Annotated in this window: 108 protein-coding genes (1 of these 108 cut by a window edge); 56 read left to right on the top strand and 52 right to left on the bottom strand. The window is 63.0% G+C overall.

Going from position 1 to position 114,076, the window contains the following annotated elements; translation table 11 throughout:
* From J2R78_RS00535 to J2R78_RS00510, 6 genes are all read left to right on the top strand, one after another.
* Nucleotides 1-1,059, top strand: the 3' portion of a protein-coding gene (locus tag J2R78_RS00535) for a TadE/TadG family type IV pilus assembly protein (RefSeq protein ID WP_253609329.1). It extends 360 nt beyond the left edge of the window; the window shows 1,059 of its 1,419 coding nt (coding positions 361-1,419); its start codon lies beyond the left edge, outside the window; its stop codon occupies nt 1,057-1,059.
* A 422-nt stretch (nt 1,060-1,481) separates the two neighbouring features.
* A complete protein-coding gene (locus J2R78_RS00530; protein WP_209909516.1) occupies nt 1,482-1,919 on the top strand; it encodes a hypothetical protein in 438 nt (145 codons plus the stop codon).
* A 539-nt stretch (nt 1,920-2,458) separates the two neighbouring features.
* Complete coding sequence (locus J2R78_RS00525; RefSeq protein WP_253609328.1) at nt 2,459-4,117, top strand: type II and III secretion system protein family protein; 1,659 nt, start codon at nt 2,459-2,461, stop codon at nt 4,115-4,117.
* A 12-nt stretch (nt 4,118-4,129) separates the two neighbouring features.
* Nucleotides 4,130-4,537: a hypothetical protein gene (locus J2R78_RS00520; protein ID WP_253609327.1), complete on the top strand. Its 408-nt coding sequence runs from the start codon at nt 4,130-4,132 to the stop codon at nt 4,535-4,537.
* 170 nt (nt 4,538-4,707) lie between these two features.
* On the top strand, nt 4,708-5,256 hold the full coding sequence (locus tag J2R78_RS00515; protein ID WP_253609326.1) for a tetratricopeptide repeat protein: 549 nt from the start codon (nt 4,708-4,710) through the stop codon (nt 5,254-5,256).
* Between the two features lie 133 nt (nt 5,257-5,389).
* Entirely contained in the window at nt 5,390-5,953 is a 564-nt protein-coding gene (locus J2R78_RS00510) for a hypothetical protein (RefSeq protein ID WP_253609325.1), read from the top strand.
* Nucleotides 5,954-5,987: 34 nt separating this feature from the next.
* On the opposite strand, the gene tnpB is transcribed toward J2R78_RS00510, so the two are convergent.
* The 8 genes from tnpB to J2R78_RS00475 form a co-directional block, all read right to left on the bottom strand.
* Complete coding sequence (tnpB, locus tag J2R78_RS45075; RefSeq protein ID WP_375166969.1) at nt 5,988-6,218, bottom strand: IS66 family insertion sequence element accessory protein TnpB; 231 nt, start codon at nt 6,216-6,218, stop codon at nt 5,988-5,990.
* Between the two features lie 304 nt (nt 6,219-6,522).
* Entirely contained in the window at nt 6,523-6,810 is a 288-nt protein-coding gene (locus J2R78_RS00505) for a DUF5658 family protein (RefSeq protein ID WP_253609324.1), read from the bottom strand.
* A 938-nt stretch (nt 6,811-7,748) separates the two neighbouring features.
* Nucleotides 7,749-8,648: a phosphatase PAP2 family protein gene (locus J2R78_RS00500; RefSeq protein ID WP_253609323.1), complete on the bottom strand. Its 900-nt coding sequence runs from the start codon at nt 8,646-8,648 to the stop codon at nt 7,749-7,751.
* Between the two features lie 219 nt (nt 8,649-8,867).
* Nucleotides 8,868-9,989 (bottom strand): acyltransferase, encoded by a 1,122-nt coding sequence (locus J2R78_RS00495; RefSeq protein WP_253609322.1) that lies wholly within the window; start codon nt 9,987-9,989, stop codon nt 8,868-8,870.
* A gap of 207 nt (nt 9,990-10,196) precedes the next feature.
* On the bottom strand, nt 10,197-10,589 hold the full coding sequence (locus J2R78_RS00490) for a hypothetical protein (protein ID WP_375167100.1): 393 nt from the start codon (nt 10,587-10,589) through the stop codon (nt 10,197-10,199).
* A 264-nt stretch (nt 10,590-10,853) separates the two neighbouring features.
* On the bottom strand, nt 10,854-11,402 hold the full coding sequence (locus J2R78_RS00485; RefSeq protein WP_253609320.1) for a hypothetical protein: 549 nt from the start codon (nt 11,400-11,402) through the stop codon (nt 10,854-10,856).
* Nucleotides 11,399-12,577: an ERF family protein gene (locus tag J2R78_RS00480; RefSeq protein ID WP_253609319.1), complete on the bottom strand. Its 1,179-nt coding sequence runs from the start codon at nt 12,575-12,577 to the stop codon at nt 11,399-11,401. Before J2R78_RS00480 ends, J2R78_RS00485 begins: the two co-directional genes overlap by 4 nt.
* Nucleotides 12,561-13,415 (bottom strand): YqaJ viral recombinase family protein, encoded by an 855-nt coding sequence (locus J2R78_RS00475; RefSeq protein WP_375167099.1) that lies wholly within the window; start codon nt 13,413-13,415, stop codon nt 12,561-12,563. Before J2R78_RS00475 ends, J2R78_RS00480 begins: the two co-directional genes overlap by 17 nt.
* Before the next feature lie 855 nt (nt 13,416-14,270).
* Between J2R78_RS00475 and J2R78_RS00470 the strand changes: the two genes are divergently transcribed.
* Together J2R78_RS00470 and J2R78_RS00465 are read left to right on the top strand one after the other, a co-directional pair.
* On the top strand, nt 14,271-14,501 hold the full coding sequence (locus J2R78_RS00470) for a hypothetical protein (RefSeq protein WP_253609317.1): 231 nt from the start codon (nt 14,271-14,273) through the stop codon (nt 14,499-14,501).
* A gap of 804 nt (nt 14,502-15,305) precedes the next feature.
* Nucleotides 15,306-15,698 carry a hypothetical protein gene (locus J2R78_RS00465; RefSeq protein ID WP_253609316.1) on the top strand — a complete coding sequence of 131 codons (393 nt, stop codon included), beginning with the start codon at nt 15,306-15,308 and terminating at the stop codon, nt 15,696-15,698.
* Between the two features lie 177 nt (nt 15,699-15,875).
* Here the strand turns inward: J2R78_RS00465 and J2R78_RS00460 are convergent, their stop codons facing one another.
* On the bottom strand, nt 15,876-16,121 hold the full coding sequence (locus J2R78_RS00460; RefSeq protein ID WP_253609315.1) for a helix-turn-helix domain-containing protein: 246 nt from the start codon (nt 16,119-16,121) through the stop codon (nt 15,876-15,878).
* A 174-nt stretch (nt 16,122-16,295) separates the two neighbouring features.
* Here J2R78_RS00460 and J2R78_RS00455 point away from each other — a divergent pair, with 174 nt between their 5' ends.
* The 5 genes from J2R78_RS00455 to J2R78_RS00435 all read left to right on the top strand — a co-directional run bounded on the left by J2R78_RS00455 (nt 16,296) and on the right by J2R78_RS00435 (nt 20,487).
* Nucleotides 16,296-16,823, top strand: coding sequence for a hypothetical protein (locus J2R78_RS00455; RefSeq protein WP_253609314.1), 528 nt, complete (start codon nt 16,296-16,298; stop codon nt 16,821-16,823).
* Nucleotides 16,824-17,213: 390 nt separating this feature from the next.
* Nucleotides 17,214-17,849 (top strand): TetR/AcrR family transcriptional regulator, encoded by a 636-nt coding sequence (locus tag J2R78_RS00450; protein WP_253609313.1) that lies wholly within the window; start codon nt 17,214-17,216, stop codon nt 17,847-17,849.
* A 15-nt stretch (nt 17,850-17,864) separates the two neighbouring features.
* Nucleotides 17,865-18,359, top strand: coding sequence for a hypothetical protein (locus J2R78_RS00445; RefSeq protein WP_253609312.1), 495 nt, complete (start codon nt 17,865-17,867; stop codon nt 18,357-18,359).
* Between the two features lie 97 nt (nt 18,360-18,456).
* Nucleotides 18,457-19,767 (top strand): DNA methyltransferase, encoded by a 1,311-nt coding sequence (locus tag J2R78_RS00440; RefSeq protein ID WP_253609311.1) that lies wholly within the window; start codon nt 18,457-18,459, stop codon nt 19,765-19,767.
* 300 nt (nt 19,768-20,067) lie between these two features.
* Nucleotides 20,068-20,487, top strand: a complete 420-nt coding sequence (locus J2R78_RS00435) for a DUF5681 domain-containing protein (protein WP_253609310.1) — start codon at nt 20,068-20,070, stop codon at nt 20,485-20,487.
* Nucleotides 20,488-22,499: 2,012 nt separating this feature from the next.
* Here J2R78_RS00435 and J2R78_RS00430 read toward each other — a convergent pair.
* Complete coding sequence (locus tag J2R78_RS00430; RefSeq protein WP_253609309.1) at nt 22,500-22,811, bottom strand: hypothetical protein; 312 nt, start codon at nt 22,809-22,811, stop codon at nt 22,500-22,502.
* 389 nt (nt 22,812-23,200) lie between these two features.
* Between J2R78_RS00430 and J2R78_RS00425 the strand changes: the two genes are divergently transcribed.
* Together J2R78_RS00425 and J2R78_RS00415 are read left to right on the top strand one after the other, a co-directional pair.
* Nucleotides 23,201-24,607 carry an NAD(P)/FAD-dependent oxidoreductase gene (locus J2R78_RS00425; protein WP_253609308.1) on the top strand — a complete coding sequence of 469 codons (1,407 nt, stop codon included), beginning with the start codon at nt 23,201-23,203 and terminating at the stop codon, nt 24,605-24,607.
* 1,056 nt (nt 24,608-25,663) lie between these two features.
* A complete protein-coding gene (locus tag J2R78_RS00415; protein ID WP_253609307.1) occupies nt 25,664-26,191 on the top strand; it encodes a hypothetical protein in 528 nt (175 codons plus the stop codon).
* Nucleotides 26,192-26,757: 566 nt separating this feature from the next.
* Here J2R78_RS00415 and J2R78_RS00410 read toward each other — a convergent pair.
* A complete protein-coding gene (locus tag J2R78_RS00410; RefSeq protein ID WP_253609306.1) occupies nt 26,758-27,888 on the bottom strand; it encodes a hypothetical protein in 1,131 nt (376 codons plus the stop codon).
* 237 nt (nt 27,889-28,125) lie between these two features.
* Nucleotides 28,126-28,392 carry a hypothetical protein gene (locus J2R78_RS00405; protein WP_016846025.1) on the bottom strand — a complete coding sequence of 89 codons (267 nt, stop codon included), beginning with the start codon at nt 28,390-28,392 and terminating at the stop codon, nt 28,126-28,128.
* 726 nt (nt 28,393-29,118) lie between these two features.
* Here J2R78_RS00405 and dinB point away from each other — a divergent pair.
* Together dinB and J2R78_RS00395 are read left to right on the top strand one after the other, a co-directional pair.
* The gene (gene dinB, locus J2R78_RS00400; protein ID WP_253609305.1) at nt 29,119-30,366 is read left to right on the top strand and encodes a DNA polymerase IV; all 1,248 of its coding nucleotides are present in this window, start codon (nt 29,119-29,121) and stop codon (nt 30,364-30,366) included.
* 114 nt (nt 30,367-30,480) lie between these two features.
* Complete coding sequence (locus J2R78_RS00395) at nt 30,481-30,690, top strand: hypothetical protein (protein ID WP_253609304.1); 210 nt, start codon at nt 30,481-30,483, stop codon at nt 30,688-30,690.
* Nucleotides 30,691-30,771: 81 nt separating this feature from the next.
* Here the strand turns inward: J2R78_RS00395 and pyk are convergent, their stop codons facing one another.
* From pyk to J2R78_RS00365, 6 genes are all read right to left on the bottom strand, one after another.
* Nucleotides 30,772-32,187, bottom strand: coding sequence for a pyruvate kinase (pyk, locus tag J2R78_RS00390; protein WP_253609303.1), 1,416 nt, complete (start codon nt 32,185-32,187; stop codon nt 30,772-30,774).
* Between the two features lie 3 nt (nt 32,188-32,190).
* Entirely contained in the window at nt 32,191-33,486 is a 1,296-nt protein-coding gene (locus J2R78_RS00385) for a glycerate kinase (protein ID WP_253609302.1), read from the bottom strand.
* Between the two features lie 30 nt (nt 33,487-33,516).
* A complete protein-coding gene (gene oxlT, locus J2R78_RS00380) occupies nt 33,517-34,875 on the bottom strand; it encodes an oxalate/formate MFS antiporter (RefSeq protein ID WP_253609301.1) in 1,359 nt (452 codons plus the stop codon).
* A gap of 65 nt (nt 34,876-34,940) precedes the next feature.
* Complete coding sequence (locus tag J2R78_RS00375; protein ID WP_253609300.1) at nt 34,941-35,723, bottom strand: fumarylacetoacetate hydrolase family protein; 783 nt, start codon at nt 35,721-35,723, stop codon at nt 34,941-34,943.
* A 5-nt stretch (nt 35,724-35,728) separates the two neighbouring features.
* Nucleotides 35,729-36,748 carry a 2-dehydropantoate 2-reductase gene (locus tag J2R78_RS00370; RefSeq protein WP_253609299.1) on the bottom strand — a complete coding sequence of 340 codons (1,020 nt, stop codon included), beginning with the start codon at nt 36,746-36,748 and terminating at the stop codon, nt 35,729-35,731.
* Nucleotides 36,749-36,833: 85 nt separating this feature from the next.
* Nucleotides 36,834-37,247 carry a CBS domain-containing protein gene (locus J2R78_RS00365; RefSeq protein WP_253610049.1) on the bottom strand — a complete coding sequence of 138 codons (414 nt, stop codon included), beginning with the start codon at nt 37,245-37,247 and terminating at the stop codon, nt 36,834-36,836.
* A 238-nt stretch (nt 37,248-37,485) separates the two neighbouring features.
* Between J2R78_RS00365 and J2R78_RS00360 the strand changes: the two genes are divergently transcribed.
* From J2R78_RS00360 to J2R78_RS00345, 4 genes are all read left to right on the top strand, one after another.
* Nucleotides 37,486-38,334 (top strand): IclR family transcriptional regulator, encoded by an 849-nt coding sequence (locus J2R78_RS00360; RefSeq protein WP_253609298.1) that lies wholly within the window; start codon nt 37,486-37,488, stop codon nt 38,332-38,334.
* Nucleotides 38,335-38,515: 181 nt separating this feature from the next.
* The gene (gene gcl, locus J2R78_RS00355; RefSeq protein ID WP_253609297.1) at nt 38,516-40,303 is read left to right on the top strand and encodes a glyoxylate carboligase; all 1,788 of its coding nucleotides are present in this window, start codon (nt 38,516-38,518) and stop codon (nt 40,301-40,303) included.
* A gap of 36 nt (nt 40,304-40,339) precedes the next feature.
* Nucleotides 40,340-41,125, top strand: coding sequence for a hydroxypyruvate isomerase (gene hyi, locus J2R78_RS00350; protein ID WP_057017099.1), 786 nt, complete (start codon nt 40,340-40,342; stop codon nt 41,123-41,125).
* Between the two features lie 125 nt (nt 41,126-41,250).
* Nucleotides 41,251-42,138, top strand: coding sequence for a 2-hydroxy-3-oxopropionate reductase (locus tag J2R78_RS00345; RefSeq protein WP_253609296.1), 888 nt, complete (start codon nt 41,251-41,253; stop codon nt 42,136-42,138).
* Between the two features lie 142 nt (nt 42,139-42,280).
* Here the strand turns inward: J2R78_RS00345 and J2R78_RS00340 are convergent, their stop codons facing one another.
* From J2R78_RS00340 to J2R78_RS00240, 21 genes are all read right to left on the bottom strand, one after another.
* Nucleotides 42,281-44,641 carry a xanthine dehydrogenase family protein molybdopterin-binding subunit gene (locus J2R78_RS00340; protein WP_253609295.1) on the bottom strand — a complete coding sequence of 787 codons (2,361 nt, stop codon included), beginning with the start codon at nt 44,639-44,641 and terminating at the stop codon, nt 42,281-42,283.
* Nucleotides 44,642-44,656: 15 nt separating this feature from the next.
* Nucleotides 44,657-45,115: a (2Fe-2S)-binding protein gene (locus J2R78_RS00335; RefSeq protein WP_253609294.1), complete on the bottom strand. Its 459-nt coding sequence runs from the start codon at nt 45,113-45,115 to the stop codon at nt 44,657-44,659.
* 16 nt (nt 45,116-45,131) lie between these two features.
* A complete protein-coding gene (locus J2R78_RS00330; RefSeq protein WP_253609293.1) occupies nt 45,132-46,019 on the bottom strand; it encodes a xanthine dehydrogenase family protein subunit M in 888 nt (295 codons plus the stop codon).
* Complete coding sequence (locus J2R78_RS00325; RefSeq protein WP_253587235.1) at nt 46,016-47,029, bottom strand: ABC transporter permease; 1,014 nt, start codon at nt 47,027-47,029, stop codon at nt 46,016-46,018. Before J2R78_RS00325 ends, J2R78_RS00330 begins: the two co-directional genes overlap by 4 nt.
* Nucleotides 47,022-48,038, bottom strand: coding sequence for an ABC transporter permease (locus tag J2R78_RS00320; RefSeq protein ID WP_253609292.1), 1,017 nt, complete (start codon nt 48,036-48,038; stop codon nt 47,022-47,024). Before J2R78_RS00320 ends, J2R78_RS00325 begins: the two co-directional genes overlap by 8 nt.
* Entirely contained in the window at nt 48,035-49,573 is a 1,539-nt protein-coding gene (locus tag J2R78_RS00315) for a sugar ABC transporter ATP-binding protein (protein ID WP_253609291.1), read from the bottom strand. The genes J2R78_RS00320 and J2R78_RS00315 overlap by 4 nt, the downstream gene beginning before the upstream one ends.
* Nucleotides 49,574-49,645: 72 nt before the next feature.
* The gene (gene torT, locus J2R78_RS00310; RefSeq protein WP_057017107.1) at nt 49,646-50,746 is read right to left on the bottom strand and encodes a TMAO reductase system periplasmic protein TorT; all 1,101 of its coding nucleotides are present in this window, start codon (nt 50,744-50,746) and stop codon (nt 49,646-49,648) included.
* A gap of 103 nt (nt 50,747-50,849) precedes the next feature.
* On the bottom strand, nt 50,850-52,811 hold the full coding sequence (locus tag J2R78_RS00305) for a hydantoinase B/oxoprolinase family protein (protein WP_253609290.1): 1,962 nt from the start codon (nt 52,809-52,811) through the stop codon (nt 50,850-50,852).
* Between the two features lie 3 nt (nt 52,812-52,814).
* A complete protein-coding gene (locus tag J2R78_RS00300) occupies nt 52,815-54,842 on the bottom strand; it encodes a hydantoinase/oxoprolinase family protein (protein WP_253609289.1) in 2,028 nt (675 codons plus the stop codon).
* 165 nt (nt 54,843-55,007) lie between these two features.
* The gene (locus tag J2R78_RS00295; RefSeq protein WP_057017110.1) at nt 55,008-55,967 is read right to left on the bottom strand and encodes a helix-turn-helix domain-containing protein; all 960 of its coding nucleotides are present in this window, start codon (nt 55,965-55,967) and stop codon (nt 55,008-55,010) included.
* A gap of 105 nt (nt 55,968-56,072) precedes the next feature.
* Nucleotides 56,073-57,038: a LysR family transcriptional regulator gene (locus J2R78_RS00290; RefSeq protein WP_253609288.1), complete on the bottom strand. Its 966-nt coding sequence runs from the start codon at nt 57,036-57,038 to the stop codon at nt 56,073-56,075.
* Nucleotides 57,039-57,256: 218 nt separating this feature from the next.
* Entirely contained in the window at nt 57,257-58,234 is a 978-nt protein-coding gene (locus J2R78_RS00285; protein ID WP_253609287.1) for a biotin-dependent carboxyltransferase family protein, read from the bottom strand.
* Complete coding sequence (locus tag J2R78_RS00280; protein WP_225646064.1) at nt 58,224-59,099, bottom strand: allophanate hydrolase subunit 1; 876 nt, start codon at nt 59,097-59,099, stop codon at nt 58,224-58,226. The genes J2R78_RS00285 and J2R78_RS00280 overlap by 11 nt, the downstream gene beginning before the upstream one ends.
* Nucleotides 59,100-59,141: 42 nt before the next feature.
* Nucleotides 59,142-60,542 (bottom strand): acetyl-CoA carboxylase biotin carboxylase subunit, encoded by a 1,401-nt coding sequence (locus J2R78_RS00275; protein ID WP_253609286.1) that lies wholly within the window; start codon nt 60,540-60,542, stop codon nt 59,142-59,144.
* A 16-nt stretch (nt 60,543-60,558) separates the two neighbouring features.
* Nucleotides 60,559-60,801 carry an acetyl-CoA carboxylase gene (locus J2R78_RS00270; RefSeq protein ID WP_018270951.1) on the bottom strand — a complete coding sequence of 81 codons (243 nt, stop codon included), beginning with the start codon at nt 60,799-60,801 and terminating at the stop codon, nt 60,559-60,561.
* 40 nt (nt 60,802-60,841) lie between these two features.
* Nucleotides 60,842-61,570: a 5-oxoprolinase subunit PxpA gene (gene pxpA, locus J2R78_RS00265; protein ID WP_028345053.1), complete on the bottom strand. Its 729-nt coding sequence runs from the start codon at nt 61,568-61,570 to the stop codon at nt 60,842-60,844.
* Nucleotides 61,571-61,660: 90 nt separating this feature from the next.
* On the bottom strand, nt 61,661-62,848 hold the full coding sequence (locus tag J2R78_RS00260; protein WP_028345052.1) for an ABC transporter substrate-binding protein: 1,188 nt from the start codon (nt 62,846-62,848) through the stop codon (nt 61,661-61,663).
* 31 nt (nt 62,849-62,879) lie between these two features.
* Nucleotides 62,880-63,953, bottom strand: coding sequence for a branched-chain amino acid ABC transporter permease (locus J2R78_RS00255; protein WP_253609285.1), 1,074 nt, complete (start codon nt 63,951-63,953; stop codon nt 62,880-62,882).
* 3 nt (nt 63,954-63,956) lie between these two features.
* A complete protein-coding gene (locus J2R78_RS00250; protein ID WP_057017115.1) occupies nt 63,957-64,871 on the bottom strand; it encodes a branched-chain amino acid ABC transporter permease in 915 nt (304 codons plus the stop codon).
* A gap of 1 nt (nt 64,872) precedes the next feature.
* Nucleotides 64,873-65,595: an ABC transporter ATP-binding protein gene (locus J2R78_RS00245; protein ID WP_057017116.1), complete on the bottom strand. Its 723-nt coding sequence runs from the start codon at nt 65,593-65,595 to the stop codon at nt 64,873-64,875.
* Nucleotides 65,592-66,365: an ABC transporter ATP-binding protein gene (locus J2R78_RS00240; protein ID WP_253609284.1), complete on the bottom strand. Its 774-nt coding sequence runs from the start codon at nt 66,363-66,365 to the stop codon at nt 65,592-65,594. The genes J2R78_RS00245 and J2R78_RS00240 overlap by 4 nt, the downstream gene beginning before the upstream one ends.
* Before the next feature lie 100 nt (nt 66,366-66,465).
* Here J2R78_RS00240 and J2R78_RS00235 point away from each other — a divergent pair, with 100 nt between their 5' ends.
* Entirely contained in the window at nt 66,466-67,386 is a 921-nt protein-coding gene (locus tag J2R78_RS00235) for a LysR substrate-binding domain-containing protein (protein WP_092084505.1), read from the top strand.
* A 103-nt stretch (nt 67,387-67,489) separates the two neighbouring features.
* Here J2R78_RS00235 and J2R78_RS00230 read toward each other — a convergent pair whose 3' ends face one another.
* Nucleotides 67,490-67,852 carry a hypothetical protein gene (locus J2R78_RS00230; RefSeq protein WP_253609283.1) on the bottom strand — a complete coding sequence of 121 codons (363 nt, stop codon included), beginning with the start codon at nt 67,850-67,852 and terminating at the stop codon, nt 67,490-67,492.
* Between the two features lie 8 nt (nt 67,853-67,860).
* On the bottom strand, nt 67,861-68,391 hold the full coding sequence (locus tag J2R78_RS00225) for a hypothetical protein (RefSeq protein ID WP_253609282.1): 531 nt from the start codon (nt 68,389-68,391) through the stop codon (nt 67,861-67,863).
* A 66-nt stretch (nt 68,392-68,457) separates the two neighbouring features.
* Between J2R78_RS00225 and J2R78_RS00220 the strand changes: the two genes are divergently transcribed.
* Both J2R78_RS00220 and J2R78_RS00215 read left to right on the top strand, forming a co-directional pair.
* Nucleotides 68,458-69,069: an exopolysaccharide biosynthesis protein gene (locus J2R78_RS00220; RefSeq protein WP_225646071.1), complete on the top strand. Its 612-nt coding sequence runs from the start codon at nt 68,458-68,460 to the stop codon at nt 69,067-69,069.
* A gap of 109 nt (nt 69,070-69,178) precedes the next feature.
* Nucleotides 69,179-69,451 (top strand): DUF2312 domain-containing protein, encoded by a 273-nt coding sequence (locus J2R78_RS00215; protein ID WP_016842183.1) that lies wholly within the window; start codon nt 69,179-69,181, stop codon nt 69,449-69,451.
* Between the two features lie 214 nt (nt 69,452-69,665).
* Here J2R78_RS00215 and J2R78_RS00210 read toward each other — a convergent pair whose 3' ends face one another.
* A complete protein-coding gene (locus J2R78_RS00210; protein ID WP_253610048.1) occupies nt 69,666-70,241 on the bottom strand; it encodes an alpha-ketoglutarate-dependent dioxygenase AlkB in 576 nt (191 codons plus the stop codon).
* Nucleotides 70,242-70,769: 528 nt separating this feature from the next.
* Here J2R78_RS00210 and J2R78_RS00205 point away from each other — a divergent pair.
* The 9 genes from J2R78_RS00205 (at nt 70,770) to J2R78_RS00165 (ending at nt 81,957) form a co-directional block, all read left to right on the top strand.
* Nucleotides 70,770-71,756, top strand: coding sequence for an ABC transporter permease (locus J2R78_RS00205; protein ID WP_057017121.1), 987 nt, complete (start codon nt 70,770-70,772; stop codon nt 71,754-71,756).
* A gap of 59 nt (nt 71,757-71,815) precedes the next feature.
* A complete protein-coding gene (locus J2R78_RS00200) occupies nt 71,816-72,838 on the top strand; it encodes a sugar ABC transporter substrate-binding protein (RefSeq protein WP_028334112.1) in 1,023 nt (340 codons plus the stop codon).
* A 115-nt stretch (nt 72,839-72,953) separates the two neighbouring features.
* The gene (locus J2R78_RS00195; RefSeq protein ID WP_253609281.1) at nt 72,954-75,065 is read left to right on the top strand and encodes an SMP-30/gluconolactonase/LRE family protein; all 2,112 of its coding nucleotides are present in this window, start codon (nt 72,954-72,956) and stop codon (nt 75,063-75,065) included.
* Nucleotides 75,066-75,068: 3 nt separating this feature from the next.
* Nucleotides 75,069-76,187, top strand: a complete 1,119-nt coding sequence (locus J2R78_RS00190) for an SMP-30/gluconolactonase/LRE family protein (protein ID WP_253609280.1) — start codon at nt 75,069-75,071, stop codon at nt 76,185-76,187.
* Nucleotides 76,184-77,725: a sugar ABC transporter ATP-binding protein gene (locus J2R78_RS00185; RefSeq protein ID WP_253610047.1), complete on the top strand. Its 1,542-nt coding sequence runs from the start codon at nt 76,184-76,186 to the stop codon at nt 77,723-77,725. The genes J2R78_RS00190 and J2R78_RS00185 overlap by 4 nt, the downstream gene beginning before the upstream one ends.
* Before the next feature lie 130 nt (nt 77,726-77,855).
* The gene (locus J2R78_RS00180) at nt 77,856-78,530 is read left to right on the top strand and encodes a GntR family transcriptional regulator (RefSeq protein ID WP_229189506.1); all 675 of its coding nucleotides are present in this window, start codon (nt 77,856-77,858) and stop codon (nt 78,528-78,530) included.
* 111 nt (nt 78,531-78,641) lie between these two features.
* On the top strand, nt 78,642-80,318 hold the full coding sequence (locus tag J2R78_RS00175; protein ID WP_253609279.1) for an AMP-binding protein: 1,677 nt from the start codon (nt 78,642-78,644) through the stop codon (nt 80,316-80,318).
* 11 nt (nt 80,319-80,329) lie between these two features.
* Nucleotides 80,330-81,634 carry an acyl-CoA dehydrogenase family protein gene (locus tag J2R78_RS00170; protein ID WP_309144975.1) on the top strand — a complete coding sequence of 435 codons (1,305 nt, stop codon included), beginning with the start codon at nt 80,330-80,332 and terminating at the stop codon, nt 81,632-81,634.
* A gap of 134 nt (nt 81,635-81,768) precedes the next feature.
* Entirely contained in the window at nt 81,769-81,957 is a 189-nt protein-coding gene (locus J2R78_RS00165) for a hypothetical protein (RefSeq protein WP_253609278.1), read from the top strand.
* A gap of 128 nt (nt 81,958-82,085) precedes the next feature.
* Here J2R78_RS00165 and J2R78_RS00160 read toward each other — a convergent pair whose 3' ends face one another.
* Nucleotides 82,086-82,487, bottom strand: a complete 402-nt coding sequence (locus J2R78_RS00160) for a hypothetical protein (RefSeq protein ID WP_253609277.1) — start codon at nt 82,485-82,487, stop codon at nt 82,086-82,088.
* Between the two features lie 115 nt (nt 82,488-82,602).
* Here J2R78_RS00160 and J2R78_RS00155 point away from each other — a divergent pair, with 115 nt between their 5' ends.
* A complete protein-coding gene (locus J2R78_RS00155; protein WP_253609276.1) occupies nt 82,603-83,895 on the top strand; it encodes a c-type cytochrome in 1,293 nt (430 codons plus the stop codon).
* Between the two features lie 64 nt (nt 83,896-83,959).
* Here J2R78_RS00155 and J2R78_RS00150 read toward each other — a convergent pair whose 3' ends face one another.
* Nucleotides 83,960-84,253: a hypothetical protein gene (locus tag J2R78_RS00150; RefSeq protein ID WP_253609275.1), complete on the bottom strand. Its 294-nt coding sequence runs from the start codon at nt 84,251-84,253 to the stop codon at nt 83,960-83,962.
* 4 nt (nt 84,254-84,257) lie between these two features.
* A complete protein-coding gene (locus tag J2R78_RS00145) occupies nt 84,258-86,228 on the bottom strand; it encodes a 4Fe-4S binding protein (RefSeq protein ID WP_253609274.1) in 1,971 nt (656 codons plus the stop codon).
* A 152-nt stretch (nt 86,229-86,380) separates the two neighbouring features.
* Between J2R78_RS00145 and J2R78_RS00140 the strand changes: the two genes are divergently transcribed.
* The 10 genes from J2R78_RS00140 to J2R78_RS00095 all read left to right on the top strand — a co-directional run bounded on the left by J2R78_RS00140 (nt 86,381) and on the right by J2R78_RS00095 (nt 95,549).
* Nucleotides 86,381-87,136, top strand: coding sequence for a biotin/lipoate--protein ligase family protein (locus J2R78_RS00140; RefSeq protein WP_253609273.1), 756 nt, complete (start codon nt 86,381-86,383; stop codon nt 87,134-87,136).
* Entirely contained in the window at nt 87,133-87,672 is a 540-nt protein-coding gene (locus J2R78_RS00135) for a DUF6505 family protein (RefSeq protein WP_253609272.1), read from the top strand. Before J2R78_RS00140 ends, J2R78_RS00135 begins: the two co-directional genes overlap by 4 nt.
* Nucleotides 87,669-88,676, top strand: coding sequence for a DUF6352 family protein (locus J2R78_RS00130; RefSeq protein WP_253609271.1), 1,008 nt, complete (start codon nt 87,669-87,671; stop codon nt 88,674-88,676). The genes J2R78_RS00135 and J2R78_RS00130 overlap by 4 nt, the downstream gene beginning before the upstream one ends.
* Nucleotides 88,673-89,188, top strand: coding sequence for a DUF3305 domain-containing protein (locus tag J2R78_RS00125; protein ID WP_253609270.1), 516 nt, complete (start codon nt 88,673-88,675; stop codon nt 89,186-89,188). The genes J2R78_RS00130 and J2R78_RS00125 overlap by 4 nt, the downstream gene beginning before the upstream one ends.
* Nucleotides 89,185-89,802, top strand: coding sequence for a DUF3306 domain-containing protein (locus J2R78_RS00120; protein ID WP_253609269.1), 618 nt, complete (start codon nt 89,185-89,187; stop codon nt 89,800-89,802). The genes J2R78_RS00125 and J2R78_RS00120 overlap by 4 nt, the downstream gene beginning before the upstream one ends.
* A gap of 130 nt (nt 89,803-89,932) precedes the next feature.
* On the top strand, nt 89,933-90,712 hold the full coding sequence (locus J2R78_RS00115; protein WP_253609268.1) for a Cro/CI family transcriptional regulator: 780 nt from the start codon (nt 89,933-89,935) through the stop codon (nt 90,710-90,712).
* Nucleotides 90,713-90,741: 29 nt separating this feature from the next.
* Complete coding sequence (locus J2R78_RS00110; protein WP_028334130.1) at nt 90,742-90,960, top strand: twin-arginine translocation signal domain-containing protein; 219 nt, start codon at nt 90,742-90,744, stop codon at nt 90,958-90,960.
* Between the two features lie 2 nt (nt 90,961-90,962).
* On the top strand, nt 90,963-93,905 hold the full coding sequence (locus tag J2R78_RS00105) for a formate dehydrogenase subunit alpha (RefSeq protein WP_253609267.1): 2,943 nt from the start codon (nt 90,963-90,965) through the stop codon (nt 93,903-93,905).
* 13 nt (nt 93,906-93,918) lie between these two features.
* Entirely contained in the window at nt 93,919-94,515 is a 597-nt protein-coding gene (fdh3B, locus tag J2R78_RS00100) for a formate dehydrogenase FDH3 subunit beta (RefSeq protein WP_011088224.1), read from the top strand.
* Nucleotides 94,516-94,556: 41 nt separating this feature from the next.
* Entirely contained in the window at nt 94,557-95,549 is a 993-nt protein-coding gene (locus J2R78_RS00095; RefSeq protein WP_253609266.1) for a formate dehydrogenase subunit gamma, read from the top strand.
* 30 nt (nt 95,550-95,579) lie between these two features.
* Here J2R78_RS00095 and J2R78_RS44635 read toward each other — a convergent pair whose 3' ends face one another.
* Nucleotides 95,580-95,702 carry a hypothetical protein gene (locus J2R78_RS44635; RefSeq protein ID WP_256520575.1) on the bottom strand — a complete coding sequence of 41 codons (123 nt, stop codon included), beginning with the start codon at nt 95,700-95,702 and terminating at the stop codon, nt 95,580-95,582.
* Nucleotides 95,703-96,400: 698 nt separating this feature from the next.
* Between J2R78_RS44635 and J2R78_RS00090 the strand changes: the two genes are divergently transcribed.
* Nucleotides 96,401-97,054, top strand: coding sequence for an ATP-dependent Clp protease proteolytic subunit (locus tag J2R78_RS00090; protein ID WP_253609265.1), 654 nt, complete (start codon nt 96,401-96,403; stop codon nt 97,052-97,054).
* A 442-nt stretch (nt 97,055-97,496) separates the two neighbouring features.
* Complete coding sequence (locus J2R78_RS00085) at nt 97,497-97,814, top strand: hypothetical protein (protein WP_028334134.1); 318 nt, start codon at nt 97,497-97,499, stop codon at nt 97,812-97,814.
* A 36-nt stretch (nt 97,815-97,850) separates the two neighbouring features.
* Here the strand turns inward: J2R78_RS00085 and J2R78_RS00080 are convergent, their stop codons facing one another.
* On the bottom strand, nt 97,851-98,270 hold the full coding sequence (locus J2R78_RS00080; protein ID WP_253609264.1) for a hypothetical protein: 420 nt from the start codon (nt 98,268-98,270) through the stop codon (nt 97,851-97,853).
* Between the two features lie 360 nt (nt 98,271-98,630).
* Between J2R78_RS00080 and J2R78_RS00075 the strand changes: the two genes are divergently transcribed.
* Together J2R78_RS00075 and J2R78_RS00070 are read left to right on the top strand one after the other, a co-directional pair.
* Entirely contained in the window at nt 98,631-99,710 is a 1,080-nt protein-coding gene (locus J2R78_RS00075) for an AI-2E family transporter (protein ID WP_253609263.1), read from the top strand.
* Nucleotides 99,710-100,147, top strand: a complete 438-nt coding sequence (locus tag J2R78_RS00070; RefSeq protein WP_038374727.1) for a potassium channel family protein — start codon at nt 99,710-99,712, stop codon at nt 100,145-100,147. Before J2R78_RS00075 ends, J2R78_RS00070 begins: the two co-directional genes overlap by 1 nt.
* 6 nt (nt 100,148-100,153) lie before the next feature.
* On the opposite strand, the gene J2R78_RS00065 is transcribed toward J2R78_RS00070, so the two are convergent.
* Nucleotides 100,154-100,822, bottom strand: coding sequence for a helix-turn-helix domain-containing protein (locus J2R78_RS00065; protein WP_253609262.1), 669 nt, complete (start codon nt 100,820-100,822; stop codon nt 100,154-100,156).
* A gap of 348 nt (nt 100,823-101,170) precedes the next feature.
* Here J2R78_RS00065 and J2R78_RS00060 point away from each other — a divergent pair, with 348 nt between their 5' ends.
* The 3 genes from J2R78_RS00060 to J2R78_RS00050 all read left to right on the top strand — a co-directional run bounded on the left by J2R78_RS00060 (nt 101,171) and on the right by J2R78_RS00050 (nt 104,214).
* Nucleotides 101,171-102,919, top strand: a complete 1,749-nt coding sequence (locus tag J2R78_RS00060; protein WP_253609261.1) for an ABC transporter substrate binding protein — start codon at nt 101,171-101,173, stop codon at nt 102,917-102,919.
* Nucleotides 102,920-103,037: 118 nt separating this feature from the next.
* Nucleotides 103,038-103,670, top strand: a complete 633-nt coding sequence (locus J2R78_RS00055; RefSeq protein ID WP_076826313.1) for a response regulator transcription factor — start codon at nt 103,038-103,040, stop codon at nt 103,668-103,670.
* Nucleotides 103,671-103,866: 196 nt separating this feature from the next.
* On the top strand, nt 103,867-104,214 hold the full coding sequence (locus J2R78_RS00050; RefSeq protein ID WP_309145033.1) for a response regulator: 348 nt from the start codon (nt 103,867-103,869) through the stop codon (nt 104,212-104,214).
* A gap of 16 nt (nt 104,215-104,230) precedes the next feature.
* Here the strand turns inward: J2R78_RS00050 and J2R78_RS00045 are convergent, their stop codons facing one another.
* Entirely contained in the window at nt 104,231-104,812 is a 582-nt protein-coding gene (locus J2R78_RS00045) for an invasion associated locus B family protein (RefSeq protein WP_253609260.1), read from the bottom strand.
* 27 nt (nt 104,813-104,839) lie between these two features.
* Complete coding sequence (locus tag J2R78_RS00040) at nt 104,840-105,727, bottom strand: S9 family peptidase (RefSeq protein WP_253609259.1); 888 nt, start codon at nt 105,725-105,727, stop codon at nt 104,840-104,842.
* 163 nt (nt 105,728-105,890) lie between these two features.
* Here J2R78_RS00040 and J2R78_RS00035 point away from each other — a divergent pair, with 163 nt between their 5' ends.
* The 3 genes from J2R78_RS00035 (at nt 105,891) to J2R78_RS00025 (ending at nt 111,046) form a co-directional block, all read left to right on the top strand.
* Nucleotides 105,891-107,585, top strand: a complete 1,695-nt coding sequence (locus J2R78_RS00035) for a SulP family inorganic anion transporter (protein ID WP_253609258.1) — start codon at nt 105,891-105,893, stop codon at nt 107,583-107,585.
* Between the two features lie 185 nt (nt 107,586-107,770).
* Nucleotides 107,771-110,521 (top strand): decarboxylase, encoded by a 2,751-nt coding sequence (locus J2R78_RS00030; RefSeq protein ID WP_253609257.1) that lies wholly within the window; start codon nt 107,771-107,773, stop codon nt 110,519-110,521.
* A gap of 90 nt (nt 110,522-110,611) precedes the next feature.
* Entirely contained in the window at nt 110,612-111,046 is a 435-nt protein-coding gene (locus J2R78_RS00025; RefSeq protein WP_253610045.1) for a hypothetical protein, read from the top strand.
* 42 nt (nt 111,047-111,088) lie between these two features.
* On the opposite strand, the gene ppk2 is transcribed toward J2R78_RS00025, so the two are convergent.
* A complete protein-coding gene (ppk2, locus tag J2R78_RS00020; protein ID WP_253609256.1) occupies nt 111,089-111,889 on the bottom strand; it encodes a polyphosphate kinase 2 in 801 nt (266 codons plus the stop codon).
* 23 nt (nt 111,890-111,912) lie between these two features.
* Entirely contained in the window at nt 111,913-112,368 is a 456-nt protein-coding gene (locus tag J2R78_RS00015; RefSeq protein WP_253609255.1) for a hypothetical protein, read from the bottom strand.
* A gap of 156 nt (nt 112,369-112,524) precedes the next feature.
* On the opposite strand from J2R78_RS00015, the gene J2R78_RS00010 reads away from it, so the two are divergent.
* The gene (locus tag J2R78_RS00010) at nt 112,525-112,962 is read left to right on the top strand and encodes a hypothetical protein (protein ID WP_253609254.1); all 438 of its coding nucleotides are present in this window, start codon (nt 112,525-112,527) and stop codon (nt 112,960-112,962) included.
* A partial coding sequence (locus J2R78_RS00005) for an HlyD family secretion protein (protein WP_253635984.1) occupies nt 112,955-114,076 on the top strand: 1,122 nt, incomplete at its 3' end. The genes J2R78_RS00010 and J2R78_RS00005, both read left to right, overlap by 8 nt.

Here is a 114,076-nt window from a genome sequence, read left to right as displayed (position 1 = left end):
GGGACCTTTAGCGCCGACAGCGGATCCTGTTCGTCAAACTGCAATGCCGTGAAGGCGACCATCGTTCGGGGGATAAAGCGTAGTTTCACTGCTCTCGTCATGGGAAAGGGCTCGACGAATGTCACCGAGGTCGCGATTGCCGCCCGTTCAAACACTGGAGATGCATGTTCGCTAGCCCTGGGCGGCGGGCTTGGATTCAGTGGCAGCGCTGCAGTCACTGCGACAAACTGCTCTTTGGCCTCGAATAAACCCGGCCCGCAGTCCATTTCATTCAACGGCGCCGGCGCTAACAAAACACAGGCGAACGCTGTCCTGGTCGGCGCAGGCGGCTGTACACAAAACGGCTCCGGTAGCCCATGCACTCAACAGGGCAATCTGATGTACCAGCCGTCCTCACTGGACCCGTATGCAGCGCTGCTAACAGACAATGCCGCGATTCCCTCAACGGTCAACGCCGCGAACTGCGATAGTTCGGCCACGGCAACCTCTCCCCACGTCATCTCTCCCGGAGTGTTCTGTGTGGGAGCAAACTTGACGATCAACAACGCCGGTAGCAGCCCGCCTGGTCCGCCGGTGGGGACACTCACTGCAGGGACCTACTTCTTCTACGAGTCGTCCATCAGCGTGTCGGGCGGTACGCTTATTTGCAATGGTTGTACCATCATCTTCACCGCTAGTTCAGCCAACAAGCTTGGAACATTGAGCATCACCGGTGGCACTGTGACGATGAGTGCTACGAAAACACCTAAATATGCGGACACGAATTATGCGGGCATCCTGTTCTATATGGACTACAGGTATGCAGAACACCAAGCCGGCTCCTGCGGCAACACGCAGGTCAAGATTACAGGTAGCTCGACCGTCACCTTGAACGGGGGGATGTACTTCCCCAACGCCAGTGTCTGTATGACCGGCGGTTCATTCTCTACATCGGAGAGCTGTCTCTCGCTCGTCGCTTGGTCGGTATATTACAACGGGAATGCTACTGAGACGCTGAGCGGATGTAGCACCACCGGCACCCAGACCGCCCAAACCAGGGCCGTAAACCTCGTGCAGTAGGGGTAAAGCTATGAGGTGCCGTAGTTTCCTCGAGAACCAGCGTGGAGTCGCTGCATTTGAGTTCATCCTGATTGCTGCGATGGTGTTCACGCTTGCACTCGCCGGCGTGGGCATTGGCGACGTCGCGCAACGAAACATTGCGATCCACACGGCGGTCAGAGCCGGCGGAGAATACGCTCGTTTCTTCCCCACCGATCAGACTGGCATCCAAAGCGCGATAACGAACGCTCTCCCCTCGGGATGGACGTTGAGTGGAACGCCCACTGTCACGTGCTCCTGCGTAGGAGTAACGACGTCCTGTAGTGGAATTGCGACAGGTACTACATGCAATCCTCCATTTCTGGTCAAGGTCTCGGCCAGTATGCCTGCTTCAAGCATGAATGCGCTGGTCTGGTTGGGATCATTCAACAATCGTGCAAGCTATGAAGTCCGTATCCAGTAAAGCACTCGACCGGTCTGGAGCCGTCTCCTTTGAGCTCGCGCTCATCTTCATATCGTTTGTCCTGCTCTTTATTACAGTCAGCGACGTGGCGCGGTTCTATGTGACCGCAAACTCAGTCCGCACCCTGTCGAGCGAACTGGTGCGGCAAACCCTGATCTACTGCGCCACCCAGCCGCAAACGAGTGCATGTACGTTGCCGTCGACGGGTACAAACAGTGTCGCTACCGCGGAAGCGGTGGTGCCATTCCTCAAAGCGGCCGGTTTCGTTTCGTCACCCTCTGCTTCGCGAACCGCAATGAATACGACTACCGGCGCGATGAGCATCACGGCGAGCGCGAGCTACAAATTCAGTCTGATGCTACCCGTATGGAAAGGGGCCATCAGTCACGTTGCTCAGAGTACTCAGCTTGGCTACTGAGAACGTCGCGGCGCCGTTTAACTAAGACGGGCGGCAATTCGCCTAGCGCGACGATAAATGGTCCCGCTGGGGCAGGGTCATTTGCTGTGTGATGAGACCGCGCCGGGCATGTTCGCCAGGATTCCGTTCTGAGGAGGCCCGATTCGTTGGGTCTGATTGGAGGACTCAGGGCTGGGCAGGGCGTCAGAAGGGCCTCAGCCTGTTGGGCAGGCCGGGGAATGGCCCGGCGGGCTCCGGAAGTGGTGCGCTGTGGCAACATCGCGGAGTTTTCTCCGACGTTGTCGCAGTCCGGGAAAGCTCTTTCCTTGCAATCGAGGCGCGTGACAGAGGATGATCCAGGAGCCGCCATTTGCGGCCTGGCGTCGGGACGTGCCGGACCGAGCTGGTCTTGTGCTTCGGTTCAGCTTGCCAGGGTAAGTAACTATTTGTAGTTGAACAGGTTGTAAGCTCCATGGCGTGGTGCACGAAGGAGACTAGTCAGAACGCCGGGAGCCGTAAATTTACGGATGGCTGCGACAGCGGCGACGAAGGGGATTCGAATGAGTGGCGGTCGCGTTTGGGGTAGCGCGGAGCGTGGTGTTTTCGCCTTGAGCATCATGGCTTTTGGCGCTGCACTTGCTTTTTTCAATTCCGCCGAGCGCGCGGGAGCTGCAGACCGGCGGGCTACGTCAGGCGGCGTCTTCGTCAGCGAAATGACCGAGGTCCAGCGGGTCAGGGTAACCGTCAACAAGTCGCGCACCTTCAAGGTCGATACTGCTTTTTCGACCATCGTGGCCGGCTCGCCCGATATCGCGGACGTGAAGTCGCTGAGTGATCACCTGATCTACATTCAGGGCAAGAAGACTGGCACGACAAACGTCATTCTGTTCGACAGCTCGATGAAGCAGATCGGCATTCTCGACGTCGAGGTGACCGTCGATGTCGGCAATCTGCAGCAGAATATCCAGTCCGGCACGGGCACGCGCGGCATTCGCGTTTCCGCATCCGAAGGCCAGGTGGTGCTGAGCGGAATCGCCGCCGATGCAGTCTCCGCGGAGCGGGCGCTGACGATTGCCAAGGGCAGCGTTCCCGAGGGCGGCATCGTCGTCAACGCCATGAGCGTTGCGGCGCCGCAGCAAGTGATGCTCGAGGTGCGCTTCCTCGAGGTCAGCCGGCAGGCGGGGCGTGACCTCGGCGTGAACCTTATGGCGGCCAACGCCAATGGGACCAATATCGGGATTTCGGGGCAGGGCGGCGTCGTAGCCGCTGGCCGGACTCCCATTGGCGGTATCAACACTAACAATGGCACCTTCGGTGCCGGGGGCAGCCCCGTTGGATCCGCTCCTACAGGCAGCCTTCCTGTGCTTGGTACGATCGGAACGCTTGTTAGTTCTGCCGGCGGCGTATCCCCGGCTCCGTTCGGAAGTCTGCTGACCAGCATCTTGCGGACCAGCAACGGCAGTTCTGTGGATCTACTGATCACTGCACTGGAAACGAAGGGACTGGCGCGCCGGCTGGCAGAGCCGAACCTGACCACGCTTTCCGGCGATGCCGCGCGCTTCCTGGCCGGCGGCGAATTCCCGGTGCCGATCCCGAACACGACAACGAACGGCTTCCCGACTGTCACGATCGAGTACAAGAAGTTCGGCGTCGAACTGGCCTTCGTCCCAACCGTGCTCTCGCGCGGCTTGATCAACCTCCGCGTCGAGCCCTCAGTCAGCGAACTCGACTTCGCCAACTCGATCACGATCCAGGGCACCTCCGTTCCGTCACTGACCCGCCGCGACGCGCGCACCACGGTCGAGCTGCGCGACGGCCAGAGCTTTGCTATCGCCGGCCTGCTGCAGACCCGCAACACGCAGGACGTCTCGCAATTGCCGTGGATCGGCTCGGTGCCCGTGCTTGGAGCCCTGTTCAGCAGCAAGTCGTACCAGCAACAGGAAACCGACCTGGTCATCATCGTGACGCCGCGCCTCGTCGCGCCGGCGGCGCCCGGTCAGCAACTGGCATCGCCGCTCGACTCCCGTCTGCCGGCCAACGATGTCGACTTCTTTCTCAATGGCCAGATGGAAGTCCGCAAGCGCTATGACGACTACGTCAATTCCGGCGGCGACGTGAAAGGGCCTTACGGCCACATCATTGCGCCGAATGCGATTGTGCCTGCTCCGCCTCCGGCGGCCGTGGGTGCAAACCAGCCGGTCGTGAAGACCCTGAACTAGAGGAGGCGAGAGATGACCATCAGGTATCTGGCTCTGCTCGCACCCGTCCTGCTCGGCGGCTGCTACGGCGTCTACGGCCATGACGAGATGGACCGCTACATCCAGCGTTCCGATACCATCACGATGAGTGCCGGCAACGCCAAGGAGGTCAACGCCGCCACCCACACGATCCACCCATGGCCGGCATACGTCGGCGATCGCCGGATCGCGTACGACGCGAGGCGTACGGGCGGTGCGGTGACACGCTATGGAAATCAGCAACGTCCGCTGGATCAGCTTCCCGACATGGGCGATCCGACGAGGGCGATGGGCCAGCCGCCGCCCGTCACCACAATTCAAAATGTTAACACGACTGGATTGGGAGCGGGAACCGGAGGATCGGTGGCCGTCGGGGTAGGGGGAGGAGGGCCTGGCAGGTAACCAGCTGACGTTCAGCCTCTCGGGTGCGTTCGTCTGCTGTGACGTAGAGTTTGGAAGCGAGGCTGTGACATAGTTTTCTGGCGCTGACCGTTCGGTCGCGCCATCTGTTTCTGTTAGGTAGTTTCACGATGGTTTGTCTGATGACGCTGGGAAGTCGCCGGAGCTGGGACATGGGACGAGGATTGCGGCGTCTCATTCCGGCGCTCGCCTGCTGCTGGCTCGCGGCCGGCCTTGCGGCCTGCGACTACACGACGCGGGAGGCCGCCATCGTTGCGCCGGTGGATCCGCCGGGCGGCGACCCCGTGCAGGAGCCGACCGACGTCAAATACTATCCCTCCGACGAGCCGGTGCGGATGGGCCTCGAGCAATACAACCGCGGCAACTACGGCATAGCCCAGCGCTATTTCAAGGACGCCGTCGAGAAATCGCCGAAGGACATGACGGCCTGGGTCGGGCTCGCGGCGAGCTATGACCGGATCCGCCGCTTCGATCTCGCCGACCAGGCCTATGCGTCAGCGATCCGGCTGGGCGGCGAGACCGTTCAAATCCTCAATGACCAGGGATACTCCTACATGCTGCGCGGCAATCTGAGCGCGGCTCGGAAGAAGTTTGAGAAGGCGTATTCGCTCGATCCCGGCAATCCGGTCATCGCCAACAATCTCGAGCTTCTCAACGGTAGCCGCAAATTCATCGAGCGGCCGCCGAACAATCAACCATAGGTCGCTCCTCGCGCAGTGACTTGATTTTAATGACGTTTTTCGACCGACCGGCCTCTGGAAGAATTCCATTAAGACAAGTTAAATGCGTTCGACCCAAGATAGGCCATGCGTTTTCAAACGTATGGCCTGTTTCATGAATCGCCTTTTCAAACTGCAATTTCTGGGTCCCTGCGTACTGTTCGCCGCCACGCTTTGCGCCGAACTGGCCGCGTTGGCATTGCAATATGCACCGAGCTTCCGACTGCTCTGGTTCATTAATCTCAGGATCTTTGGCATCTTTCAGCGCAGCCACTCCTTGTTGAGCGGCTACGTTGCGATCGACGGTTTTCAGCTCTTCGGGATCGCTTTGCCGCTCTTCCTGCTGGCCTGCCTTGCCTTGGCGGCCAGGGTGAGGCCCGCGTTCACGATCGCAACGCACTTGAGCGCCGGCTATGCGGGCTTCCTGGTCTATTCCTGGCGTGCCGGCGTGCCCACCACGGCACAGGCTTCACTCGGTTTGAACGCGGTTCCCTCCGGCGCCGGCCTGTACCTAGTCGCAACGATTTTGGGGGCTTGCTTCCTGTCGTTTGCGATAACGCATTTGCTTTATTTCCAGGCCGTCAGAACGGAAATTGCGGCCTTGGTGCGATGGCTGCGACGAGGCTCGGAACGATCTGGCCTTCCGCCCCAGAGCCTAGCTGCCGGTTGCGGTAACTGACTAAGCGCGGTGCTGAATATGCCATGATCATCCACTAGGCAAAGGGCTTTGGGTCGAGGTTGGGCCGGATTGCACGCAATCCTTTCGTTGAGCAACAAAACGACACCCAGCCCTCGCCAGGGGACCTTGCTGCTCTTCCGCTCTTCCTGCGGAACACGTAGTAGAGGTCGCCGCCGTGCGGGCCGCACCTAAACGCTTCCTGTGCCGGCGGGGCCAGCGAGTTCATGCCACAGCGCATATCGGTGTGGCCGGTCGCAATCCGCACCCGCACGCTCGACGAACGCCGTTACCGCCGCGATGTTGCCGCGGCGCCTGTAAGCTCTCCAGGGCGATCTTGAAGCTCGGCTTGCGCACCGCGCCTATGCCTGTCCGTAACGACAGTTCTCAATAAACCCGCTTCATTCGGCAAAGCTGCCTTCACGGAGGGATATCCAGCAAAGGCTCGGATGCACTGCGCGCACGCACTATCACGAGCGAAGACATGCCGGTTGATCGCCGATCGTGCAAAGAGTTGATCGGGGCTGATAGACGGGACTTGTCTAATACGCGCGACGAGCGGCCGTCATGGTTTAGCTCGCGCCTGCGATGATAAGTAGATTGTTGATTACAGGTGTAGAGCAGAACGCTACTACCATGGCGATGTTGAAGAGGTTTTTGCTATGCCAAAGCAATGCCATGGCGATAAACGTCAAACCTAGTTTAGGGATCAGCCACCAGACTCCGAACCATGCCTGAGCCATCTGCATGAACGGGTTCGCCTCGTTGAACCCAAGATCCAGAATCTTATTCGTGGTTAAAAGGTCGGCGCATCCAAGTATCAGTACGGCGAAAACGAGCGATGCCTTAACCCAATTCATTTCAGCCTCTCGGTGCCGAACATCGGAATGGTAAAGACCAATTTGATAATGCAGATTCGTTAATTGTTTGCTCGAGCATGGTTGGTACTTCAACGGGCTGAGATACGGATTGGTTCCAAGCTGCGTCCCATTGCTCCGTTAACTTCGACAACCTCGTACTCGAACTTGGCGCGCTTTCTGCTTGAGCCAAGCCTTGTACGTCTCGACGGTCGCAAAGACCCTCAAGTGTTCGGGTTCACCAACCATTTTGGCCGTGTTGGTATAGATCCAGCCTTCATTGCAGCAGGCCGACCGGGTCTCTGAGATCGCTCAGGCGCTTTCAGCTTGTGCGGGCGAGTTGCACTGAAGTCTTCGTACCGCATTACCCGTCGGTCGCTCGATCGCCAAATAGCTGCCAGTAGACACTGCGAGTGAAACAAGTGGATAGAAAGACAACGGCCAAGTAGTAGGCAAGCCGAACACGGCTACGACGCCGATGAAGAGAGCAAAATGCGTCATATAGATCGAGTGCGAGATGACTCCGAGAAAGTACAGTGGCCCGGATCCCAGTAAGTGGGATGCGACCGACCTTTGATCGGCCGCCACAAGCATGGCCGGAATGGTGCTTCGGTGCAGGTAACGAATGTGCAGCTCAAGGCTTGCCAGGCAAGCCCCATTCAGATCGTTGCTGCACCAGGCGCGCCTTCCCAGATACCAAATTCCCGATCTTACCGATGATAGGCTGGACGGCGCAAAATTGCTGTTGATTGCTGCCATACCGTGGCAATGAGCCGGTTACTGGCTCTATGGGCCGTAAAAGTGTTGTGCGTTGCAGCGCTCGCTCAATTGGATCAAGAGGATTCAGCCCGACTGACACTGTCGATCGTCACGTCTTTAAGCCGCTTCTGGAAGACGGGGCGGCTCTTTATCGTTTAGCTGGCAATCAGGAGAATGTAGCCTCATGGTGCGCTCGGCTCTGAACGAAGGGTCAGTTGTGCGCGGTCCCATATCGCGACTGCTCTCACCATGAAGATTACCGCGCATGTGATGACGGCACCGGCAATTATATCCACGAAATAGTGTCCACCAATAACTGGCGTCGCACTGATCATGATCACATTCAGTGCGGCCAGTGCCGGGAACAGAAGCGGGATGCCTCTCGCCGTATAGACGAAAATGATTCCGAGCGCGGTATGGAAAGACGGAAAAGTCACGATCCCGTCGATGTTGCTCAGCGAGAGCTGCCGCAGGCTGCCGTCGCGCAGCCCGTTCAGGAGCGGGAGATAGCTGAGATAATCCGCCGAAACCGACTGCAGCACTCGGTGGGTCGGCCACGCGCCGGTCGCGGGCAACACGGCCGAAATGATGGCCATGATCGCCAGCGTCGCAGCGCAGAGCGAGATGAATTCGCCGGTTCGATGTACCCGCCCGGTAACGTTCAGCACCAGGAACAGCAGCGCCGTTTGCGCCTCTGTCGAGTTGTAGCCGATCTGCAAAATCCGCTTCAGCCAGGGATTTGACTGCACGTAATCAAACGCCGCAAGCCAGTCGAAGCCGATTGTCGCGTCTGCCTTGGCAAGGTAACGATCAATCAGCGGGAAATTGAACGCCGCAACTAGGCACGACAATATGGTCAGCGTACAGCCGAGCGCCAGGTATTGCGCGACGCTGCCGCAGAGCCAGGCGAGGCGCGCATCCGGCCGGGCGAATCGATAGACTATGTAGATTGCCAGCAACCAGCCGACGAGGGCAACGAACCATAGCTCGATCACGACGTGAATTCCGAGATACCGCGCAATGATGAAGTCCAAAAGCGCAACACAGGCGGTCACCGCCCAGCGAAAACCTTCGCCGCTCAATTCCAGCACTCCCAGAATGATTTTATATTTTGAAATGGCAGAAGCTTACACGGCAACCCACGCACGAGCAATGCCAGGTACACCCGTGTTTACCCGGAGGGTAAGGAGGGGGTATCATCATGACGGGCCCGGAATTACGGTCCATATCACCGGTACCCGATCTTCTATCGCGGGTCGAATTAGGAGGCCGCGTCGCCATGCCCGGCGGCGCGGGGCATTTCATTTACGCTTCACGCTGGCGTCTCGTCGGACGGCAACTAGCCCTGGCATGTGTCGCTGTGTGTAAAGGCCACGGATCGCATCGCGTGCCGGCCGCTCGATCGCAAAATAGGTCACAACGGAGACCAAGAACGTGGCTATGACGAGGGTCGCGTAAACCCATCCAGACCACGCGCCTGGCTCACCTAGCACAAGAAGAAATGCCAGCATAACCGGGAAGTGCATCAGATAAATGGAGTAGGAGATCAGCCCAAGAAAGTGCAACGGTCGTGATCCCAGAATGCGGGACGTTGCAGACGTGGCGTCAGTTGCTGCCAAGACTACGAACGGAAAGAGGAAAAGCATCATCTGCGAGTTGATGAGCATGAAGTATCTGAGGATCAAAATGACCGCGATACAAATCCAGATCAGCGAGGAGTATTGCCTGCACAGAAAATGGATGTCGTCCCGATCCTCATGGATTACGAAGGCGATCCAACCCGCGGTGAACGCTAGGATGCCCTCGAGCACCGGCGCCCAGTAGCTCAACTTGTGCGCAGCGACATAGCTCGTCGGCCCCATGATGCGTTCATCGAGGACGCCCAGCAGCAGCGAATAGCAGAGGGCGGATAGAACGACGAGGGCGAGCAACCTCGCATTGTCGGACCGGGGCGGCTTCGGTAGGTGCAACAGGAGCGGGAAGACGAGCAGATAGCAGAACCATTCAACCGATATCGACCACGCCGGGAAATTCCAGTGATCGCCATATCCTATGACAGGCCACGCGTTGAGCATCAGGGCCTGCAGCACGAAATCCGGAATGGCTCGACTAACCGGGTAGGTCTCTGGGTTTATAATGAGCGGGACGACGTATGCCGCACCAAGACCGACAAGTGTCAAAAAATATAGGGGATAGACCCGGCCGATCCTGGCAACAATATAGCTTGAGAATCTGAAACGATCGCGGCCATACACGTAGGCCAACGTGAATCCGCTCAGGCAAAAAAACAGGACAACGGCGGCATCTTCCCATTGGAAGATCGACCGCAACCCAAAAGGAAGTGGCAGGCGGAAGTGAGCTAGCGCGACGGTGGTCGCCGCCAGTCCGCGAATCCCGGTGAGTGCTCTTAGTTCAGGCCGCATGCTGCCGCCACAATCAATTTCATGGAATTCGTCGCCAGCCGGAAATATTGCTAGGTACCATTGTAATGGGGGGCGAGCAACGAGGTTTGCGCCCGTTGATTAACGGGGGTGCCGCGCGGTCCACTTAGCAATTTGGACGCGCCGGCGGGCGAGGCGATTCAGGACATCGCATCCATGACGCGGCTGAGGGCTGGAAGTTTTCGGTTCTCACTTTGATCTAGTCACAAGGCTTTGGCCGGTTGCGGCGCTCGCGGTGCTTGAGACCGGTCCCTCGAGGCGAGGTCGCAGGCCGCGCGAAACAGCTCGGGCCCGATCTCGTCGGCCGCCGCCGCAGCACCTTCGCAAGGGCGGCCTTCCGCTCGAACGCGGCTCTTCGCGCAGGTCGTCGCCGTCGAGCGCGACCAAGTCGAAGGCGTAGAGCTGGGCGTCCTCGTTATGCCGGTTGGAGTGCAGGGCGTCGAAGTCGGAGACCCCGCGTGCGTCGAGCACGCAGATCTCGCCGGCGATCGCGAACTGCGCCAAGGGCAGCTTCAGCGCGCTCTCGACAATCCACGGGAAGCGCCACGTCCAGTCCAGCGCGGACCTTGAGCTGACGAGCACCGTCTTACCGTCGCGCTGCACCCGGCCGCGATATCTTGCTTTCCTCCGCTGCAATCGCCGGCAGACTCAAATGGGACCGCGTCTCGCCTTGGAGCAAGTGTCCCGACAAATCGTTCGGGTGCAGGCGCTGCATAACCAGAATAATCTGGCCCGTCTTCTTATCGTCCAAGCGCGATAATAGCGCGCCGTTGAACCACATATCGTCTTTTAGAGCACGTTCGGACGAGGCGAACCGGTTTTGCCGGAACCGTGGCGTCGAACGCGCTAGGCCAGGAAGCGATGCTTCTTGATCTCTCTGACGAGGAGCAGGCGTCTGGCTTGCGCTGCATTGAGAAGGCCCTCGAATAAGGCGAAGACCTCGCGCGCCTGGATGTAGACGTCCGTGTTGATGGAATGGTGATCGAAACCGTATGACGCCAGACGCGTCTCGATCTCGTTCGTGGCAACAGGATCGAGCCGCCAACTCAGCGCGTTTTGACGTACGTAATAGTCGGCCTCGTCTTCGAACTCAGGTGCAATCCCGACCATGTCGATACTGCGTAAGGCGGCCTCGACCGCCTTTTGCCGATAGGTCACAAGCAGCCGGTGGCGCAAGAGGCGGTAGCGCTGGATCTCCCAGGAGAGTTCGACGACGTCGATCGCGACTAGCCATTCGATGGCAGACCGCGGCGCCAAATCAGCGAAGATCGCTTGGCGTAGCGCGTGGTAGTGGTCAAGGCGTTCACCAGGAAGCAGCAAGGGAGGGGGCGCCAACGCCTCGAGCTCGACCGGCAGCGTCGTCGCGGTCAGCTCGGTTTGGAATGGCCCGTTCATCGTGGGGAAGCCTCCGACTCCCGGCATGATGGAGCGGCCCCGTTGACGACGGCGGCGTCCAGTGGGCTGTGGATCGGACTTGCCGCCCACAAGTCATGTGCCACCTGCAGCGGCGTGATCTGCATGTTCGCCCACCAAGCCCTTTCATTGCCGTGCCGATGCAGCTCCTGGTGATGGGCGCGGCACAATGGAACAGTGTACTCGTCGCTGACTTTGCGGCCGAGAGCCCTAGGTTGGGCAAACTTCAAGTGGTGGGCATCGGACGGAGTTTGCCGGCAAACGAGGCAGGGCTGGTCCCCGACAAACAACAGATGCGCCTTGCTGCGCTTGCGGGGCGGCTCCTTGGGACGGGCCAACGCGGCCTCAAGTGCAGCTGGTAGGTGCGCTTGAGGCGTAGCCTCCGTGCTAGCTAGAGCCTTCGGGAGCGGATCCGGCGACAGGCCTGCGTCATGGTCGAAGGGAGATGCCGGTTCAATCGTCCCGAGGCGGTCGGCTTCCTGCAGCTTGGTCTGATAGGCGGCCTCGACGAGCTTGGCGTCCGGCTCCAAAAGCGTGTTCTTGAGCTGAAGGCTGGCCTTTGCCCAGGTGAGCAGGTCATCGCCGGGAGGTAGGACCGCGAGCTGGCTCAACAGCCGCACCCGGAGCTCGGCCGACTGCGGAGGGCCCAACACCGGCGCGCGGTTGAGAACGCCCTTGCCAGCCTTGGCCTTCGTGCCAGGAAGGCCTTCGGCCGGCGGCGGGCCGGCAATCGCGTCCGGAGCGTCGAGATCGTCCTCGCCGGCAATCCCGACCAGGGCGAACAGCGCGTAGCGGCGGGCGTAGGTTAAGGCCGCGCCCATCCGGTGCGGCGCTTCGGTGTCCTTGGCCGCGCAAACCGGAAGGTCGGAGGAGATCCATTCCCCGGAGGAATGGGCGAGCATGGTGGTCAAATGAATCTGCCCGCTCACCGCATCCAGGCGGGTGGTCTGGATGGTTGCGATTTCCTGCTGGCTCAAGCTTTTGCGGACGATGTCGAGGCCAGAGGCGAGCGAGGCGTAGCGAAAGGTCCGATCATCTTCCCTGGGGAAAGGCGAGCGGATGGTGGCGATCAGGGTCTTTTCGGGGTTGACGAGATCGGTCTGGGCACGCGCCAGGGCGGCCGCGATGGCGCCGATGCTCTCACTGGACTGCAGCATGGGTCGTCTCCACCTCGATGGCATCGAAGCTGATGGCGCCGGATTTGGACCGCTTGGCGCGCACGCCGTGGCCGGCCGCCGCCTTGGCATCCTCGGGCACGAGCGCCTTCAGCTCGGCTTTCGCCGCTTCGTGGTCGCCATGGGCGAGGCGGGTGCGCAGATAGGTAGCGGCCAATTCGGCCCAGAGATTGGACCCGCTCATGTCGACGATTTTGACCGCCTCGGGCCGAGGCCGCGGCGGCTCCGCGCCAAACAGGGCCGGCGGCTCGCCGGTTTTGACGCAGCGCCAGAACTTCTTCTCGGCGGTGAGCAGAAGGTGCTGATAGAGCGGATCGGCATGGATTTTGATCTCGATCCATTTGCCGCCGCCGGTGATGATCGACAGCACGGCCGAGCGCGCCGCAACCACCCACATGTTGTGCTGCAGCTGCGCCATGTGCTTTTCGGCGGCGCCCTCCTCGGTGAAGGCCCAGGGCAGCATGAACTTGGCTTCGAACACCGCGCCGGTCTGTTCGACGATGCCGTCGAGCGTTGCCGCCATCCATGAATGGACGGGGTGACGGACGCGCTTCTGGACGTCCTTTATGGTCTGGTCGCTGTTGCGCTGATACCAGCTGCGATTGAGCTCCTCGGTGGCGGTGCCGAGCTGGACGATCAGATTTCCGGACAGGTCCTCAGGCTCGCTCTCGCCGCGTTTTTCCCGCCATAAGCGAATGAGGTCCGCCTCATCATTGCCCATGATGATGCGGGCATCCGAGCCGCCGATGAAATGGCGACGATCGGAAGGGCTGAATTTGATGAGTTGGAAATGTGGCTCCGTTGCGCCACCGGTCTCAATGGTACTCACCGGTCTCTCCTGATGTGAACAGCGCGGCGATGGTTGCCGCACTGCTCAAACCCCGCGAGATGCGAGGCGAGAAACCGTGGCCGTTTTTGTGCCCGGCCGACTCAGTAACGCTCCAATGGCGCGAGAATGCCAGTCCTTTCTGCAGCAACAATCTTGCTCTTTTGCGCGCCAAAGCTTGATGCGGACAATGGATCGGAGCGAGCTGGTGGACGCGACCGGTAAGGGGAGAAGGCATGGCCTCAGATCGACAAATCGAAGCCAATCGGAGAAATGCCAAGCGCAGCACGGGCCCGAAGACCGGCCAGGGGAAGCTTCGATCAAGCCGGAACGCGCTCCGCCACGGGCTGTCGCGGCCAGCTCCGCATGACGATACGGGGTGTGAGGCGCTGACACGGGGTCTTCTGGATTGGATGGCGCGAGAGGCGCCCTCCATTGAACCAACCGACGTCGTACGCACTAAGTTCGAGCTTGCTCGCTTGCGCGCAGTCCGTCACGAATTACTGGCTGCTTTCCTAAAGACTCCTGACGCAAAATTGCGAAAACGGCTGCTGGGGCTGGAACGCTATGAGCGCGCGGCCTTTGCACGACAGACGCGGGCGATGCGGCGCAGCGGCTAGCGCCCCCGATTTGGCATCGAACAAAACAAAGCCAATCGGAATGCCGCCGGCGAATCTTACTCGAAGGCGTACCTTGCTGGCGCCGCCGCGTACGGTGTCGTGCCGCAAGGATCGGGAGCCTCTCGCGTATCCTGCTCGACGGGCGATAAAGCATCGCTGCAGAACCGACTGGACTTGCGGTGCAAACGGAGCGTTCCTGCAACAGGAAGAGCAGGGAGAAGCGCGTGCGATGGACGCCGAATGGATCGAACCGGCCATTACGGCCTGCCTTAAGAACGTTCACGCCAAGCTCAAGGAGGCCGAGCAGATTGCCAGAGCCGCAGCCGTCTGCGCCGAGGCCGGCAGCGTCAGCGAGGGCGTGCGCGTCTCCATGGACATCGAGCAATTATCTATGACGCCGGGCGGCTGCAGGACGCGGCGTCTTTGTTGCGGACATTGCTGCGAACCTGAGACCACCTGACCTCGCAGGCCGAATTCGAAGACTTTTCTGGTCGGCTCGAACGCGAATGGGAGCAGCATCCTTTTTGTTTACCCGTTAGCGAAGCCTTCTAGGTTTGCTCATCTCCGCGAGTCCCTTTGGCGTAATCCGGTAACGGGCTTCGCCGCCGGTCTCTTGAACCTCGATCCATTGATGGTGAAGCAACGTCAGTTTCAGTTTTGGCCGATCGGGTAGGTCGGAAGAGCGCATCCATGCCCCGTTCCGAAGATACTCTAGAAACTGCCGATGGCGCTGGTTGAAGGGCACGGCCAAGTCAAACCCAAATTGAATTCGCGATCGATCACAAGGTGAGAGCAAGAAAATGTAATAAGGGCCCCAAAACCCATTGAGACGACAATTGCGGTCAGCGCAATGCGGATTGGCTGCAATCCACCCCACACCACGGAAAGCACTCTTAATAGAATCGCAGACAGCGAGGAAAATGCATCGTAGGGCCTCGATGCCGACGCGTCTTGGCCCATTTGGGTCACGGGCCAATCCAGTCAAAAAAGATGCGCTCCATGATGTCATTCCGCGCGTCAGCTATGCACGCCAGCCGAGCACGTGGGGTAGTCTTCAGGTCGCGCGCAACCTCAAGGGCAGCGACGTCTTCGCATTTCGCCCCCGCCGTTGGATGGCCGCGTTGACAATGATTGGGATAAAGACAACGTTTGGTGCAACGTGACATTGGATCGTGGTGCCTCAACCATGACCCGCTCCGATCGGACAGCTCATGGTCGGTTGATTGGAGCACGAGACCAAGTTTGCAGCACGAGCCCGATTTTGATGACCCAAGTTGTTTTCACCTGCACCGATTGCGGTGCGCTTTATTTTGCGGTGCAAGAGCAAAGGCGTGCCCCGACACCGCCGCGAAGCTTCAATTGCGCAGAGTGCAATGCGCCGGTCCACTCATGGGAAGGCCAATTCAACTACACCCACTGGAGAAGGTTTGTCCCGCCCCGCAACGCAATCAGAGATCAGAGGGTGATCTTCACGACGCAAAGCGAGGCTGCCGATGCAGCGCAGGCGTTCAGGCTGCTGCTCGCCTTTCGTTCGATCCGCGACCGTGCCGCGCGACTTAGGATCGTCGAAAAGACTGAGGCCATGGCGGAAAACCAATGGCACCACGAAACGGCCGACGAACATCAGCGTTGGCTGTCGGATATCAGCCTGCACTGATCATTTTCCGCCGATATCGGATGATCGTGCCGGTGCCTGGCATGTCGCCGATGCCCGGGAGCGCTTAGCCTGCGCGTCGGTCGATGGCGCCGTAGCACGCGGTCGGCTTTGCGGTGGGTTGGCGATTCGCCGGATCGACGCCGATTGCGCGAGGTGGGCGGCGGGCTTGCCTCGCGCCTAGCGGCCTTTGCCACGTAAAAATTGCCTGAACAGCTTGGCGGGGTCGGCACCAAGGGCTTCGGCGATCGCGATGAACTCGATGACATCGAGCCGCCGCTCCACGCCCTCATATTTGGCGACAAAGGATTGCGGCTTGCCGAGCTTGTTGGCGAGCGCGTGCTGGCGGATGCCGGCCTTGTGCCGTACGGCGACAAGAAGCGCGATGAGGCGCCGGTATTCGGCAGATTGAAGGGATTTTTGCATCGCCGCCGGGAGCTGGGGAATCGGGCGGCAGGCAACCTGATCCTGGATTCGGATTATCCCAAAAGAGGATAATCGTTAACCCTGATGGTCTACTCTAGCGGTATCCCCTCGACTTCGCGGCCGCGGCAAGCGAACTGCTGCGGTGAGGCGAAGGAGAGGCGGAGGGCAACGGGCATGACGCAAATGGACCTGCGGGATGACGTCTTTGGATTCGCGCCGACACAATCGGCCGATTCGAGCGCGCGCGAGAAGCTGGTGGAGCATCTGTTTTTGGGCGAATTGTTGCGCGCGTTGTGGCTGAAGAACATCCGCGGCGTCGAGGTGTTGCGGCCCGAGGTGGACAGCGGCGGCTACGACCTCGCGCTGGAATTCCAGGGCGTGGTCCGCCACATCCAGCTGAAGTCCAGCCACCGCGATGCCAGGCGCGGTGAGATCACCGCCAACGTCAAGCTGTTGGACCGGCCGGCTGCCTGCATTCTTTGGATCTATTTCGACCCGGACACGCTGCGGCTCGGCCCGTTCTTGTGGTTCGGCGGCGCGCCCCATGAGAGGATCCCCGAGCTCGGCGGCAAGATCGCCCGCCACACCAAGCACAACGCGCAGCGGGAGAAGGCGCTGCGGTCAGGCCATCGCGTCATCGCCAAGAGCCGTTTCATGCGGCTCGACGGCATCGACGAGGTAATCCAAAGATTGTTGGGCTAAGCGCGGCGATTGAGAGACGATCACAACCATAAGTCGTATTAACTGCACAATCAGCGCTAGACGCGATGGGCTCTGTGACGGCCAGGGAAGGCCCTGGGTGGGTTTGGCACCGTCGGGTCCCCTGGACAGGGTCAGAATCCTTCATATTCGGCTTTGAGCAACGCGCATCGGCTCCAGAGGCGACGGAGCGCTGGATTATTCGATTACGAAATCAATGGGATAGTGGATTTCCGGTTGACGCTGGTCGGTGGCGCATAGCGCTGGTGCGGGTTTTGCCATCCGCCGCATGAACGTCGGGCCACGCGTGGTCACGGCGAATGTTGGCACGAAGTATGCTCATAGTTGGTGATACTCTTACTGGAGTCCCATCCCATGACAAAGTTGTCCCGCATGACGTCGCCCCAAGTGACCCAAGGCTCTGGGTTCGACAAGCCGGTCAAGCAGCGGATTGCCGAGGCCGCCGACCAACTGTTCCGGCGGTATGGAATCCGGATCCATTTGCTGATGATAGCCCAGCAGGCGCATTCGAATCTCGCGACCGTCACGAAGTATTTCGGGCATGGCGATCGCCTGATCGGCCAATTCGTAAGGTCGCTGATTGAGGAATCGGAGGGCTACTGGCGCGAGGTCGAGGCCCGCCATCCCGGCGATCCCCACGCGCAATTGCGCTGGTGGCTGCTTTACGAACAAGAGCGCATGACCGATCCGGTTCGGCCCGAGGCGCTGTTGGCTCGCACCACGGCGGAGTTGTTACGCAGTCCGCAGGCTGCCGCGTTGGCGGAGATCTCGCAGTACTGGCAGAAGGAGCGGCGCCGCGTCGTAGGGTTATGCGACAAGGCCGGCTTGCGCGAACCCAGGGCGCTGGGCGACAAGCTGCTCTTGTTGGTCCATGGCGCCCGCAACGAACGCGGTGCCTACGGCCGGCACGCGCCGAGCCGGCTGCTGCACCAGACCGGAGATGATCTCATGGTAGCGCACGGCGCGGCTCCGTTACCGCCGTTCGATTGGAATGATCTGGACGACTAGGGAGACCAGGCAGCGATGGCAACGGATAAGGACACCATTGTTGTGTTCACCTCGGAGAGCCGACAGGAGATTTTGGGCAAGGCGGGCACGGGGCACTGGGTGATCAATCCGAAGAACGCCAACCGTTGTCGGTATGTGGTCTGCTGCCGCAAAGCGAACTGGAAAAACCGCGCGGACGGGATCGCGCAGCGCGCCGCCTTCCTGGTCGGCCGCATCGCGGGCTTGACGCGGATCGATGCGAGCAGCAATGCGCGGGGGCAGGCGCGGTATCTGATCGGGATTTCGGACTATGCTGAGGTCGATCGTCCCGAGGTATGGCGCAAGGATGTGACCAATCCCGTCGGCTATAGCGCGCTGAAGGCGCTCGGTATCGACCCGCGGCGGCTGGCGTTCAAGCCGGCGGAGCCGTCCTCGACCGCACGCCCGTTGACAATTGCGGAGGCCAAGCAGGCACTGGCGGCGACGTTTGGCGTAACGCCCGAGGACGTCGAGATCATCATTCGCGGCTGACCCTCTTAACCATTCGATCCATCGTTGGAGGTGCCTCGCGAAGTATCGGCATAGTTCATGGTATAGATGGACTTTCCGGTGTTTGGAGGCGTTTTCGATGACAGGTCTTCAGGTTGAGCAGCGTCCGATCGGCGAATTGAAGCCCAACCCGCGCAACGCGCGGCGGCACTCCGACAAGCAGCTGAACCAGATCGCGGCCTCGATCCGCGAGTTCGGCTTCAACAGCATCGTCGTGGTCGATGAGGACGGCTGCATCCTGGTCGGGCACGGCCGGGTCGCGGGCGCGCGGTTGGCCGGACTCGAGACGGTCCCGGTGCTGCGGGTAACCCACCTAACCGAGGCGCAGAAGACCGCGTTTGCGCTCGCCGACAACAAGATCGCCCTGAACGCCGATTGGGACCTCGACCAGCTGAAGGGATTATGGCGGGAATTGATGGACGCCGAGCTCAATTTCGACGTGGAGGTCACGGGATTTGGCACCGCCGAGATTGATCTGCTGGTCGACGGCCCGACCCAACCCGACAAGGTGGATCGCAGCGACCTAATCCCGGCGGCGGAGGCGGCCGCGGTATCCCGCCTGGGCGATCTTTGGATGCTGGGCGAGCATCGGCTGCTGTGCGCCGACGCCTGCGACCGCGCGGCCTATGCCGAGTTGCTCGGCGATGAACCGGCGCGCCTGGTTTTTACCGATCCGCCCTACAACGTGCCGATCGACGGTCATGTCGGGGGGCTCGGCGCGGTCAAGCACCGCGAGTTCAAGATGGCCTGCGGCGAAATGAGCCCGAGCGAATTTCGTGGTTTCTTAGCGAACGTGTTTGGCAATCTGGCCGCCTTCAGCGTCGATGGTGCGATCCATTTCATCTGCATGGATTGGCGGCATCTCGACGAGATCTTAGGGGCGGCGAGCGGGATCTATTCCGAGCTGAAGAATCTCTGCGTCTGGAACAAGAGCAACGGTGGGATGGGCTCGTTCTACCGCTCTAAGCATGAGCTGGTCTTTGCCTATAAGGTCGGGACCGCCCCGCATCTGAACACGATCGAGCTCGGCCGGCACGGACGTTATCGCACCAACGTCTGGGATTATGCTGGCGTCAACAGCTTTCGGCCCGGCCGCGCCGCCGAACTCGACATGCATCCGACCGTAAAGCCGACCGCACTCGTGATCGACGCCATCAGGGATTGTTCGCGGCGCGGCGAGATCGTGCTCGATGCCTTCGCGGGCTCGGGCACCACGATCATGGCCGCGCACAAGGCGAGGCGCCGCGCGCGGGCGATCGAGCTCGACCCGCTCTACGTCGACATCGCCATCCGCCGCTGGCAGGCTTACACAGGGCAGGCGGCCTTGATGGCGATCACCGGCGAGAGCTTTGCCGACGTCGAACAGCGGCGCGGCGATCCATTGCAATAGCTGCGGTGAGGCAAGCGTGACGCGACTTGATCGCGCGCGCGAGCGACCAGGTGCTGATCGCGTGGCGATCAAGATTTGATCAAATCCGATCGTTGCGATAAAGTGAATTCGCCTCGCGACGAGAGCTGGGTTGGGTTTGCTTTTTGCGAACCTTGCGTGATGCGGAAATCCAGCAGGTAGTCCGAAAATGACGGCGTGACGCCGGATGGGTCGAGTTTCCTGCAAGAGCAGGCTCGAAATATCCTCCGGAGTTGCGCCTTTCTTATTTGTGGCGCGGCTCCTTAGAAATGGAGTAGCGCAATGCCTCGCAACGAATTGGGCCAGTTCGAAAAGGGGACGTGTGGCAACCCACGCGGTCGCCCTCGCAAGCAGCCGTTGGAAATTTCATCCGAAAGGCAAAGGCGCGAGTTCTTTGAAGCCACCGAAAAGCAGATCATTGTAACCGAGAACGGAAAGCGGAAGTCTGTTTCGGTGCACACGGCAATTGATCTCCAGTTGATGCGTAAGGCCATCTCGGGCGACCTGCGAGCGATCATCGAATATAATAAGAGGTATGAGCGATATACTTCCGATCACGTGAAGCAGCAGCTCGAAAATCTAGAGGCGATTATCGATGCGGAAAACCGGATTCGGAAGTATCCCGAGGACGTAACCGATGAGTTAAAGCAGGCGGTAAAGCTAATGCGCGCAACGCTCGATCCGTATTGGCGCCGTGCCTGATCGCGACCAAAATTGCGGCACGCTTCGCCTAGAGGGGAGTGCATTTCGCGCTCACTTTTCCTTTGGTGTTCGGGGAGCCGAAGCTCTTCTCGCTTCGGCCTTCGGCGGCTCAGCGTCGCTCTAGCGTCTGAGACTGTATAGGTTCTGAAGCTGAGCTTCGATGGTCCGAGTTCTCGAATACCAAATCGGATCGTTCCTCAGTTTGCCTTGGCCGATGACCAATTTCCAGTTTCCGTCTCCGCCCACCGGAAGAACGGCCAACGTGATCGCCATCTGCGCCGGGAAATCGCGGTAAGCCAACAGACGCTCATGGACCATCCAAATCAGGTCCGAGTTGAAGGCTCGTCTTCTCCCTTCCCATGAGACCCTGTTTCAAAACACCGAACGCAAAAAATATGTTCGGATTTCCACTGCGAAAATCCCACCAATTGCTCTCAGCGCTTCCGCGCAATGAAGAAGCGGTCCCCGGCCGTGATCATGCGGCTTAGCCGGGGACCCTGCGCGGTCGGAGATGGATCGGGATAGACCGCACCGATCGATTGAACGTCCGGGATGCCGCGGTCGAAAAGTGCCGAAAGTCATGGCGTTCCCGATGTCGCTTCTGGTGTTATACACGCGGTAGCGCCGCGCCCACGCAGGTAAGGCCAAGAAGCAACAGCGCACCAGCGAACGCCTCCAAAACCTTCGACCGGCGCCGGTTTGCATACAAGGCGAGCACCGATCCCGCAGCGGTACTTGCGATACCGAATTCTCCAACCATTCTTGGTCCAAATCGTTGAACTTGAAAATTGCTTTGCGCGAATGAACGTCCGACGTCCGCGTCGGATCGTCGCTTGAAATAACAGTGTTTTCCGATGCCCGCAGACCGCGCGCAAGCGGCAAGTTCTATGCATCATTCTTAACCTTATCGCGCGCGGTCGACCTCAGACCACTCGCCGGCGAAGGGGGGAAGCTAATTTCGCGCAAAGCAAAAAGGTGGCCTCAGCGCGGGGTGACGTGAGGCGGCGAGGAAATTGTCCTTCGATCATAGGGCCGCCGGCGGACACTTTCCTTTCCAATTCGGAAGTACCGGAGTTATACGGGACCGCTTCTTGCACGGATGAGATCGCTGCTGTTCGTGGTGCTCAACGCAAGCGGATAGGCCGGCGATCGGGGGCAGGCCGACGCCGGCGAGGTCATGACGGCAACAAGGTGAGCGTCAGTCCAAGAAGCCATTTGCGCATGGGTGGCCCTTTTCACGTTTGAAGACAAAATGGGAAGAGCCGTGAAATGTGGCGGGCGCGCGGTCACACTGCAGGCTGACGGACCAAGTCCGCGGCTTTGTCGTGTGCTTTGTCCCGGCGGGCATTTTTCTTGGCGTCAACGAGCGCAGCAGGCAGCTCAGTTTTGGCTCCGAGTTCGTGCCCTTGCGGCGCCGATAGAACTCGCCGCGCAAATCTCGCGGCCCAGCGCTGTTCGAATTTTCTTTCGAGGTCCAGAGGGACAGTGCACATGACCCGGTTCGCCGTCATGCCCCTTGCCCGCTTTAACGTCCATCGGGCGCGCAAGGTCCTTATGACACAGGCGTGCAGGGGACGGTTCATGATCCGATCCTGATGCGTTTCCTCGTCCGCATGAGAACAGAGGACGCTCGGATTCAGTCCACTCCCAGGCGCGTCCGCAATGGAGCGCCGAGCGCCGTTGATGTCCGCGGGTCGCGGCAACCAAAAACGCCACGGCACCGGACAATGGCGGCGAAAGCCTAATGGGTTATATGGCCTCGCTCACGGGCTCGGAGCCGGTTTCGTTCCCAGGCCGCTTTGATCTCAAACACCGCGACGACCGCGGCCCATAGAGCCAAACCCGCCACGCCCGCCATGAACACTGTCGCTTCGCTCATTGGACAAACCCGTTTGGGATGAAGCCATTTTGTGGCCCGCCGGTGTGCGCTAGAAACGCGCGCCCATGTTCCGCGCCGATTGATGGCGCCGCCTTGCGTCTAAGTCAGAGCTCCGGACCGTCAGCTCGCCGTGTTAGTCGCAAATGCGCTCCCGGCGCGTCACCCTGCGGCCGTCGTCCCGTTCGCTCGTGGTGGTCTCGTAGTGGCAGCGCTGCCTTGGGCCGACGGTGACGCCGCCCGGGCCGACGCCAACCGTGGTATCGCGGTTGTAGCGGTCGTGGTCCCGGTAGTCGCGGTCTTTATAATAGCGGTCCTCGCGGTCCGGTCCGACCTGAACATCGACGCCTTGGGCGATTTTGACGCCTTGGGCTTTGGCCGGGTTGGCAAACGGTGTGGTTGTCAGCGCCGCCGCGGATGCCGCTAAGACAAGAGCGATCTTCAGCATATGGAATCCTTCCCTGAGCTCGAGCCGGTCTAACGCGAACGAACACCGAGCGTTCCGTGCCCAGGTTGCCGGAGGTCGAGGTAACCGTCATCGCGAGCTCAACCGCGGCAACCGGAAAGCCTGGAGGAGGCGTGAGATCTTGGGTCCGCTGCGTCAGGATGGCTGTCTCACCTGCAGTCCTTTGGATAATGTTCGCCTCGCGCCATACGCCTCCTGACCGGCCAGGACGCCAAGGCAAGCTGCGCAGAGCTTTGAACCTCCGGTTTGCCGCACCGACCCATGTCTTGAGTGCCGTGCCCCGCGTGTGCGGGTGTTGTGGTCGCGCCAGAGAACATGATGGCGAGACCGCGTCGCTCGCTTGAGCGCGACGGGCTTAGGGGGGACGAGGAATGAGCAAGATCCTCATTTGCGGTGGAGGCGTGATCGGATTATGCGCCGCCACGATGCTCGGCCGCGACGGTCACCCCGTCACAGTCTTAGAAGCCGACCCGGCAGGTCTTCCGACGGCGCCCTCCGCGGGGTGGGAGGCGTGGGAACGCCCGGGAGTTGCCCAATTCCGGCAACCTCACAACCTCAGTTCGCGATTTCGGCTGATCAGCGACCAGGAATTACCGGGACTAACGGATGATTTGCTCCGAGCCGGTTGCGTTTGGGTGGACTATCTCGACAGTCTTCCGCCATCCATAACGGATCGGACACCGCGTCCGGGCGACGACGCGATCCGCTTCGTCACCGGTCGAAGGCCCGTGATAGAGTGCGCCGTGGCTGCAATGGCAGAAGCCGCGCCGAACGTGACGATCCGCAGGGGAGCCAAGGTTCGGGAATTGACCACGGGCGCTTCGGCGGTTTCCGGCGTGCCCCACGTCGTGGGCGTACGCACTAGCTCCGGCGAAGAAATTCGAGCCGATCTCGTGATCGACGCCATGGGTCGGCGAAGCCCGGCTTGCGATTGGATGATCAGCGCAGGAGCCCATAGTCCGATCGAGCAAGCCGAAGACAGCAATTTCGCCTATTTTACCCGATATTTTTCCGGACAGCGGCGACCCCGCAGAATGGGCCGCGCGCTGACGCCAATGGGCTTGTTCTCGATCCTGACGTTGGACGGCGACAACGATACCTGGTCAGTCACCTTGTATACCTCATCGAAGAACAAGGCGATGCGAGCCTTGCGCGATACGACGACATTCCATCGCGTCGTCTCCGCGTGCCCGCGGCATGCCCATTGGCTCGACGGCGAGCCAATAACGCCCGTCCTTTTGATGGCCGGAGTTATCGACCGGTACCGGCGGTTTGTCATCGATGGTCAGCCCGTCATTACCGGGTTCGCCGCCGTAGGTGATGCATGGGCGTGTACCAACCCGTCCGCCGGACGGGGCTTGAGCGTTGGCCTTCTGCACGTACAGGTGCTTCGCGATGCCGTCCATCGACACATCGACGATCCCGGAGCGTTCTGCCGGGAATATGACGCCGAGACCGAACGCCTAGTCGGGCCGTTTTATCGAAACCAGATCGCCGCTGACCGCGCGCGTATCGCTGAAATGAATGCCTTGGAAGCGGGCATGCCGATGCCCGCACCCAACCCGGTCATGGCCAAGCTCCTCGTCGCCTCATCCCAAGACGCCGACGTGCTCCGTGGCATGATTGAAATCGCAATGTGCCTTGCGCTGCCCCAGGAGGTCATCGCGAGACCGAACGTGGCCGCGAAACTGGCCGAATTGAACGGCTATCCGCTGCCCCCGGACCCCAACATCATCGATCGACATCGGATGGCAGCGCTATTGGATGGCTCTTCTTGAGCGCAGGCAGACCCTCATTTCGCGCCCAGCATCGCGCGCCGCATCCACCGATCCGGATGCTCTTGCTCGGTTGTGTGTCAAACGCCATCCGGAACTGCCCCCTTTGCGTCACGAAGAACGCCCCAATCAACGCAGTGGTTCGTCGCGATCAGCATAGCGCCAGGTTCGTAGCGGCGGCTGACCAGCTGCAAGAGCAGGTGAGCCGCATCGGCTCCAGCGCAGGTAACCAATCATCAGCTTTGGCTTCGCCGGCGCGAGCAGTGTCTCGTCAGCGTCTCACGCGCCGACAGGCTCGCTCGCGCCGCCTCGTCGAGCCGGTCGGCGGATGCCGGCGAGCGGCTTAGGTCCCGCTCACCCGGCAGACTGCGGGCTAAAGTCCTTCCTTGAGGTCGAACCGGCGCAACGGCCGGGGGCCTGTATTGCCGAGAGCGACGTCGGCATTAACAGGGCGGTCCGAACCATGGACCACGCCCGCCAAGGTTCGCCCGGCACGTCAATGCTCGCTCCCGGCGGCCGCGCCCGATTTAACGAAATCTTACCCTCGGTATGTCGAACATTGCGCTCCATGAAATCGCAGGAGGATGATTGCGAGAGATGCCGGTGGCAGCCAACCCCTCAAAGCGCGACTTCTACGTCTACACATTTCACGTAGATGGATATCCATTCTACGTCGGTATAGGGCGTGACCGGCGGGCCTCGGATCGGCTTCGCTATGTAAGGTCGCTGGCACCGGAAAAGTTAAAGAAGAAGAGCCTCAGTGTCCGGGTAATGGCCGCTTTAGATGTGAGCGCGTGCATTGAATATTCATGCACCAGAATGTCAACAGGGCTCAGGCGCTTGCTTTGGAGAGGGCGACAATCGACCGGCTTGTTCGCGAGGGATACCAGTTGACCAATTGGCAAAATAACCCGTACCGCCACAACGATACCAATAGGGCCGTAACCGCAATTCGTCGCAAGATGCTAAGACGCAGCCCTTGCGAGGCGTAGGTCCTCGGAAAAGTGGTCGGAACTATGCGGCGTGATTACCAACAGACTGCGCGAGGAGCCAGCGAACATGACACCATTGCCACGCGGCGCTACCGACGAAGGAGCGCAGAATGTTGGAATGACGTTACCGCCAGAATACGTCTGCGGACTCGCCGACGGCACCGCGCACCAATTCGGCCAATGGCCCAATCCGAAAGTCCCTAAATTTGGAGCAGGCGTTTACACGATCTGGCACAGCGACGGTGCGTTCGTCTACGTTGGGATGTCCGGGCGGGGAATATCGGAGGCGACGGTGCCGAGAAATACACCGCACGGCATCTACACACGATTACACAGCCACGCCTCCGGTCGAAGGAGCGGCGACCAGTTCTGCGTCTACGTAGCCGACCGCTTTGTCTTGCCGATGCTAACTCAGGAAGACATCGCCGCGATTACGTCCGGTCGACACCAGATGGACACGTACGTGCGGCGTTATATCCACGAGAACCTGCTCTATCGCTATCTCATCGTGCAGGATGGAAGAACCGCACCGGCTATCGAAGCCGCAATCAAGGCCGGAACGTGGGGACGCGGACGACCAATTCTAAACCCTTGAATATGCGATTGATCGTTCAATTCGACGGGGAGCATTCCCCAATCTGAGATATTGCTTGCCACGCGACGATCGGGATAAGCGCGACGAGCGCACCCTGGTGCTCTAAGCCAAAGCAATCCGTTTTTACCGGGGGCCCCCCGATCGAGGAGGGGCCACACGGGTTGCTGCCGCGCTGTTCGACGGACGATGACAATTCCGCGCGCATCGACGTATGCGTCAATATCCGACCGTCGATCGCCACGAGCAAGCAAACAGGCCGGATCAAGCGATTTGTCGACCTGTTACGTCCCTGTTCAAGACCTGTTTGCTTCCTGTTCGGCGCCTGTTTGCCGCCTGTTGTGTCGGGCGCCCCGCGTCGCCGCGATGTGTCATAAGTTCCTAAAATCCTTAAGGAAACCGCGCCATCGTTCCGCTTTGCGCCAGTATTTGTTCGAGAAAACAGGAGCAAGGTCCGCGCAAGGAACGGACGGGGATTTCATCGCGTCTGCCGGCAACCGGAGTGCCATCGCGATGTGCGCGCACCGGCAGATGGTCTCGCTTTCGACCGACGCGATGTTGCTGCCGATTTAGTTCGGCATCAGCACCGCATCGATGCGGCGGCTGTTTCGCGTGCTGATGACGATGGCGCCGTTGCGGGTCGCAAATCTCGCGCCGACAAGGCGCGGCACCTTCTCCGTCAGCGATGAAGGCAGCGGAATCATTCCGCCGGTGATGGGATCGCCGACGTTGATCGGCGCGACTGCTGCGCCGGCCGAAGGCGCTGCCTTGATGTACTCCCTTATCAACTGAATCTCTTCACGCGAGAGGCTGAGCGCGGCCTGTTCGCCTGCGCCGTCAGGTGGCTTCCTTTCCGCCTCGGCCTTGTCTTGCGCTTCTTGCTGCTGGGCGGCTTCGCGTTTTGCGACTTCGACCTGTTCGAGTCTGGCGAGGCGTTCCCTCAGCGGCGCGATCTCCCGTCGCAACGCGGCAATGTCCGACTTCAGCGAAGAGAGCTGACCAAGCGCGATCGCGGCGGCAACGCAAGCGACGACCGAGATCAGGCTGAGGCACGCCACCGCCAGCCCCGTCAATCCGCCTCGACGATCGGCACGACGATCCCCGACATCCTCCGCGGGTCGCCGTCGCCGCGCGGCGGCGAATTTCGGCTTGATCGTGCCGAGGAAGCTGACCAGACCGGACAGCCGCGCAGCCACCATGCGGTTCGCCTCTTGAAAGGCGCCGAATGCAGGCGCCGGGACGATCGGAGAGTGCGCCGAGGGGATGTCGGGAGCAGTAGTCGAACGGCCCTCGCCGGATGGCTGGCGGCCATCGTGGTCCTCGCGCGTCATGCCGGGAAGTTCGAGATCAACGTCGTCGGGACGGTCGATCGCAGCATCCGCAACGTAATGGCGCGTGTCGGCCGCAGCGGCGTCCAATCGTTCCGTTTCCTGTCGATCGAGTCCTTGTTCGATGCGGGTTGCTTCAAGCGAGCGCCACAGCGAGAGCCCCGAATCGGTGATCTGCAGGCCCGCGTCGTTGATCGATGCCCATCCCGATTGGAAGACGTCGGCGTCGCCAAGCTCGGACGGCCGCTTCGACTGCGTGGCTTCGTCGCCGGCCGCGATCATGCGCTTGACCTCGCGGCTGACCTCGTCGATCGCGATCCGCTGCCCGGGCCTTGCGGCCAGCACACTCAAGATCGCCAGATTGAACTTCATGCGCCGCCTCGCGATGCTCCTCAACCGGCCGTGCCGCCGTTCCGATCCCGTGCAGGCGACGTGCGAGCCTCAGCGGGGTCGAAGCGGATCAATCATGCCGGCGCGGACGTCGGTCAGTCAGGGAGTCAAGCAAGTGTACCGGCTCGCCAAGGGGCAAACAATCCGGCACCAGACCTACGACAGATGGATAAGTCGGCCCGCAAAAGACACGCGTCGGGATCGCCTTCGTTGCGCGCCTCAGAGAAACTCGCGAAGCCTGGAGAGCTCGATCACATGCTCGGGCGACAGCACGTCGGGGACGAGGGGAGGCTGCGACTTGGTCCGGATCTCGTAAAGATGTCGCGTCTTCTCGGGCTTGCCCATGAAATCCCGAATGCATTGGTCGAGCGTTCCGTTGACGACCATATAGGGCGCGCGATCCTCTCGCCTGGAGTTGTTGAGAGAAGGCCATTTGTAAAGGTGGGCCGCAGCTTGGAAGTCCACCTGATGAGATTGGTCGGTCATTGCAAAATATCTACCCGAAAAAGCCCTGCGCGGCAAAGTCAGCCGGCTGGTGAGTGAGCTGGTGCGGCAATACGCGCAAGCTGCGTGCGGTCGTGCATCGCAGAAGCCGCCGTCATGCTCTCGAACGATCCACGGATGTGCCTCGCGTCGATGCCTCGCAGCAACTCCCACTTCGATCTCTCGCGGGCCGAGATCGGGGGCGATGGGGCGAAGCCGGCTGAACGAAGTGCCGGCAGATCCCTGGCGCGGCACGCGCGCGCGCAGGGTCGCAACGCGCGTTGACGACCTGGCGTCGTTCGCGGCGCCAGCGGCCGTGACGACGTTGGTGGATTGACACGATTTCAGAATGTTCCTATTTTGTTCTAAAGTCAGTTAGGAACTAACCGACGCGTGCTGGCTTCACGTTCCATGAACGTCTTGAAAGAATACCTAGAACTAGCTGAGCGTTGCCGTAGCGCAAAACTCGATACTAGGGACCGATCCGATCGATACGTGCTTGAGTCGCTTGAACACAGCTATAGGGTGCTTGCGCAAAGCACAGTTGTACTGCGCCGATCGAGGAGGGCCTTGGCGAGACTTCGCGGCAAAACCACCTCAGTTCGTGGTCGTTAGATGTTTTTTATAGGGGCCGCGCTTCTTCGGTGCCCCTTCGCGCTTGTCGATCAGCGTGACGATATCAGCCATTTCCACCGGCGGCTTCGGTCAGGTCAGGGATGAGGGGTCGAGATGGCAGCCGCAGCCACCATCCTTCATGCGGACCTGGATGCATTTTACGCATCGGTCGAGCAACTGCTCGAGCCGTCGCTGCGCGGCAAGCCGATCGCCGTCGGGGGCGGAGTTGTGCTTGCGGCGTCCTATGAGGCCAAGGCCTTCGGAGTGCATGGCGGCATGTCGGGGCGGGAAGCGCGTCAACTGTGCCCGCAACTTGTTTTCGTCGGCGGCCATTTCAGCGATTACCAGCGGCTGGGTGACGCGGCCATCAAGGTGATCGGCGACTTCACGCCGCTGGTCGAGCGAATTTCGATCGACGAGGCGTTTGCGGATGTTGCCGGTTGCACTCACCTGTTCGGAACGCCTGCCGAAATAGCCGCGTCGATCCGGTGGCGCGTGCGCAGCGAGCTCGGCCTTCCGATCTCGGTCGGCGTCGCCCGCACCAAGCATCTGGCGAAGATCGCCTCGCAGGTCGCAAAGCCCGACGGACTCGTCGTCGTTGATCCCGCCGCCGAGCTAAGCTTCCTTCACGAATTGCCGGTTGAGTTGATGTGGGGGGTAGGGCCGGTGACCAAGACCCGGTTGGACGCGATCGGCGTTGCGACGATCGGTCAGCTCGCCAAATTGTCGGAACGGTCGCTGACCCACTTGCTCGGTCCGGCAGCGGGCGAGAAACTCGCCGCGCTGGCTTGGAATCGCGATCCGCGACAGCTCAAGCCACACCGGCGCGCGCGATCGGCGGGGGCACAATCGGCGCTTGGCCGAAAGCCTGCGATCGAGCAAGTCATCCGGCCCACGCTGCTTCATCTCGCCGACCGCGTCGCCACGCGGCTTCGGGCGAAATCACGGCCTGGACGAACCGTGACGGTGCGCGTCCGTTTCGCCGACCTGAAGTCGGTGACGCGCTCGATGACGCTCGATGCGCCGGTGTGCACGACCATCGTCCTGGCCCGGCTCGCCGAGAATCTCGTGCGCGCTGCTCTTGCCGACCATCCCGGCGAGAAGATCATCTCGCTGCTGGCGATCTCGGTTTCGCATCTCGAGGAGCATTGGGATCTTGCATTGGAGCTTCCACTCGGACTGGAGGACGAAGCGCTTCGGCCTGGAAGTCCGACAGGGATGGCCCGCTGGGCAGCGGACCGTGCGATCGACAGGATCCGCGATCGCTTTGGCTGGGAGGCGATCGGATATGGTTCAGTCGCGCTGGAGGCGGTTCATTCGGTGCCCGACGCGTTTCGCAAGCTTGCCGAGAGAGACCTTTAACGCTCGCCGGTTCACGTATCCGTCACTGCATTAAGAAAAGGCAATTTGGAATCGCGCGCTTGTGAGTGGCGACCCCGTACGGCCGGCCTATTTTGAGCCTGCGGAGGGACAGCCATGAAGCACAGCGCCGAACTGATCCAGACGATGCGCAATGCGTTGGATGCGGTCATGGCAAGCGTGCCGGCGGATCAATCCGTGTTCGGTCTCAAGGCCGCTGTTGCGGAATGCATCCTGCGAGCCGCAGCTCACGGCCAGACATCGTTCGACGGGCTCGTGACGTCGGCATCCGATCAGCTTCAGTCGATCATCTCGATGCTGACCTAGGCGATCGGGATGCGCGCGACCGTCGCGTTCGCCTTGCCGCGCTGTGCGCTGATGATGCAATCGCTCGGGCCGACGGTACTCTCAGGGCAGCGATACGACCCGTAGATTGTTGGTTGTTCCCGCTTGTCCAAAGGGAATGCCGGCGACAACGACCAGCAGATCGCGGCTCGATGCAAACTGCTCTGCATGCGCGAATGCAGTTGCACGCTCGACCATCTCCTCATAGCTCTGAACGTCGCCGGAAAGCACGCTGTGAGCGCCCCAAAGCAGGCACAAGCGGCGGGACACTTCGCGGCTTGGGGTGATGGCGAGGATGGGGCGGCTCGGCCGCTTGCGCGCGACGCGTGCGGCCGTGGTACCGCTCGAGGTGTAGGCCACAATGGCCGCGGCGTGAACGACGGAGGCGAGATCGGCCGCTGCCGTGGCCACGGCATGCGGTGGCGTCTGCTCTTCGCCGGGCTGGGTCGCCTCGACGATCGAGCGGTACATCTTGTGTTGTTCGGTGCTGCGGATGATGCGGTCCATCATCTCGACCGCCTCGCGCGGATATCGGCCTGTCGCGGACTCCGCCGACAGCATCACTGCGTCTGCGCCGTCATAGATGGCGGTCGCAACGTCGGAGACTTCCGCACGCGTCGGCGTCGGGGCGGCGACCATCGAGTCCAGCATTTGCGTGGCGACGATCACGGGCTTCACCGCGAGACGGCAGGCCCGCACCAACTCCTTCTGGCGCCCCGGCACGTCCTCATGCGGGATTTCGACGCCGAGATCTCCCCGCGCAACCATGATGGCGTCGCACAACTGGATGATATCGTCGATCCGTTCGAGCGCTGCCGGCTTCTCGATCTTGGCCATCAGACCGGCGCGGTCCCCAACGAGGCCTCTCGCTTCGATGATATCCGAGGGCTTCTGCACGAACGACAGGGCAACCCAATCCACGCCAAGTTTCAGGCCGAACTCCAGATCGAGGCGATCCTTCGCGGTCAGCGGTGAAAGATCGAGGACCGTCCCCGGCAGATTGACGCCCTTGTGATTCGAGATCGTGCCACCGACGATCACCTTGGCTTCGATGAAATCGTCACCGAGCCCGGTAACGCGAACGCGGACCCTGCCGTCGTCGATCAGAAGGTCATGGCCGGGGGCAACGGCGGCAAAGATCTCCCGATGCGGGAGGGGAATTGCGGTTCGGTCGCCTTCCGATCCGGACAAGACGAACCGAATGGTCTCTCCGGCCACTGCGGTGATCTTTCCATCGCGCAAGGTGCCGACGCGGATCTTCGGGCCCTGGAGGTCCATCAGGATGCCGATCGGCCGGCCGACCTCCTGTTCCAGCTTTCGGATCGCTGCGTGAATGCGTGCGTGATCGCTCTGCGTTCCGTGACTGAAGTTCAGGCGGAACGTATCGACGCCAGCCAGCAGCAGCGCCTCGAGCATCTCGGGGGAACTGCTTGCTGGACCAACGGTTGCAACGATCTTGGCTCGTCGATGACGACGCATGGATCACCTCGTCGGTGGTTGGCCGGCTGCGATCAGCACGGCACGGATATCATTGACGTTCGTAAGCGTCGGCCCGGTGCGCACGAGGTCTCCAAGGCGGTCGAAGAACGTGTAGCTGTCATGGGCAGCCAGATGCGCCCGCGCGTCAAGCAGATTCGCGGCGGCGCGCCGCAGCGTATCCGGACCGATCAAAGCGCCAGCCGCATCTTCCGTTCCATCAATTCCATCGCTGTCGCCCGCAACGGCCCAGATATCGGATGCGCCGGACAGGGCGACGGCAAGCCCCAGCAGGAATTCGGTGTTGCGGCCGCCGCGTCCCGCCGGACCGCGCCCGATCGTCACCGTCGTCTCGCCTCCGGACAGCAGCACCGCGGGGGCAGGGCCCGGCTGTGCATGCCCCGCGACCGACCGGGCGATGCCGGCCATCACGGTTCCGAGTTCCCGTGCCTCGCCCTCGATCGCGTCTCCAAGGATGATCGGCGTCAGGCCTTCGTCCCGGGCGGCGTTGGCCGCAGCGTCAAGCGCATGAAATGGAGCGGCAAGGATGCGGACGTCGGCATCGATCTCGCCGGGCTTGGGTGTCTCGTCAGCTTGTTCAAGCACAAGCCGCGCCGCTTCCGGCAGGTCGATGGCAAACCGGCCAACGATCTCCAGCGCAGCGGCTTTTGTGCTGCTGTCCGGCAGCGAGGGACCGGAGGCAATCGCCGCGGGATCGTCGCCGGGAATGTCTGAGATCACAAGGGTCGTGACGCGGGCGGGACGGGCGGCCAGCGCCAGCCGACCGCCCTTGATCGCGGACAGATGTTTGCGGACGACGTTCATCTCGGCAATCGTCGCGCCGCTTGCAAGGAGTGCCCGGTTGACCGCCTGCTTGTCGGCGAGAGTCATCGGAGATGCTGGCAGGGTCATCAGCGCCGAGCCACCGCCGGACATCAGGGCGATGACGAGATCGTCTGCTGAAAGCCCCTCGACGGCGTGCAGCATGCGAAGGGCCGCGGCCTTGCTCGTGTCATCCGGCACGGGGTGAGACGCTTCGAGCACTTCGATACGGCCGGCTGGAACCGAATGGCCGTGGCGCGTGACGACGACGCCGGAAAGCGCGACGTCAGGCCATGCCGCGTCGAGGCCCGCAGCCATTGCCGCCGACGCCTTACCCGCGCCGACGACGATGCATCTGCCCCTCGGCTTTGCCGGCAGGGCGTCGGCAATCGTGATCCTCGGATCGGCGCTCGCGATGGCGGCGTCGAAGATTCGCCGCAGGGCGGTCCGAGCCCGCACATCCGTCCATCTGTCGTTCAATCGCTTGCGCTCCGGCCGATAGGTCTCTTGTTATGGCGCCTTCTCGAGACGGTCGTAAGACATGGGTGCCTCAAGTCGACCGCCTTCACCGGGAAAGACCTTTGCGCGAGCGATTGCGGCACTTGCCGTCGCTTCACTGCCGAGAATGAACGCGCGCCGCATCGGCTTGATCAGGAACAACGCGGTGAGGGCAGCGGTCGCATTGAGTGCAACCGCGACGATGAACACGGCCTGCCAGCCGAGCTGGGAAGAGATGATGCTCGCGAGCGGCACGAGCAGCGCCGCCGTGCCCTTCGCCGTGTAGAGCATGCCGTTGTTGGTGGTTGCATATTTGGCGCCGAACGTGTCGCCCGACGTCGCGGGAAACAGGCTGTAGATTTCGCCGAAGACGCCGAAATAGATCGCCGTGGCCAGCACGAAGACAACCGGAATGTGACCGTAGGTGGACAGCGTCAGCAACATCAGCGCCGCTGTCGCGAACGCGATGAACATCGTGTGCTCGCGCCCGATATTGTCGGAGACCCAGCCAAAGAGCGGACGGCCGAAACCGTCGAAGACGCGATCGAGCGAGATGGCAAACGTCAGTGCCGCCATCTGGAAGCCCGCCAGGGTGACCGGCGTGTCCGCGATCTTGAAGTCATGGGCGATCGGCCCGATTTGCGCGGCGGTCATCAAGCCGCCGGAAGCCACCATGACGAACACCACGTACATGACCCAGAAGACCGGGGTGCGCAACACCTGGGGCGGAGTGTAGTCGATCGCACTCTGCGGCAGATTGAGACGCTTTTTCCTGGGTGCTTCGACGCCATGCGGTGGCCGGACGAACCAGGCCAGCAGGATGACGATGAGGCCTTGTCCGATCCCGAAGGTCAGGAAGGTGCTCTGGTAGCCGCTGGCGGCAATCATGTTGGCAATCGGTACGACGGTGAGGGCCGCACCGGCGCCAAACCCGGCGGCGGTTGCTCCTGCGGCCAGGCCGCGCCGGTCCGGAAACCATTTCAGGGCATTGCCGACGCAAGTGCCGTAGACGGCGCCGGCACCGATGCCCGCGACGACAGCTGCCGCATAAAGCGTGACGAGAGAGGAGGCGTATGAGTTCATGATCCAGGCCAACCCGATCATCAGCCCGCCGAACATGATGACGATGCAGGGGCCGTATTTGTCCACGAACCAGGCCTCCACCGGCACAAGCCATGTCTCCGTCATCACGAAAATCGTGAAGGCGAGCTGGATGGCCGGACGGCCCCAGTGAAACTTCGCGTCGATCGGATCAACGAACAGCGTCCAGCCATATTGCAGGTTGGCGATCATCGCCATGCAGACGATGCCGATCGCCAGTTGCAGCCAGCGGAAGCCGCCGGGCGATGATGCCGGGTTCGTGGAGATCATGTACGCTCCTAAGGCAGATAATCGTCGTTTGGGCCGGCTGCGTCGGGTTGTCGTCCCGCCGCAGCCTACTGACGGAATTCGTTGGTCAACTCGCCGATTCCGTCGATCGCGACGGTGACCGTGTTGACGGGCTCCTTCATCACCCCGACGCCAATCGATGTCCCGCAGCAGATCAGGTCGCCCGGCAACAGCGTCATGTCGTGCGAGATCTTGCTGACCAGCGTCTGTGCGCTGAAGATCATGTCCGCGATCGGGTAGTTCTGGCGCTCGACGCCGTTCAGAATGGTGCGCACCACGAGGCGTGCGGGGTCGAGGCCTGACGCAATCACGGGGCCGAACGGGCCGTATCCATCGAAGCCCTTGGCCCGCGCCCATTGCGGGAAGGTCGGGTCGCGATTGAGGATGTCCGCGGCGGTGACGTCGTTGGTGCAGGTGTAGCCGAAGATGAAGGCGTCGGCCTGCTCGGGCGCGACCGCCGTGCAGCTCTTGCCGATGACGATGCCGAGTTCACCTTCGTAGGTCGTCTTGCCATCATAGCCCAAGGGACGCCTGATGACGGCACCAGGCGCGGTGACGCTGGTCGGCGCCTTCAACAGGTACAGCGGTTCGGCAGGCTCAGGTGATTTCAGCTTCTCCGCAAGCGCGTGAAAATTGTTCCAGAGCGCGATGACCTTGCTCGGTTGCGTCGGGGCGAGCAGCTCGACGTTGTCCAGCGCCAGCGTTTGTCCAGTCGGTCGCATGTCGCCGAACATGTCCCCTTCGTGCACGGAGATGCCGGATGGAATGAGTTGCCCGAAGCCGATTTCGGCATGGTGGCGGAAGCGGACCCAGCGCGTAACATTGCTCATCGGGATCACGCCACCGCCAGCGTTTCTGCTGCTGCGGCGCCGGCCGCCCCGTCATAGAGGCCGGCCAGCCTGGTGCGCTGCGCGACCAGGGCCAGCACCGCATCGAGGGCGGGCGTCGCGATTCCTGTCATCCGGCCCATCTCCTGCACTACGGTGATCAACGGATCGATCTCGACCGGACGTCCGCGCTCGAGATCCTGCAGCATCGAGGTCTTGTGCGCGCCGACCTTGCGCGCACCTTCGATGCGGCGTTCGACATCGACCCGAAACTTGACGCCGAGGCTTTCCGCGATCGCCTGGGCCTCCAGCATGATCGCCCGGGACAGCGCGCGCGTGCCCGGATTGCTGCAGATCACGTCGAGCGTCGCGTGGGTGAGGGCGCTGATCGGGTTGAAACAGACGTTGCCCCACAGCTTGAGCCAGATCTCGTCACGGATACGGTCGAGGACCGGAGCTTTCATGCCCGCGGCCACGAACAGCTCGGAAAGTTTCTGGACGTCGGATGTGATCTCGCCGGAGGGCTCGCCCAGCGGAAAGTTGTTGCCGTAGACATGGCGGATCACGCCGGGCGCCTCGATTTCGGTGGCGGGGTACACCACGCAGCCGATGGCGCGCTCGGGGCCGAGCTCGTTCCACTGCTGACCGCCAGGATCGATGCTCTCGAGCGTCGATCCTTCGTGCCGACCACCGTGCTTGTGGAAATACCAATAGGGAATGCCGTTGACGGCGGTGACGATGCGGGTCCGATCGCCCAGCAGCGGCCGCATGGGCTCGATGACGCCGGTGATCGAATGCGCCTTGAGGCAAATGATGACGTAATCCTGCTCGCCGAGTTCGGCGGGGTTATCGGTGCAGTGAGGATGCACGACGCGCTCCTCGTCGCCGATCAGGAGCTTCAGGCCGTTCTGCCGCATTGCGGCGAGATGCGCACCCCGCGCGACCAGGCTGACATCGGCACCAGCGCGCATAAATTCGACACCGAGATAGCCGCCGATCGCGCCGGCGCCGTAGATGCAGATTCTCATTCGATCCTCGCAAGCAGAGTGGGGACACAGCAGGAGCCGCAGCGGCTCGAACCGAGTAGCGTGGCAATGGCCTTAGGAAAGTCCGTCAGGCCGCGCAGGCGGCTTCCTCGTAAGCAAGGGTGATGTCCCGCATGCTCACGACGCTGACGAGCCGGCCGTTGTCGATGACGGGGACATGGCGGATCCCATGACGGGCCATGAGGCGCTCGACATCCGTGAGCGCATCTTGCGAATTGCAGGATAGCAGCGGCCGCGGCGAGATGAACTGCGCGACTTTCATGGCAAGTCCATTGGTGCCGCGCTCGGCGATCACAGCGACGACGTCGCGCTCGCTGAACATTCCGATCACGGCGGCGTCCTTGCTGCGCGAGGCGTTCCTGACCACGAGGGCGCCGACATTGCTCGCGTACATCAGGTTCGCCGCAATGCTTACGGTTTCGTTCGAGCCGATCGTCACCACGTGCGCATTGTTGGCGCGAAGGATGTCCCCGACGTACATGGCATCGTCCTCCCGGTTGTTTGTTTGGATCGTCGTGAAATGATCGTGGTATACATTATCCCAGAAGTCAAACAAAAGAATCGAGCCATTTGGTAAGAAGAATGGCAAAAATACTGACCTATTCGCGAATATTGTCGCCTTGACTCCAGGGTCTTTTGGTATGCCATATGCCAATTGTGGCACTCGTTCTCGACGAGCAATTTCGTTCTGAACTGCAACCGGTTAGGGGCAAGTCGTGATGAAAAGAGAGCCGATCCGGCGCAAGCCGTCCGACCCCGATCTTCGCGCGCAGCCGGAGCCGGACGCGCGCGACGGCGGTGTTCAGTCCGTTGATCGCGCCATGCAAATCCTGGAGACACTTGCAGAGGATGATGAAGGCTATCGGCTGACCGATCTGGCGATCCGTACCGGCCTGTCGCCCTCGACCGTTCATCGTCTGCTGACCACGCTCGAGAACCGCAGGTTCGTGCAGTTCGACCGCGAGGAGTCCAAGTGGCACATCGGCGCGCAAAGCTTCGTGGTCGGCTCTACCTTCGTGCGCCGGCGGAATTTTGCCGCGCAGGCGCTGCCTTATCTGCGCAAGCTGCGCGACCAGACCAGGGAAACGGCCAACCTTGCGGTGGTCGATGACGAATCCATCATCGTCGTGTCCCGCATCGAAAGCCGCGAGATCATGCGCTCGCTGACCAAGGTGGGCGGGCGCGTCGCAATGATCGCCTCGGGAGTGGGCAAGGCGGTGCTGGCTACCTATTCCGATGCCGACGTGAATGCGATCATTCGCCGTCAGGGCATGCCGCGGCTGACGGAAAAATCGATCGTGCGGCCCGGCGAGTTGTTCAAGGAATTGGAGAGCGTGCGGCGTCAGGGTTATGCGGTGGATGATGAAGAGGCGCGCCTCGGGCTGCGCTGCGTGGCCGCGGTCGTCTTCAACGATTGCAACGAGCCATATGCCGCGATCTCGGTATCCGGCATGGCGGACAGGCTGACGAACGAACGCTTGCCCGAGATCGGTACGATCGTGCACCGGATCGCAGCCGAACTCACGGCCGAACTTCGCGGGAACCGCACGCAGCAAACGCAGGCGTAGGGCGGGCTGCAATTCCGTCCGCAACAATTTCCATTTCTACACTGACGCTAATCGTTTGAAGACGCGCAAGAAATCGCGAGCGTTGCCACAGCGCGGAAATTCCAATCGATTGCGTTGAGATCGATGCTCGCGGGCCTGATGATCCTGCTCAGACCAACTCATAGCGAAGCGGGATCATCACATGAAGATGCGAGCAGTCGATGCAGCAGTGCGCATTCTCCAACGCGAAGGGATCACGTGCGCATTCGGCGTTCCCGGCGCGGCGATCAATCCGCTTTACTCCGCGCTGAAGCGCAACGGATCGATCAGTCATATCCTGGCACGGCACGTCGAAGGCGCCTCGCATATGGCGGAAGGCTATACCAGGGCGAAGGCGGGCAATATCGGCGTTTGCATCGGCACATCGGGTCCCGCCGGCACCGACATGATCACCGGCCTCTATTCGGCGATCGCGGATTCCATTCCGATCCTCTGCATCACCGGTCAGGCGCCGCGGGCGCGGCTCTACAAGGAGGATTTCCAGGCCGTCGACATCGAGTCGATCGCAAAGCCGGTGACGAAATGGGCCGTCACCGTGCGCGAGCCGGCGCTGGTGCCGCGCGTGTTCAGCCAGGCTTTCCATGTCATGCGGTCGGGGCGGCCGGGACCGGTGCTGATCGATCTTCCGCTCGATGTGCAATTGGCCGAGATCGAGTTCGACGACGAGACCTATTCACCGCTGCCGGTCTACAAGCCGACGGCGACGCGCAAGCAGATCGAGAAGGCGCTCGAGATGCTGAACGCCGCGGAGCGGCCGCTGATCGTGGCCGGCGGCGGCGTGATCAACGCCGATGCGTCCGAGCTGCTGGTCGCCTTCGCCGAAGTGGTCAACGTTCCCGTGGTTCCGACGCTGATGGCGTGGGGCGCTATTCCTGACGATCACGCGCTGATGGCAGGCATGGTCGGCTTGCAGACCAGCCATCGCTACGCCAACGCCACGATGCTCGAATCCGATTTCGTGCTCGGCATCGGAAATCGCTGGGCCAACCGGCATACCGGCTCGATCGAGACCTACACGAAGGGCCGCAAATTCGTGCATGTCGACATCGAGCCTACGCAGATCGGGCGGGTCTTCAATCCGGACCTCGGTATCGTCTCCGACGCCAAGGCTGCGCTGGAAATGTTCGTGAGCGTTGCCCGGGAGTGGCGGAAGTCCGGGAGGCTGCGCGATCGGCAGGCCTGGCCCGCCGCCTGTCGCGACCGCAAGCGTTCGATGCTGCGCAAGAGCCACTTCGACAACATCCCGATCAAGCCCCAGCGCGTCTACGAGGAAATGAACAAAGCCTTCGGCCGCGACACCTGCTACGTGACCGTGATCGGATTGTCGCAGATCGCTGGGGCCCAGTTCCTCAACGTCTACAATCCGCGCAACTGGATCAATGCTGGCCAAGCCGGTCCGCTCGGCTGGACACTGCCGGCCGCGCTTGGTGTGCGTGCCGCCGATCCCGACCGCGACATCGTCGCGCTGTCGGGTGACTACGACTTCCAGTTCCTGATCGAGGAGCTCGCGGTCGGGGCGCAGTTCAATCTGCCCTACATCCACGTCGTCGTGAACAATTCATATCTCGGCCTGATCCGGCAGGCGCAGCGCGGCTTCGACATGGACTATCACGTCCAGCTTTCGTTCGAGAACATCAACGCGCCCGAGATCGGCGTTTACGGCGTCGACCACGTGACCGTCGCGGAGGGGTTGGGCTGCAAGGCGATCCGGGTCACCGATCCGAATGACGCGCAGGCGGCGTTCGCGACCGCACGCGAGCTGATGACGAAGCATCGCGTGCCCGTGGTGGTGGAGTTCATTCTCGAGCGAGTCACCAATATCGCCATGGGAACGGAGATCGACAACATCGTCGAGTTCGAGGAGGTGCTCGATCTTCCGCTCGATGACGTGCCGAGTGCGTCACGATCCGGCACGCTGTTGCCGGCCTGACCACATCTTTCAGCGCTTCAAGCGGAGATACGACCCGTGCCTCAATTTGCCGCCAATCTCACCATGCTCTTCAACGAGCTGCCGTTCCTCGATCGGTTCGCGGCCGCCAAGGCGGCCGGCTTCAACGCAGTCGAGTATCTTTTTCCTTATGACTTCGAAAAGGGCGCGTTGCGGGAGGAATTGGCGCGCTGTGGGCTGACCCAGGTGCTGCACAATCTTCCAGCCGGCAACTGGGCCGCCGGTGAGCGTGGCATTGCCATCCTGCGCAATCGGGTCGACGAATTTCGCGACGGCGTGGTGCGCGCGATCGACTACGCAAAGGCGCTGGATTGCCGGCAGCTGAACTGCCTGGTCGGCATCGCTCCAGCCGATACGGATAGGGCAGACCTGCAGGAAGTCCTCGTGTCCAACCTGCGCTTCGCCGCAGGCGCGCTCGCCCAGCATGGCATCAAGCTCCTGGTCGAACCGATCAACACGCTCGATATTCCCGGCTTCTTCCTGAGCCGTACGGAACAGGCGGTGCAGCTCATTTCCGAGGTTGGCTCATCCAATCTGTTCATCCAGTACGACATCTATCACATGCAGATCATGGAAGGTGATATCGCGCGGACCCTGCAGAAGCATCTCGGCCGCATCGCGCATGTCCAGCTCGCCGACAATCCGGGCCGTTATGAACCGGGAACCGGCGAAATCAACTACTCCTATCTGTTCAAGCATCTCGACAGCATCGGGTATCGGGGCTGGATCGGGTGCGAATACAAGCCGCGGACGACCACGCTCGAGAGCCTGGGCTGGCACGCCGCACAGACTTTCGTGACCTAGAGCCTGTTCCGTTCCGATTGAATCGGGACGGAGCTCTGGAATTTTATTTAACGCGGTTTCTTCACGCGAGCCGAGAGTCGCTCGCCGGAAAAACGCCTTCATCCGGCTGACAGGGAGCAACGACAATGAAAGACATCGGATTCATCGGACTTGGCACCATGGGACGTCCGATGGCCAGCCACCTCCTGGCTGCCGGCTATCGCCTGTTCCTGCACGACGTCGTACCTGTTGCGCCTGAGTTGATCGCGGCCGGCGGCATCGCTTGCGAGTCCGCCAAGCAGGTGGCGCAGGAGGCGGACGCCGTGATCGTCATGGTACCGGACACTCCGCATGTCGAAGCCGTGCTGTTCGGTCAAGGCGGCGTCGCGGAGGGTATCTCCAAAGGCATGATCGTGACGGATATGAGCTCGATCTCTCCGCTGGCGACGAAGGAGTTTGCACGCTGGATCGATGCGCTCGGAGCTGACTATCTCGACGCGCCGGTCTCCGGCGGTGAAGTTGGCGCAAAGGCGGCCAGCCTGACCATCATGGTTGGCGGGCGGGAGCGGGCGTTCAATGCGATGAAGCCCCTGTTTGAAACGATGGGGAAGAATGTCACGCATGTCGGCGGCAATGGCGACGGCCAGACCACCAAGGTTGCGAACCAGATCATCGTGGCGCTGACCATCGAGGCGGTGAGCGAGGCGTTGCTGTTCGCCTCCAAGGCCGGGGCCGACCCCGCATTGGTGCGCCAGGCGTTGATGGGCGGCTTCGCGTCGTCCCGGATCCTCGAAGTGCACGGCGATCGCATGCTGAAGCGCAATTTCGATCCGGGCTTCCGCATTGAGCTGCATCAGAAGGATCTCAACCTCGCGCTGGAAGGTGCGCGCGCGCTCGGCTTGTCGCTGCCAGGCACTGCCGCAGCCCAGCAGCTGTTCAACGCCTGTACCGCCCTCGGCGGCAAAAGCTGGGACCATTCCGCTATTCTGAGAGCGCTGGAGGTCATGGCAGGCCACGAGGTCGCGGCTGCCTGAGCTCCATGGAAGGGAATGGACGAAAATGTCGTGGGCTTGGTCGGCGCGGAGACGGCAGCGCTTACCCGCCACGGATCAGGCGCCTGGTGCCCAAGTCGGTCGCTCAGCGTTCGGATTGTTTGCTGGGCATTCTCTGATGTTCCTAGGGCCACTGGTGAGGACGAACAAGGTTGTCTGCCCACACCTCGGCGATGTGAGACAGCGCCAGACCCGGCTTGCGCTCGAGCAGAAGCTCGAGCACGCGCGGCGGCGTCAGGGGTAATTCCTGCACCCGCTTTCCTGTCGCGTTGGCAATGGCGCATGCGACGGTGGCGCCGACATTGAGGATCGGCACCTCGCCGGCGCCCTTGGTGCCGAGCGGCCCCACCGACGCCGCGCCCTCATAGAGGCTGATCTCCACCGGTACGACGTCGAGCGCAAGCGGTACGCGGTAAGTCTCAAAGCCGCTTTGACTGACACGGCCATTGCTGCCGATCGTCACCTCCTCGTGCAGGGCGTAGCCCAGGCCCTGCACGACGCCGCCCTGGATCTGGCCGTGGATTGCGCGTGGATTCAGCGCACGGCCGACGTCCTGGACCACGCGATAGCTTAGCACCTCGACATGCCCGGTCTCCGGATCGACGGCGACCTCGCAGTCGTGGACGGCGAAGACGGGGATGTCGATCGCGTCGATGAAATGACCGGCAACGCAACCGGGCATCGCCGGCACGCCGGCGCCGGTGAAGGCGCCGGTGCCGGCGACCGGTCCGCCCAGCGCTTGAGCGCGGGTCGCGACCTCCGCGACGGTGCGGCCGGAGCCCGGCGCGCCCGCGATCTCGATCCGACCATCGCGCATGACGAGATCGCCGGGCGCGGCTTCGATCATCTCGGAGGCGATCCTCAAAAGCTTCGTGCGGACCTCCTGTGCCGCCGACAGGCTGGCGGCGCCGAGCGAGACGGTGGTGCGGCCGCCACCGACGCCGACATCATAACCGGCCGCATCGGTATCGGCGGCGCGGACGATCACTTGCTCGGGCGCGATGCCGAGCGTGCTGGCAACGATCTGCGGCAGGCTCTGCATCATCGAGCCGGATCCGATCTCGACACCCGACGTGACCAGGGTCGCCGTGCCGTCGGCATTCATGTTCACCGTCGCGGCCGATGGGCCGACGAAGACGAACCAGGTGCCGACGGTGGTCGCGCGTCCAAGGAGCTTGCCGTCGGTGCGCGCCGGCAGCGGCGCTGCCGCGTCGCGCAACGTATCCATCCGGTCGAGCATCGGGCCGAGCACATCGCCTTCGAATACCTGGCCGGTGGCGCCGAGATCCTTGTCGCCGAGCACGTTGCGGCGCCGGAAAGCAAGCGGATTCATTCCGATCCGCGCTGCGATCTCGTCGGTGTGCCGCTCGAGCGCGAAGGTGTTGTAGACGCCGTTGCAGCAGCGGAACGCACCGTTCGGCGCCGTGTTGGTGTAGACCGCGCGTGAGACCATGCGCACGCTGCCGAGCCTGTAGTTTCCGCCGAGCGTGTGTGCGGTCATGGTGGTCAGGAAGATCTGTTCGCCGCCATAGGCGCCGCAGTCCATCAGCACGACCGCCTCGCGGCCCACGATTTCTCCGTCGCGCGTCACCGCCGAGCGGATGCGAATATCGGCGTTCTCGCGGAACAGGCAGGTCAGCATCTCGTCCTCGCGGGAATTGACGAGGCGAACCGGCCGGCCGCTGGCGCGGGCGAGGAGGGCGGCGAAGGGCTCAACCGCCAGATCGAATTTGAGACCGAAGCCGCCGCCGACCGGCGGCACAGTGACGCGCACTTGCGATGCCGGCACGCCCAACGCGCGCGCGGTTGCATTGCGGACGCTCCAGGGAACCTGCGTCGACGTCTCGATATGGAAGCGGCCGTCCTCGTAGCTTGCGACGACCGCACGCGGCTCGAAGGCCACGTGGTTCTGCCGGCCGACGCGATAGAAACTTTCGACGATCTCGACGTCAGGCCGCGCAAAGGCGGCGTCGACGTCGCCGCGAACGACGGTCGCCTCCCAGGCGACATTGCCCGCACGCGCGCCGCCTTCGACCAGGACCTCATAGCCGCGCCAGTCCGGATGAACCAGCCGCGCATCTGGTGCCAGCGCCTGCGCCATGGTCAGCACCGCGGGGAGTTGCTCGATCTCCACGTCGATCGCCGCAAGCGCAGCCTGCGCCTGCGCCAACGTGACAGCTGCGACCGCGGCAAGCGGTTCGCCGTCGTAGCGAATGACATCGCGGGCGAACAGCGGGTGATCGGCGATGCCGATTCCGATCATGCCGGGCGCGTCTTCTGCCGTCACGATCGCACGTACCCCCGGCATGCGGGCAGCCCTCGACGTGTCGAGACGAATGATCCGCCCCGAGGGCACGCCGGCGCGCAGCACCGCGGCGTGCAGCATGCCCGGCAGATATCGATCGATGGTGTAGCGCGTGCGGCCACGCAGCTTGTCGGCGGCGTCCCGCCGGCGCAGATCCATCGTCGCGGAAACGTCGGACATGCTTGCGCCTCCCGATTATGCCGTGACCAAGGCGAGCAGCGTCGCCTCGACGATGCGTTCGTATCCCGTGCAGCGGCAGATGTTCCCGGTCAGTGCCGCCCGGATATCGTCACGGGTGGCGTCGGGCCGGGTCGTCAAGAGATGCGTCAGGCTCACCACCATGCCGGGAAAGCACATGCCGCATTGGACGGCATCACTGGCCTCGAGGGCCGCCTGGACGCGGTTCAGTTCGCCGTGAGGCGCAAGGCCTTCGACGGTGCGGATCTCGCGGCCATCGGCCAGCGCGGCGGGCAGCAGGCACGATGGCGTCGGCTCGCCGTCGACCAGCACCATGCAGGCACCGCAAAAGCCTTCGCGACAGACCGGTTTCGCGCCGGTCAGATGCATCTCCTCACGCAGAATGTCGATCAGCGGAGTGGCGGGATCGGCCGCGGAAGAAAGATGATCGCCGTTTACGGTCAGCTTGAATCCCATGTCGATCCCCTCCAGTTCAGGAGCCAAGCGCTGCGATCGCAGCGCGGCGGACGAGACCGGGTAGCACGCTGACCCGATACCAGGCAGGGGCATCGACGCTGTCGCGGCCGACGAAGTCGTCCGCCAACGCGGCCGCACTCTGCGCTGCCTCCGCCGCATCGAGCAGGCGTCCGATCAGCGCTGCCTCGAGCCGCTCCCAGCGGCGCGCCACCGGCTCGACTGAACCGACCGCGACGCGCGCCGCCTGGACACGGCCCGCTGCATCGATGCTGACCGACAGGCTGACGATGGCGACCGGGTAGTCACCCGATTTACGCAGCGGCAGGCGGGCATGGGCGCTTCTGCGCGCCGACCGCGGCAAGATGATCCGCGTCACCAGATGACCGGGGGGAAGGGACGATCGGATCTTCAGGAAATGCGCCAGGCCGATGCGCTCGCGGCCGTCGCGGGCCGACATTTCAACTTGGGCATCGAGGCAGAGCAGCGCCGGCACGCAATCCGCGGCGGCGAATTCCGACGTCGCAAGGTTGCCGCCGATCGTCGCCATCGCGCGGATCGCGGGATTGGCGGAGCGGCCGGCGGCGTCGACCAGGACCGCGAATTCCGCATGATGGGCCAGGGCCGCCGCGAGTGCCGCATGCGTAACCGCCGCGCCGATCTCGATTGCATCGCTGTCGATACGAACCGCGGTCAGCTCGGCGATCTTGCCGATCGCGACATAGTGCGGCTTCAACCGCTCGTGGCGGATCGGTGACCGCATGATCCATGTGCCACCGGCAAAGGCAGCGCCGGCTGTGCCGAATTCGCTCAGTGCGTCGAGTGCGGAAGCGAGCGAGGGCGCAACGTAGATCGAGGCAGGTGCAGTCTCGCCCGCGACGCTCTGCATGGGAGAACCCGTCGTCATTGGCGTCGCTCCAGTCGCAGGCGATCGAGCAGAACGCCGACGATGACGATCGCGCCGAGCACGACCATCTGGACGTACCCGTCGATCCGGGTGAGGTTCATGCCGTTGGACAGAATGGTGATGAACAGGGCGCCGAGCACCGCGGTGCCGACCCCACCGCGCCCGCCTGCCAGGCTTGTTCCGCCGACCACGGCGCCGGCAATCGCCTGCAGTGAAAGCGCTCCGCCGAGGTTCGGCTCGCCCGATCCGGTCCGCGCCGTCATCATGATCGCGCCGAGCGCCGCAAGCCCGGAGCACAGCACATAGGTCGCGATCAGGGTGCGCTTGACCGGCAGGCCGGCGACCGCCGCTGCGCGCGGGTTGGTGCCGATGAGGTAAAGCGAACGGCCGAACACGGTCCGCGTCAGGGTCCAATGGAGCACGGCGCCGACCCCGACCGTGATCGCGATGGCCGCCGGAATTCCGAAGACGCTGCCGCCGTAGAAGATCTGCGAGAACGGCGCCGGCACGCCTTGCACGGGCCGTCCGGACGACAGTGTGGTCGCAATCCCGATCGCGATATTGTAGCTGCCGAGCGTTGCGACGAAGGGGTTGACCCCGAGCAGCGCAATAACCACGCCGTTGAAGAGCCCGCACGCGGTGCCGAGCACGAAGCCGGCAGCGAGCCCGGCGAGCAGCACGGCGCCTGTACCATGGCCCGACGCCGTCGCGCCGGCCATCGCCAGCGCGGTGCCGACGCTCACCATCGATACGGTCGGGCCGAGTGCGAGGTCGAAGCCGCGCGTCAGGATCACCACGGTCTGGGCCATCGCGAACAGGGCCAGATAGCTGCTCTGTTGCGCGATGTTGAGCAGGTTGGCCGGCGACAACACGCCGCGGTCGACCGTGGCGAAGCCGAGCAACAGGGCCACCAATGCGACCGGCAGCACTGCGCTCCAGAGCCAGCGACCCGGCGCCAATTTCGGGCGATCCGCGTTCTTGGCGGCGACGGACAATTCGAGGTCAGACACGAGCCTTGCTCCGTCGGCTGAGTTCGTCCAGCGCCACGGCCGCGACCATGATGACGCCGAGAAAGACCGGCTGCAGCCGGGAGTCGACGTGCAGGAGGTTGAGCGCATTGCCCAGGATGGTCAGGAACAGGGCGCTGATGGCGACGATTTCGATGCGCCCGACGCCGCCGCGCAAGCTCACGCCGCCGATCACGGCGGCTGCGATCGATTGCAGCATCATCCGGTCGCCGCCGAAGCTGGCCTGGCCGGAGCCGACCTGCGCGGTCAGCAGGATGCCCGTCAATGCCGCGAGCATGCTCGAGACAACGTAGGTGCCGACGACGTGGCGCTGGATCGATACGCCCGAAACGATGGCCGCATCGACATTGCCGCCGATCGCGTAGATGTAACGGCCGAACAGCGTGCGCCGCTGCGCAAACACCATCACGATGATGATGACCAGCGCGACGTGGACGGCGGTCGGCAGGCCGAGCGCCTGGGCGCGCCCAAAGCCCTTCACGAAGATATCGGGCATGCCGTAAACCGGGATTCCGTTAGTGATCATCAGGCCGACGCCCGCAGTCGCCGACATCGTGCCCAGGGTCACCACAAAGCCGGATACCTTGAGCTTCGCCACGCAGAAGCCGTTGACGAGCCCGACTACGGCCCCGGAGCCGAGTCCGGCCGCCATCCCGCTGGCAATGATGAGGGCGTTGTTGCCGGGAAACGCGGTGGCTGCGGCGGCCATGGTCTTGGCGGTGACGACGCTCGCGAGCGCCACGACGGCGCCGACTGAGAGATCGAAGCCACCCGCGATGATGACCAGCGCCTGACCGCAGGCGACGATCGCGAGCAGCGACGCGTTGCGCAGGATGTTGAGGATGTTGATGATGCCGTAGAACTGCGGATCGATCGCCGACATGCCGGCGACGAGCAAGACCAGCAGGGCCGGCAGGAACCCGACACGGCCTGCGATCGATCGCAGGCCGATCGCGCCTTGCGGGTTTGCGGTGACCAGCGCGGTGTTCACGCGACCTCCGCGGCGAGATGGTCGCGGAAGAAGCTCGACAGCACGTTCTGCTCGGTCTTCTCGGCGCCCCTCAGCTCGGCGGCGACGCGGCCGTGATGCATGACGTAGAGCCGGTTCGACAGCGCCAGAACCTCCGGCAATTCCGACGACACCACGATCACGGCGGCGTCGGCCTCGACCAGGCGCTTCATGAACTGGTAGACCTCGAGCTTGGCGCCGACGTCGATCCCGACGCTCGGCTCGTCGAACAGGAACACGGTCAGCTCACGCGTGAGCGCGCGTGCCAGCATCACTTTTTGACGGTTGCCGCCGGACAGCGCGCCGGCGCTCCGTTCGATGTTCGGCGGCCTCAGTTGCAACCGCTCCATGATGTCCGCGATCGTGGCGCGTTCGGCGGCTTGCCGCAGCACGCCGAAGCGCGCGAACGCGGGCAGGTCGAGCACCGTCATGGATGCGTTCTCGCGGATCGGACGGGACAGCGCGAGCCCTTCGGCAACCCGATTGGCAGGAAAATAGGCGATGCCGCGCTTGAGGCTTTGCCTCGGGGTCGGGAATTCGTAAGGCAGACCGTCGATCCGGATCACGCCTGATGCCGCGGGCTCGATGCCGTAGACCGCGCGGATCAGCTCCGATTTGCCGCAGCCGACGAGACCGGCGATGCCGGTGATCTCGCCGGCGCGGGCATGGAAATTCACCTCCTGAACGCTGCCGTCCGCGAGCGTCAGGTTTTCGATGTCGACCATCACCTTGTCAGGTCGGTGGGCGATGGCCGGGAACAGCAGGTCGATCCTGCGGCCGGTCATCAGCTCCACCAGCTCGCCGTCGGTCGAGCCGGCGGCGTCGAGGGTCTGGATGTGGCGGCCGTCGCGCAGCACCGTCACACGGTCGGCAAGGGCGCGGATTTCGCGCATGCGATGCGAGACATAGATCAGCCCGACATTCTGGCTCTTCAGACGCGCGATCAGCTCGAACAGCCGTCCGGTCTCGCGCTCGGTCAACGAGGCGGTCGGCTCGTCAAGGATCAAAAGACGGACGCGGCCGAGCAGGGCCTTGGCGATTTCGGCCATCTGCTGGTGCGCGCGGGAAAGGTCGTCGATCCGCTGCGCCGGATCGAGATCGAAGCCGAGCTCGTCGATCAGCGCTCTGGCGCGCTTGCGCATCTCGCGCGAGCGCAGCACGCCGCCATGGGTGACCTCGCGGCCGAGGAACAGGTTCTCTTCCACCGTGAGGCTCGGGATCAGCGAGAACTCCTGAAAGACCGGGCTGATGCCGATCGTGCGGGCCCGCTGCGGCGTGAGATGATGGATCTCCTCGTCGCCAAAATGGAACGTGCCCTCGTCCGGCGGAAACGTTCCCGAGACGACATTGATCAGGGTCGATTTGCCGGCACCGTTCTCGCCGAACAGGACATGAAGCTCGCCGGCACGAACGTCGAGGTCGACCCGGTCGAGCGCGCGAACGCCGGTGAAGCGCTTTGATATCCCCCGCAATCGAAGCAGAGGCTCGGCAGGCTTCGGGTCAATCTCGACATCCATCCGCGTCTCCGTTGGGCCGTGAGCAAGACGGGTGGGAGCAGGTGCTCCCACCCGGCATCATTCGCGAGCGGCTTACTTGGCCTTGACCGAATAGACCGGTGTCCAACTCGCCGGAGCCAGCACGAGGTCCATCTGCAATTTCGGTACGGTGGTCTTGTCGATGACAGCGGCGATCGGCTGGACAAGGCTCATGACCGGCTTCTTCTCGATGAGACGCACCGCCTGATCGATCGCGACGGCGCCTTCTCCGACCGGATACTGGGTTGCGAAGGCGAGGATGTCGCCGCGGTTGAGCGCGTCAAGCATGGCCTGGTTTTCGTAAGACGATACGATCTTCAGGTCGCTTCGGCCGGCCTCGGCAACGGCGCCGATGGCGGCTTCAGCGGTGGGGGCGGTACCCCAGATCACGTTCATGCCGGGATAGGCCTGCAAGGCGTCCTGAATGAGCTGAAGCTGCACGGCGACGCCGGAGTCGCCGAATTTCTCAGCCAGAATCTTGGCATTCGGGTTCTTGGCAACGGCCTTCTTGAAGCCTTCGTTGAACGACTCCGCCCAGCCAGAGCCGGCCGGACCGGGGAACGTCACGATGTTGAGCTTGTCGCCGGGCTTGGATTGCGCCAGCAGGCCGGCGCCGGTGACTTCGCCCATGGCGACGAAGTCGACGTAGTTGGCCGCGGGCAGCGCGTTCGGCGGAAGCGGGTTGGTGACGCCGACGACCGGCACGCCCTTGGCCTTGGCTTCCTCGAACTTCTTGCTGAGGCCTGCGCCGGAGATGGCGCCGACGATGATGGCGTCCGGCCCGCTCGCCATGCAGTCATCGAATTGCGACAGCTGTTTCGGCAGGTTCTCGTAACCTCCGGCCTCGTAGAGGTTCATGTTGACGTTCATCGCCTCGGCCTGTTTGACGATGCCATAGGCGACGGCGACCCAGAAACTGTCCTTCATGTGCGGAAACAGCACGCAGAGCCTGTAGGGCTTCTCGGCCTTCGGCAGCGGCGTGTACTCGGCCGGCTTCGGTGTGCCGGACGACGCGTCGTAGACCTTCATCGGAAACCACGGCGTCTCGGCCGCAGCCGGCGCGACCGCAGCGGCAAGGGCGAGGCCTGCGGCAAGGCCGAGTGCGGGGCGGATTGGCCAAACTCGATTGGGGGAAAGGCACGTCGTACTCGTCATAGCACAATCCTCATGGCTCGAATGAAAGTGGAGGGGCGGTGTCGGATCCAGTTTTTCGTGAACGCTCTGTGCGGTCTGCCGACGTCGCGGCCGGCGATGGCATTCAGCCTGCTTTCCACGTTGCGACCGAGCGCCGCTCAAACACCTCGCGGAACTGGCGCGTGGACTCGGGAAGCAAGGCACCGGTGCCCCAATCGAGGATCACCGCGTGCTTGCGGATCGCGTCGAGCGCGTCGATTGCCCCGCTGCGATAGCGTTGCGCCACCAACTCCGGATCGAGCCGGACATTGGCGACACGCTCGGAGCGGATCTTCGCACGGAGCGCCTCGGTCGCGACCTTGTCGACCTCGTAGTTACAGAGCTCGGCGTCGATGGTGTGCACCACGACGCCATAGTCCTTGGCGGCACGCTCGACCGAGACATAGTCGTCCTTGATATCCTCGACGACGAGGTTCGGATCGCGCTCCAGCGGATCGCCAAATCCGCCGCCGCCGGCGGTCGGACGCGAGAAAGTGTCGCCTTCGCCGATCGGGACGTCCGAGAAGATCGAGCCGAGCCGCTCCGCGGCCGTGCTGCCGGCGCGCTTCAGGGTCAGGCCGTGCGGCATCGACGGCAGGCCGCCCTCGATGCCCCACACGATCGCGCGCTCGCGGTCGCAGATATAGGAGATCACGGTTTTCTCGGCCTGCAGCATCCGCGACGTCTTCACCACGCCGGCGCCGCCGCGCCACTTGCCGGGGCCGGGCGAGTCCTTGAGGATCTCGCATTCGGTGGTCAGGATCGGGTTGGCGCGCTCCTGGCCTTCGACCGGCTGCGACATCAAGCCGGTGCCGAAGCAGGCGGTTGTGACATTGCTGCCATCCTTGCCGTTGCGCCCGCCCCAGCCGCCGGGCAGCCAGTCATAGAACATGAAGATCGGCTTGTCGGAGCTGCGGGCATCGAGCCCGCCGGTGAGCAGATATTCGAGATTGAACGCGCAAGCAAGCGCGCGCTCCGGCATCAGCTTCGACCACATTTCGTAGATCGAGTTCATGATCTTCTCGAACGGCATCAGAAAGCCGGTGACCGCGATCGGCCATTTGGCGTCGACGATCGATCCTTCGGGGGCGATGATCTCGAAGCAGCGGTAGAAACCGGAATTGAGTGGCAGGTCGGGGAAGAAAGTCTTCATGCCGGCGGCGACGGCAGAGAAGGTTGCACCGAACGCCGAATTGTAGATCGAGCCGATGGTTGGATGGCTGCCGGTGAAGTCGTAGATTGCGCGATCGCCCTTGATCGTCATCTTGATGCGGATCGGGATCATGCCTTCGCCGCCGGCCGGATCGCGGTCGATGAAGTCGACGGTTTCCCATTCGCCGTCGGGGAGCGCCGCGATGCGCTGGCGCGCCGAACGCTCCACATAGTCCTGGACGGCGGCAAGCCCGGTCTCGACCGTATCACGGCCATATTTGCCGACCAGGCGCAGGATCTCGCGTTCGCAGACGGCGGTGGCTTCGGCCTGTGCCTGGATGTCGCCGATGATCGAGGCCGGGTCGCGCGTGTTCGAGGCGATCAGATGCGCGACGTCCTTGCGCAGGCCATTTTTGTCGAACAGGCGGACCGGCGTGATGCGTAGGCCCTCGCGGAACATCTCCCGGGCGGCGACGTCGAACGATCCCGGCACGCTGCCGCCGACGTCCGACCAGTGTCCGTTGGACTGGCTGAAGGCAATGATCCTGCCGTCGGCGAAGATCGGACGGATCAGGCGGACATCGGAGAAGTGCGTGCCGCCGGCATAGGGATCGTTGATGGCGAAAACGTCGCCCTCATGTATGTCGCCTTCGAAATGGCGCATGACATCCTTGCACGTGAAATGCAGCGTGCCGACGTGGACGGCGATATCCTGGTTGCCCTGCGCCGCGCATTCGCCGTTGGCGTCATGCAGCGCGCTCGAGAAATCGCGATTGTAGATGACGAAGGAGTAGCACGTCCTCAGGACCTGCTCGCCCATCTGGTCGACGCTGGTGATGAAGGAGTTCTTCAAAACCTCGAAGGTCACGGGGTCGAGCGGGAGAGCTCCGGCCATGGTTCACTCCTTCACGCGGATGATGATGTTGAGATATCTGTCGACCTCGGCGGCGGCGCCGGGCGGAACGACCGTGGTGGCATCGACCTGCTCGATGATCGCGGGGCCTTGAAAGGAGAAGCCGCAGGGCAGGTTGTCGCGCCGATAGACGGGTGTATCGAGCCCGCTGCCCTCGAACCAGACCCTGCGGCGGCTGACCGGCTCGGGGCTAGCGCCGATCGGCTCGTGGACGGCAAACTCGGCCTTGGGGACCACGCCCACTGCCTTCAGATTGAGACGGAAGAAGCTGACCGGCGCGCTGTCGCGGCGGAAATTGTATTCGCGCTGATGCTCGGCATGGAAGCTCTGCACCAGATCGGCGATCGCGCCGATCGGCCGCGGCGCGTTGACGGCAAGCGAACGCCACTGGCCGCGATACATCATGTCGATCGAGCGCTGCAGCACGATGTCCTGCTGCGCGACGCCCTCATGGGTCAACCGTGCGAGCGCAGCCTTCTCGAGCTCGGCGAACTGTGCCTCGATCTCGGTGGCGTCGGCCTCGGCGGCGTCGACCATGCAGCTTTGCGAAAAATCGTGCTGCATGTCGACGAGCAGGCAACCGAGCGCTGAGGTCACGCCGGGATTGGGCGGTACGATCACGACGGGAATCGCCAGCTCGCGTGCGACGTCGACCCCATGCAGGGCACCGGCGCCGCCGAACGCCACCAGCGCAAAATCGCGTGGATCGTAGCCGCGACTGATCGAGATCAGCCGCACCGCATCCGACATGTTGGCGTTGGCGACCTTGACGATTGCATCCGCGGCTTCATGCAGGCCGAGGCCGAACGGCTTGGCGACGCCGCCCTCGACCGCTTGCCGTGCCAGCTCGGGATCGAGCTTGACCTTGCCACCGGCGAGATCGGTGCCAAGCCGGCCGAGCGTCACATTGGCATCGGTGTTGGTCGGCTGCGTATTGCCGTTGCCGTAGCAGGCCGGTCCCGGATAGGCGCCGGCCGATTGCGGGCCGTTGCGCAGCGAGCCGGCCGGATCGGTCCAGGCCAGCGAGCCGCCGCCGGCACCGATGGTGAGCACCTCGATCGATGCGAAGCGGATCGGATAGCCGAACTCGATGTGCCAGTCCTTGGTGATCCGCGACTGGCCCTCATAGGCGAGCGACACGTCGGTCGACGTGCCGCCCATGTCGAGGCCGATCGAATTGGGGAAACCGCAAAGACCGGCGATATGGCGGCTGGCGATGGCCCCGGCGGCGATGCCGGAGCCGGCAAGGCGTGCCGCAAAATCCTTCACGCTCGCCGGCGTCATCACGCCGCCGCCGGTGTGCAGCAGCAGAAGATCGCGGGTGTAGCCCTCGTCCGAGAGGCGTTCGCCGAGCCGGCTGGTGTAGTTGACGACGACCGGGCTCACCACGGCATTGGCGACCGTAGTCGAGAACCGCTCGTGCTCGAAGATCTCGGGAAGCACCTGCGAGGAGATCGAGACCGGAATATCGGGCATCTCGGCCAGCAGAATATCGCGCATGGCGCGCTCATTGGCGCTGTTGAGATAAGCGTTCATGAAGCACACCGCGACTGCGGCGACGCCGCGACGCTTGAGGATGCGGGCGACGCTGTGCGCGGCTTCGACGTCGAGCGGCTCGATCACTGTGCCGGCAGCATCGACGCGTTCGGGCACGGTGAGGCGGTCGCGCCGTGGCACATAGGGCCGGACCACGTCCTTGTAGGTGTCCCAGAGGTCTTCCTTGTTGGCGCGCCGGATCTCGATGACGTCGCGGAACCCCTTGGTCGTGACCACCGCGGTGCGCGGCAGGCGGCGGGTGATCAGCGCGTTGGTGGCAATCGTGGTGCCGTGCGAGAACAGCGCCACCTTGGACAGGTCGATGCCGGCCTTGGATACGCCGCCCATGATCCCTTCGATCGGATCGCGCGTGGAGGAGGTCTTCTCGATGCGCACGAGACCGGTCGTCTCGTCCATGATGCAGATGTCGGTGAAGGTGCCACCGACATCGACGGCCACACGAAGGTTCTGCGCCATGCCTCTTCCTTTCGAACGAGCGTTTCGCCGATCTTAGGCAGAGCGGCGGCCTTCGTTCTTGACGCTGAGCGCAGGAAGATTTGTGCGAGAGAGCGAACCGTGCCGGTGCCCATGCATGCCCAGACCGGCGGCGGTGTGCCTAAGAATCGATCAGCAGGCCAGTCTTCAGGAGTTGGCTGTGCGCGAAATGGCGCGGGCCTCGCTCGGGGTGCATCCGAACCGGCCGCGATAATTGCGGCTGAACTGCGCCTGGTCGGCAAAGCCCCATTGATAGGCGATTTCCGAAATGCTCTTGCGGCAGTTCGCATCGCGCAGCAGGGCGTCGCACATTGAAAGGCGCTGGTTGCGGATGTAGGCGCAGACGGTCAGACCTTCGCCCTCGAAGATCTGGTGCAAATAGCGCAGCGAGATGCCGCAGCCGTCGGCAATCATCTGCGGCGTGAGCCGCATATCGTCGAGACGGGCCCGGATGAATTGCTCGCAACGCAGCAAATGGCCGTTGCGCACGGAGGACGAGTGACCGGTCAACACACGGTCGTCGGATTCAATGGCCATCGCAAGCAGCTCGATCAGGTGCTTGCCCATCATCGTGCGCGCCGTCTCGTCCATTTCCTCGATCCGTTCACCGGACAGGCGCAGCGTGTCGACGAACAGCGCGCCGACGCTGCGGCTGGCGTCGAATTGCAGCGTCGCGAGGCGCTCGGGCCGGGAAATGCGGGCGCGCAGCACCGCGCTCGGGATCTTCAGACACCACAGCGCCGTCGGATCCTGATGGCTGAACTCGTAGGGTAGGTGGCTGCGCTCGATCAGGAACGCGCCCGGGCGGCAATGCACCACCTTGCCGTCCTGCTCGAAACGGATTTCGGCGAGTTCGGGCACCGTGATCAGGAAGGATTCCTCCCGCTCGCTCAGGAGATGCCGCTCATGCCGCTTGTACAGCAGGCCGTTGGCGATGTTGCGGGACACCGAGACAGGGCCCATCGACCAGGCGCCAAGGCGCGCATTGAAGTCGCGCGTGCTCGGGAAACGCAGGTCGAGCGAGTAATAGGTCTTCGAGACGACCTCCTGCCAGTACTGGCGGCGGGTCTGCAACGGGATGTCGTTGGTCGTGTAGGTGACTTGCATGTCTCACTCCCGCCGCCGGCTGTGCCTCCGGTCGTCGTGTCCCCGGGCAAAGTTTGGCGAGGACAGCCGGACGGCGTCAAGTCGAATAAAACGGAAACTGATATTCTAGATTTCGATGGCCTCCTCGGCCTGGTGCCGGTGATCGATGCTGACGGGGGGCCGGGCCGGCCCGACGCCGGCAACCGCAAAGCGCATGAAATCGCGGAAAGCCATCGCAGCCTCCGATGGCTTGGTGTCGCGACGCCAGGCAAGACCGATGTCCATGCTGGGCACCTCGTCCTCGATGACGCGGGTCTCGATCCGCTGTCCTTCCAGCGACCAGGGCCGGTAGATCAGGTCGGACAGAATGGCGATCCCCATGCCGCCGGCGACCATGGAGCGGACGGCTTCGACCGAGGAGGTGCGGAACACCGTCTTCGGTTCGAGTGAGGCGTTGTTCCAATAGCGCATCGAGGTGTGCTTGGCCTCGTCGACCGTGAGCATGACATAGGGATAGGTCGCGATGTCAGCGAGGTGGACCCGCTCGGCACGGGTCAGGGGATGCTCGGGCGCAAGCCACAGCCGGCGCGGCGATCGCAGCAAGGTCTCGCTGGTGAGCATGGCGTTGTCGCGCAGGTTCGAGACCAGCATCACCGCGAGGTCGAGGGCACCATCGACGAGTGCGCGCTCGAGCACGTCGCGCGGCGCCTCGAACAGCTCGATCGTGATCCCGGGGAAACTCGCCTTGAAGCGCATCTGATGACGCGGCAGGAAGTAGCCCGACACGGTGTAGGTGACGCCGACGCGGATCGTCCCGAACAGGGGGCCGGCGGACATCTGCGTGTCGCGCACCGCCTCGGCGACGGCGGCGAGGATATGACGGCCCTGGGAGAGGAAGCGGCTGCCCTCCATGGTGACGGTTACGCCGTTCGGCGTGCGCTCCAGCAAGCGGGCGCAGACGGTGGCCTCGAGCTGCTGGATCGCCGCGGTGACCGCTGATTGCGAGACGTTGAGATCGATGGCCGCCTGGCTGATGCGCCCGGTCTCGGCGGCGGCGACGAAGTAGCGGATCTGTTTCAGAGAAACGGACATCGCGGTTGTTCCGATGTTTGCACAACTCATGAGCAGTGTTTCTCAGCCCGAATGTGTCCGCTGCAACTCTCGTGCCGTCCGGCGGACAGCACACCGTGGCACAGACCTCAGATGTGCGAGCGCGCAATCGACAGCCACAGGTTTAGACTTGACCATGCGCGATCGCTCCGGCGCCCGCGGCCGAGGTCCGTTGGCAGATGCGGTGGGCCCCCTCGCGATTACGCCATGGCGCTGCGAAGCTTGCCCAGCAGCTCGGTCCGGCTCTTGCGTGCCGCAAGCGCCTGATCCATGTCGACCTTGACGAACTTCACCGGCGTGTTGGGCTGAAGCTGACCGATCAGATCCATGTCCGCGGCGATCACGGTGCCGACCATGAAGTAGCCGCCGCCGGATACGGCGTCGCGATGCAGCACGATCGGTTCGGTGCCGCCGGGAACCTGGATCGAGCCGTAGGGATAGCAGGCATCGGTGATGTTGGACGGATCGGAGCCGGCGCCGAACGGCGGTTCGCGCGGAACGAATTCGAGCGCCTTGCCACCCTTGAAGCGGTAGCCGATGCGGTCCGCTTCCGGCGCGACCTTCCAGGTGTCGGAGAAGAACCCGCTGCCGGCGGCCTCGGTGATGCGGTGCCAATAGAGGCCGGGCATGGCGCGCAGCTCCGTCGGCATTCCCGCCGGTTGCCCGCGCAAATCGTTGGCGACGGTGCGGCCGTCCTTGACCGTCACGCTGGCACGGCCGACCGGGAATTCGTCGCCGGCCTCGAGCTTGCGGCCCTTGAAGCCGCCGAGCGCGCCGAGTGCGTAGGTCGATCGCGAGCCGAGCACCACGGGCACATCGATGCCACCGGCGACCGCGATGTAGCCGCGTGCGCCTCGCTTGAGGAAGTCGAAGGAGAGGATCTGGCCACGCTTTACCTTGAAGCTGGTCCAGGTCTCGCGCGGCTCGCCGTCGAGTTTCGGCGGCAGCTCCGCGCCGGTGACGGCGACCGTGGCGTCCTCGGTGAATTCGAGCTCGGGCCCCATGAACACCGCTTCAAGCACGGCTGCGCCCGCATCATTGCCGACGAGCAGATTTGCGGCGACCAGCGCGTGACGGTCCATGCCGCCGGAGAGCGGGATGCCGATGTGATAATAGCCGGGACGTCCGAGGTCCTGGACGGTGGTCGCAAGACCCGGCTTCAAAACCCTAACGGCCATGGAGAACTCCATCGAGCTTGCTGTTGTAGCCATCAATGTCGCGGTTGAACTCGGTCAGCGAGAATGAGACGTCGCGGATCACAGGCGCAAACCGGCCGGCGTCGACGTCGGCGACCGCGGCGTCATAGGCTGCCCGGTCGATCGGTTTCCATTTCACGATGTCGCCCGGCTTGAACAGGCACATGAAGTCGCGCAAATAGCTGATGGTCTGATTGGGATCATAGATCGGCATCGGCGTGATGCCGAACATCTGGTAACCGCCGGCGCCGCGCACCGAATAGATGCAGCTGAAACAGCCGCCATGTCCGACGGTGAGCTTTGGCGTATCCGTGCGCGGGCGCAGATATTTCGGGGCCTGAAGCTGCCGCTTGCGCTCGACCATCTGGTAAAGGAAGGGGAGGCCGGCGACGAAGCCGACCATCGAGACGAACCAGGGCGCGCTGGAATGCGCCTTGATGAAGGCATCGACGCTGTCGAGGCCGTTGATCCGCGCGGCGTATTCGAGGTCGGTGCCGTCAGGATCCTGGTGACGCTCGCGGAAGCGCATCAAGGTCTCACGGGTCCAGGGGTCGTTGTAGAGCACGGGAATCTCGATGATCCGCGTCTTGATCACCGGTTCCGATTTCTCGGATGCGGAATCCAGCCGCTTCAGCTCGGCGAGGAGATCGTCGGGCTTGATCCGCTCCGGATCGAACTTGACCTGATAGGACGCGTTCGCCGGACAGATCTCGGTGACACCCTTGATCCTGGCATCGCGCACCGCATTGGTGATGAACAGGCTCTTGAAAAAGGCCTCGAGCGACATCGCTTCGCCGACCTCGGCGAAAATGTGCTCATCGCCGCCGAAGGAAAATCGAGTTTGCATGCTAGCGGCCTCCTGTTGCTGACGGGGCGGATTCTCTCGCCATCATGAGGCGACCTTCGCAGCTGATGGCGGCTGAGCGGTGGCAAGCGTGGCGGCGTGGGACTCAAGCCAGGGTTCGAGCCATGCCGTATGGAAGCGTCCAGCCTGGACGTCGGCGTCGCGCGCCAGCGCCTGGTGCAGGGGTTTGGTCGTGAAAATGCCTTCGACGGTGAGCTCGGCAAGCGCGCGCTCGAGTTTCTTCATGGCGCTCGGCCGATCCTTGTCGTGCACGATCAGCTTGCCGAGCAGGCTGTCGTAGAAGGGAGGCACCGTGTAGCCCTGATAGAGCATGCTGTCGAAGCGAACGCCGTCGCCGACGGGCAGGCTGAGTGCGCTCACCGTGCCCGGGTTCGGCAGGAAGTTTCTGGCGGGATCCTCGGCGTTGATACGGACTTCGATCGAATGGCCGCTGACGCGCATCTCGTTCTGGCTGATGCGCAAGCGCTCGCCGCCGGCGATCTGGATCATCTCGCGGACGAGGTCGATGCCCGTGATCATTTCCGTGACCGGATGCTCGACCTGGATGCGGGTGTTCATCTCCAGGAAGTAGAATTCACCGGTGGCGTCGTCGTAGAGATATTCGAGCGTGCCGGCGCCGCGATAATTGACCGCTCGGGCGAGTGCCACAGCCGAGGTGCAGAGCCTCTCCCGCACGGCCTGGGTGAGCGAGGGCGAGGGGGCTTCTTCCCAGACCTTCTGGCGGCGGCGCTGCAATGAGCATTCGCGTTCGAAGCAATGGATCACGTCGTGTCCGTCGCCGAGCACCTGCACCTCGATATGCCGCGCGCCTTCGATCAGCTTTTCGACGTAAAGCCCGCCGTCGCCAAAGGCCGCGAGCGCCTCGGCCTGTGCCTGCGGCATCAGATGCTGAAACTCCTCGGGCGACCGCGCAATGCGGATGCCGCGTCCGCCGCCTCCGGCAGCGGCCTTGATCATCACGGGGAAGCCGGTTTTCTCGACCAGCGCGAAGGCCGCGTCCGCCGACTCCAGCCGCCCCTGGCTGCCGGGGACGGTCGGCACCCCGGCCGCGGCGGCGGCCTCGCGTGCCGCGACCTTGTCGCCCATCAGCCGGATCGATTGCGCGGTCGGACCGACAAAGATCAATCCCGCCGCTTCGACTGCGGCGGCGAACTCGGCGTTCTCGGCGAGGAAGCCGTAGCCGGGATGGATGGCGTCGGCGCCGGTGCTCCGCGCCGCGGCGAAGATCGCGGCCTGGTTGAGATAGGATTTCGACGCCTGCGGCGGACCGATATCGACCGCTTCGTCGGCGAGCCTGACCGCAAGCGAGGCCTGGTCGGCCTTGCTGTAGACCTGCACGGTTGCAATGCCGAGATCGCGCGCTGCGCGGATGATGCGCACCGCGATCTCGCCGCGATTGGCTATGAGGAGCTTCTTGATCGCCATGGCTGGTCGAAGAGCCCTAAACGTCGATTTCGGCGATCGGCTGGCCGGCCATCACGGCATCTTCATTCTCGGCCAGGAAGCGGACGATCTTGCCAGCGATGCCGGCTTTCACCTCGTTGAACGATTTCATCACCTCGATAAGCCCGATCGTGTCGCTCTCGGCGACGGCGTCGCCGTCGTTCTTGTAGACCGGCTTGTCGGGTGCGGGCTTGCGATAAAAGATGCCTGGGAGCGGCGAGAAGATCTGCTGCGTTGCCATTGTTTCCTCTTGAGAGTCTTTGGTTCGTTGCCGCGACGGTTCAGCGCGCGGTGAGATAGGGGCGCACCGCCTCGCGGACGGCCTCGGCGATGGCGACGGCGTTCGGCGTGTCGGAGTGGATGCAGATCGAATCGGAGCCGACCACGATGTCGTTTCCGGCCACCGTGCGCGTCTTGCCTTCATTGACCGCCCTTGCGCATCGGGTGGCGGCGTCGGCCGGATCCTTCGCCTCGTGCTCGCGGGTGATGATCAGGCTGCCGTCGGCATTGTAGTCGAGGTCGGCATAGTATTCGGCGACGAAGGCATGACCGCGCCGCTCGTAGACCTTCTGGTGCAACGTTCCCTTCATGCCGAGCAACGGCACCTTGTAGACGTCGGCGGCATCAGCCACGGCTTCGGCGATCTCCTCGTTGCGCGATGCCATGCCGTAGAGTGCGCCGTGCGGCTTGATGTGATTGAGCGCCATGCCTTCGGCATCCAGGAAGGCCTTGAGTGCGCCGATCTGATAGAGCAGGCAATTGGCCAGCTCTTCGCGGTCGATCTTCATCTCCCGGCGACCAAATCCCTGCAGATCGGGCAGCGACGGGTGCGCCCCGACCTTGACGCCAAATTGCTTGGCGAGCTGCACGGTCTTGCGCATGTGATTGAAGTCGGAGGCATGAAAGCCGCAGGCGACGTTCGCGACGTCGATATGAGGCATCAATGCCTTGTCGTCGCCCATCTTGTAGAGGCCGTAGGCCTCGCCCATGTCGCAGTTGATCACGACCATCTCCTGATTTCCTTCCAACTGGCTTTGCACATGACCGGCGAAGGCCGCCCCGGGGTATCACTGGCGCACCCAGGGCGGCGCATTGCCGGGTTACTTGGACACCAGATAGTCGAGCGGAATCTTTTCCGAGATCGTCCACTGGTCGATCACCTGCGGCTTGCCGGCCTCGGTGTCGACGATCAGGTAACGACCCTGGTTCTGGTGGTGGATGTCCTTGGTGAAGGTGCGCGGCCCGAACAGCGTGGACTCGTTGTTCATCTTCTCGAGCTCGGCCACGACGGCTGCCGCATCGGTCGATTTGGCGCGTTCGACCGCCTTGGCCCAGACGTCGATCAGGACGTAACCCGGATAGACGTACTGGCTGGAGGGGTCACCGCCGGTGACCTCCTTGTACTTCTTGTTGAACTCGTTGACCTTCGGGTTCGGATCGTCGCCATAGACCGAGCCCTGCACCGGGACGTAGAAGTTCGAGAGATCAGGAACGGCGTTCATCCAGTAGCTGCCGTCGACACCCGACCCGTTGAGGATCATCGACTTGATACCGGCGGCACGGATCTGCTTGATGGCGGAGACAGCGCCCGGCATCATTGTGCAGAGCATGATGGCGTCAGGCTCCTTCGGCAGGCTCTTGATGCGCGTGATCTGCGAGGCGATCGAGGCATCGTCGTTCTTGAAGGTGTCGCTGCCGACCAGCTTGGCCTCCTTCAGGCGCGGCAGCATCCAGTCGAAGCCGTCGCAGATGCCCTTGTTGTAGACGGTCCAGCTGTCGAGCAGCCGATAGAAGCTGCGTGCGTTCTTCTTGGTGTAAGCCCATTCGGACATGGTCGCTCCCTGCACCGGTGCCAGCACCGAGGCCGAGAACGAGAACGGGCCGACGCCGGGGATGCCGGCCTTGATCGATTCGGCACAGAGGAAGAAGGAAACCTTGCCGGCGGCCTGCGCCTGCAGCGCCGCGGGCGCGCCGAAATCATAGTCGCAGGAGACGATGACGAGGTCGGCACCCTGGTCGAGCACCGCAAGGCCGGCCTTGGCACCCTCGGCCTGATCGGTCTTGGTGTCGGCAAAGACGGGCTTGATCTTCTTGCCGAGCAGGCCGCCGGCCTTGTTGATCTCCTCGATCCGGATCAGCGCCGCGTCCTGCGCCGGCTTGTCGTAGGCTTGCATGAATCCGGATGCCGCGGTCGCAAACCCAACAACGATCTCGTTGGCTGCCCGGGCCGGCGTGAACCAGAGCGCGGATGCTCCGGCCAAGATGCTGAGTAATGTCGTAAAGCGCATATCCCCACTCCTCCAATTGTACAAACAAGCGTCAGTGCAGTTCCTTCAGCGCGGTCTGGACCGGTGGCGTCAGGCGGCGCTGCAACGGCCATCGACGCCAGGAGAATTCCTGGTTGCGGGTCAGTCCCGTCGGCAAGTACATCAGGATCGCGATGGTGATGATGCCGATCGCGATCTCCTGGACACCGTTCGGCAGGCCGACGGTGTGACCGCCGAGGCTGATGCCCTTCTCGAGATTGCGGAACAGCTCGATCAACACGGAGATCGCGACCACGCCCGAGACGGCTCCGCTGAGGCTGTACATGCCGCCAACCACCAGCATCGACAGCGTGATGAACGTCGTCCGCAGATAGAATGCGCCGGGATTGACGATGCTCAGGAAATGCGCGTACAGCGCGCCGGCGAGCCCGATGATGAACGCGCTGACGACGAAGGCGATCAACCGTTCGCGGACGATGTCGATGCCGGAGGCGCTGGCCGCGACAGCTTCGTCTCGCGTGGCGCGAAGTGCCAGTCCGGAGCGCGAGATCGAGTAGAGATAGGCGATCGCGATGGCCACGGCGCCGCCGATCCATCCGGTCCAGACGGTCATGGTGGGCGGAATGCCGACGATCGAACCCTGTCCGCCCGTCACCGAATCCCAGTTCGAATAGACATTGTTGATGACGCCGAGCAGGCCGAAGGTCGCGATCGAGGCGGCAATGCCCGACAGGCGCATGATGACGCGCCCGACGATCAGCGCGAACAGTGCCGCAAACAGTCCGGATATCGGCGTCGCCACCCACATCGGCAGTTGCGCGTGGAGCAGCCACGCCGGCAGGCCCTTGAGCGTGATCGACTTCATCACCGGCGGAATCGTGAGCCAGGCGGTCATGTAGGCGCCGAGGCACATGAAGCTGATATGGCCGAACGACAGCAGCCCCGAATTGCCGACGAAGACGTAGAGCCCGACCACCACCATGATGTTGATGAACATCTCGACCACGGTGCGGTTGAAGGCCCGGCTGCCGAATTGATAGGAGAGGGCGGCCATGATGAGCAGCGCCACGATCAGCACGATCGGCGTGATGATCGTTTGCCGGATGACGGACGGCCGCTGCGACATCGATCAGACCCTCTGCTTGGCGGATTTCGGTGCGAACAGGCCCTGCGGCCGCACCAGAAGGACGACGATGACGGCGCCGTAGACGAAGGCGTCGCGGAATACCCTGGCGTCGTGTGGCAGGGTCGCCTGGAACACGACGCTGGCCGCACCGATCAGGAAGCCAGCGGCAACGGCGCCGGGAATGCTGCCGAGGCCGCCGATCACGGTCGCGATGAACGCGATCAGCATCACGTTGGCGCCCATGCCGATGTCGGCGGTGCCGGAATTGGTCGCCAGGATCAGGCCGATCGCCGCCGCCAGCATGCCGCTGATGGCGAAGGCTAGCAGGATCACGCCGTTGGCGCGGACCCCGAGCATGCGCGCCATGGTGAAATTGTCGGCGGCCGCGCGCATCTCGAGCCCGTAGCGCGTGCGCTTGAGGAACAGGACGAGGACCACCAGCACGGCCAGCGTGATGATGATGGTCACGACCTGGAGCATCGGGATGTGAGCGCCGAGGAATTCGACCGGCAGGCCGAGGCTCGGCCACAGCGTGATCGACTTCGGCCGGCTGGAAAACAGCATCAGCAGGAGATGCCGGATCACGAAGCCGAGTGCGAAGGATGCGATCATCATCGTCGCCGGATTGGCATTGCGGAAGCGGCGGAAGACGACGATCTCCGACAGGATCGACAGCGCGGCGCCGATCAAGAGCAGCAGCGGGATCAGCAGATAGAACGGTAGCTGCCCGGCAAAGACGATCGCCGCCGCATCGATCGACGGCCACAGCATGGCGAAGACGCAAAACGCGATGAAATCGCCGTGCGCGAAGTTGACGAGCCGCATCACGCCGAAGATCAGGGCGATACCGAGCGCGCCAAGGGCGTAGAGGCTGCCGAGGCTGAGGGCATCGAAGATGATCTGGAGCAACTCGCGCATCTCAATGATCTCCGAAGCCGAAATAGGACTGCTTCAGACGATCATCCCTGACCATATCGGCCGCTGGGCCCTCGAGCACGATGCGGCCGCCGCGGATCAGGACCATCCGTCCGCCCGTCATCATGGCGCGTGTCGAGCTCTGCTCGACGATCAGGAGGGTGAGCTTGCGCTGCGTCCGCAGCCGCACCAGGATCTCGTAGACCTGGTCGATGATCTTTGGCGCAAGGCCGAGCGACGGCTCGTCGATCGCCATGATGCGGGGCGCGGCCATCAAGGCGCGGCCAATGACGAGCATCTGCTGCTGGCCGCCGGAGAGCATGCCCGCCGGCGTGTGGCGGCGCTCGGCCAGCATCGGGAATTCCTCGTAGACCTGATCCAGGTCGTCGGCGATCTTCTTGCGGTCGGTGCGCATGCCGGTTCCGACCTTCAGGTTCTCCTCGATCGTCAGCGCGCCAAAGACATTGCGTCCCTCCGGAACCAGGGAGAATCCACGCCGGGCGATGTCTTCGGGTGCGGCACCCGTGATCTTTGCGCCATCGATCATGATGGACCCGGAACCCGGTGGCACGACGCCGGCGATGGCGTTGAGCAAGGTCGACTTGCCGGCGCCGTTCGGGCCGGTCACGAACAGGATTTCGCCTTCGTCGATCTTCAGCGTCAGGCCGCGGAGAGCCGTCAGGCGCCCATAGCTGACGGTGATGTCGTCGACGGCAAGCAGCGTCATGACGCGACGGCCTGTTCGGCGCCGACCGGCGGAAGCGGCTCGTCGCGCTGCGTACCCATATAGGCGTGCCGCACCGCATCGCTGTCACGGATCTGAGCGGGCGGGCCGGCTTCGATGACCTCACCGGAATCGAGGACGTAGATGCGCTCGCAGAGCTCGAGCACGAGGCCGATATTGTGCTCGATCAGCAGCACCCCCACATTGAGCTCGCCGGCGATCCGCCGGATGATGGCGGCAAGTTCGTGGCTCTCATGCTCCGACATTCCTGCCGCCGGTTCGTCGAGCAGCAGATAGCGCGGTGTGCACATGATGGCGCGGCCGATCGCGACGCGGCGCTCGTCAGTATAGGGCAGGGCGCCGGCGATGGTATTGGACAGATGCGAAATGCCGAGCCAGGCCATGACGCGCTCGGCTTCACCGATCGCCTCCGGACGGGATTGGCCCAGGCCGACGCCGGTGACCTCAAGGTTGTCCATCACCGGCAGGTCGCGGAAAAGTCGGCCCGACTGGAAGGTCCGCGCCACGCCCTTGCGGCGCAACTTGTGCGCTGCAATGCCACTCAGCGTCTCGCCCTCCAGTTCCACGGTTCCGGCGCCAACCGGCTGGAAACCCGTCAGCACATTAATAAGGGTGGTCTTGCCGGCTCCGTTCGGACCAATCAGTCCGGCGATACGTCCCCGCGGTACGGTCAAGGTCACGTTGGACAGCGCCTTCAGGCCTTCGAATTGGACGCTGATATCGCGAGCGACCAACTCCAAACCATCGGACATGACCTCAATGCCTCTCACTCGCGAACCGATGGATTGATTTTTCCGGTCCGCCGGGGGATTGTAAAATTCGAAATATCGTTCGCTGATATCGGAAATTTTTATGTCTCTGACGTTCCGTCAGGTTCGGCATTTCATCGCAACCGCCGAGACCGGGCGCGTTTCGGCTGCCGCGGCGGCGCTCAGCGTGACGCAGTCTGCGGTCACCGCGTCCATCAAGGCGCTCGAGGCCGAGCTCGGCCACAAGCTGTTCGACCGTCACTCGAACGGCGTGACGCTGACCTTTGACGGACGGGAGTTCTTGCAGCGTGCCCGCGCCATCGAGGCCAGCGTATCGGATGCGATACGCGGGCCGCATCGCTGGGGAATGCAGGTGGACGGCACCGTCGATGTCGCCGTCAGCTACACCATCGCCGGATATTTCCTGCCGCCTTTGTTGTCGCGCTTCTGGCGATCATTCCCGGGCATCACGGTGCGTCTCCACGAGTTTCCGCGCGACGCGATCGAGCAGAGCTTGATCAGCGGTAGCGTCGATGCGGCCATCATGCTGGTTGCGAACTTGCATGACCGGCACTCCATTCGCTCGCGGCTCTTGTTGCGCTCGCCGCGTCGCTTGTGGACTTGCGTCAATCATCCGTTGCTTCGCAAGGACAGCATCAAGCTGGCGGACCTGGTGAGCGAGCCCTATCTGATGTTGACCGTCGATGAAGCCGAACGCTCCGCGATGCGTTACTGGCAGCATACGGCGTACGTGCCGAACGTCATCTTCCGGACCCTGTCGGTCGAAGCGGTTCGCAGCATGGTCGCAACCGGCATGGGAATTACAATCCTGTCCGACATGGTCTACCGTCCCTGGTCGCTCGAAGGACATCGCATCGATCTCAAGACGCTCGATGACGACGTCCACACCATGGATGTCGGGCTTGCCTGGAAGGACAAGGCGAAGCTTTCTCCGGCGGCTCGCGCGTTCTGCGAGTTCGTCGCTCATTCCTATCCCGGATCCGAGCCGGTCCAATTTGAATAGCGGACTTGCACGTGCCAAGGCAGGTTTGATGATGGATTGGACCGAAGGTTGCCGACACGTGCCTCTGCGCCAACGTCGAACAGGGCAAAGGCGGCGCAGGACGTCAGGAGGTACCTGTCGGCTTGGACATCGCTGAAAGCGCGCGTCTCAGGGCATTGGCGGCGACAACGCCTGCGCAGCAGCCGGCACCTTTGACGAATATGTCTTTTATGTAGCCATGCCTGCCGGCGAGCAGCTTTTGAATGAGTTCGAAGCCGACGATGACGGCGAGCAGTGCCAGCAGGATCGGCAGGACATGCTTCGGATAGGCGAGCGAAAAAACGGCACCGACGACGAAGAGCGCCGCAAAGCGATCGGCGTTTGGCGATATCAACGTGTGGGGACGAAATGCCAGCGTTGTATCGGTGACGATGAAGAGGCCCAGGATCAAACCCCAAGCCAAATATCGGAATACGGTTTGGGGCATTTCTGAACTCAACGGGCCATGCTGCCGGGCGCGGCATTGAGCGGTGCGCCGCCAATCGAAACGGGACCCGAAGGCCCGGCGGCCCGAAGCGGCGGCTTTCTCGGCTGCGGGGCGGGTGGCGGGATCGGGGCACGCGGCGCCTGGGCCGTAACAGGTGGCGGCGGCGCTGTCGGCGGGGGCAGATGCTGCAACTCTTCGACCTTCGAGGTCAGGACCGCCAACTGGTCGGTAATGGCCTTCAACTGCGCCTGCCCGTCGGCTACTGACCGATCGAGTGCGGCGAGGTCTTCCTCGAGCTTCTGTTGGGCCGCGAGGAGAGTTGGCAACGCCTCCTTGTCGCTCGTCGTCATCGCTCCGCCGGACGATTCGTGGCTTATGGCGGGGACCAATGCCGCGACTTCGGGCCAAGCGTAGACGCCGCCGGCGCCGACAAGGGCGACGACGACGATCAGAAGAAACCATGGCCAGCGGCGGCGATCGGCGGGCAGGGGGCTGTTCGGCGCATGGCCGTGCCACGCCTGGTCGGAATCGTTGTCCATCAATGCTTCCTAGGCGCCTCTGGCATTCGTTGCAATCGATACGGAGTTCGACCATGTTACCGGGTAATGCTTCATTTGCCCGCTCCCCTCTCAGCGCCTACCCGTACTTCCCAGCTCCTCGAAGAACTCGTCGCGCAAGCACCTGACGGCCCCGTCGACCTCGAATGGCTCCTCAGCCATCTGGACAGGCGCTCGTTCGGGTTGCTCCTGCTGTTGCTGGGGCTGCTCGTGATCGTCCCCGGCGTGGCCACAATTGCGACGCTGGCCCTCCTGTTTCCGGCGGTCGAGATGATGTTGGGGCACAGTGCTCCATCTTTTCCCCGCTTCCTGTCGAAGCGGCCGTTCGACTTCAAGCGATTCAAGCGGTTCACCGTCAGGGCGGGTCCGCTGCTGCGCGCGATCGAGAACATCAGCCGGCCGCGCTGGAACGCGCGCCATGACGTGACTGACCGGCTTGTTGGCTTGGTCGTGTTCCTGTTGGGTCTGCTGGCGGGCTGGCCCCTGCCTCTGGTCAACGTCATTCCCGGAATTGTGGTCGTCCTGATCGCGATCGCTTACCTGCAGGAAGATGGTCTGCTGCTGGCCGTAGCAATGGCGGCCGCGGTGATGTCCCTGCTTGGCCTTGGATGGACACTCTGGACGTCGGCCGCAGCCGTGATCAGCTGGATCGCGGTCTGAAATACCGCGGCAAGCCGCGGGATAGATGCGCTACAGGAACCGATGAAGCTTAAGACATTGGTTATCACTTTGCTTTCATTTTCACCGCCTCATTCAACAAAGAGGCACCATGTCTGACATCACCATTCCCGGCGGAAAAATTCGTTCCTTCATCGAGCGGATCGAGAATCTGGACGCTGAACTGCAGGAACTGAACGAGCAGAAGAAGGAAGTGTTTTCGGAAGCCAAGGGTGAGGGTTTCGACGTGAAGATCCTCAAGGAGATCGTCAAACTGCGAAAGCAGGATCAGGATGAGCGTGACGAGCGCGAATCCCTGCTCGATCTCTATATGCGCGCCATGGAAACGGCACCGGCGGACAAGGCTGCTGCGAAAGCGGCGTGAGAAGCCCGGTGCGTTCCCCGCGATCGACTCCGGGGACGCGCGATCTCTCGGCGGACGAACTTCCCAAGTTCGTCCGCCCCCGTCCCATCAACCATTCGCGCGGCGTTGGTCGCACCTTCCGCTCATGATTGCGTCTTCCGATTGGATCGAAGTAGCGCTCGATCAGGGTTGATGCGGCGATGCGCAGCGGATCGCTGGAACCGGCAATCCAAGGTCATCGCGACGCTTTGGCGCCCCGCGCCGTTTCGACCATGGTTCGAAAAGTGATCGAATATCTGGGGGCCTCGACCGGCGGAATGCTGTGCTCCCATATCTGCCGTGCATCACCGGCCATCAGATAGAGTGATCGGGACGCCGCCTCGAGCGTGAACCGCTCCCACCCGTTTTCCGTCCGGCGTCGGAAGCGGAACTTGCATGCGGATCCCAGGGACAGTCCGAAAATCCTGTCGAAATGCGGCTTGTCGCGGTGCCAGCCGATACCGACGCCGCGATCATACTCGGTGCACAGGATCTGCCCGATCTCGGTCGACGCGCCGCCGAAGGATTGGATCGCGGCGACGATGTCGCTTAACCAGGAGGGGATCGGTTCGGTACATTCCAGTCGGCGCGACCCATAGTCGTACCGGTAACCGAACGAGGCCACGCGGCGCTTGCCTTCGAACTGTCCGAACTGGAAGGGGGCAAGCGGAAGTGCCCGGATGTGGCGGATGAGCTCGCCCTCGGTTGCTTTGGAGATGAAATCCGGCGCGTAGCGCAGACCCGCCGGTCCTGCGGCGGGCGCATCGAACATCGACAGTTGCTCGGACAATCTGGTGCCGTCAGTGATTGCGAACCTGCCACGCATATGGGCGCGCCGAGACTGAATTTAAACCGGCCGTCAGGTCGCTCGGTCTTCCATCTGGCGCGGCTTCGATGGGCGAAAGGCGGCGTCAAAGCTCGGTCTCGGCATTCTCTTTCGCCACGATCTTCAGGCCTTGGCCAGGAGCGATTGCCGCAACGTCGTCGGCTTCGTTCCGTCGCCGCGGGTGACGGCGCTATGAGGACCAGTTGGCCTTAGGGACAGGCTCTCAAGCCGAATGTATCCAATATAGCAATGTCGGCTTCAAAAGGACCGATCGAACTCGGAAAATGCGCTTCGATCGCGGATCGCCAGAACATACATATATCCATGTAGATATAGACAGTTATGGAGGGTTTCAGGTGTGAATATATCCTCCGGTCAAACCAGCTGCTGTCCAAATCTTGGATACGGATGTTGACTTCTGGATACATTCTGTTCAATTTCCGCCCACAATAAAATCAATCCTGGGAGGACCCGGTGACCGGCAGTTCGGGCGCGCGCGGGGCGAAATTGACGCAGACGACGGCCGTGCTGGTGATGTGCGCGGTCCTGATCGTCATTTTTTCGATCTTCCTGAAGGGCTTCCTGACGCTGGGCAATCTGTTCGCGCTGGCGCGCAACATTTCGATACTCGGCATTCTCGCGCTCGGCATGGCCGTGGTCGTGATCGGGCGTGGACTGGATCTGTCGCAAGTCGCCTCCTTTGCCGCTTCCACCGCGATCGCGATCATCCTGATGAACTCGGGCTACGCGACGCCGGTCGCGCTGCTGATCGGCTTCGTGATGGCGATCGCCATCGGCATCCTGAACGGGTTTCTGATCTCGGTGATCGAGATGCCGCCGCTGCTGACGACGCTGGCGTCGAGCCTGGCGGTGCTGGGGATCGTGCGCACCACAGCGGTGCAGCACTATGTCGTCTATCTTTCCAAGGGGCATGACGAATTCCTGCGGCTCGGCGGCAACATCTGGGGCGGCGTTCCGATCTCGATCCTGATCTTCGCGGCCACCGCGGTCGTGGTGCATCTTTTCCTGTCGCGCACCGTGATCGGGCGCTTCGTCTATGCCCATGGCGACAATCCGGATGCCGCGCGTCAGACCGGTCTGCCGACCCGCCCGCTGACCATGATCGAGTACGCGCTGTGCGCCGCGATCGGGTATGTCGGCGGTGTCGTGATGGTCGCGCAGACGGCGCTGATGCATCTCCAGGTCGCGGAATCGACGATCATTTTCGACGTCATCATGGTTGTGGTGCTCGGTGGCGTCAGCCTCGTCGGCGGCCGCGGCAACGTGATGAGCGTCATCGCCGGAACGCTGCTGATCGGCGTGCTGCTGAACGGCATGACCATCATGGACATGGACGTGCAGACCCAGAACATCGTCAAGGGTGTCGTGCTGCTGATCGCGATCCTGCTCGATTCCCGGCTGCATCCGCGCGACGAGGAGACGTCGAAGCAGGGCGATTAAAGCTCTGCATCAACCAACGGGCCGCAACAGTCGGCCGACATAACAGGGGAGGAATTGACATGACGAAAGCTGTGCACAGGAGGGCGTTTGCCGGCATCGGGCTGGCCGCGATGGTGGCAACCGCCGCGCTGGTGGCTGCGCCATCGCAGGCGGCCGGGCCGCGCGACCAGCTGCGCGAGAAATTCGACAAGTCGCTCAAGGGCAAGACGGTGGCCTGGTCGCCGGTCTGGATGGGTGTTCTGGAATCCGAATGGACGCGCGTGATGAAGGATCGTTTCGACGATTACGGCATCAAGCTCGTCACCCGCGACGCCAACATGAAGTCCGACATCCAGCTTCAGACCGTCAGCGACTATATCAACGACAAGCCCGACGTGATCGTGGTGCAAAATCCGAACGTCACGCTGCTCGCCAAGGAGCTGAAGCGTGCGATGGACGCGGGCATCTATGTCGTGCAGGTCAACATGGCATCGAACACCCTGACCGACGCCTATGTCGGCGTCGATGCCAAGGATCTCGGCACCAAGATCGCGCGCGAGGTCATCAATCAGTGTGGCGGCGGCAAGGGCTCCGGCGAGGTTGCGATCCTCGAAGGTGAGGCGACCGCGGCCTATTCGCTCGACATGAAGAATGGCGCGATGGAGGTGTTCAAGACCGACCCGTCGATCAAGGTCGTGTCGTCGCAGCCGACCAGCTGGGACGCCAACAAGGCCGGCGACATCACGACCACCGTGTTGCAGCAGCATCCCAAGCTGTGCGGGATCCTCAGCGTCTGGGGACCGCAAACCGCGGGCGCGGCGCAGGCGATCAAGGCCGCCAACATGGGCGACAAGGTGAAGGTGTTCGTCGCCAGCGACGGCCAACCTGCGGATTGCGATCTGCTCGAGCAAGGCGCGTTCTCCGCGAACCTGTCGTATCGCGCCGACGTGCAGGGCCAGACCATCGCCGACGCGGTGATTGCGCTGTTGCAGAGCGGCGACAAGCCGGGCGCGAAGAACATCGCCTATTACACGACCCCCGCCTGGGTGAAGTCGAAGGACGATCGCATGTACTGCTTCAGCATCCCGAAGGGCGCGAAGTAAGTCGTTCCGGCGCCCGCGCCCACCGCGGCGCGGGCAGGCCGGAGCTGTCGATCCAAATCCCCCGTGTCGTCCCGCCGTTCGGCCGCTGCTGCGCCGAGCCCGCCGGAGTCTGTTGATGAAGAGCCTGCAACGAGCCTGGCACCGCCATTCGCCCCAGTTGTTCCTGGGCGAACTGCTTGAGAAGCGCTGGATGGAGCCGATCATTCCATTCACGCTGACGATCGCGGTTTTCCTGGCCTTCGCGATCATGATCCCGCGCTACCTGACGGCGGGCAGCCTGCAGGAACTGATGCGGAATTTCGCGGAGCAGGGCATGGTCGCGGTCGCGATGGCCTTCTCCGTGCTGTCGGGCGGCATCGACCTGTCGGTCGGCGCGGTGTTCGCGATGTCGAACTTCCTCGCGCTCTATCTGTATCTCATCCTCGGGCTGCCGCTGCCCGTGACGATCGTGCTTGTGGTCCTGTTCGGTGCGGCGATGGGCGCGATCAACGGCGGCCTGATTGCCTACGGCAAGACCCGGCCGTTCCTGACGACGCTCGTCGTCCTCATCATCGTCCGCGCCGCCTACAACAAGGTGACGGTTGCGTTCACGAACGAACTCGCGAGCATCGACAGCGGGTCCAGTACGTGGGACTTCATGGGCTCGGGGAGGGTTCTCGGCATTCCCTTCAACATGCTGGTGCTGATCCTGCTTGCGGTCGGAACCCACTTCTTCCTCACCCGCATCAAGCCCGGCGTCCACATCATGGCGGTCGGGTCGAGCCGCAAGGCGGCCCGCCACGCCGGCGTCAACGTCAAGCGCGTGCTGTTCTCCGCCTATGTGATGTCGGGCGCGATCGCGGCGCTGGCGGGGATCCTCTATGCCGCGCGGCAGAGCAGCTCGGGCACCGACACCGGCGTCGGCTGGGAGATCAACGCGCTGGCCGCGGTGGTGCTCGGCGGCATCAGCCTGGCCGGCGGCCGCGGTACCATCGCGCGCGCCGTCATGGGCGCGGCGATCATCTTCATGCTCACCAGCGGCATGGTTCGGCTCGGCATCTCCGGCAACCTGACGACCGCCATCATCGGCATCATCCTGCTGCTTGCGGTCGGCTTCAACGTGAAGTGGATCAAGAACAAGGGCAAGGTGCTGCAAAAGGTCTACGTCACCCCAAGCTGGGTTGATTTCGAGCCGCCGCCGTCGGTCGAGCGGGGCAGCGGCACGCCGTTCGCGGAGAACGATCGCCTGAAGAACGCGGAAGCGATCGCGCTCAACATGATCGAAGGCCCGGAAGACATCATCCTTGACCGCAAGGACAACCTCTACACCGTCAACCGCAACGGTTCGATCATCCGCTTTCTCGCGCCTGACTATACCGTGCGCGAGGAATTCGCACGCATCGGCGGCCGGCCCCTCGGGTTGGCGTTCGATCGGGATCAGAACCTGCTCGTCTGCATCGCGGGCATGGGCGTTTACGGTGTGAAGCCCGATCGTTCAGTCTTCAAGGTCACCGACCGCACCACGCGCACGCGTACACGCCTCAAGGACGATTCGCGGCTCTATCTCGCTGACGACCTCGACGTCGCGCCCGACGGCAAGATCTATTTCAGCGAGGCCTCGACCCGCTATGAACTGACCGACTGGGCGCTCGACGGCTTTGAGGGGCGCGGCAACGGCCGGCTGATCTGCCACGATCCGAAAACCGGGATCACCAGGACGGTCCTCAAGAACCTGACGTTTCCCAACGGCATCTGCATTTCGCATGACGGTCAGTCGGTGCTGTGGGCGAGCACCTGGCTATGCCAGATCAACCGCTTCTGGATCGCCGGCCCGAAGGCGGGCACCAGCGAAATCCTGATCGACAACCTTCCGGGCTATTGCGACAACATCAACCGCGCATCCGACGGCAAGTATTGGCTCGCTTTCGTCGGCCTGCGCACGCCGGTCTACGACCTTGCGATGCGCAACCCTGTTTTCCGTACTCGCATGGTCAAGCAGATCCCGCCGGACGAATGGCTGTGTCCGGGCATCAACTACGGCTGCGTGGTCAAGTTCGACGACAATGGCGTGGTGACGGAATCGCTCTGGGATCCGGGCGGGCTTTCGCATCCGACCATCACGTCGGTCCGTGAACACAAGGGCTATCTCTATATCGGGGGTCTGGAGAACAACCGCATCGGCCGTATCCGCCTGCAGGACGCCGACCCGACCTGGGAAGCGCACAAGTCCTATTGGGGAGGGGCCTGAGCCATGTCTCTGCTTGGCGATATCATCGATCGCGTGTTGTCCCCGAACCGGGAAGTTCACGGCATTCCGGTGCTCGACGGCGCCTTCTCCCCGAACCAGCGGCTCGATCAGGCCCGCCAGCTCGGCGAAGAGATCGAGCGGCCGGACGACATCGCGCTCGGGCAGGACGGTGCGCTCTATGTCTCGACCGGCAACCGCGTCCTGCGTTGCACGGGAGACGACTTCAACACGCGCGCGGCGTTCGCGACGCTCGACGGCCCGGTCGGCGGGCTTGCCTGCACGCCGGACGGCCGGCTGCTCGCCTGCGTCTCCGGCGTGGGGTTGGTGGCGCTTTCGCCAACTGGCGAGATCGCCGGCAAGCTCGAAAGCGTCGGTGGTGAGAAGATTGCCTGTCCGTTGTCGGTGACGGTCGCGCCGGACGGGGCGATCTACCTGACCGACGGTTCGCGAAACAATCGGCCAGAGCATTGGCTGACCGACCTGATGCAGAACCGCGCCCCGTCGGGCCGGCTCATTGCCTGCAATTCCTCGCTCGGCGGTGCGAGCGCGCGTGCGGACAAGCTCGCATGGCCGCTCGGCGTGGTCGTATCCGGTGACGGCAAGGATGTGTGGGTCGCCGAGTCCTGGGCCCACCGCCTGACCGCTTTTTCACGTGCGGGTGACGACAGGCGCGTGATCGTCAAGAATCATACCGGCTACCCGGCGCGTCTTGCCCGAGGCGAGAATGGTGAGGTCTGGATGGCCTTCCTCGCGCTCCGCACGCAATTGACCGAATTCGTCCTGCGCGAGCGGGCATTCTGCGAAGAGATGATGCGGACGGTGCCACCTGAGCTTTGGATCGGGCCGGCGCTGGATGGTCGCCTCAATCCGCGCGAACCGACCCAGATCGGCCGCATCAAGAAACTCGGCATCCAGAAGCCGTGGGCCCCGCCGCGTTCCTATGGCCTTGTCGCCCGGCTCGACGCCAGGGGCGCGGCGACCGAGACGCTGCACAGCCGGGTCGATGGTCGGGTTCATGGAATCACCGCCGTCCGCCCGATCGGCTCGCGTGTGCTGGCGGTGTCCAAGGGACGCGATTGCCTCGTCGAACTGCCGCCTGGCCGCGGCATGCAAGAAGGATGAACGCCATGCCGGCCGAACAACGGGCAGGGACCCAGCTGCTTCAGATCGTCAACGGCAGCAAGGTCTATGGTGGCCTGCACGCGATCGATGGCGTCAATTTCGATCTGCGGCCGGGCGAAATCCACGCGCTGCTGGGAGAAAACGGCGCGGGGAAATCGACGCTCTGCAAGGCGATTGCCGGTGCGATCGTGCTGACCTCCGGCGACTACCTGATCCAGGGGCGCAAGGTCTCGTTCGCGTCGCCAAAGGAAGCGCTCGAGGGTGGGGTGGCGATGGTCTACCAGGAATCCAGCCTGGTCCCCTCCATGACGGTGGCGCAGAACCTTGAACTCGGCATGGAGAAATGGGTCACGGTCTACAGCAAGATCAACATCGCCGCGACCCAGTCGCTGCAATCGATGAACTTCAACGTCGACCCGCTGGTGCTGGTGGAGAATCTCGGAACGGCCAAGCGGCAGATGGTCGAAATCGTGCGTGCGGTTCGCCACAACGCCCAGGTCTTCATCTTTGATGAGCCGACCGCATCGCTGACCCCCGAAGAGACGCAGCATCTGTTCCATCTTCTCAACACCCTGAAGGAGAAGGGCGCCGGGATCATCTTCATCTCGCATGCGCTGGAAGAGGCATTGAACATCGCCGATCGCATCACCGTGCTTCGCGACGGCAAGCTGGTCGCCACCGTACCGGCGAAGGACGTCACGCGGGACGCGCTCGTGCGGATGATGGTTGGCCGTGAGGAAACCGCAGCGCAGTACGCGACCCACGGGGCTGATCCGGATGCGCCGAAGCCGCATGCCTCCCGCGGTGAGAAGGTGCTTTCGGTCGAGAACGTGACGATGGGCAGCATCGTCAAGAATATGTCGTTCTCGGTGTTCAACGGAGAAGTCGTCGGGATCTTCGGGCTGGTCGGGGCAGGGCGCTCCGAGATCGCGCAGATCGTCAGCGGCGCCCGCAAGCGCAACTTCCTGCGCGGCGGGATGATCTATCTGCGGGACAAGCCGGTCCGCTACCGGGTGCCGCGGCAGGCGGTGCGCGACGGAATCGCCTACATCACCGAGGATCGCAAGGTCGACGGTTTCTTCGAGACGATGACGGTGGATCAGAATATCTATCTTGGCTATCTGTCGTCGCCGCGCGTCAAGCGGTTCCTTTACTCCGCGCGCGAGATGAAACGGATCGCCGATCAATGGATCTCGGCGCTCTCGATCTCTGCATTGAAGCGGACGCTGAAGATTGTCGAATATTCCGGCGGCAACCAGCAGAAAGTCGTGGTGGGAAAGTCTCTGGCCCAGGAGCCTACGGTGGTCATCTTCGACGAACCGACGCGTGGTGTCGATGTGAGCGCCATTCCACAAATTCACGAGGCGATTCGCAGGCTGGCGCGCGAGAACAAGGCGGTTGTCGTTATTTCTTCCTATCTGCCGGAGATTCTGGCTATCTCGGATCGGATCCTGGTCGCTCGCGGCGGACGTATCGTCGAGGAAATGGCACGGGCTGATGCGACCGAGGACAAGATCATGTACGCGGCCATTCATTGAAGGAGGGCCTTTCATGAGTCCTTATCAGCGGCCTCCCCATTGGAAGGACATGACGCGGGACGGCAATGAGGACGATCCGGAGTCCCGTCGCCTGATGAGCGAGAGGATCGCAAGCGAGATTCGCAGCGCGGTGCTGAGCGGCGAGATGCGGCCAGGCACGCGGATTCGGCAGGAGCTTCTTGCGGCCCATTTCGGAGCCAGCCGCATTCCCGTGCGCGAGGCGCTGAAGCAGCTCGAGAACGAGGGGCTCGTCGTGATGGCGCCGAACCGTGGCGCCTGGATTGCGGACGTCAATTCGGAAGAATCGATCGAGATCTACAAGATCCGTGAAGCGGTCGAGCCGCTTGCCATCGGCGAAAGCGTTCCAAATCTGACCGACGAGGATATCGAGACGCTTGACCGCATTGTGCGCGAACTTGAGCAGGTCACCACGCTCGAGGAATACATCCAGCTTGATCGGGAGTTTCATCTACGGACCTATTCGCGGGCGCGGATGCCGCAACTGCTCGCGATGGTCGAACGCTTCTGGAACAGCACGCAGCATTTCCGGCGACAGTTTGTGAGCGAGACCTATGCCAAGGACGGGTTTCCGTTCTCCGATCCCCAGCATGTCCTGATCATGGACGCGATCCGGGCGCGCGATGTCGAAGCTGCACAGGTGTTGGTGCGTCTCCACATCCGGCGCACGCGCGTTGTCATTCAAGCAAAAGAGAGTGGGGCGGCCCAGCCGCCCCTTGCAAGCCGTGCCGCGCTTCCGCATGCGCGTCTCGGCTCGGTCTATCGAGGAAAAAGTGCCAATGAGTAGTGGCGGCGAACGCCTTTTGCCACGGTTCCTGCTGCGCCAGGTGGCGGCGGGCTATAGCGGCCGCCGGCCCGGACGGGGCTGCCATCGTTGCGACAGTGGTGGCAAGCGGCGATGACTGTCGACCTGGATTCCGTGTCGCGTGCACGCGCTTACGAGGAAGCCGCGGGCCGGCTGCGCGCGCGGCTCGGGGAATCGGTCGCTCCGCCCGATCCCGGAAGGCGGACGGCGCTTGATCTGTTTCGAGCCGCGCCGCGCGAGGCGCCGGCCGTGTTCTATTTCGATGCGACGCAGACCTATGCCGATATCGATCGGCTCAGCGACCGGCTCGCCGCCCGCTTCGCGCAAAAAGGAGTCGGGCGCGGCGATCGGGTCGCCGTCATTCTTCAGAATGTGCCGCAGTTCGTCATCGTCAGCGTAGCGGCCTGGAAGGTCGGGGCCATCGTCGTCAGCCTCAACCCGATGTACCGCACGCCAGAGCTTCGCAAGCTGTTCGGGGATTGCGAGCCGAAGGCGGTGATCTGCCACGACGATCAATGGGAGAACGTTTTCCTGGCCGCCGGTTCGGTCGATTCCGAGCTGGTGTTCTGGACCGGCGCTCGGGAATTCCAGCTGCGAAACGATGTCCGGGTGCTGCCGGTGCCGGGCGCAGCTCCGCAGGCCCGGGCGCTGGCGACGGTTTTCGCCGAAAATGCAGCCGCACCACCGGCACCGGTTCTGACGTCCGACGACATCGCCCTTCTCTTGTATACCTCCGGAACCACGGGCGTTCCAAAGGGCGCCATGCTCACGCATCGCAATCTGGTGGCGACCGCGTTGATCTGTTGCGATCATTTCGAATTGAACGGCACGTCGTGCATCTTTGGGGTCGCGCCGCTGTTCCACATCACCGGCTTTGAAATCCAGATGGTCGCGGCGTTTGCCGCGCGTGCAGCGATGGTGCTGACCTATCGCTTCCAGCCCCAGGTCGCGCTCGATGCCTTCCTTGAATGGCGGCCGACATTCATCGTCGGTGCCATCACCGCATACATCGCGCTGATGAACCAGGCCGACGCAACGAGCCGGCATTTCGAGAGCTTCGTACATATCTATTCCGGCGGCGCGCCGATCGCGCCCTCGGTCATCGATGCCTTTGCGAGACGGTTTGGACGGGCGATCCGCAGTTCCTATGGAATGACCGAACTGACCTCTGCAAGCCATCTTGCGCCCAACGAAGGTCGGATTCCGGTCGATCCCGACTCAGGCGCGCTGTCGATCGGCAGGCCGACTTCGGGCGCCGATGCGATCGTCGTCGACGACGAGCGCCGCCCGCTCGGACCCGGCGCGCATGGCGAGGTGGTTGTGCGTGGCTCAGGCGTGATGGCCGGTTACTGGAGAAAGCCGGCGGAAACCGACGAGGTGCTGACCAACGGCTGGCTGCATAGCGGCGACGTCGGCTTCTTTGACGAGAGCGGCTGGTTCTACCTCGTGGATCGCAAGAAGGACATGATCTCCGCCTCCGGCTTCAAGGTCTGGCCGCGTGAAGTCGAAGACGTGATCTATGGCTTTCCGGGCGTGCGCGAGGCAGCCGTCGTCGGCGCCGCCGATCCCTATCGCGGCGAGACGGTGGTCGCCTTCGTCTCCGCTCAACCCGGCACCGTGATCGACGTCGCCGCGCTCTCGCGCTTCTGCCGCGAGCGACTGGCGGCCTACAAATGCCCGGTCGACATTCGCGTGCTGGACGACCTGCCGAAGACGGAATCCGGAAAAATCACCCGAAACACGCTCAGGGACGGCCTGCGCGGCCGGTAAGGAGAATCGACGTGGATATCACCCAAAGCGAGCGCAGCCAGCAACTGGCCGCGCGTCTCCAGCGCTTCATGATGGAGCACATCTATCCGAACGAGCGCCGATACTATCAGGAGGCCGAGCGGCTCGGGCCCTGGGCTGTGCATCCGGTCGTCGAGGAACTGAAGCCGCTCGCACAACTGGCCGGCCTGTGGAACCTGTTTCTGCCCACTCACGAGGACGGGCTGACCAATCTCGAATATGCCCCGCTATGCGAGATCATGGGGCGTTCGCATCTTGCTCCCGAGGTCTTCAATTGCAGTGCTCCTGACACGGGCAACATGGAGACCATCCTGCGCTACGGTACGGAGGCGCAGAAGGACCGCTGGCTGAAGCCCTTGCTGGCCGGCGAGATCCGTTCTTCCTTTGCGATGACGGAGCCCGACGTCGCCTCGTCCGACGCGACCAATGTGGCCAGCTCGATCGTCCGTGATGGCGACGATTACGTGATCAACGGTCGCAAATGGTACACCACCGGCGCCACCGATCCGCGATGCAAGATCATCATCTTCATGGGGCAGACCGATCCGCAGAATCCGGATCGTCACAAGCGTCAGTCGATGATCCTCGTGCCGAAGGAGACGCCCGGCGTGCATGTCGTCCGTTCGCTGCCCGTGCTCGGCTTCTACGGCGTACCGGATCGTGCATCCGAGGTGATATTCACCAATGTACGCGTGCCGGCCGCCAACATGCTGCTCGGCGAGGGGCGTGGGTTCGAGATCGCGCAGGGTCGGCTCGGGCCCGGACGCATTCATCATTGCATGCGGTTGATCGGCCTCTCCGAGCGCGTGCTCGAGCGCATGTGCCGGCGCGCGCTGAAACGTGTCGCCTTCGGCAAGCCTCTCGCCGAGCAAACCGTGACGCTCGAGCGGGTGGCCGAAGCGCGCATGAAGATCGACCAGGCGCGGCTGCTGACGCTCAGAGCTGCCTACATGATGGACACGGTCGGCAACAAGGCAGCGCGGCAGGAAATCGCGATGATCAAGGTCGTTGCGCCGAACATGGCGCAGACCATTGTTGACTGGGCGATCCAGGCGTTCGGGGGAGGCGGCACCAACAACGACCATTTCCTTTCGGCAGCGCTCGCGACGACTCGCTTGTTGCGACTGGCCGACGGCCCCGACGAGGTCCACCGCAACCAGATCGGCAAGCTCGAATTGCGCCGATGGCTCAATGTCGATCCCTCACGAACCGGCGGTGGCGCGGATTCGTTGTCGCCCGATGAATCCGAATCCTGGTCCGAAGGCGGTCTGTGGCCGCGCCCGAAAGATTTGCCATAGGCGGGTTGGGAGGGGGCTGGAGCCGAGGCATCGGCTCCAGCGCTGATCAACAAAAGGAGAGTTGTGAGCGATCTCACAGGGGGACGTCGAGTCCTGCACTAGTCAGGAATTTCTCAGAACCAACGGAGGTTCGCATGAAGCTCCTGATGATCGCCAGCCTGACCGCCCTCGCGCTTTTTCTGGCTGCGACGAATGTCCCGAGATCGCATCCATCGTCCGTGAGCCACACATCGGTGGCAGGGATGCCCGCTGTGCAAGATAAGCTGCCGGTTGAAGATTTCGACGATCGATCGCTGGTGTTTCCGAGGGGAACTCAGCAATAGAGAGAATGGTGCCGTCGCATCCGAACGCATTCGGTTCGGGATGAGCGGGCTGGAAATCGTCTGGCGTTGAACAGCGCGACGCGTCGGACGGCTTGTTCGCTTGCGCAGCCCCCGTCGCGCGCTGTGTTTCAAAAACTCATGAAGATCGGGTTGATCTCAGCGGGATCGCCGACATGTTCTGGGAATTGAAACGGCGCACCGTGGCGATCGACTATCAGAATTGCCAGTAGCAGCGCCAACACCGCAGCGATGTAGATCAGCAGTGGCGACGCGTCCCGGCTGGTGGGATTGCGATCCCGCGGCGGCAACACGCGAGAATGCCAAATGCGCGAGATGAACTGCAGATATGCTTTCGGATGTATTTGCATGTTCGACCTCGATTGTGAGGCGCCTTTACCAAGACTGCGACCGCGTGGGCCGCTCTTCAAGGCGCCGCTTGTCGCACCCCGAACCGAATACGAACTCCCTTGTTGATTACTGGTGAAATGGGCACGTTGTTGCCAGGGGCCAAGCCCGTCGCCCATGGACACGCCAGATTTTCAGAATGACCGCCGGCGGGGCCGATGGACGCCAGGGAGCACTTTGGCCGGGCAGCAAAAACGGGCAGAATGGCCCGGGGCTTCGCTGCGAGTGTCTCCGACGGCCATGGATTTGATTTTGCGCCTCGCCACGTTCCTTGTGACGGCATCGTTGCTTCTTGCGCTGCAACCCGCGCAAGCGCAATTGGCCGGACACGGCGGACCTGTCCGCGCGATCGCCGTTTTAGGCGACGGCAGGACGGTTCTGTCGGGCAGCTTCGACACTGCGGCGATCCGATGGTCGCTGGCAACCGAGTCGGCGGAGCAGGTGCTTCGTTTCCATTCGGGTGCGGTGAATGCGGTCGCCTTCCTCGGCGATGGAAGAATGGCAACGGCGGGTGCGGATGGCCGGATTGCGATCTGGACGTCGGGCCGGCCGCAGCCGGACCGGGTTTTCGCGGACCATACGGGACCCATCGTCGGGCTCGCCGTTTCGCCCGATGCATCCAAGCTCGCATCCGCCTCGTGGGACCATACCGTGCGGCTCTCGTCGTTGTCCGACGGGGGCTCGCGCGTGCTGCAAGGTCACTCGCAAAACGTGAATGGCGTGGCCTTTGCCCCCGACGGACAGTCGCTGGTGAGCGTGGGCTACGATCTGACGGTGCGGATCTGGCGCCTGCCGGACGGCAGCGCCGAGGTCGTCACGGTGCCGTTGCCGCTGAATGCCGTGGCCATCTCGCCTGACGGCGAAATCGTCACCGGCGCAGCGGACGGCAAGCTGCGCATGATGACGGCCGACGGCAAGGCAAGCGGCGAGGTCATCGCCGGCGCCACGCCGATCGTCGCCTTGGCGGTCTCGCATGACGGCGCCTTGATCGCCGCGGCGGCAATTGACGGCACGGTGGCGATCGTCGATCGCAAGGCGCGCAGCGTGCTGCGCACGTTCGCCGGGCTGGGCGGGCCGGTTTGGTCGGTTGCATTCCTGCCCGATGGCGTGACGCTCCTGACCGGCGGCGCCGACGGCAAGATCAGGCGCTGGAATGCACTGACCGGCGCGGCGATCGGATCGAACGTGGTGGGCACGCCGGGGGACCCGCTCGCCGCCTATGCCGACGACCACGGTGCCGAAGTCTTCAGGGCCTGCGTCGCCTGTCACACATTGTCGGAGACGGAGGTGCAGCGTGCCGGTCCGACCCTTGCCGGACTGTTCGGTCGGAAGATCGCCTCGCTGCCGGGCTATCGCTTCTCCGACGCACTCAAGACGATGGACATCGTCTGGACGCCGGACACCGTCTCAAAATTGTTCGAGATCGGGCCGAACGCCTATACGCCCGGCACGAAGATGCCGGAGCAGCAGATCGGCTCGGCCGAAGATCGCCGCGCGCTCACAGACTTCCTGGCGCGTGCGACGTCGAAATAGCCCGCGTTGGTGCTAGCCGCCTTGCGCATACTCAAGCGAAGGCGTCAAGCCGCGATATGAGACTTTAATACCCCGGCCATTGCTCCACCGGAATTTTCGTCAGCTCCGGGTTCTCCTTGAGCATGCGGGCGATACTAATGCTGGGATGTTCCTTGAGCGCCGCCACGACGCACTGGTTGACGTATTTGCGGCGGGACAGCCACTTGATCTTCTTGCCCTTCGCCTCGGCCTTGCAGGCGACCACCGCCTGCTTGAGTGCAACCTTTTCGGCTTTGGTAAGAGCGGCGGCCTCGACGGCTGTGCCGCCAAGGGCGGTGGTGACAAGGCACGTCGACAGAACCTTCATGAATCGAGGCATGCGGCTAGTCCTTGTTCTCGCGTTGACGCAGGTAGTCATCCGTCGTTCGTGGCGGCGCGCGTTCCGGCACGTCCTGGATCGGATCGAACTGCTGTTCGCTCATGACGATGACCCGGCAATCGGCGCACATCCGCAAGGCCTCGGTCCGGCGGTCCCCGGCAGGGTACATCCAATGCCGTCCCTCGAGTTTGGTCGCGATCCGATCGATCGTGCTCTTGACGCCGAACGGCGTGCCACAGCGAATACACAGGGCAGGTTCTTCTTCCTTGATCACCCGCGCCGGCGCGCGTCTTGCCCGGAAATCGATCTGCGGGGCGAGCCTGATGACTTTTTCAGGACAGGTGCTCTGACACAAACCGCACTGCACGCAGGCGTCCTCCACGAATTTGAGGACAGGGCGGTCGGGATCGGCGCGGAGCGCGCCGGTTGGGCAGGCCGAAACACAGGACAGGCACAGCGTGCAACCGGCGACGTCGACGGTGATCGCACCGATAGGTGCACCCTCAGGCAAGGCGATCACGTCAACCGGCTTGGGGGCGAGGCGATGCAGTTCGCTCAAGCCGAAGCGAAGCAGATCGCCGCGTTTGCCGACCGTCAGGAAAGTCGCGGGATTTTCGAGGCCGGCGAGGGGGCCAATCCCCGTCAGTTGCTCGGCCAGAGTGTCGGGATCGTCGGTTTCGATCGTGCTCACGCGGCGGCCGTCAAATCCGAGTCCGGCGAGAATGGTCTCGGCCATCCGGATCGTCAGCAACGATCCGGTCACGTCGTGTCGTGGCTTGGCGCGCAGCAGGAGCCGCACGGCAGCCGCGCCATAGGCGAAGGCGCCGATGATGGCTTCCAGGCCGACCTGCGTCAGCTCGTTGACGGCGAGGGGAAGCACATTGGCCGGCAATCCGTCGCCATGGCGGGCGAGCGCATCGATCAGCGGCGTGCCGTGCTGGCTGTCATGCAGCAGCAGGACCGGATGTGTGCCGCCGGCCTCGCGATAGGCGCGCAACATGGCGCGGAGGATCTGCAACTGGGTATCGGCGGGTGGCAGCGCGTAGGATGCCGCTCCGGTGGGGCAGGCGGCCGCACATTGCCCGCAGCCTGCGCACACCTCCGCGTTGACTGCGACATGGTCGCCGTCCGGCGTGATCGCGCCGGTCGGGCACAAATCGAGGCAGCGATGGCATCCGATCAGCTTCGAGCGGGAATGCGCGCAGAGGCTGGGTGTGAAGTCGACATATCTCGGCTTGTCGAAGCTTCCGACGAGATCGCGGGCGGCGAGCACCGCACGCAGCATGGCCGCGGGATCTCTCGGATCCGCGCGGAGATAGCCGTCTCGCAGATCGTGTGCGGGAAACAGAGGCGGCTCGCCGGAGAGGTCGAGCACGAGATCGCAGCGCGAGATCGCGCCGTTGCGCGGGGCTTCGAACTCGAAGCGGGCGCGTGAGGACGGGCGTGGCTGCGCGTAGTCGTCGATCGCGAGCTCGAAGCCGCCAAAGTGCCCCCGCGCATTGCGGATCGTGCCCTGCACGATCGGGAACACGGCCGCGGCAGGCGGCACGACGTCCGCCGGCTTCCTGAGCATGACCGTGACGTCGAGATGGTCCGCCAGCAGCCGGCCAGCCTCGATCGCGGTCTCGTCGCGCCCATAGATCAGGATGATGCCATCGCTCGACAATGTGACCAGCGGATAGTCCGGCGCGGGAACCGCCGCCGCTGCAAGCAGCGCCGCCATCTTCGGGCCCGCCTTCGCGCCGTCGCGCGACCAGCCCGCCGTCTCGCGGATGTTGACGAAGCTGATCGGGCCGGCGCGTTCGCCCATCTCATTGGTGAACTGGCCGGCCTGCTGCGTGCAGGCGACGGTCAGCGGGCCGTCGGCTTTCGCGGCGTTGCGGAAATCTTCGAGCTCGGCGCCGCAGAGATGACGATGGCTCCTGATCTCGCAGTTGGGACATCCACGCAGGATCGCGGCCACGTCAAGGCGCATCGTGTCTTCACACGAGCAGATCAGGACGGTCTTCGCTGGCTGCTCCAGGTCGATCCCTCCGCGGGTGCGGCGCCGTCTTGCGGACTCGCGCCATTCCTTCACCTCGTATAGATATTCACTATCGGAAGGAAAAGGAAAGTGGAGGACGGCCCTTGCGGTCGACCCCGACCAGCCGCGTCTCCGTGACGGAAGCGATCCATCTGCCGCCGCCATTCACGCTCGTCCGGTTGCGTGAGAGCGGAGACGCCTTTGCTCACGCTTGCCGCATTGCACCCAAAAGCGGTGCCGGCACGCTGGTGTATGTCGGGCGGTTCGATCTTGCCGAATTCGCCGTGGTGCTCGAGCCGGGCGAGCCCTTGGCCACCGCACGGCGCGCCTTCTATGCCGGCATGGTCGCGCTCACCGACGCCCTGCGCGCCTATGCGCCGCCGCACAAGACGGTCGCGATCGGCTGGCCCGACACCGTCGCGATTGACGGTGGGCTGGTGGGCGGCGGACGGCTGGGATGGCCGACGTCCGCGCGCGAGGACGAGCCGCCTGCCTGGCTGGTGTTCGGCGCCATGATCCGGACGGTTGCAATGGCCGATCAGGGACCAGGCGTCCATCCGCTCGCGTCCGCGCTGGATGAGGAGGGGTTTGGCGAAGCAGGAGCCGTGCAGGTGACCGAGAGCTTTGCGCGGCACCTGATGCGGGCGATCGATAGCTGGCAGACCGATGGCTTTGGCAGCCTCGCGCGCGACTATCTCAGCCGGATCCCCCGCGAGCGGCGAACCGTGCTGCGGATCGATGACGGCGGCGATCTCCTCACGCGCCGCGTCGGCGCCGACAGGATCGAACGCAGCGTACTCGTCAAGGCGCTCGGAACGCCGTCCTGGTTCGATCCGAAGCTCGGAGGGCCGCGGCTGTGAAACTGCTCCGCAGCATCGCGCTCGATCCCTCCGACACCTTCGTATTCGATGTGGCGGCCGAGCCGGGCGAATGGGCCGTCTCCGGTGCCTTCCGCTTCTGCGATCAGGATCCGACGAAGCTGACCGGCAAGGCCCGCGTCGCGTTCCGCAGTGGCTTCCTCGGCGTGCAGTCCTGGGGCTGGTCGACGCTGGTGCAGATTGTGCCTGCGACCGAGAACGATTGCAGCGCGCTGATCGACCGCCTCGCCAGGCAATTGATCGATCGTTTCGGAGCGCCGAATCTGGCGACCGCGCGGACGGCGGCGGAAGAGGAGGTCGCCTTCGCGCAGTCGCTCTGCAACCATCCGGTCAGCTCGCTCATTGCCGTTCACCGTTCGGTGAGCGACGGCGAAGTCCGGGAGTCGTTCCGCAGGCTGCAGCTGCGTCAGGGTCAGGGACACGGCAAGGCGTTCTCGTTCATGGAAGTCGAAGACGATGTCGAGCCTGACGGTGATCTCAAGCTTGCCGATATGAGTGGGGAGTCGCGGCACCGATGAATGATTTCTGGATCGCGTGCGGCCACCATCTGCTCGATCGCGACGAGAGCGGGGGGCTTTGCGTCACCGACGAGTTCCTGAAGGCCTATTTTGCTCGTCCGGAGCTGGTTCCGCCGGACGAAGCATGCCCGGTCGAGCGGCGGCTGCACCGCGCGCTGCTCGCGGCTCCCCGCAGGCCGGTCGGCGCGGAAGAGATTGACGCGATCGTCGATGCGGATGCTCGGGAGAACTGGCGGCTCGTGCTTGCCTTCCGCGATCTCCTCCTGCGGCATCCGACGCTGGAGCAGGCCTATCTTGCAACCGTCCGGTCCGGGACGAACGACTTGCCGCCGCTGTTCGTCAATCAGCTCGTCCACGTGATCCTGCGCAATGCGCTCGACGGCTGCGATGATCCGTTCGTGCTGCGCGCAGCCGAGCTGTTCTTCCGCCCGCAGCGCATCCTGCCGCAGGAGCAGGCCCTGCTGCTCGGCGATGAAGAGGTCGTCGGGGGACAGACTCCGACCCCGGTGCTCTCGCTGATGTCGATGCTGGGGGCGGTGACCGATGCCGAGCTCGACGTCTTGCGCGAGGACAATGCCGGCGATTACTGGCGCCGGAGCGACCAGTTCGACATGGCATTCGACCTCACCGCAGGCGGCCGCGGGCCGGCGGCGCTGGCGCAGGCGATGGTGCGCTGGATCTCCCATCTGCTCGGGATCGACGTCAGCATTGAGCCGCTGCGCGAGCTGCGTGATGCACGTCTCACCTGGTATGTCGGGCTCGACGCCGACGCGACCAGACTCGGCGACCGTCTCTGGCATGGCGAGCAGCTCGACGACCGCAGCGCAGGACGCGTGCTTTCATTGTTCCGTCTGATGTTTGCGGACACGAACGCGGCCGCAGACGAGATGCGGGGCGAGCCGGTTTATCTCATTCTGTCGATGAACGCCGATCAGAAGCTGCGGATGAAGCCGCAGAATTTGCTGACGGGGCTGCCGGTCAAACATCTGGAGATGGCGACATGAGTCCGGCCGCGCTGCCGCTTGTGCGCGTCCCCGTCGGCGTCGTGGTCGAGCGGCATCAGGCGGACTCGCCGTGGACCGATTTCGTCTGGCGCGCGGTTGCCGTGCTGCCTGACGAGCCGGACACCAAACCCTGGACGGTGCTTCGCGAAGAGAACGGGACGACGCTGTTCTATGCCGGCAGCGCCATGGTCGATCTCTATGGTTCCGAGACGGCGCGCTATCGCGACAATCTCGTCTCGGGCAGTCCGGCCATCTGGACCGTCTTGTCGCCGGCCGAAGGCGCCTGGCCCTACTCGGTGGCTGCCGCGACCGCCGATCCTTCGGAGGGCGAGGCGTTCACGGAGGCCGGTGCGAATCTGGTCGAGGCCGTCCCCATGCCCGAGATGCTGCGTGAGCAGATTGAAAGCTTCGTGGCCGAGCACCACGTCGAACGTGAGTTCTTCAAGCGCAAGCGACGGCAGGCCGATCCCGAGGCGCTCGCGCGCCGGCAGCATGAAGGCGGACACGAATGAGTGAGGACAAGTTCCTGACGCGCTGGTCCCGCCGCAAGCAGGAGGCAAAGGCGAACGCCACGCCACCGGACCCGGCCATGCGCGACGACATGCAGTCGCCGCCGCCAGCAGTCAAAGACGACGACGCGGAGTTCGATCTTTCGAGCCTGCCTTCGATTGACTCGATTACCTCGGCGACCGACATCACGGCGTTCCTGCGCAAGGGAATCCCGCAGGAGCTGACGCGTGCGGCGCTTCGTCGCGCCTGGAGCGCCGATCCCGTCATCCGCGACTTTGTCGGGCTTGCCGAGAACGCCTGGGACTTCAACGACCCGACCGCGATGCCGGGCTTTGGCCCGCTGGATTGCTCCGAGGCTGAGCTCACCGCGCTCATCGACAGGATCGTCGGCGGCCTCGGCAAGCCGGCCGAGGCGCCGCCTGAGCGTTCGGTTGAAGTCGCGGATTCTTCGCAGGAATTGCGCGAGGTCGAGTTGCCGGGCATCGCCGCCGAAGAAGCCGCGACCACGGGATCCGCGCCTGATCCTGCTGCAACGCAACGAACGGTCGCGGAAAGCTCCGACGGCGAACAGGTGCCGGTTGAGCGCCGCACGCACGGCAGTGCGCTGCCCCGCTAGGGACCGCGACGAAAGGCCATAGCCTCAGACTATAGCGAGCCGATTGACCCTCCGTTGGGCCGGGACTAGGCTTCGCTAGCGCTTTGTAAGAAAAGCAAAATCAGCACCCGGGACTTGGATGGAGGTCCACGTGCGCGATGCTGGCCTTGAGCGAGCCATTGACGCCGCCGGCGGCGTTGCAGAGCTTGCGCGCAAAATCGGCATCAGCCAGCCCTCTGTTTCGAACTGGAACAAGGTGCCCGCGCAACGGGTGATCGCCGTCGAAGCCGCCACAGGCATCTCGCGCGATCATTTGCGGCCTGATCTGTACAGCGAGCCGCTTCGTGCCGAAGCGCCGATCGATTTTGTCGATGTCGCGCGTGCGCAGGAATATCTGCTGCTCGCGACGCTGTTGTCCGCCGCACCATCGAAGAAACTGCTCGATCAACTGGCTGCGTTGACCGCCGATGCCACGCCGCTTGGGCGCGCGCATGCCGCGCTGGCCGAATCCGCCGCCAATGCGGTCGCGGCGAAGGTCGAACGCGAATATTTCGATCTGTTCACAGGTCTCGGCCGCGGCGAACTCTTGCCCTACGCCTCCTACTATCTGACCGGCTTTCTCAACGAGCGGCCGCTGTCGAGGCTGCGCGCCGACCTCGCTGCGTCCGGGATCGAGCGCATCGCGAACAATTCCGAGCCGGAAGATCACGCGGCTATCCTGTGCGAGATCATGGCAGGTTTCGCGGGAGGGCGTTTCCCGGCGCCGTTCGACACGCAGCGTGCCTTCTTCGGCAAACACGTCGCGCCCTGGATGGGGCGGCTGTTCGTCGACATCGAGCGCGCGGAGAGCGCCGTCTTCTATCGTGCGGTCGGTGCGCTTGGTCGCGCCTTTATCGAGATCGAGACAGAAGCATTCACGTTCGCGAACTGACCTGCATCCGCGGGTCCAGGAGAGATGCGATGAGTGAAGACAGGACTACCACAGTCGGGCGCCGCGATTTCCTGCGCAAGGTCGGCGTCGGCACGGTGGGCGCCGGCGCGACACTGGCAACGCCTCTGGTCGGCTCTGCGCAAGCCGACAGCGAAACCAACGATGAGAAGCGCAAGGCGCGCTACAAGGAAACCGATCACGTCAAGGCGTTCTACCGCGTCAATCGTTATCCGGCCAAGGGAGGTTGACCGTGCTGATCAAGCGAACAAACCAGCGTTCCCTGCGCCAAGGCTCCGCCGCCAGCTCCCTTGCAGATCAGGCCGGTGGCCTCGACCGCCGCAGCTTCCTGCGCAAATCCGGTCTTGCCGGCGGCGCGCTCGCCGCATTCGGCACCTTGCCGCTCGGCAGCGTGCGCAAGGCGGAAGCCGCGGCGGCCGGTCCGCTCACGGCGGGCGCGACCGTCCGCAAGAGCATCTGCACGCACTGTTCGGTTGGATGCACGGTGACGGCCGAGGTCTTGAACGGGGTATGGATCGGCCAGGAGCCGAGCTGGGATTCGCCGATCAATCGCGGCTCGCATTGCGCCAAGGGCGCTTCCGTGCGTGAGCTCGTGCACAGCGAGCGGCGGCTGCGCTATCCGATGAAGCTGGTGGGCGGGCAGTGGACCCGCGTCTCCTGGGACACCGCGATCAATGAGATCGGCGACAAGATTCAGGCGGTACGTGAGAAGTCGGGTCCCGATTCCGTCTATTGGCTCGGCTCGGCCAAGATGACCAACGAAGGCGCCTACCTGTTCCGCAAGCTCGGTGCGTTCTGGGGCACCAACAATACCGATCACCAGGCCCGCATCTGCCATTCAACCACCGTCACCGGCGTCGCCAACACCTGGGGCTACGGCGCGATGACCAACAGCTACAATGACATCCGCAATGCGAAGACGCAGGTCATCCTGGGCGGCAATCCGGCCGAGGCGCATCCCGTCTCGCTGCAGCATCTGCTCGAGGGCAAGGAGCTGCAAAGGGCCAACTTCATCGTCATCGACCCGCGCCTGACGCGCACCGCCGCGCACGCGACCGAATATGTGCGGATGCGGCCGGGTACCGACATTCCGGTGCTCTACGGCATGATGTGGCACATCCTGCAGAACGGCTGGGAGGACAAGGAGTTCATCCGGCAGCGCGTCTACGGTTTCGACGACCTCAAGAAGGAGGTCGAGAAATGGCCTCCTGAGGAAGTCGAGCGCGTCACCGGCATTCCCGGCGAGCAGCTCAAGCGCGTCGCCAAGATGTTCGCCACCGAGAAGCCGGCAACGTTGATCTGGGCCATGGGCCAGACGCAGAAGACCGTCGGCACCGCCAATGTGCGGGCGAGCTGCATCGCGCTGCTGATGACCGGCAATGTCGGCAAGGCCGGCGCCGGCGCCAACATCTTCCGAGGCCACGACAACGTGCAGGGCGCGACCGATGTCGGGCTCGATATCGTCACGCTGCCGTTCTACTACGGCCTTGCCGAAGGCGCCTGGAAGCACTGGTCGCGGGTCTGGGAGGTCGACTATGACTTCCTGAAGGCGCGGTTCGATTCCAAGCAGATCATGGAAACCCCCGGCATTCCGCTGACCCGCTGGTTCGAGGCGGTGACGTTGCCGAAGGAGCAGGTTGCGCAGAAGGACAACGTGAAGGCGGTGTTCGTGCAGGGACACGCCTCCAACAGCATCACCCGTATCCCTGAATCCCTCAACGGCCTGAAGGCGCTCGAGCTGCTCGTCATCGCCGATCCGCATCCGACGACCTGGGCCTCGCTCGCGGTCGAGGCGGGACGCACCGAAGGCGTCTACATTCTCCCGGTCGCCACCCAGTTCGAGTGCAAGGGGTCGCGCGTCGCTTCCAACCGCTCGCTGCAATGGGGCGAGCAGATTGTGAAGCCGATCTTCGAGTCGAAGGACGATCTCGAAATCATCTATCTGATGGCGAAGAAGCTCGGCTTCGCCGATCAGATGTTCAAGAAGATCAAGGTCGAGAACAACCTGCCTGAGGCCGAGGACGTGCTGCGCGAGATGAACCGCGGCAGCTGGTCGACCGGCTATTGCGGACAATCGCCCGAGCGCCTCAAGGCGCACATGAAGAACCAGGCGAAGTTCGACATGCTGACGATGCGGGCGCCGAAGGACGATCCCGAGGTTGGCGGCGACTATTACGGCCTGCCTTGGCCGTGCTGGGGATCACCCGAGGTCAGGCACCCCGGCACGCCACTGCTCTACAACACCAATCTGCACGTGATGGACGGCGGCGGCACGTTCCGGCCGCGGTTCGGCGTCGAGCGCGAGGAGAAGCTGCCGGACGGCACGACGCGGAAGGTAAGCCTGCTCGCGGACGGCTCGTATTCGTTGGGGTCGGGAATCCAGGATGGCTATCCGGAATTCACGCTGGCGAGCCTGAAGAAGCTCGGCTGGGACACCGAGCTCACCGAAGCGGAAATGGCCGTGATCAACAAGATCAATCCGGCCAATCCGGACACGGTGTCGTGGTCGCTCGATCTGTCGGGCGGCATTCAGCGCGTCGCGCTTGCGCACGGCTGCGTACCCTACGGCAACGGCAAGGCACGCATGAATGCCTTCGGCTTGCCCGATCCGATCCCGGTTCACCGCGAGCCGATCTATACGCCACGTGTCGATCTCGTCGCCAAGTACCCGACGCTGCCCGACGCCAAGCAGTTCCGGATGCCCAATATCGGATTCTCCGTGCAGAAGGCCGCGGTGGAGAAGGGCATTGCAAAGCAGTTTCCGCTCATCCTCTCGTCCGGCCGTCTGGTCGAATATGAGGGCGGCGGCGAGGAGACGCGCACAAACCCGTGGCTCGCCGAGTTGCAGCAGGACATGTTCATCGAGATCAATCCCGCCGATGCCGCCGATCGCGGTGTCAAGGACGGTGGCTGGGTCTGGGTCACCGGCGCCGAGAACAATTCCAGGGCAAGGATGAAGGCGCTCGTTACCGAGCGGGTCGGCAAGGGCGTTGCATGGATGCCCTTCCATTTCGGCGGCTGGCTTGCGGGCAAGGATCTTCGCGGCAACTACCCGAAGGGCACCGATCCGATCGTGCTCGGCGAAAGCGCGAACACGATCACCACCTACGGATACGATCCCGCGACGGGCATGCAGGAGCCCAAGGTCACTCTCTGCCAGATCGCGGCGGCATAAGGGAGCAACGACGATGGCACGTATGAAGTTTCTCTGCGACGCCGACCGTTGCATCGAGTGCAACGCCTGCGTCACGGCCTGCAAGAACGAGCACGAGGTGCCTTGGGGCATCAACCGCCGCCGGGTCGTCACCATCGCCGACGGCAAGCCGGGCGAACGCTCGGTCTCGATGGCCTGCATGCACTGTACGGACGCGCCCTGTGCGGCGGTGTGCCCGGTGAATTGTTTCTATACCACCGCCGACGGCGTGGTTCTGCACTCCAAGGATCTCTGCATCGGCTGCGGCTACTGCTTCTACGCCTGTCCGTTCGGCGCGCCGCAATATCCGAAGGTCGGCAATTTCGGCTCGCGCGGAAAAATGGACAAATGCACCTATTGTGCCGGCGGTCCCGAGGCCGATGGCAGCAAGGAAGAGTACGAGAAATACGGCGCGAACCGGCTTGCCGAAGGCAAGCTGCCGCTGTGCGCGGAGATGTGCTCGACCAAGTCGCTGCTCGCCGGCGACGGCGAGATCATTGCCCAGATCTATAAAGAGCGCGTGCTGAAGCGCGGCTACGGCTCAGGCGCATGGGGCTGGAAGACCGCCTATCGCGAGACGATCGAGTCCTGACGACGACCTGGCGCGGGTCGCGTCGATATCGGGAGGACCTTATGGCGTGTTTTGCACGATGTGTTCGGCTCGTCATTGGCGTGGCTGGACTCCTGCTGCTCGTCTCCGCGGCTTCCCCGTCCGTAGCCCAGCAGGTCAACCCGACCGCAAGCGCGGTCAAGGAGCAACAGCTCCTGCAGGAACTGAACCGGGTGCAGGGACGCGTCAGCATACCCGACCAGCGCTCGGGCGTTCTCGAACAGCCGGCCGGCCGTGAATGGCGCGAGTTCCGGAACGTGACGCTGCGCTGGATCGGCGGCATCGCCATTCTTGGCATGCTCGCGGCGCTGGTCATCTTCTATCTCAGCCGCGGGATGGTACGGCTGCAGAGCGGTCGTTCCGGCCGGACCATCGTGCGCTTTTCCGCATTCGAGCGCTTCGTGCACTGGATGACGGCGACTTGCTTCATCATTCTGGCGATCTCGGGGTTGAACGTCACTTTTGGACGTCCATTGCTGCTGCCGTTGATCGGCCACGAAGCGTTTTCCGAATGGTCGCAATGGGCGAAATATGTTCACAACTATCTCAGCTTCCCGTTCACCATCGGCGTCGTGCTGATCTTCCTGATGTGGATCGCCGGCAATATCCCGAACAAGGCGGATGTCGACTGGATCAAGCGCGGCGGCGGCATCGTCGGGCACGATCATCCGCCGGCCTATCGTTTCAACGCCGGCCAGAAGGCGATCTACTGGATCGTGGTCATCGGCGGAGGTCTGGTGGCGGCGACGGGATATGTGCTGATGTTCCCGTTCTACCTGTCAGGCATCGAAGGGATGCAGCTTGCGCAGATCGTCCACTCCATCGTCGCGATGCTTTTCACGGCAGTGATGCTGGCGCACATCTATATCGGCACGATCGGCATGGAAGGCGCGTTCGAGGCGATGGGAAGCGGCACCGTCGATGTCAATTGGGCCAGGGAGCACCACAGCCTCTGGCTGGAAGAGGAGAATGCGCGCGATGCTCGACCCCAGCCCTCCGTCACCGCGGCGGAGTAGGGGGGCGCGCAGCCGTTGAACGCGAACTTGCTACAGCCGTACGCCCGTCGTTGCAAAGGCCTGTGCGACCGGTTCTTGCACCCGGTTTAGCGCCAGGGCCCCGAATGCCGACACGACGACGGCGGCCACGCAGGCGAGCAAGAAGACTTTCATTGTCGTTCTCCCAAATCGATCGGGATGCAGTGGGAGTTTACACAAGATGACGCGTCGCGGACAGCGTTGTCCGGCGCGTGTGGGCGGCCATCGCTCAAGCCATGGGGCGCAAGCGGCGGCTTTCGGGACGCTGCACCATCGAGACGCCGCATCCCGCGTTAGGTTGCCTTGGCGACCAGCAGTTCGCGTGGAGCGTGGATTGATCGCGCATGTCGAGCCGGATGGGATTCCTCAAGCGGTCCAGTCCCCTCAAGGATCGGGGGAAAAAGAAATAAATGAAATGAATGACTTAAGGTGGAGATTGTCGGTGACCCCGATGCTGGATTGGACTGGCTGATCGTAGGGTCGCGGTAGATGATGTTCGCTCTCGGCACGGGGCGTGCGCTTGAGGGCCAGCGTCGCTCTCTAGACGTCAAAATGGCGCTCCCGCCTGCGCGCTTGCCGAATTGGGTTTGATTCAGATCAACCCACGATGCGCGTCGATGCTCTGTTTATCGTGCGAGGTCCCGGGTCCAATGGGGAGCGCCGTGGCAGCCTGGAAGCACGCTTTGAGGGTCCTCCGCGCGACATTTATCGACGGCGACGCAAACGGCCGGTGCGCCACGCATGGGTTGCGGCCACCCCGAAGCGATGTCGCAGCGGGTCAACTTCATTCTCGAGCGCCTGCAATTCGCTCGATGCGGATTGCAGGATGCGTTTTGAGCATCGCGGTCGTGCTGACCTCGACGAACTGTCTCGCGATGGAGTTCTCCCGTGTCCAGGGGTGCTTTGGAGATGTCTTGAAGCTCAGTGGAGATATCAGGGATGGGGACTTTGTCCGCTTTCGCGGATATCTGGCGACTGAGCGCCGGGTCGTTGGCCTCGATCTCGATTCCCGAGGTGGGTCCCTCTACGAAGGCTTCCGAATCGCCATGCTCGCGCACCAGAGGCAAATCGCCAGTTACGTTTCCGGAGAATGCGACTCGGCATGCGCTTTTATTTTCCTGGCGAGCAGGAAGCGTTATGTGGCGCCAAATGCCAAGATCGGCGTCCATTCGGTTTCCAATTTACACGGCAACGAGGACAGTCGAACGATTCGTGACACGATCAAGCTTGCGAGGTTGTCGGCCAAGCTCCGTATTCCTCCGTCGGCCATCGGCAGGATGGTCATGACTCCGCCGGGAAAGATCTCCTATTTGAACAAGGAGGAGCTCGCTTCGCTGAAGGTCATGGAGCGGAATCCATTTGATCGCACCGCTCGCGCGACGACCGTGGAATCAAGGAGTAGCTCCATGTGCGGCGCGGCGCCCTCGAAGAGCGCGTCGGAGGAGGAGCGGCCGATGCGGAACGCCGCCGGCTCGAAGGGCAGCTAGGGCGCGCTGGTTGAGCGGGCCTTGGCGCCGAACCGGCTCGTATAGCCCAATTGGGTCAGTTAAGCCGTCGCACGTGACCCTGACTGCTTGGCACAAGCTGCACTGGCCTCTCCATTCCACCGCGATCTACAATCGCAGCCATGGGGTATACCAGCGACAGATTTCGGCGAGTGCGTGGCGCAAGCCAGCCGGCTGGCGCTCGCAATTGGCTGCGTCGCTGGCTTGAAGCGGCCGACGGCGATATTGCCTTCAAGGTCGTGGTCGTGACGGCCGGGATGCTGTCGACCGCGGCGATCGCCTTTGGATTGCTATCGTCCTGAGCGCGCCTCTTGTTGGCCGTGCGTGATGCTGGAATCGTCGTTCTGAGGTGCTCCGCCCGCGAAGCTCTGACAATATGAGCTATCGTCTTCGGCACGACACGGATCATTCCCGGCGGCAATGAATGCACTTCGAATTAGCTGAAAAATCGAGCGGACGTCGAGACCGTCTGGCGGCCAGGTTGGGCGTCGGGGCCTGCGCCGCGACCTTCTTGTTTTGCTGCGCGCAACAGACGGCCGCGCTGCCGCTGACGCCATTCCGCTATGAAGCCCAGGCTCAGCGGCATTGCCCCGGCGATAGCGTGGTCTGGCTCGATTTTCGGCGCGGACGCTACTACCTCAAAGGGCAAAGCCGCTATGCCAGGGGCTTCGATGGCGGTTTCGTGTGCAGGAATGAAGCGCGCGAGAGCGGCTATCGGCGTTCGCTGCTCGGCCTTCGGTGACATCACCGAAGGCCGGCCTGTCACGTAAAGCCGGCACTACCATCCGTCATAGTAGCGTGGCCGAGCGTAATAGCCGTAGCCTCCGCCCGGCGGGCAATAGTCGTAGCCATAGCCGCCGCCATAGCCGTATCCACCGCCATAGTAGGGATACGCGCCATAGTAGGCCGAGCTCGCGATGGCTCCGCCAACGATCGCACCGGCGGCCGCAGCGCCCCAGCCTCGATAGCCCCATCCACGATAGCCTCCCCAGCCGCCGTAGCCGCGCCAACCGCGATAGCCCCAGCCGCCGCCGCGCCAGCCGCCCCAGCCGCCCCAGCGCACCTGAAGGGCGGTGTTGCTCTCGACCATGCCCTTCATGGCCGCGACATTGGTCGGCAACGGGGCCGCCTGGCTCGCGCCAATGCCGACCATGCTCGCAAGCAGGATCAAGGCCGGCAGGGTCTTGGTGTTCTTCATGACGTCCTCCACATCGGGGTGACACAGGCAGTCGCGACCGAAAGGCAGCCAAATCGAGAGCGGCTGTCCGATCCATGAGGACGCCGAGCCTGTCAGCCGCGGCCGGCCCGAAGCTTGATTTGAATCAAAGTGGCAAGAGGGCGGTGCGGACGATTGATCCTGCACCTGGGACAATTGCCGCGGATAGGCAGGCCGCCGCCTGATGGGGCGCGATCGCGCTCGTGATCTCCTGCCCCCGAACCGGGCCGCTTCTTCGGTGAAAGTCCGGACGCGTCACGCTTGATCTGAATCAAGCCGTGCGCAGCAAGGCGATGGCATCGCTTCCCGGGTAGCTGCTGATGCTCGATCGAAAGCACGCTCTTGAAAACCCTTCGCCAGCTCGTGACCGGAGACGAGTTCGTCCAGCTCGCAATTCGCCTCGGATTGCTGGCGCTGTTGATCTACTGGTCGTTCGTTCTGGTCAGCCCGTTCGTGCCGATCCTGGCCTGGAGCGTGGTGCTCGCGGTCGCGCTCTATCCCGTCTTCACCTGGCTCGCAGCAATGCTCGGCGGCCATACCGGCATCGCGGCGCTCGTGCTGACCTTGATCTCTCTGGGAGTCGTCATCGGGCCGGCGACCTGGCTCGGAATCGGAGCAGTAGAGGGGGTGAGGGAGCTCGCCGAACAACTCGGCGCCGGCCACGTTGTCGTGCCGTCGCCGCCGCCCGAGATCAAGGATTGGCCGCTGATCGGCGGCCCACTCCATGAGATCTGGGATCGGGCGTCGACCAATCTGCGTGCCGTGCTGCGCGAGGTCGTGCCGCAACTGAAGCCGTTGGCCGGGACCCTGTTTGCATTTGCCAGCGATGCCGGGATCGGGATGCTGAAGTTTCTGCTGGCGGTCGTCGTGGCAGGGTTTCTGTTTCCCTATGGCTTGCAGCTTGCGGCGGCGTGCCGGAGCTTCCTGTCCCGCATCGTGCCGGAGCAGAGCGAGCACTTCCTCGATCTTGCAGGTGCGACCATCCGGGCGGTTTCCCGCGGCGTCATTGGCGTCGCCGTCCTGCAATCGCTGCTGGCCGGCATTGGCTTCAAGCTGGCGGGGATCCCGAGTGCGGGGCTGCTGGCGTTTGTCGTGATGCTGCTCGCGATCGTGCAGATCGGGGCGGCAATCGTGCTGTTTCCGGTCATCATCTGGCTATGGTCGGCCAAGGATTTCACGACCGCACTCGCCCTCACGTTCTTCTTCCTGGTCGTCGGCGTCCTCGACAATGTGCTGAAGCCGCTGGTGATGGGGCGGGGCCTGACCACGCCGGCGCTCGTCATCTTTGTCGGCGTGATCGGCGGCACGCTTGCCCACGGCATCGTGGGCCTGTTCATCGGTCCAATCATTCTCGCGGTCGCCTGGGAATTGCTCACGGCATGGATCCGGGACGACCGCGCCCGGCTGGCGGGAGAGCGATAATGCTGTTTCAGCTCCTCGTGGGATCGGCGGTGAGCGCGATCAACATCGCGATTCATTCGCTGTGGACAGTCGCGGCCATCGGGTTGCTTCGCAACGTTGCCTTGAGCGCGGCCGGCCGGGCGGGGCTACAGCTCAGCGGCGTGATGGTCGCAACCGCGCTTGCGCTGATGCTGGCTCACACGCTTGAGATCGTGGTGTGGAGCCTGGCCTATTGGGTGCTCGGCGCCGCGCCTGCCGGCAGCAATCTGCTGTATTTCGCCTTTGTGAACTACACCACGCTCGGCTATGGCGACGTCATCCCGGTCAAGCAGTGGCTGTTGATCGGACCGATGGCGGCCATGAACGGCATTCTCATGTTCGGATGGTCGACCGCGGTCTTGTTCGAAGTGTTGCAAAAGACCATCGAGCGCCAGGCGGCGCTGACGAAATCCCCCTGACGTCGGCTAATTGTCCAGCCTGGACAGCTGGTCGCGGTCGACCAGCATGATCTCGCGCTGGTTCGAGCCAAGGAAGTTGAGCGCGCCGTAGGCGTGCAGCTTGGATAGCGCACGTGACACGGTTTCGAGCGTCAGTCCGAGATAGTCGGCAATATCACGCCGGCACATCGGCAAGGCGACGACACCGACTCCGGTCAGCCGGCGATCCATTTCGAGCAGAAACGCGGCAACCCGCTCCAATGCGGTCTTGCGGCCGAGCAGCAGCATGTGCTCCTCGGCATGCCGCAGGTTGCTGGTCGTCATGACCAGCAGGTTGCGAGCCAGGGCGAAATCGGAATCGGCCACGCGTTCGAGGCTGATCCGCCTGATCAGGTGCACGTTGGTGTCGACGATGGCTTCGGCGGTAAAGCGGTGGGTTTCGGCATTCTCGAGGCCGAAGATGTCCCCGACAAGGTGAAAGGCGCCGATCTGGCGGCGTCCGTCGGAGAGCAGCTTGTAGCTGCGGACCGCCCCCGAAACGACCTGGTAGACGTACTCCGCCGGCTCCTTCTCCCCGTAGATCTCGGTGCCTTTCCTGTAGTGGAATTCGCTGGTGATGCAGTTGGCGTGCCGGACGGTCAACCCACCGAGGATGCTCGGCACATTGGCGGGTCTGGCATTGACGCGAGCAAACATGGACTAACTCTCTCGGGTAACGACTGATGCAGCGTCCGCGGCGGCTCGAAATGCTTTTGTCCGCGCGCAATGACTACGACAGGGCCCGGCCGGTCTCTATTGGTCTTGAGGTCATTGTCCTAAAGGACAGGGTGCGCGAAATGCGGCAATTTGTTCGTAAATTGGTGCGCACAGTCTTAGATTACTTTTCAATTTTCTCGGCGACAACCGGGTGCTAGGTTTTGAACCCGTTGGTCTCCGGCTCCGAACGTTATGGGCAGTGCAATTCGGCTCTCTGGACTGATCATCCTGCTGGCTGCTTTGTTGGCACCGGCTGATCTCCGGGCGCAACAAACGCGCCCGCATTCCATGCTGGTGCTGGACCAGTCCGATCGACGTGGCCCCTTCTACTACCAGGTGTTCGTTGGCTTGAGGGATGCGGTGAGCGCTCACGGGCACGCGCCGACCAACGTCTACACCGAAAGCCTCGATCTCAATCGCTTCGGCGGCGAGGCCTATCAGGAGGATTTTCGGCGATTCCTCGAGGCGAAATATCGCGATCGGCCGATCGGCGTGGTGGTCACCATTGGCGCGGCTGCGCTTGAGCTTGCGCTCCGCTGGCGCCCGCAGCTCTGGCCCGACACGCCGATCGTGTTTTCGCTGGTCGAAGAGGCCGATTTCAAGCGATTGCAGCCGCCGGCCTATGTTACCGGCGGCATCGTGAACTTGAAACTCAAGGATGCCGTCACGGCTGCCCGCGCCGTGTTGCCGGGCCTCAGGACCGTCGTGCTGGTTGGCGCGGACTGGGACCGGCAAGTTCTGTTTCGCAATTGGAAAGACCAGGCAGCGGCCGGCATTCCGGGCCTCGACATCGTCGAGATCATCGGACGTCCGATGCCCGAGATCGTTGAGCGGGTCGCGGCGCTCCCCGAGCATAGCGCGATCATCTACACGGGCCTCTATAGCGACGGCAAAGGCAACTATTATCCGCCGTCGGATGCCCTCGCATTTGTCGCGGCAAGAGCCAATCGTCCCATCGTGGTTACGGCGGAGACGTTCCTCGAACCGGGCGGCATCGGCGGATTTGTCATCGTCCCATCCCTGGTCGGTGCCGAAGCAGCGGGCAGGGCACTGCGGATTCTGGATGGCGAGGCGCCGGAAAGCCTGCCACCGTCGGTCATCGATGCGGTGAAGCCGATCTTCAACTGGCGGCAGATGCAGCATTGGAACGTCAGCGAAGCCAGTCTGCCAAGAGGCAACGAAATTCGCTTCCGTGAGCCGTCCTTCCTGGAAAAATATCGTTGGCGGGCCGTTGCCCTGGCAGTGGCGCTGCTGGTTCAAACCGCGCTCATTGCGTTCCTGCTGCACGAGCGTCACATGCGGCGGAGTGCCGAGGTCGAAGCCCGTAGCCGCCTGTCCGAGCTCGCCCATATCAATCGGCAGGCGACCGCCGGAGAACTCTCGTCCTCGATCGCCCATGAGCTCAACCAGCCGCTGGGCTCGATCCTGACCAATGCCGAGAGCGCGGAGCTGATCCTCGCGTCGCCGACGCCCGACCTTCAGGAGGTGCGGGAAATCATTTCCGACATCAAGCGCGATGATCTGCGTGCAAGCGAGGTGATCCGCAGGATGCGCAGCCTGCTCAAGCGTGCGCCATTTGAGAAGAAGGAGATCGACCTCAACCAGACCATGCGGGAAGCATTCGATTTCCTCAAGCTGCAGGCCTCGGCGCGCAACGTCGCGATCTACCTGCAGACCTCGCCGCAGACCCTACGGGTGAAGGGCGATCCGGTGCAGTTGCAGCAGGTCATTCTCAACCTCGTGGTCAATAGCATGGACGCGATGGCCAAAATGCCCTACGGGCGCACCATCATCGGTCGTACGGAGGTCAATGGGGACGCATCGGCGGTGATTTCCATCAGCGATTCCGGTCCGGGAATTCCGCAGGACAGGCTGAACGACATCTTCGATCCGTTCTTCACCACAAAGGAGCAGGGCATGGGCATCGGCCTGTCCATCGCACGGACGATCGTTCTGGCGCATAGCGGCCAGCTCTGGGCCGAGAATCAGTCCGGAGGAGGGGCGGTATTCCACCTTTCGCTGCCGCTGGCCGCGTAGCGCGTTTGGGTCTTGTTTGCCGGGGTGCAAGGTTCGATTTACGACGAACGCAGCATTTTCAGATCGCCGCTGATGAACATTCTACAGGTAGCGGCGATCACCCGGCGATGGAGCAGCAATGCACGCTTACGTGCACATAGTCGACGACGACGCCTCGTTTCGCGCAGCGCTGGAGCGCCGGCTCAAGCTCGCAGGCTATCGCGTCGTCACCTACGCATCGGCCCGGGAATTGCTCGACCAATTGCCTGACGACGAAGGGGCCGGCTGCATCCTGCTGGACGTACGCATTCCCGGAATGAGTGGTCCGGAGCTGCAGGGGCGTCTCAACGAACTGGGGTCGACGCTCCCGATCGTATTCCTGACCGGACATGCCGACACGGCGACCACCGTCCAGGCGATCAAGGCAGGTGCCGAAGATTTTTTGACCAAGCCGATCGCGTCGGAACAGCTGATCGAGGCGATCAATCGCGCCCTTGCGCGGCACGAACTGGCCCGCGGCCGGCGAACCAGGCTCGATTCGCTGCGCGCGCTGCTGGCGAAGCTGACCCCGCGCGAGCGGCAGGTGTTCGATCTGATTGTGTGTGGCCGGATCAACAAGCAGATTGCGCACGAGCTTGGCACGACCGAACGCACGATCAAGGCGCATCGTCACCAGGTCATGGAGAAGATGCAGGTGCAGTCGCTTGCCGAGCTGGTTTCGATCGCCGAGCAGCTCGGCACGCGCGCATCCGGTGGCGAGGTCAAGGCTTGATCGGCCGGGGAGCTCTGCCCCTCCTGTCCCATGGTACAATATGAAAGCTCTGTGACGCGGCGTATCTCCGATCTTGGCCGCGACAATATTGCGCGCCGGTAGCCGCTTGACGTGCCCTTTATCCATACGCGGGCGAAGGTCATTCAGCGATAGGTAGAGGCTTCAGGATTTGCCGACCGCGAAACTCGTTTTCGTCGTGGATGATAATCCCTCCATGCTCCGTGGAATCGGACGGCTTCTGCGGCAGTTTGGATTTGCATCCAGGTTATTCGAGACCGGAAGCGCGCTACTGAGACATGGCAGCTTTGACAGCGCGGTCTGTCTGATATTGGACATCAATCTCAGCGATGGGTCCGGGATCGAACTGCGGCACCGCCTGGCGGATCAGGGCATCGAAATCCCGGTCATCTACATCACCGGAAATGACAACCCGGCGACGCGGATGGCGGCAACGGCATCGGGGTGCGTGGCCTATCTGACCAAGCCATTCACCGCCAATTCGCTGATCCAACCGATTGAACGGCTGTTGGCCGGCGTGGTCTAGCAGCTGCCGGTCTCAATCATTCATCGATCACTTGATCGAGTGTCAGCGCGGGTGCCCCCTTGCGCACGCTTGCAAAGCGGTCGAGCGGGACCGATGTCGTCATCGTCAGAATGCTGGTGTCGACGACCTCGATCGAGAGCGTCTTTCCGCCATCCATGTCCTCGAGAAGCTTGGGATCGGCGACATCCGCCGCGATGCACATGTTGGTCACGCACCAGGTATAGGGCAGGCGATGAACCGCATTCTGGTCGACCGATAGCTTGACGCCGGCTTGCAGATACATCCCGACCGGCAGGAATAGCTGGACGCGGCTGCTGCCGTCCTCTCGCTCGATCAGATCGAGGCGAACGGCCGTCTGCCCGGTGGGGAAGGTGCCGGTGATCGTCGTCCGGCATAGTGTCTTGGCGCCGGCGGCGTTGAAGCAGACCTTTCGCCACTCGCCATACTTGATGTCCCGCACCGGCTGACGTGCCCCCCGCGGGGCTACTTCGCCGCCGTCCTTCACCGTAGCAGGCGGTGAGGACGTCTGTTGAGCGTGGGCAGCACTGATGCCGGCCGCAAACAGCGCCAACTTCGCCAAGGCACCATATCGGACCATGGATGCTCCTCCAGCGGGAACGGCCGCCTAGCGAACCTTGTCGAGAAATCGTTCGACCAAAGGCGACCATGTGGGAATGGAATCGGGAGAGCCGATCAGGAAATGCCCTTCGTCGCCGAACGGCGGCAATAGATGGTACTCGGCACGGCCGCCGGCGCGCGTGAAGGCCTCGTGCATTCGCTTCGACAGGGCCGGGCCGAAGAATGTGTCGTTCTCGATGTAGAACCACAGCATCGGCACCCGCGATGTATGGCCAAACATGCCGGTGGCCTCGACCAGTCTGTCGGGGCCGCAATTGTTGTTGGGTTTGCCATCGACACGGCCGCCGCGGCCTGCGGCGAAGGTGATGATGGCCTTGATCTGCGGCGGGTTGAGGCTCGATAGCGCGATCGCAGCCCAGCCGCCGGCCGACTGTCCGACGACGATGACATCCTTCGGCAAGGTGCGCTTTTCGGCGGCCATGTAGTCGATGATCCAGAGATCGACCTGCGCGACGGCGAGGCCCGCATCGAGGAAATTCGGATTGGTGCATTTGCCGATCTTGGAGAAGAACGGGCCATAAAGACCGCGTTCGGGAATATCGATGGCCGCCGCGCCATAGCCGGTCCCGACCGGTGCCACCACGAGATAGCCGCGCCGTGCAAACCACATTGCGGCATCGCGGAATTCGACCAGCGGGAAGAAGCTGCGATCCCTGGCGTTCAGTGACACGCCGTGGTTCATGATGACCAGTGGGAAAGGGCCATCGCCGAGCGGACGGACCAGATAAGCGAACATTGGCAGCGGGGTCGGCAGCGCCCAGATCTCTTCCTGGATGCGCTGGGATGTGGCTCGGTCCTCTGCGCGCGCCGGAGCGATCATGCCAAGCAACAGCAGCGCTGCGGTTGCTTGGGTCCGTAAGCGGTGCTGACGCATGCCATGCGCTCCGGCAGTCATCTGGCAAATGGGTAGGTCACGACGATCGAGCCGCGCAAGATCAGAAGCACATTTGAGCACTGCGAGGCTTGATCTGAATCAACGCGCATCGGGCCCGCCGGCGCAACCACATGCGACCATTGTGCGTCATACGGCGGGCTTGATGTCGATCCAGGCAGAGACGAGTTGGATGCGCTGGTTTCCGCCGGCGAACTGGCTCGCCGACTACCGGGCATCCTGGCTCGGCACGGACGCAATCGCCGGGGTCACGCTGGCGGCCTACGCGATTCCGGTGTCGCTGGCCTATGCTGGGCTCGCGGGTCTGCCGCCGCAGATCGGCGTCTATGGCTATCTGCTCGGCGGCGTGGGCTACGCCCTGCTGGGCTCGTCCCGGCAGCTCGCGGTCGGACCCACATCGGCGATCTCGCTGATGATCGCCGGCGCTGTCGGCATATTGGCCGGCGGCGACGCCGCGCGTTACGGGCAGATTGCCAGTCTCGCGGCCTTCAGCGTCGCAGTGCTCTGCCTGATTGCCTGGCTGTTCAAGCTCAGTCTGCTGGTGCGGTTGATCAGCGACAGTATTCTGGTGGGCTTCAAGGCCGGAGCGGGGCTCACCATCATCATGAGCCAGCTGCCCAGCCTGTTCGGCGTCGCTGGAGGCGGCCACAACTTCTTCGACCGCGTGATCAAGCTTGCCGGCCAGCTCGGCGATACCAGGCCGCTGGTGCTCGCCTTCGGTGTGGTTGCGACGGTGCTGCTCCTGCTCGGCGAGAAGAGGCTGCCGGGAAAGCCCATCGGCTTGGCGGTGGTCGCGCTCTCGATCCTGATGGTCTCCGCGCTCGGGCTCGCGCAAATGGGACTGCCGGTGACCGGGCCGATCCCGACCGGGTTGCCGACGATGTCGCTACCGACATTTGGTCTGCTCGAATTTGACGATCTCTTTCCGATCGCTGCCGGATGCCTGGTGCTGGCCTATGTGGAAGGGGTGTCTGCCGCGCGCAGCTTTGCGGCAAAGCACGGCTACCCGCTGGATGTCAGGCAGGAGTTTCTGGGACTCGGCGCGGCTAATCTCGCCGCAGCCTTCGGACATGGCTATCCCGTCGCCGGCGGGTTGTCGCAGTCGGCCGTGAATGACGCCGCCGGCGCACGCACGCCGCTGGCGCTGGTGTTCTGTTCGGCAACCCTCGCGCTCTGCCTGCTGTTCTTCACGGGCCTCCTGACCAATCTGCCGAAGACCGTGCTCGCCGCGATCGTTTTCTCAGCCGTCTACAAACTGGTCGATATTCCGGCGCTCGCCAGAATGTGGCGGATCAGTCGGATCGATTTCTATGCCGCTATCATCGCGCTGGTGTCCGTGCTGTTCCTCGGGATATTGCAGGGCGTGCTGCTGGCCGCCGTCGCCTCGATCTTCCTGCTGCTGTTGCGGGCGTCGCAGCCCAATATCGCGTTTCTGGGCCGTCAAGCCGGCAGCGGGCGCTATTCCGACCGGGCGCGACACGATGACGTCGAGCCCCTGACCGGGATCATCGCGTTCCGCCCCGAGACCTCGCTCCTCTATGTCAATGCCGAGACGATCCTCGAAACGGTGCTGGCGGCGCTTCGGACGTCGCCTGACGTCAAGCTGGTGGCTTGTGACCTGTCGGCCTCGCCGTTCATCGACCTTGCGGGCTCGCGCATGCTGCACGACCTTCATCAGGAACTCGCATCGCGCCAGATCACATTCTGCATCGTGGGCGCGCACGCGCAGTTGCGGGATCTGCTTCGGGCGGACGGTCTTGCCGACAAGACCGATAGCGGCGACTGGACGCGTACGCTCGACAGCGTATTGAGCAACAGGAAGCCGCAGGCAAGCATCTAGCGTGCGCGGCCGTACGGACTGCTGCGACAATCCGGCCTTGTTGCGCCGCAAGACGTCGCGATCACGCGCGCCTGGGGGGCTGTCTCAATCCAGCTTGCAGCTTGACTTGGATCAAAGGGCGCAATGGGCCCGGTTTGTACGATTGGACAGAACCAGCGCTGAGATCACGAGATCGGGAGACACTCATGGCCAACGAGGCGAAGCCGGCACAGCAGCGCATCGACCAGTTCTTCTCCGGGCCCGGCGGACGAGCCGACAATTGGCGCGATCTGGTTGAGGCGGCGAAGGTATGGAGCAGGGGCGGCAACCGTGCGGCGTATGACGCTGCGCTGTCGGCCCTTGCGGTGACGGAGGAATTTCACGGCTATCCGGGCCTTCGTTTGATGGCGGCGCTGAAGGAGGCCGCGGCGGCCGGCGACGCCGCCACCTCGCATATGCTTGCGACGCGGATCGCCCAGGCACTTCAGACAAAATCCTTCCGCCAGCATGCAGGTGACTGGAGCGCGCAGGACGATGGCAATGGCGACGTTCCCGACCTGCTCCCGCCAACTCTCGGACAATCGGGGGCGCGCCGTCCTTACTTCGAGACCCTGATCGTGACCGGAGTGCCGGCCAGCAACTGGCCCGGGCTCCTGGCGGAATGGCGCAAGCTGCGGCGTCCGGTCGACGCCTTCATCTATGAGCCCGTGGTCGTGGGCAACCTCGAGGACGCCTTCTGCGCGGCAATGCTGAACCCCAATATTGCGGCGGTGGTGATCAATGAAGGTTTCGGGCTGCGCTCGCGCCACGATGCGCCGGTGCTTCGCGCCATGACCAGCGCCATGGGGCTCAACGACGAGTCCGATGCGTCCGCGCTACGGTTGGCCCATATCCTGAAGCGGGTTCGCCCCGAGCTTGACCTCTACCTCATGTCCAATCGCGACGTCGAGGAGTTGGCCGGCAATCCCGAAGCCGATGTGGTGCGCCGCGTGTTCTACTCGGTCGAGGACATCCTCGAATTGCACCTTTCAATTCTGGAGGGCGTGCAGGATCGCTTCGACACGCCGTTCTTTGACAATTTGAAGAAATATGCGCAGCGGCCGATCGGCACCTTCCACGCGCTGCCGATCGCGCGCGGCAAGTCCGTGTTCAAGTCGGACTGGATCCGCGACATGGGCGAATTCTACGGGCTGAACCTGTTCCTTGCCGAAAGCAGCGCGACCACCGGCGGCCTCGACAGCATGCTGGAGCCGACCGGCAACATCAAGAAAGCGCAGGAGAAGGCCGCGCGCGCGCTCGGCGCCGACCGCGTGTACTTCGTGACCAACGGCACCTCGACATCCAACAAGATGGCGGTGCAGGCGCTGCTGGGTCCCGGCGACATCGCAATCGTCGACCGCAATTGCCACAAGTCGCACCACTACGGCATGGTGCTGGCCGGCGCGCAGCCGCTCTACGTCGAGGCATTCCCGATGACGGAATACTCGATGTATGGCGCGGTGCCGTTGCGGACGATCAAGCAGGCGCTTCTGAACGCGAAGGCGGACGGCCGGCTCGACCGGGTCAAGATGATCGACCTGACCAATTGCACCTTCGACGGTCACATCTACAACACGCGGCGGGTGATGGAGGAATGCCTCGCGATCAAGCCTGACTTGATCTTCCTCTGGGACGAGGCCTGGTTCGGCTTCGCGCGGTTTTCGCCGTTCCTGAGGCGGCGAACCGCGATGGGTGCGGCGAACGAGATCGAAGCCTGGATGCGCGATCCGAAATCGGTCGCCGCCTATGAGAAACAGCAGGCCGAGCTCGGCAAGAATCCGTCCGACGAGGTTCTGCTCAAGACCAGGCTGATCCCCGATCCGCGCCAGATCCGGCTGCGCGTCTACCAGACCAACTCGACGCACAAGTCGATGTCGGCGATCCGCCAGGGCTCGATGCTGGCGGTCAAGGACATCGAATTCCACACCGTCGAAGCGCAGTTCAAGGAGGCCGTATTCACGCACGCCTCGACCAGCCCGAACCAGCAGCTGATCGCGAGCCTCGACGTCTCGCGCCGGCAGATGGAGCTCGAGGGATATGGACTGGTGGCCAATGCCATGGAGATCGCGTTCGCCATCCGCAACGCGGTCAACACCAATCCGTTGATTTCGAGATATTTCCGCGTTCTTGGCGCGGATGCCATGGTGCCGAAGCAATACCGCGAGAGCGGATTCACCGACTATCTGGCGGCCGGGACCAACTGGGCTAGCGCCCTGAAGAGCCTGAACGACGACGAGTTCTGCCTCGATCCGACCCGCATGACGCTGGTCTGCGGCACCGCCGGGTACGACGGAACGTCGTTCAAGGGGCTGCTCGCCAGCCGCTACAACATCCAGGTCAACAAGACCTCGCGCAACTCGGTCCTGATCCAGTCCAACATCAACAATACGCGGAGCGACGTCGCGCATCTCGTCCGGGTGCTGGCCGAAATCTCCGGTGAAATCGATCGCGGCCTGACCAAGGGCGGCGCGAACGCCAGGGTCGACTTCGACATGCGGGTCAACAGCCTAATGAAGGATGTCCCCGACTTGCCGAACTTCTCGCATTTCCACGACGCCTATCGCGGCGATGCCGGCGCGAAGACGAATGAGGGCGACATCCGCGGCGGATTCTATTCGGCCTATGACGCGGCAGGATGCGAATATATTCGCCTGCACGATCCCGAGATCGACAGGCGTCTGAAGAACGGGCTCGCTCTCGTCTCCGCCAACTTCGTGATTCCCTATCCGCCGGGCTTCCCGATCATGGTCCCTGGCCAGGTTATCACGCAGGAGACCATCGATTTCATGCGCAAGCTGGATGTGAAGGAGATCCATGGCTACGACGCGGCCGAGGGCCTGAAGCTCGTGACGACCGAGGCATTGGCCAGGATGGGCAAGCCGCGAGCGGCCGCGCCGAAGTTCAAGGCTGCATCATAGACGAAGGAGAGTCCGCAAGGCGTCTTCGCATTCTTGCGGCGATGAGTCTTGCGCAACTGTCGTAACGCAACCGGTTCCTGGAGGGACATGATGAGGAAAGTGAGTTTGATCGGAGTTCTTGCTTCGCTGGCGGTTGGATTGGCCGGCTTCAGCACGCCGTCGCTGGCTGAAACCGGCTCGGTCGCCGTCATCTTCACCAAGGGTGGATTCATCGTTGGTGTCGGAGGCGGCGAGGGCGTCTTGACGCTGCGCGGCAAGCACTATCCGTTCACGGTGTCGGGGATGAGCGTCGGCTTCACGATCGGCGCATCGACCACCAAGCTTGTCGGGCGCGCCCTCAATCTCAGAGGGCCCGCCTCGATCGAAGGCTCCTACAGCGCGGCAGGCGCCGGCGGGGCGATCGCCGCGGGCGCCGGCGGCGTGCAACTGCAGAACGCCAATGGCGTGATCCTGCAGCTCAGCGGCCCGAAGGTGGGCGCCGAAGTCTCAGCCGCCGTGGGCGGGGTTTCCATCCGCTTGAAATAGATCCGGAGTGATCCAGGCCGCGCCCGGCGCGGCTTGGACCCTCTAGTAGCGTTCCTCGACGAACTTCATTCCGCGCAGTCCGGCCTGATCGTTGTAGCGACCCTTGTTGGAGCGCTTGGGGAGCTTGACCTTGTCGCGCCTGACCCGTCCGTGAGGAATTGTCTTCAGCAGGAACGAGATGCAATTCAGCCGCGCCCGCCGCTTGTCGTCGGAACGGATGACGTTCCAGGGCGCGTGCTTCGAGCTCGTCGCCTTGAACATCAGGTCGCGCGCGCGGGAGTAATCATACCAGCGGCGATAGGATTCCGTGTCCATCGGGCTCAGCTTCCATTGCCGCATCGGATCGTCGATCCGCGCCCTGAAGCGGCGCTCCTGCTCCTCCATCCCGACCTCGAGCCACAGCTTGATCAGGATGATGCCGCCCTCGATGATGTATTGCTCCATCTGCGGGCAGAGGGAAAGGAATCGCTTGTGCTCCGCCGGAGTGCAGAACCCCATCACATATTCGACGCCCGCGCGATTGTACCAGCTGCGATCGAAGATCACGATCTCGCCGGCCGCCGGAAACTGCTGCATGTAGCGCTGGATAAAGAGCTGGGACTTCTCACGATCCGAGGGCGCGGGCAGGGCGACCACGCGAAACACGCGCGGGCTGACCTTCTCGGTCAGGGCCTTGATCGTTCCGCCTTTGCCGGCCGCATCGCGTCCCTCGAACAGGATGATGACCCTGAGCTTGTTCGCCTGTACCCAATCCTGGAGCTGGCAGAGCTGGGCCTGCAGCTTCTGCAGCTCTTCCTCATAGTCCTTGCGCTTCATCTTCCCAGCGGGCTTGTCTTTCGCCATGGATATCCGTCCATCGTTTTCAACTAGTCGCCCCAGGCAATGACGATTCCGATATCGCCGGGCATGCCGCCGGGGTAATCGACGATCTGATAGCGGATGCGGTAGCCGCGCGGCTGCAGGTAGTCAGCCCAAAGCTGGTATATTTCCTTAGGGATGCCCGTCAGCGTCTTCTCCCAGCCGGACTCCATCTGATTGATGGCTCGCCCCTTGTCGGTGCACAGCGTATTGGGAAAGCGATAGACCTGCACTTCGCTCAACCCGTTGCGCACCGCCCGCTGAATCACCGTCGACGCGAGCTTGACCTTCTCGTCCTCGCTGAGCCCGGAGGGCTTGCTCAGCCGCTCGATCAATGCGCGCTTCTCGGCTTCGATGGCAGCCGCACGCTTGGCGTGCTCCTCGGCCTTCTCCGCTTCCTTGAGCGCTGCCTGCTTCTGGATCTCGTGCGCCTTCGGGATCAGGTCATCGATTTTGTTTCGCATGGCTGGGGACTCCTAAGCCCGATCTTCGACCTTGCCCCCGGAACGGTAGGGATGAGCCGACCGGCTTCCTTGATCCAGATCAAGCAAGCGCGATAGGATCGTCAGCAGTGTCGATCAGGATTCGCCTGCGGTGTTATTGCGACCGGGAGACTTGGCTTGAGCGAACAGATGCATCCGGCGGCCCCCCATCATCTGCCGTTTTTCATTCCCGGCGCCGACGGGTCGGACACCCTGATGGTGGTGATGGGCATTTTCCTCGTAGCCACCGTCTTGTGGGTTGGCACTCTGTACTGGAAGCTGCACAGCCTGCCGGAGCGCATGGCGCACAAGAGCCAGAAACTTCAGTTTGAGATCGTCGCCGTTCTCGGCTTGATATCGCTTTTTACCCACATGCATATCTTCTGGGTCGCCGGCCTGTTGCTGGCACTCATCGACCTGCCGGATTTCGGCACGCCGATGCGCAGCATCGCAGATTCCGTCGAGCGCATAGCCGACGCCACGCCGGGCGCTGCCGAACCGGAAGCCGAATCCGGACCTGGCGGCAGTCCCGACGTCCGGACGCCCGCGAAGCAAGAGGTGCACAACCATGCTTGAGCTGATGATCTGCTCGCTGGTGACGATCCTGCCGGATTACCTCTACCGCCGCTATCGGCAAGGCAAGCGGTTCGGCAAGGAGATCACGTTCTTCTCTGTCTGGTATGAACTGAGATGGGGGATCACCGGCTGCCTGATGCTCACGATCTCGCTGATCACGATGATCTTCTACTTTCATCCCTCGACATCCTCGGCGGCGATCTACTTCAGGACCGTGCCGATCCTGCCTGAAGGCTCCGGACGTGTCGTCGAGGTCAATGTCGGCTTCACCGCGCCGGTGAAGAAGGGGGACGTTCTGTTCCGGCTCGACAGTTCGAAGCAGGAGGCCGCGCTTGAGACCGCCAAGCGAAAGATCGCCGAGGTGGATGCGTCGTTGATCGCGGCGCAGGCCGACGTCGTGAAGGCGGACGCTCAGATCGGGGAGGCGAAGGCCTCCTTGCAGCAGGCCAAGGACGAGCTGGAGGTGAAGAGCGAGTTGCAGCGCCGCAATCCCGGCATTGTGCCGCAACGTGACATCGAGAAGCTGCAGGTGCTGGTTGATCAGCGGCAGTCCGGCGTCGATGCCGCCAGCGCCGCCAGGGAGTCGGCGACGTTGCGCGTCTCCACGCTGTTGCCGGCCGAGAAGGCGAGCGCCGAGGCTGCGCGGGCGCAGGCGCAAGTGGATCTCGACAAGACCTTCGTCCGTGCCGGCGTTAACGGCCGCGTCGAGCAATTCCTCGTTCGCCCCGGGGATCTCGTCGCCCAGATCATGCGGCCGGCCGGAATCCTGATACCGGACGAAGCGGGCCGCAACAGGTTGCAGGCGGGCTTCGGGCAGATCGAGGCCCAGGTGATGAAGCCCGGCATGGTCGCGGAAGCCACCTGTATGTCGAAACCCTGGGTGATCATTCCGCTGGTCGTCACCAGCGTGCAGGATTTCATCGCCGCCGGCCAGTTTCGGGCCAGCGAGCTGTTGATCGACCCGCAGAACCTGCAACAGCCAGGTTCGATCCTCGTGTTCCTCGAGCCGCTTTACAAGGGAGGCCTTGACGGCGTGACGCCGGGCAGCACTTGCATCGTCAATGCCTACACCAGCAACCATGATGAGATTGCCGATCCGAAAACCGGGGCGTTG

It is taken from the genome of Bradyrhizobium sp. USDA 4538 (assembly GCF_024171045.1).
GTDB lineage: Bacteria > Pseudomonadota > Alphaproteobacteria > Rhizobiales > Xanthobacteraceae > Bradyrhizobium > Bradyrhizobium australafricanum.
Note: the sequence above shows the minus strand (reverse complement) of the source record. Positions and strands in the feature narration are given on the sequence as shown.

Excerpts from the sequence above, each read along its gene's own strand:
- J2R78_RS00220 (WP_225646071.1), top strand. The coding sequence starts at position 68,458 with ATGCTTCATTTGCCCGCTCCCCTCTCAGCGCCTACCCGTACTTCCCAG.
- ppk2 (WP_253609256.1), bottom strand. The coding sequence starts at position 111,889 with ATGGCGAAAGACAAGCCCGCTGGGAAGATGAAGCGCAAGGACTATGAG.
- J2R78_RS00340 (WP_253609295.1), bottom strand. The coding sequence starts at position 44,641 with ATGTCCGACGTTTCCGCGACGATGGATCTGCGCCGGCGGGACGCCGCC.
- J2R78_RS00520 (WP_253609327.1), top strand. The coding sequence starts at position 4,130 with ATGACCATCAGGTATCTGGCTCTGCTCGCACCCGTCCTGCTCGGCGGC.
- J2R78_RS00060 (WP_253609261.1), top strand. The coding sequence starts at position 101,171 with ATGCTGGTGCTGGACCAGTCCGATCGACGTGGCCCCTTCTACTACCAG.
- pxpA (WP_028345053.1), bottom strand. The coding sequence starts at position 61,570 with ATGGTCGTGATCAACTGCGACATGGGCGAGGCCTACGGCCTCTACAAG.
- J2R78_RS00275 (WP_253609286.1), bottom strand. The coding sequence starts at position 60,542 with ATGGCGATCAAGAAGCTCCTCATAGCCAATCGCGGCGAGATCGCGGTG.
- J2R78_RS00145 (WP_253609274.1), bottom strand. The coding sequence starts at position 86,228 with ATGCGCCTTGACGTGGCCGCGATCCTGCGTGGATGTCCCAACTGCGAG.
- J2R78_RS00240 (WP_253609284.1), bottom strand. The coding sequence starts at position 66,365 with ATGTCCGATGGTTTGGAGTTGGTCGCTCGCGATATCAGCGTCCAATTC.
- oxlT (WP_253609301.1), bottom strand. The coding sequence starts at position 34,875 with ATGATCTCCACGAACCCGGCATCATCGCCCGGCGGCTTCCGCTGGCTG.
- J2R78_RS00465 (WP_253609316.1), top strand. The coding sequence starts at position 15,306 with ATGACCCAAGTTGTTTTCACCTGCACCGATTGCGGTGCGCTTTATTTT.
- J2R78_RS00035 (WP_253609258.1), top strand. The coding sequence starts at position 105,891 with ATGTCGATCCAGGCAGAGACGAGTTGGATGCGCTGGTTTCCGCCGGCG.
- pyk (WP_253609303.1), bottom strand. The coding sequence starts at position 32,187 with ATGCGTCGTCATCGACGAGCCAAGATCGTTGCAACCGTTGGTCCAGCA.
- J2R78_RS00285 (WP_253609287.1), bottom strand. The coding sequence starts at position 58,234 with ATGGCCGTTAGGGTTTTGAAGCCGGGTCTTGCGACCACCGTCCAGGAC.
- J2R78_RS00065 (WP_253609262.1), bottom strand. The coding sequence starts at position 100,822 with ATGTTTGCTCGCGTCAATGCCAGACCCGCCAATGTGCCGAGCATCCTC.
- torT (WP_057017107.1), bottom strand. The coding sequence starts at position 50,746 with ATGACGAGTACGACGTGCCTTTCCCCCAATCGAGTTTGGCCAATCCGC.
- J2R78_RS00360 (WP_253609298.1), top strand. The coding sequence starts at position 37,486 with ATGAAAAGAGAGCCGATCCGGCGCAAGCCGTCCGACCCCGATCTTCGC.
- J2R78_RS00235 (WP_092084505.1), top strand. The coding sequence starts at position 66,466 with ATGTCTCTGACGTTCCGTCAGGTTCGGCATTTCATCGCAACCGCCGAG.
- J2R78_RS00335 (WP_253609294.1), bottom strand. The coding sequence starts at position 45,115 with ATGGGATTCAAGCTGACCGTAAACGGCGATCATCTTTCTTCCGCGGCC.
- J2R78_RS00225 (WP_253609282.1), bottom strand. The coding sequence starts at position 68,391 with ATGGACAACGATTCCGACCAGGCGTGGCACGGCCATGCGCCGAACAGC.
- J2R78_RS00450 (WP_253609313.1), top strand. The coding sequence starts at position 17,214 with ATGACGTCGCCCCAAGTGACCCAAGGCTCTGGGTTCGACAAGCCGGTC.
- J2R78_RS00480 (WP_253609319.1), bottom strand. The coding sequence starts at position 12,577 with ATGCTGCAGTCCAGTGAGAGCATCGGCGCCATCGCGGCCGCCCTGGCG.
- J2R78_RS00260 (WP_028345052.1), bottom strand. The coding sequence starts at position 62,848 with ATGCGCTTTACGACATTACTCAGCATCTTGGCCGGAGCATCCGCGCTC.
- J2R78_RS00190 (WP_253609280.1), top strand. The coding sequence starts at position 75,069 with ATGTCTCTGCTTGGCGATATCATCGATCGCGTGTTGTCCCCGAACCGG.
- fdh3B (WP_011088224.1), top strand. The coding sequence starts at position 93,919 with ATGGCACGTATGAAGTTTCTCTGCGACGCCGACCGTTGCATCGAGTGC.
- J2R78_RS00300 (WP_253609289.1), bottom strand. The coding sequence starts at position 54,842 with ATGGCGCAGAACCTTCGTGTGGCCGTCGATGTCGGTGGCACCTTCACC.
- J2R78_RS00195 (WP_253609281.1), top strand. The coding sequence starts at position 72,954 with ATGAAGAGCCTGCAACGAGCCTGGCACCGCCATTCGCCCCAGTTGTTC.
- J2R78_RS00415 (WP_253609307.1), top strand. The coding sequence starts at position 25,664 with ATGACACCATTGCCACGCGGCGCTACCGACGAAGGAGCGCAGAATGTT.
- J2R78_RS00185 (WP_253610047.1), top strand. The coding sequence starts at position 76,184 with ATGAACGCCATGCCGGCCGAACAACGGGCAGGGACCCAGCTGCTTCAG.
- J2R78_RS00435 (WP_253609310.1), top strand. The coding sequence starts at position 20,068 with ATGCCTCGCAACGAATTGGGCCAGTTCGAAAAGGGGACGTGTGGCAAC.
- J2R78_RS00440 (WP_253609311.1), top strand. The coding sequence starts at position 18,457 with ATGACAGGTCTTCAGGTTGAGCAGCGTCCGATCGGCGAATTGAAGCCC.
- J2R78_RS00330 (WP_253609293.1), bottom strand. The coding sequence starts at position 46,019 with ATGACGACGGGTTCTCCCATGCAGAGCGTCGCGGGCGAGACTGCACCT.
- J2R78_RS00210 (WP_253610048.1), bottom strand. The coding sequence starts at position 70,241 with ATGTTCGATGCGCCCGCCGCAGGACCGGCGGGTCTGCGCTACGCGCCG.
- J2R78_RS00255 (WP_253609285.1), bottom strand. The coding sequence starts at position 63,953 with ATGTCGCAGCGGCCGTCCGTCATCCGGCAAACGATCATCACGCCGATC.
- J2R78_RS00155 (WP_253609276.1), top strand. The coding sequence starts at position 82,603 with ATGGATTTGATTTTGCGCCTCGCCACGTTCCTTGTGACGGCATCGTTG.
- J2R78_RS00510 (WP_253609325.1), top strand. The coding sequence starts at position 5,390 with ATGAATCGCCTTTTCAAACTGCAATTTCTGGGTCCCTGCGTACTGTTC.
- gcl (WP_253609297.1), top strand. The coding sequence starts at position 38,516 with ATGAAGATGCGAGCAGTCGATGCAGCAGTGCGCATTCTCCAACGCGAA.
- J2R78_RS00280 (WP_225646064.1), bottom strand. The coding sequence starts at position 59,099 with ATGCAAACTCGATTTTCCTTCGGCGGCGATGAGCACATTTTCGCCGAG.
- J2R78_RS00495 (WP_253609322.1), bottom strand. The coding sequence starts at position 9,989 with ATGCGGCCTGAACTAAGAGCACTCACCGGGATTCGCGGACTGGCGGCG.
- J2R78_RS00070 (WP_038374727.1), top strand. The coding sequence starts at position 99,710 with ATGCTGTTTCAGCTCCTCGTGGGATCGGCGGTGAGCGCGATCAACATC.
- J2R78_RS00315 (WP_253609291.1), bottom strand. The coding sequence starts at position 49,573 with ATGGATGTCGAGATTGACCCGAAGCCTGCCGAGCCTCTGCTTCGATTG.
- J2R78_RS00525 (WP_253609328.1), top strand. The coding sequence starts at position 2,459 with ATGAGTGGCGGTCGCGTTTGGGGTAGCGCGGAGCGTGGTGTTTTCGCC.
- J2R78_RS00405 (WP_016846025.1), bottom strand. The coding sequence starts at position 28,392 with ATGACCGACCAATCTCATCAGGTGGACTTCCAAGCTGCGGCCCACCTT.
- J2R78_RS00505 (WP_253609324.1), bottom strand. The coding sequence starts at position 6,810 with ATGAATTGGGTTAAGGCATCGCTCGTTTTCGCCGTACTGATACTTGGA.
- J2R78_RS00040 (WP_253609259.1), bottom strand. The coding sequence starts at position 105,727 with ATGCGTCAGCACCGCTTACGGACCCAAGCAACCGCAGCGCTGCTGTTG.
- J2R78_RS00085 (WP_028334134.1), top strand. The coding sequence starts at position 97,497 with ATGCACTTCGAATTAGCTGAAAAATCGAGCGGACGTCGAGACCGTCTG.
- J2R78_RS00095 (WP_253609266.1), top strand. The coding sequence starts at position 94,557 with ATGGCGTGTTTTGCACGATGTGTTCGGCTCGTCATTGGCGTGGCTGGA.
- J2R78_RS00125 (WP_253609270.1), top strand. The coding sequence starts at position 88,673 with ATGAGTCCGGCCGCGCTGCCGCTTGTGCGCGTCCCCGTCGGCGTCGTG.
- J2R78_RS00270 (WP_018270951.1), bottom strand. The coding sequence starts at position 60,801 with ATGGCAACGCAGCAGATCTTCTCGCCGCTCCCAGGCATCTTTTATCGC.
- J2R78_RS00455 (WP_253609314.1), top strand. The coding sequence starts at position 16,296 with ATGACGCAAATGGACCTGCGGGATGACGTCTTTGGATTCGCGCCGACA.
- J2R78_RS00055 (WP_076826313.1), top strand. The coding sequence starts at position 103,038 with ATGCACGCTTACGTGCACATAGTCGACGACGACGCCTCGTTTCGCGCA.
- J2R78_RS00080 (WP_253609264.1), bottom strand. The coding sequence starts at position 98,270 with ATGAAGAACACCAAGACCCTGCCGGCCTTGATCCTGCTTGCGAGCATG.
- J2R78_RS00290 (WP_253609288.1), bottom strand. The coding sequence starts at position 57,038 with ATGTCCGTTTCTCTGAAACAGATCCGCTACTTCGTCGCCGCCGCCGAG.
- dinB (WP_253609305.1), top strand. The coding sequence starts at position 29,119 with ATGGCAGCCGCAGCCACCATCCTTCATGCGGACCTGGATGCATTTTAC.
- J2R78_RS00375 (WP_253609300.1), bottom strand. The coding sequence starts at position 35,723 with ATGAGCAATGTTACGCGCTGGGTCCGCTTCCGCCACCATGCCGAAATC.
- J2R78_RS00165 (WP_253609278.1), top strand. The coding sequence starts at position 81,769 with ATGAAGCTCCTGATGATCGCCAGCCTGACCGCCCTCGCGCTTTTTCTG.
- J2R78_RS00230 (WP_253609283.1), bottom strand. The coding sequence starts at position 67,852 with ATGCCCCAAACCGTATTCCGATATTTGGCTTGGGGTTTGATCCTGGGC.
- J2R78_RS00410 (WP_253609306.1), bottom strand. The coding sequence starts at position 27,888 with ATGAAGTTCAATCTGGCGATCTTGAGTGTGCTGGCCGCAAGGCCCGGG.
- J2R78_RS00515 (WP_253609326.1), top strand. The coding sequence starts at position 4,708 with ATGGGACGAGGATTGCGGCGTCTCATTCCGGCGCTCGCCTGCTGCTGG.
- J2R78_RS00215 (WP_016842183.1), top strand. The coding sequence starts at position 69,179 with ATGTCTGACATCACCATTCCCGGCGGAAAAATTCGTTCCTTCATCGAG.
- J2R78_RS00365 (WP_253610049.1), bottom strand. The coding sequence starts at position 37,247 with ATGTACGTCGGGGACATCCTTCGCGCCAACAATGCGCACGTGGTGACG.
- J2R78_RS00200 (WP_028334112.1), top strand. The coding sequence starts at position 71,816 with ATGACGAAAGCTGTGCACAGGAGGGCGTTTGCCGGCATCGGGCTGGCC.
- J2R78_RS00425 (WP_253609308.1), top strand. The coding sequence starts at position 23,201 with ATGAGCAAGATCCTCATTTGCGGTGGAGGCGTGATCGGATTATGCGCC.
- J2R78_RS00045 (WP_253609260.1), bottom strand. The coding sequence starts at position 104,812 with ATGGTCCGATATGGTGCCTTGGCGAAGTTGGCGCTGTTTGCGGCCGGC.
- J2R78_RS00120 (WP_253609269.1), top strand. The coding sequence starts at position 89,185 with ATGAGTGAGGACAAGTTCCTGACGCGCTGGTCCCGCCGCAAGCAGGAG.
- J2R78_RS00430 (WP_253609309.1), bottom strand. The coding sequence starts at position 22,811 with ATGCTGAAGATCGCTCTTGTCTTAGCGGCATCCGCGGCGGCGCTGACA.
- J2R78_RS00460 (WP_253609315.1), bottom strand. The coding sequence starts at position 16,121 with ATGCAAAAATCCCTTCAATCTGCCGAATACCGGCGCCTCATCGCGCTT.
- J2R78_RS00470 (WP_253609317.1), top strand. The coding sequence starts at position 14,271 with ATGGACGCCGAATGGATCGAACCGGCCATTACGGCCTGCCTTAAGAAC.
- J2R78_RS00175 (WP_253609279.1), top strand. The coding sequence starts at position 78,642 with ATGACTGTCGACCTGGATTCCGTGTCGCGTGCACGCGCTTACGAGGAA.
- J2R78_RS00445 (WP_253609312.1), top strand. The coding sequence starts at position 17,865 with ATGGCAACGGATAAGGACACCATTGTTGTGTTCACCTCGGAGAGCCGA.
- J2R78_RS00250 (WP_057017115.1), bottom strand. The coding sequence starts at position 64,871 with ATGCGCGAGTTGCTCCAGATCATCTTCGATGCCCTCAGCCTCGGCAGC.
- J2R78_RS00110 (WP_028334130.1), top strand. The coding sequence starts at position 90,742 with ATGAGTGAAGACAGGACTACCACAGTCGGGCGCCGCGATTTCCTGCGC.
- J2R78_RS00530 (WP_209909516.1), top strand. The coding sequence starts at position 1,482 with ATGAAGTCCGTATCCAGTAAAGCACTCGACCGGTCTGGAGCCGTCTCC.
- J2R78_RS00130 (WP_253609271.1), top strand. The coding sequence starts at position 87,669 with ATGAATGATTTCTGGATCGCGTGCGGCCACCATCTGCTCGATCGCGAC.
- J2R78_RS00150 (WP_253609275.1), bottom strand. The coding sequence starts at position 84,253 with ATGCCTCGATTCATGAAGGTTCTGTCGACGTGCCTTGTCACCACCGCC.
- J2R78_RS00025 (WP_253610045.1), top strand. The coding sequence starts at position 110,612 with ATGAGGAAAGTGAGTTTGATCGGAGTTCTTGCTTCGCTGGCGGTTGGA.
- J2R78_RS00305 (WP_253609290.1), bottom strand. The coding sequence starts at position 52,811 with ATGGCCGGAGCTCTCCCGCTCGACCCCGTGACCTTCGAGGTTTTGAAG.
- J2R78_RS44635 (WP_256520575.1), bottom strand. The coding sequence starts at position 95,702 with ATGAAAGTCTTCTTGCTCGCCTGCGTGGCCGCCGTCGTCGTGTCGGCA.
- J2R78_RS00245 (WP_057017116.1), bottom strand. The coding sequence starts at position 65,595 with ATGACGCTGCTTGCCGTCGACGACATCACCGTCAGCTATGGGCGCCTG.
- J2R78_RS00485 (WP_253609320.1), bottom strand. The coding sequence starts at position 11,402 with ATGAACGGGCCATTCCAAACCGAGCTGACCGCGACGACGCTGCCGGTC.
- J2R78_RS00030 (WP_253609257.1), top strand. The coding sequence starts at position 107,771 with ATGGCCAACGAGGCGAAGCCGGCACAGCAGCGCATCGACCAGTTCTTC.
- J2R78_RS00395 (WP_253609304.1), top strand. The coding sequence starts at position 30,481 with ATGAAGCACAGCGCCGAACTGATCCAGACGATGCGCAATGCGTTGGAT.
- J2R78_RS00370 (WP_253609299.1), bottom strand. The coding sequence starts at position 36,748 with ATGAGAATCTGCATCTACGGCGCCGGCGCGATCGGCGGCTATCTCGGT.
- J2R78_RS00015 (WP_253609255.1), bottom strand. The coding sequence starts at position 112,368 with ATGCGAAACAAAATCGATGACCTGATCCCGAAGGCGCACGAGATCCAG.
- J2R78_RS00295 (WP_057017110.1), bottom strand. The coding sequence starts at position 55,967 with ATGCAAGTCACCTACACGACCAACGACATCCCGTTGCAGACCCGCCGC.
- J2R78_RS00345 (WP_253609296.1), top strand. The coding sequence starts at position 41,251 with ATGAAAGACATCGGATTCATCGGACTTGGCACCATGGGACGTCCGATG.